109 protein-coding genes and 2 riboswitches (1 of these 111 cut by a window edge) are annotated in these 105,730 nt (G+C 41.5%); of the genes, 73 read left to right on the forward strand and 36 right to left on the reverse strand.

Annotated features, from left to right (window positions below; translation table 11 throughout):
• The 12 genes from G6R08_RS12365 to G6R08_RS12420 all read left to right on the forward strand — a co-directional run.
• On the forward strand, window positions 1–1,152 hold the 3' portion of the coding sequence (locus G6R08_RS12365; protein WP_163528278.1) for a GGDEF domain-containing phosphodiesterase. The gene continues 984 nt to the left of window position 1, outside the view; 1,152 of the gene's 2,136 nt are visible here — the last part of the coding sequence; the start codon falls outside the window, past its left edge; it ends in the stop codon at window positions 1,150–1,152.
• Window positions 1,153–1,246: 94 nt separating this feature from the next.
• Entirely contained in the window at window positions 1,247–1,840 is a 594-nt protein-coding gene (locus G6R08_RS12370; protein ID WP_163528280.1) for an NUDIX hydrolase, read from the forward strand.
• Window positions 1,841–1,912: 72 nt separating this feature from the next.
• Window positions 1,913–3,058 (forward strand): trans-sulfuration enzyme family protein, encoded by a 1,146-nt coding sequence (locus G6R08_RS12375; protein ID WP_163528282.1) that lies wholly within the window; start codon window positions 1,913–1,915, stop codon window positions 3,056–3,058.
• Between the two features lie 74 nt (window positions 3,059–3,132).
• Window positions 3,133–3,242, forward strand: a riboswitch (SAM riboswitch).
• A gap of 131 nt (window positions 3,243–3,373) precedes the next feature.
• Window positions 3,374–5,161 carry a PLP-dependent aspartate aminotransferase family protein gene (locus G6R08_RS12380; RefSeq protein WP_163528284.1) on the forward strand — a complete coding sequence of 596 codons (1,788 nt, stop codon included), beginning with the start codon at window positions 3,374–3,376 and terminating at the stop codon, window positions 5,159–5,161.
• Between the two features lie 18 nt (window positions 5,162–5,179).
• Window positions 5,180–6,163: an aliphatic sulfonate ABC transporter substrate-binding protein gene (locus G6R08_RS12385; protein WP_163528286.1), complete on the forward strand. Its 984-nt coding sequence runs from the start codon at window positions 5,180–5,182 to the stop codon at window positions 6,161–6,163.
• Window positions 6,164–6,187: 24 nt separating this feature from the next.
• A complete protein-coding gene (locus G6R08_RS12390; RefSeq protein WP_240339706.1) occupies window positions 6,188–7,021 on the forward strand; it encodes an ABC transporter permease in 834 nt (277 codons plus the stop codon).
• Window positions 7,022–7,036: 15 nt separating this feature from the next.
• Window positions 7,037–7,750 (forward strand): ABC transporter ATP-binding protein, encoded by a 714-nt coding sequence (locus tag G6R08_RS12395; protein ID WP_163528289.1) that lies wholly within the window; start codon window positions 7,037–7,039, stop codon window positions 7,748–7,750.
• Between the two features lie 15 nt (window positions 7,751–7,765).
• Entirely contained in the window at window positions 7,766–9,457 is a 1,692-nt protein-coding gene (gene acsA, locus G6R08_RS12400; RefSeq protein WP_163528291.1) for an acetate--CoA ligase, read from the forward strand.
• Window positions 9,458–9,720: 263 nt separating this feature from the next.
• Window positions 9,721–10,284: an RNA polymerase sigma factor gene (locus G6R08_RS12405; protein ID WP_163528293.1), complete on the forward strand. Its 564-nt coding sequence runs from the start codon at window positions 9,721–9,723 to the stop codon at window positions 10,282–10,284.
• Window positions 10,274–11,086: an anti-sigma factor gene (locus G6R08_RS12410; protein ID WP_163528295.1), complete on the forward strand. Its 813-nt coding sequence runs from the start codon at window positions 10,274–10,276 to the stop codon at window positions 11,084–11,086. Before G6R08_RS12405 ends, G6R08_RS12410 begins: the two co-directional genes overlap by 11 nt.
• A gap of 139 nt (window positions 11,087–11,225) precedes the next feature.
• Window positions 11,226–12,560 carry a copper amine oxidase gene (locus G6R08_RS12415; RefSeq protein WP_163528297.1) on the forward strand — a complete coding sequence of 445 codons (1,335 nt, stop codon included), beginning with the start codon at window positions 11,226–11,228 and terminating at the stop codon, window positions 12,558–12,560.
• 160 nt (window positions 12,561–12,720) lie between these two features.
• Window positions 12,721–12,942: a hypothetical protein gene (locus G6R08_RS12420; RefSeq protein ID WP_163528299.1), complete on the forward strand. Its 222-nt coding sequence runs from the start codon at window positions 12,721–12,723 to the stop codon at window positions 12,940–12,942.
• Between the two features lie 191 nt (window positions 12,943–13,133).
• Here G6R08_RS12420 and G6R08_RS12425 read toward each other — a convergent pair whose 3' ends face one another.
• Both G6R08_RS12425 and G6R08_RS12430 read right to left on the reverse strand, forming a co-directional pair.
• Entirely contained in the window at window positions 13,134–13,415 is a 282-nt protein-coding gene (locus G6R08_RS12425) for a hypothetical protein (protein WP_163528301.1), read from the reverse strand.
• 125 nt (window positions 13,416–13,540) lie between these two features.
• Window positions 13,541–15,694, reverse strand: coding sequence for an MMPL family transporter (locus G6R08_RS12430; RefSeq protein ID WP_163528303.1), 2,154 nt, complete (start codon window positions 15,692–15,694; stop codon window positions 13,541–13,543).
• A 232-nt stretch (window positions 15,695–15,926) separates the two neighbouring features.
• Here G6R08_RS12430 and G6R08_RS12435 point away from each other — a divergent pair, with 232 nt between their 5' ends.
• Window positions 15,927–16,574 carry a uracil-DNA glycosylase gene (locus tag G6R08_RS12435; RefSeq protein ID WP_163528305.1) on the forward strand — a complete coding sequence of 216 codons (648 nt, stop codon included), beginning with the start codon at window positions 15,927–15,929 and terminating at the stop codon, window positions 16,572–16,574.
• A 102-nt stretch (window positions 16,575–16,676) separates the two neighbouring features.
• On the opposite strand, the gene G6R08_RS12440 is transcribed toward G6R08_RS12435, so the two are convergent.
• Together G6R08_RS12440 and G6R08_RS12445 are read right to left on the reverse strand one after the other, a co-directional pair.
• Window positions 16,677–17,342 carry a hypothetical protein gene (locus G6R08_RS12440; RefSeq protein WP_163528307.1) on the reverse strand — a complete coding sequence of 222 codons (666 nt, stop codon included), beginning with the start codon at window positions 17,340–17,342 and terminating at the stop codon, window positions 16,677–16,679.
• Window positions 17,335–17,919: a sigma-70 family RNA polymerase sigma factor gene (locus G6R08_RS12445; RefSeq protein WP_163528309.1), complete on the reverse strand. Its 585-nt coding sequence runs from the start codon at window positions 17,917–17,919 to the stop codon at window positions 17,335–17,337. Before G6R08_RS12445 ends, G6R08_RS12440 begins: the two co-directional genes overlap by 8 nt.
• 198 nt (window positions 17,920–18,117) lie before the next feature.
• On the opposite strand from G6R08_RS12445, the gene G6R08_RS12450 reads away from it, so the two are divergent.
• Window positions 18,118–19,023, forward strand: a complete 906-nt coding sequence (locus G6R08_RS12450) for an SDR family oxidoreductase (RefSeq protein WP_163528311.1) — start codon at window positions 18,118–18,120, stop codon at window positions 19,021–19,023.
• Window positions 19,024–19,099: 76 nt separating this feature from the next.
• Here G6R08_RS12450 and G6R08_RS12455 read toward each other — a convergent pair whose 3' ends face one another.
• Window positions 19,100–20,140 carry a ribonucleotide-diphosphate reductase subunit beta gene (locus G6R08_RS12455; protein ID WP_163528314.1) on the reverse strand — a complete coding sequence of 347 codons (1,041 nt, stop codon included), beginning with the start codon at window positions 20,138–20,140 and terminating at the stop codon, window positions 19,100–19,102.
• Between the two features lie 15 nt (window positions 20,141–20,155).
• A complete protein-coding gene (locus tag G6R08_RS12460) occupies window positions 20,156–22,387 on the reverse strand; it encodes a ribonucleoside-diphosphate reductase subunit alpha (protein WP_163528316.1) in 2,232 nt (743 codons plus the stop codon).
• 221 nt (window positions 22,388–22,608) lie between these two features.
• Window positions 22,609–22,785, reverse strand: a riboswitch (cobalamin riboswitch).
• 176 nt (window positions 22,786–22,961) lie between these two features.
• Between G6R08_RS12460 and G6R08_RS12465 the strand changes: the two genes are divergently transcribed.
• From G6R08_RS12465 to G6R08_RS12480, 4 genes are all read left to right on the forward strand, one after another.
• The gene (locus G6R08_RS12465; protein ID WP_163528318.1) at window positions 22,962–23,642 is read left to right on the forward strand and encodes a class I SAM-dependent methyltransferase; all 681 of its coding nucleotides are present in this window, start codon (window positions 22,962–22,964) and stop codon (window positions 23,640–23,642) included.
• Between the two features lie 243 nt (window positions 23,643–23,885).
• Window positions 23,886–24,506 (forward strand): TetR/AcrR family transcriptional regulator, encoded by a 621-nt coding sequence (locus G6R08_RS12470; protein WP_338035431.1) that lies wholly within the window; start codon window positions 23,886–23,888, stop codon window positions 24,504–24,506.
• 59 nt (window positions 24,507–24,565) lie between these two features.
• Window positions 24,566–26,020, forward strand: a complete 1,455-nt coding sequence (locus tag G6R08_RS12475; RefSeq protein WP_163528321.1) for a DHA2 family efflux MFS transporter permease subunit — start codon at window positions 24,566–24,568, stop codon at window positions 26,018–26,020.
• A gap of 137 nt (window positions 26,021–26,157) precedes the next feature.
• A complete protein-coding gene (locus G6R08_RS12480; RefSeq protein WP_163528324.1) occupies window positions 26,158–27,570 on the forward strand; it encodes a glycoside hydrolase family 18 protein in 1,413 nt (470 codons plus the stop codon).
• Window positions 27,571–27,634: 64 nt separating this feature from the next.
• Here G6R08_RS12480 and G6R08_RS12485 read toward each other — a convergent pair whose 3' ends face one another.
• Window positions 27,635–28,618, reverse strand: coding sequence for a TIGR00341 family protein (locus G6R08_RS12485; RefSeq protein WP_163528325.1), 984 nt, complete (start codon window positions 28,616–28,618; stop codon window positions 27,635–27,637).
• A 211-nt stretch (window positions 28,619–28,829) separates the two neighbouring features.
• On the opposite strand from G6R08_RS12485, the gene G6R08_RS12490 reads away from it, so the two are divergent.
• The gene (locus G6R08_RS12490) at window positions 28,830–29,753 is read left to right on the forward strand and encodes an NAD(P)/FAD-dependent oxidoreductase (protein WP_163528327.1); all 924 of its coding nucleotides are present in this window, start codon (window positions 28,830–28,832) and stop codon (window positions 29,751–29,753) included.
• A 38-nt stretch (window positions 29,754–29,791) separates the two neighbouring features.
• Here the strand turns inward: G6R08_RS12490 and G6R08_RS12495 are convergent, their stop codons facing one another.
• Window positions 29,792–30,091 carry a hypothetical protein gene (locus tag G6R08_RS12495; protein ID WP_163528342.1) on the reverse strand — a complete coding sequence of 100 codons (300 nt, stop codon included), beginning with the start codon at window positions 30,089–30,091 and terminating at the stop codon, window positions 29,792–29,794.
• A gap of 242 nt (window positions 30,092–30,333) precedes the next feature.
• Here G6R08_RS12495 and nagE point away from each other — a divergent pair, with 242 nt between their 5' ends.
• The 6 genes from nagE to G6R08_RS12525 all read left to right on the forward strand — a co-directional run bounded on the left by nagE (window position 30,334) and on the right by G6R08_RS12525 (window position 36,415).
• A complete protein-coding gene (nagE, locus tag G6R08_RS12500) occupies window positions 30,334–32,262 on the forward strand; it encodes an N-acetylglucosamine-specific PTS transporter subunit IIBC (protein WP_163528344.1) in 1,929 nt (642 codons plus the stop codon).
• A 180-nt stretch (window positions 32,263–32,442) separates the two neighbouring features.
• Window positions 32,443–33,627, forward strand: coding sequence for an N-acetylglucosamine-6-phosphate deacetylase (gene nagA, locus G6R08_RS12505; protein ID WP_163528346.1), 1,185 nt, complete (start codon window positions 32,443–32,445; stop codon window positions 33,625–33,627).
• A complete protein-coding gene (gene nagB / locus G6R08_RS12510) occupies window positions 33,624–34,355 on the forward strand; it encodes a glucosamine-6-phosphate deaminase (RefSeq protein ID WP_163528347.1) in 732 nt (243 codons plus the stop codon). Before nagA ends, nagB begins: the two co-directional genes overlap by 4 nt.
• A 16-nt stretch (window positions 34,356–34,371) precedes the next feature.
• A complete protein-coding gene (gene phnF / locus G6R08_RS12515) occupies window positions 34,372–35,097 on the forward strand; it encodes a phosphonate metabolism transcriptional regulator PhnF (RefSeq protein WP_163528348.1) in 726 nt (241 codons plus the stop codon).
• 13 nt (window positions 35,098–35,110) lie between these two features.
• Entirely contained in the window at window positions 35,111–35,833 is a 723-nt protein-coding gene (locus tag G6R08_RS12520) for a sugar isomerase domain-containing protein (protein ID WP_163528350.1), read from the forward strand.
• A 54-nt stretch (window positions 35,834–35,887) separates the two neighbouring features.
• Window positions 35,888–36,415 carry a hypothetical protein gene (locus tag G6R08_RS12525; protein ID WP_163528352.1) on the forward strand — a complete coding sequence of 176 codons (528 nt, stop codon included), beginning with the start codon at window positions 35,888–35,890 and terminating at the stop codon, window positions 36,413–36,415.
• Window positions 36,416–36,481: 66 nt separating this feature from the next.
• Here the strand turns inward: G6R08_RS12525 and G6R08_RS12530 are convergent, their stop codons facing one another.
• Both G6R08_RS12530 and G6R08_RS12535 read right to left on the reverse strand, forming a co-directional pair.
• Complete coding sequence (locus G6R08_RS12530) at window positions 36,482–37,342, reverse strand: alpha/beta fold hydrolase (protein WP_163528354.1); 861 nt, start codon at window positions 37,340–37,342, stop codon at window positions 36,482–36,484.
• Window positions 37,343–37,472: 130 nt separating this feature from the next.
• On the reverse strand, window positions 37,473–38,198 hold the full coding sequence (locus tag G6R08_RS12535; protein ID WP_163528356.1) for a Bax inhibitor-1/YccA family protein: 726 nt from the start codon (window positions 38,196–38,198) through the stop codon (window positions 37,473–37,475).
• Window positions 38,199–38,356: 158 nt separating this feature from the next.
• On the opposite strand from G6R08_RS12535, the gene G6R08_RS12540 reads away from it, so the two are divergent.
• Window positions 38,357–38,782: a pyridoxamine 5'-phosphate oxidase family protein gene (locus tag G6R08_RS12540; protein ID WP_163528358.1), complete on the forward strand. Its 426-nt coding sequence runs from the start codon at window positions 38,357–38,359 to the stop codon at window positions 38,780–38,782.
• Window positions 38,783–39,058: 276 nt separating this feature from the next.
• On the opposite strand, the gene G6R08_RS12545 is transcribed toward G6R08_RS12540, so the two are convergent.
• Both G6R08_RS12545 and G6R08_RS12550 read right to left on the reverse strand, forming a co-directional pair.
• Window positions 39,059–39,370: an ArsR/SmtB family transcription factor gene (locus G6R08_RS12545; protein ID WP_163528360.1), complete on the reverse strand. Its 312-nt coding sequence runs from the start codon at window positions 39,368–39,370 to the stop codon at window positions 39,059–39,061.
• Window positions 39,363–40,271, reverse strand: a complete 909-nt coding sequence (locus G6R08_RS12550; RefSeq protein ID WP_163528362.1) for a cation diffusion facilitator family transporter — start codon at window positions 40,269–40,271, stop codon at window positions 39,363–39,365. The genes G6R08_RS12545 and G6R08_RS12550 overlap by 8 nt, the downstream gene beginning before the upstream one ends.
• Before the next feature lie 257 nt (window positions 40,272–40,528).
• Between G6R08_RS12550 and G6R08_RS12555 the strand changes: the two genes are divergently transcribed.
• Complete coding sequence (locus tag G6R08_RS12555; protein ID WP_163528364.1) at window positions 40,529–40,972, forward strand: GNAT family N-acetyltransferase; 444 nt, start codon at window positions 40,529–40,531, stop codon at window positions 40,970–40,972.
• A 75-nt stretch (window positions 40,973–41,047) separates the two neighbouring features.
• A complete protein-coding gene (locus G6R08_RS12560; RefSeq protein WP_163528366.1) occupies window positions 41,048–42,502 on the forward strand; it encodes an aldehyde dehydrogenase family protein in 1,455 nt (484 codons plus the stop codon).
• Between the two features lie 23 nt (window positions 42,503–42,525).
• On the opposite strand, the gene G6R08_RS12565 is transcribed toward G6R08_RS12560, so the two are convergent.
• A complete protein-coding gene (locus G6R08_RS12565; RefSeq protein WP_163528368.1) occupies window positions 42,526–43,713 on the reverse strand; it encodes a pyridoxal phosphate-dependent aminotransferase in 1,188 nt (395 codons plus the stop codon).
• A 142-nt stretch (window positions 43,714–43,855) separates the two neighbouring features.
• On the opposite strand from G6R08_RS12565, the gene G6R08_RS12570 reads away from it, so the two are divergent.
• Window positions 43,856–45,187: an FAD-dependent oxidoreductase gene (locus G6R08_RS12570; RefSeq protein ID WP_163528370.1), complete on the forward strand. Its 1,332-nt coding sequence runs from the start codon at window positions 43,856–43,858 to the stop codon at window positions 45,185–45,187.
• A 224-nt stretch (window positions 45,188–45,411) separates the two neighbouring features.
• On the forward strand, window positions 45,412–46,143 hold the full coding sequence (locus G6R08_RS12575) for a class I SAM-dependent DNA methyltransferase (RefSeq protein ID WP_163528372.1): 732 nt from the start codon (window positions 45,412–45,414) through the stop codon (window positions 46,141–46,143).
• 386 nt (window positions 46,144–46,529) lie between these two features.
• On the opposite strand, the gene G6R08_RS12580 is transcribed toward G6R08_RS12575, so the two are convergent.
• Window positions 46,530–47,312 (reverse strand): carbon-nitrogen family hydrolase, encoded by a 783-nt coding sequence (locus G6R08_RS12580; protein ID WP_163528374.1) that lies wholly within the window; start codon window positions 47,310–47,312, stop codon window positions 46,530–46,532.
• Window positions 47,313–47,488: 176 nt separating this feature from the next.
• On the opposite strand from G6R08_RS12580, the gene G6R08_RS12585 reads away from it, so the two are divergent.
• The 5 genes from G6R08_RS12585 (at window position 47,489) to G6R08_RS22280 (ending at window position 53,282) form a co-directional block, all read left to right on the forward strand.
• Entirely contained in the window at window positions 47,489–49,231 is a 1,743-nt protein-coding gene (locus G6R08_RS12585; protein ID WP_163528376.1) for a sensor histidine kinase, read from the forward strand.
• Window positions 49,228–49,956: a LytR/AlgR family response regulator transcription factor gene (locus G6R08_RS12590; protein WP_163528378.1), complete on the forward strand. Its 729-nt coding sequence runs from the start codon at window positions 49,228–49,230 to the stop codon at window positions 49,954–49,956. Before G6R08_RS12585 ends, G6R08_RS12590 begins: the two co-directional genes overlap by 4 nt.
• 141 nt (window positions 49,957–50,097) lie before the next feature.
• A complete protein-coding gene (locus tag G6R08_RS12595) occupies window positions 50,098–51,537 on the forward strand; it encodes a carbon starvation CstA family protein (RefSeq protein WP_163528380.1) in 1,440 nt (479 codons plus the stop codon).
• Window positions 51,538–51,660: 123 nt separating this feature from the next.
• A complete protein-coding gene (locus tag G6R08_RS12600) occupies window positions 51,661–52,539 on the forward strand; it encodes a diacylglycerol/lipid kinase family protein (RefSeq protein WP_163528382.1) in 879 nt (292 codons plus the stop codon).
• A gap of 86 nt (window positions 52,540–52,625) precedes the next feature.
• On the forward strand, window positions 52,626–53,282 hold the full coding sequence (locus tag G6R08_RS22280; protein WP_163528384.1) for a lytic transglycosylase domain-containing protein: 657 nt from the start codon (window positions 52,626–52,628) through the stop codon (window positions 53,280–53,282).
• 92 nt (window positions 53,283–53,374) lie between these two features.
• Here the strand turns inward: G6R08_RS22280 and G6R08_RS12610 are convergent, their stop codons facing one another.
• Window positions 53,375–53,914 (reverse strand): NADPH-dependent FMN reductase, encoded by a 540-nt coding sequence (locus G6R08_RS12610; protein WP_163528386.1) that lies wholly within the window; start codon window positions 53,912–53,914, stop codon window positions 53,375–53,377.
• A gap of 163 nt (window positions 53,915–54,077) precedes the next feature.
• Here G6R08_RS12610 and G6R08_RS12615 point away from each other — a divergent pair, with 163 nt between their 5' ends.
• The 3 genes from G6R08_RS12615 to G6R08_RS12625 all read left to right on the forward strand — a co-directional run bounded on the left by G6R08_RS12615 (window position 54,078) and on the right by G6R08_RS12625 (window position 55,276).
• Entirely contained in the window at window positions 54,078–54,356 is a 279-nt protein-coding gene (locus G6R08_RS12615) for a YkvA family protein (RefSeq protein WP_163528387.1), read from the forward strand.
• A gap of 73 nt (window positions 54,357–54,429) precedes the next feature.
• Entirely contained in the window at window positions 54,430–54,846 is a 417-nt protein-coding gene (locus tag G6R08_RS12620) for an organic hydroperoxide resistance protein (protein WP_163528389.1), read from the forward strand.
• Between the two features lie 145 nt (window positions 54,847–54,991).
• On the forward strand, window positions 54,992–55,276 hold the full coding sequence (locus G6R08_RS12625) for an iron-sulfur cluster assembly accessory protein (RefSeq protein ID WP_163528391.1): 285 nt from the start codon (window positions 54,992–54,994) through the stop codon (window positions 55,274–55,276).
• A 247-nt stretch (window positions 55,277–55,523) separates the two neighbouring features.
• Here G6R08_RS12625 and G6R08_RS12630 read toward each other — a convergent pair whose 3' ends face one another.
• Complete coding sequence (locus G6R08_RS12630; protein WP_163528393.1) at window positions 55,524–56,483, reverse strand: nuclease-related domain-containing protein; 960 nt, start codon at window positions 56,481–56,483, stop codon at window positions 55,524–55,526.
• A 355-nt stretch (window positions 56,484–56,838) separates the two neighbouring features.
• On the opposite strand from G6R08_RS12630, the gene G6R08_RS12635 reads away from it, so the two are divergent.
• The gene (locus G6R08_RS12635) at window positions 56,839–57,450 is read left to right on the forward strand and encodes a metal-dependent hydrolase (protein WP_163528395.1); all 612 of its coding nucleotides are present in this window, start codon (window positions 56,839–56,841) and stop codon (window positions 57,448–57,450) included.
• Window positions 57,451–57,543: 93 nt separating this feature from the next.
• Here the strand turns inward: G6R08_RS12635 and G6R08_RS12640 are convergent, their stop codons facing one another.
• Complete coding sequence (locus G6R08_RS12640) at window positions 57,544–58,053, reverse strand: BCCT family transporter (protein WP_163528397.1); 510 nt, start codon at window positions 58,051–58,053, stop codon at window positions 57,544–57,546.
• A gap of 312 nt (window positions 58,054–58,365) precedes the next feature.
• On the opposite strand from G6R08_RS12640, the gene G6R08_RS12645 reads away from it, so the two are divergent.
• From G6R08_RS12645 to G6R08_RS12660, 4 genes are all read left to right on the forward strand, one after another.
• The gene (locus G6R08_RS12645) at window positions 58,366–58,935 is read left to right on the forward strand and encodes a nucleotidyltransferase domain-containing protein (RefSeq protein ID WP_240339707.1); all 570 of its coding nucleotides are present in this window, start codon (window positions 58,366–58,368) and stop codon (window positions 58,933–58,935) included.
• 15 nt (window positions 58,936–58,950) lie between these two features.
• Window positions 58,951–60,264, forward strand: a complete 1,314-nt coding sequence (locus G6R08_RS12650; RefSeq protein ID WP_163528399.1) for a DUF2254 domain-containing protein — start codon at window positions 58,951–58,953, stop codon at window positions 60,262–60,264.
• A gap of 156 nt (window positions 60,265–60,420) precedes the next feature.
• Window positions 60,421–60,738, forward strand: a complete 318-nt coding sequence (locus tag G6R08_RS12655) for a thioredoxin family protein (protein ID WP_163528401.1) — start codon at window positions 60,421–60,423, stop codon at window positions 60,736–60,738.
• Window positions 60,739–60,860: 122 nt separating this feature from the next.
• The gene (locus tag G6R08_RS12660; protein ID WP_163528403.1) at window positions 60,861–61,949 is read left to right on the forward strand and encodes an FAD-dependent oxidoreductase; all 1,089 of its coding nucleotides are present in this window, start codon (window positions 60,861–60,863) and stop codon (window positions 61,947–61,949) included.
• A gap of 39 nt (window positions 61,950–61,988) precedes the next feature.
• On the opposite strand, the gene G6R08_RS12665 is transcribed toward G6R08_RS12660, so the two are convergent.
• The 6 genes from G6R08_RS12665 to G6R08_RS12690 form a co-directional block, all read right to left on the reverse strand.
• Window positions 61,989–62,633 (reverse strand): TVP38/TMEM64 family protein, encoded by a 645-nt coding sequence (locus G6R08_RS12665; protein ID WP_163528405.1) that lies wholly within the window; start codon window positions 62,631–62,633, stop codon window positions 61,989–61,991.
• A gap of 3 nt (window positions 62,634–62,636) precedes the next feature.
• Window positions 62,637–63,593 (reverse strand): heme ABC exporter ATP-binding protein CcmA, encoded by a 957-nt coding sequence (gene ccmA, locus G6R08_RS12670; RefSeq protein ID WP_163528407.1) that lies wholly within the window; start codon window positions 63,591–63,593, stop codon window positions 62,637–62,639.
• Window positions 63,590–64,393 (reverse strand): ABC transporter permease, encoded by an 804-nt coding sequence (locus G6R08_RS12675; protein ID WP_240339708.1) that lies wholly within the window; start codon window positions 64,391–64,393, stop codon window positions 63,590–63,592. The genes ccmA and G6R08_RS12675 overlap by 4 nt, the downstream gene beginning before the upstream one ends.
• Window positions 64,390–65,247 (reverse strand): ABC transporter permease, encoded by an 858-nt coding sequence (locus G6R08_RS12680; protein WP_163528409.1) that lies wholly within the window; start codon window positions 65,245–65,247, stop codon window positions 64,390–64,392. The genes G6R08_RS12675 and G6R08_RS12680 overlap by 4 nt, the downstream gene beginning before the upstream one ends.
• Window positions 65,228–66,466 (reverse strand): ABC transporter substrate-binding protein, encoded by a 1,239-nt coding sequence (locus G6R08_RS12685; protein WP_163528411.1) that lies wholly within the window; start codon window positions 66,464–66,466, stop codon window positions 65,228–65,230. The genes G6R08_RS12680 and G6R08_RS12685 overlap by 20 nt, the downstream gene beginning before the upstream one ends.
• Before the next feature lie 170 nt (window positions 66,467–66,636).
• A complete protein-coding gene (locus tag G6R08_RS12690; RefSeq protein ID WP_163528413.1) occupies window positions 66,637–67,266 on the reverse strand; it encodes a pyridoxamine 5'-phosphate oxidase family protein in 630 nt (209 codons plus the stop codon).
• Window positions 67,267–67,337: 71 nt separating this feature from the next.
• Between G6R08_RS12690 and G6R08_RS12695 the strand changes: the two genes are divergently transcribed.
• Window positions 67,338–67,595 carry a DUF2164 domain-containing protein gene (locus G6R08_RS12695; protein WP_163528415.1) on the forward strand — a complete coding sequence of 86 codons (258 nt, stop codon included), beginning with the start codon at window positions 67,338–67,340 and terminating at the stop codon, window positions 67,593–67,595.
• A gap of 60 nt (window positions 67,596–67,655) precedes the next feature.
• Here G6R08_RS12695 and G6R08_RS12700 read toward each other — a convergent pair whose 3' ends face one another.
• Window positions 67,656–68,549, reverse strand: coding sequence for a DMT family transporter (locus G6R08_RS12700; protein ID WP_163528417.1), 894 nt, complete (start codon window positions 68,547–68,549; stop codon window positions 67,656–67,658).
• A 163-nt stretch (window positions 68,550–68,712) separates the two neighbouring features.
• Between G6R08_RS12700 and G6R08_RS22130 the strand changes: the two genes are divergently transcribed.
• Both G6R08_RS22130 and G6R08_RS12710 read left to right on the forward strand, forming a co-directional pair.
• On the forward strand, window positions 68,713–69,822 hold the full coding sequence (locus G6R08_RS22130) for a bifunctional transcriptional activator/DNA repair enzyme AdaA (RefSeq protein WP_163528419.1): 1,110 nt from the start codon (window positions 68,713–68,715) through the stop codon (window positions 69,820–69,822).
• The gene (locus G6R08_RS12710; protein WP_163528421.1) at window positions 69,800–70,618 is read left to right on the forward strand and encodes an SPL family radical SAM protein; all 819 of its coding nucleotides are present in this window, start codon (window positions 69,800–69,802) and stop codon (window positions 70,616–70,618) included. Before G6R08_RS22130 ends, G6R08_RS12710 begins: the two co-directional genes overlap by 23 nt.
• Window positions 70,619–70,685: 67 nt before the next feature.
• Here G6R08_RS12710 and G6R08_RS12715 read toward each other — a convergent pair whose 3' ends face one another.
• Window positions 70,686–71,858: a class I SAM-dependent methyltransferase gene (locus tag G6R08_RS12715; RefSeq protein WP_163528423.1), complete on the reverse strand. Its 1,173-nt coding sequence runs from the start codon at window positions 71,856–71,858 to the stop codon at window positions 70,686–70,688.
• 534 nt (window positions 71,859–72,392) lie between these two features.
• Here G6R08_RS12715 and G6R08_RS12720 point away from each other — a divergent pair.
• Both G6R08_RS12720 and G6R08_RS12725 read left to right on the forward strand, forming a co-directional pair.
• Window positions 72,393–72,689: a hypothetical protein gene (locus G6R08_RS12720; protein WP_163528425.1), complete on the forward strand. Its 297-nt coding sequence runs from the start codon at window positions 72,393–72,395 to the stop codon at window positions 72,687–72,689.
• A 68-nt stretch (window positions 72,690–72,757) separates the two neighbouring features.
• Window positions 72,758–73,516: a class I SAM-dependent methyltransferase gene (locus tag G6R08_RS12725; protein WP_163528427.1), complete on the forward strand. Its 759-nt coding sequence runs from the start codon at window positions 72,758–72,760 to the stop codon at window positions 73,514–73,516.
• A 139-nt stretch (window positions 73,517–73,655) separates the two neighbouring features.
• Here G6R08_RS12725 and G6R08_RS12730 read toward each other — a convergent pair whose 3' ends face one another.
• The 7 genes from G6R08_RS12730 to G6R08_RS12760 form a co-directional block, all read right to left on the reverse strand.
• Window positions 73,656–75,308: a methyl-accepting chemotaxis protein gene (locus tag G6R08_RS12730; protein WP_163528428.1), complete on the reverse strand. Its 1,653-nt coding sequence runs from the start codon at window positions 75,306–75,308 to the stop codon at window positions 73,656–73,658.
• The gene (locus G6R08_RS12735; RefSeq protein ID WP_163528430.1) at window positions 75,305–76,252 is read right to left on the reverse strand and encodes a BMP family lipoprotein; all 948 of its coding nucleotides are present in this window, start codon (window positions 76,250–76,252) and stop codon (window positions 75,305–75,307) included. The genes G6R08_RS12730 and G6R08_RS12735 overlap by 4 nt, the downstream gene beginning before the upstream one ends.
• 149 nt (window positions 76,253–76,401) lie before the next feature.
• Window positions 76,402–77,412, reverse strand: coding sequence for an LLM class flavin-dependent oxidoreductase (locus G6R08_RS12740; RefSeq protein ID WP_163528432.1), 1,011 nt, complete (start codon window positions 77,410–77,412; stop codon window positions 76,402–76,404).
• Window positions 77,413–77,530: 118 nt separating this feature from the next.
• The gene (locus G6R08_RS12745; RefSeq protein ID WP_163528434.1) at window positions 77,531–78,808 is read right to left on the reverse strand and encodes an efflux RND transporter periplasmic adaptor subunit; all 1,278 of its coding nucleotides are present in this window, start codon (window positions 78,806–78,808) and stop codon (window positions 77,531–77,533) included.
• A gap of 16 nt (window positions 78,809–78,824) precedes the next feature.
• Window positions 78,825–79,499: a hypothetical protein gene (locus G6R08_RS12750; RefSeq protein ID WP_163528436.1), complete on the reverse strand. Its 675-nt coding sequence runs from the start codon at window positions 79,497–79,499 to the stop codon at window positions 78,825–78,827.
• Between the two features lie 125 nt (window positions 79,500–79,624).
• A complete protein-coding gene (locus tag G6R08_RS12755) occupies window positions 79,625–81,004 on the reverse strand; it encodes an MATE family efflux transporter (RefSeq protein WP_163528438.1) in 1,380 nt (459 codons plus the stop codon).
• 2 nt (window positions 81,005–81,006) lie between these two features.
• A complete protein-coding gene (locus G6R08_RS12760) occupies window positions 81,007–81,450 on the reverse strand; it encodes a MarR family winged helix-turn-helix transcriptional regulator (protein WP_163528440.1) in 444 nt (147 codons plus the stop codon).
• A 160-nt stretch (window positions 81,451–81,610) separates the two neighbouring features.
• Here G6R08_RS12760 and G6R08_RS12765 point away from each other — a divergent pair, with 160 nt between their 5' ends.
• The 8 genes from G6R08_RS12765 to G6R08_RS12795 all read left to right on the forward strand — a co-directional run bounded on the left by G6R08_RS12765 (window position 81,611) and on the right by G6R08_RS12795 (window position 87,409).
• Window positions 81,611–82,531 (forward strand): YegS/Rv2252/BmrU family lipid kinase, encoded by a 921-nt coding sequence (locus G6R08_RS12765; protein WP_163528442.1) that lies wholly within the window; start codon window positions 81,611–81,613, stop codon window positions 82,529–82,531.
• 112 nt (window positions 82,532–82,643) lie between these two features.
• Window positions 82,644–83,033 (forward strand): VOC family protein, encoded by a 390-nt coding sequence (locus G6R08_RS12770; RefSeq protein WP_163528444.1) that lies wholly within the window; start codon window positions 82,644–82,646, stop codon window positions 83,031–83,033.
• Window positions 83,034–83,164: 131 nt separating this feature from the next.
• Window positions 83,165–83,626, forward strand: coding sequence for a MarR family winged helix-turn-helix transcriptional regulator (locus G6R08_RS12775; RefSeq protein WP_163528446.1), 462 nt, complete (start codon window positions 83,165–83,167; stop codon window positions 83,624–83,626).
• Between the two features lie 63 nt (window positions 83,627–83,689).
• The gene (locus G6R08_RS22370) at window positions 83,690–83,797 is read left to right on the forward strand and encodes an RAxF-45 family protein (protein ID WP_281252717.1); all 108 of its coding nucleotides are present in this window, start codon (window positions 83,690–83,692) and stop codon (window positions 83,795–83,797) included.
• Between the two features lie 98 nt (window positions 83,798–83,895).
• Window positions 83,896–85,737, forward strand: a complete 1,842-nt coding sequence (abc-f, locus tag G6R08_RS12780) for a ribosomal protection-like ABC-F family protein (RefSeq protein ID WP_163528447.1) — start codon at window positions 83,896–83,898, stop codon at window positions 85,735–85,737.
• A gap of 173 nt (window positions 85,738–85,910) precedes the next feature.
• Window positions 85,911–86,543: an SDR family oxidoreductase gene (locus G6R08_RS12785; protein WP_163528449.1), complete on the forward strand. Its 633-nt coding sequence runs from the start codon at window positions 85,911–85,913 to the stop codon at window positions 86,541–86,543.
• 129 nt (window positions 86,544–86,672) lie between these two features.
• Window positions 86,673–86,951 (forward strand): glutaredoxin family protein, encoded by a 279-nt coding sequence (locus G6R08_RS12790; RefSeq protein ID WP_163528451.1) that lies wholly within the window; start codon window positions 86,673–86,675, stop codon window positions 86,949–86,951.
• Between the two features lie 68 nt (window positions 86,952–87,019).
• Window positions 87,020–87,409, forward strand: a complete 390-nt coding sequence (locus tag G6R08_RS12795) for a YppG family protein (protein WP_163528453.1) — start codon at window positions 87,020–87,022, stop codon at window positions 87,407–87,409.
• An 84-nt stretch (window positions 87,410–87,493) separates the two neighbouring features.
• Here the strand turns inward: G6R08_RS12795 and G6R08_RS12800 are convergent, their stop codons facing one another.
• Together G6R08_RS12800 and G6R08_RS12805 are read right to left on the reverse strand one after the other, a co-directional pair.
• A complete protein-coding gene (locus G6R08_RS12800) occupies window positions 87,494–88,348 on the reverse strand; it encodes a DegV family protein (RefSeq protein ID WP_163528455.1) in 855 nt (284 codons plus the stop codon).
• 60 nt (window positions 88,349–88,408) lie between these two features.
• Entirely contained in the window at window positions 88,409–89,323 is a 915-nt protein-coding gene (locus tag G6R08_RS12805) for a DMT family transporter (RefSeq protein ID WP_163528457.1), read from the reverse strand.
• Window positions 89,324–89,616: 293 nt separating this feature from the next.
• On the opposite strand from G6R08_RS12805, the gene cshA reads away from it, so the two are divergent.
• A complete protein-coding gene (cshA, locus tag G6R08_RS12810) occupies window positions 89,617–91,098 on the forward strand; it encodes a degradosome RNA helicase CshA (protein ID WP_163528459.1) in 1,482 nt (493 codons plus the stop codon).
• A gap of 422 nt (window positions 91,099–91,520) precedes the next feature.
• Here the strand turns inward: cshA and G6R08_RS12815 are convergent, their stop codons facing one another.
• On the reverse strand, window positions 91,521–92,291 hold the full coding sequence (locus G6R08_RS12815) for a rhomboid family intramembrane serine protease (protein WP_163528461.1): 771 nt from the start codon (window positions 92,289–92,291) through the stop codon (window positions 91,521–91,523).
• Between the two features lie 141 nt (window positions 92,292–92,432).
• Between G6R08_RS12815 and acpS the strand changes: the two genes are divergently transcribed.
• The 15 genes from acpS (at window position 92,433) to G6R08_RS12890 (ending at window position 104,952) form a co-directional block, all read left to right on the forward strand.
• Window positions 92,433–92,807 (forward strand): holo-ACP synthase, encoded by a 375-nt coding sequence (gene acpS / locus G6R08_RS12820; RefSeq protein ID WP_163528463.1) that lies wholly within the window; start codon window positions 92,433–92,435, stop codon window positions 92,805–92,807.
• Window positions 92,808–92,846: 39 nt separating this feature from the next.
• On the forward strand, window positions 92,847–94,364 hold the full coding sequence (locus G6R08_RS12825) for an NAD(P)H-hydrate dehydratase (RefSeq protein WP_163528465.1): 1,518 nt from the start codon (window positions 92,847–92,849) through the stop codon (window positions 94,362–94,364).
• Between the two features lie 54 nt (window positions 94,365–94,418).
• Window positions 94,419–95,444, forward strand: coding sequence for a LolA family protein (locus tag G6R08_RS12830; RefSeq protein WP_163528467.1), 1,026 nt, complete (start codon window positions 94,419–94,421; stop codon window positions 95,442–95,444).
• A 170-nt stretch (window positions 95,445–95,614) separates the two neighbouring features.
• Window positions 95,615–96,787: an alanine racemase gene (gene alr / locus G6R08_RS12835; protein WP_163528469.1), complete on the forward strand. Its 1,173-nt coding sequence runs from the start codon at window positions 95,615–95,617 to the stop codon at window positions 96,785–96,787.
• 156 nt (window positions 96,788–96,943) lie between these two features.
• The gene (locus G6R08_RS12840; protein ID WP_079525632.1) at window positions 96,944–97,225 is read left to right on the forward strand and encodes a CopG family ribbon-helix-helix protein; all 282 of its coding nucleotides are present in this window, start codon (window positions 96,944–96,946) and stop codon (window positions 97,223–97,225) included.
• A gap of 5 nt (window positions 97,226–97,230) precedes the next feature.
• Window positions 97,231–97,581, forward strand: a complete 351-nt coding sequence (locus G6R08_RS12845) for a type II toxin-antitoxin system PemK/MazF family toxin (RefSeq protein WP_079526733.1) — start codon at window positions 97,231–97,233, stop codon at window positions 97,579–97,581.
• A 217-nt stretch (window positions 97,582–97,798) separates the two neighbouring features.
• Window positions 97,799–98,668: an RsbT co-antagonist protein RsbRA gene (locus G6R08_RS12850; RefSeq protein ID WP_163528471.1), complete on the forward strand. Its 870-nt coding sequence runs from the start codon at window positions 97,799–97,801 to the stop codon at window positions 98,666–98,668.
• A gap of 5 nt (window positions 98,669–98,673) precedes the next feature.
• The gene (locus G6R08_RS12855; protein ID WP_163528473.1) at window positions 98,674–99,030 is read left to right on the forward strand and encodes an STAS domain-containing protein; all 357 of its coding nucleotides are present in this window, start codon (window positions 98,674–98,676) and stop codon (window positions 99,028–99,030) included.
• 2 nt (window positions 99,031–99,032) lie between these two features.
• Complete coding sequence (locus G6R08_RS12860; protein WP_163528475.1) at window positions 99,033–99,434, forward strand: anti-sigma regulatory factor; 402 nt, start codon at window positions 99,033–99,035, stop codon at window positions 99,432–99,434.
• A 13-nt stretch (window positions 99,435–99,447) separates the two neighbouring features.
• A complete protein-coding gene (locus G6R08_RS12865) occupies window positions 99,448–100,458 on the forward strand; it encodes a PP2C family protein-serine/threonine phosphatase (RefSeq protein ID WP_163528477.1) in 1,011 nt (336 codons plus the stop codon).
• 64 nt (window positions 100,459–100,522) lie between these two features.
• On the forward strand, window positions 100,523–100,852 hold the full coding sequence (locus tag G6R08_RS12870; RefSeq protein WP_163528479.1) for an STAS domain-containing protein: 330 nt from the start codon (window positions 100,523–100,525) through the stop codon (window positions 100,850–100,852).
• A 2-nt stretch (window positions 100,853–100,854) separates the two neighbouring features.
• A complete protein-coding gene (rsbW, locus tag G6R08_RS12875; protein ID WP_079525643.1) occupies window positions 100,855–101,331 on the forward strand; it encodes an anti-sigma B factor RsbW in 477 nt (158 codons plus the stop codon).
• Window positions 101,303–102,082, forward strand: coding sequence for an RNA polymerase sigma factor SigB (gene sigB, locus G6R08_RS12880; protein ID WP_163528481.1), 780 nt, complete (start codon window positions 101,303–101,305; stop codon window positions 102,080–102,082). Before rsbW ends, sigB begins: the two co-directional genes overlap by 29 nt.
• Entirely contained in the window at window positions 102,082–102,678 is a 597-nt protein-coding gene (locus G6R08_RS12885; RefSeq protein ID WP_163528484.1) for a SpoIIE family protein phosphatase, read from the forward strand. Before sigB ends, G6R08_RS12885 begins: the two co-directional genes overlap by 1 nt.
• A 117-nt stretch (window positions 102,679–102,795) precedes the next feature.
• Entirely contained in the window at window positions 102,796–104,952 is a 2,157-nt protein-coding gene (locus G6R08_RS12890; protein WP_163531303.1) for a Tex family protein, read from the forward strand.
• Between the two features lie 37 nt (window positions 104,953–104,989).
• Here G6R08_RS12890 and cmpA read toward each other — a convergent pair whose 3' ends face one another.
• The gene (gene cmpA, locus G6R08_RS12895; RefSeq protein ID WP_139377036.1) at window positions 104,990–105,100 is read right to left on the reverse strand and encodes a cortex morphogenetic protein CmpA; all 111 of its coding nucleotides are present in this window, start codon (window positions 105,098–105,100) and stop codon (window positions 104,990–104,992) included.
• Between the two features lie 78 nt (window positions 105,101–105,178).
• On the opposite strand from cmpA, the gene G6R08_RS12900 reads away from it, so the two are divergent.
• Window positions 105,179–105,628, forward strand: a complete 450-nt coding sequence (locus tag G6R08_RS12900; RefSeq protein ID WP_163528486.1) for a SprT family protein — start codon at window positions 105,179–105,181, stop codon at window positions 105,626–105,628.
• Window positions 105,629–105,730: the final 102 nt, after the last annotated feature.

Here is a 105,730-nt window from a genome sequence, read left to right on the forward strand (position 1 = left end):
AATTTCAAAATGATCAATGATACGTGGGGTCATGAACGTGGGGATGAATTATTAAAGCAATTTGCGAGTCATTTAAATCGTATTTTTGCCAGGATGGACTGTATCATCTCAAGGATCAGCAGTGATGAATTTGCTGTCTTGCTGCGGGGAGAAAGTGATGTAGTTCGGGCTCGCGAAAAAGCCGAGGACATTATTCATTCAATGAGACGGCCATTTTTTATAAATAAAAAAGAGTACTATAGCACAGCGAGTGTCGGAGTGGCACTTTATCCTCAGGATGCCGAGGAAGAAGAGGCATTATTGAGGTATTCAGATGCTGCGATGCATAAGGCGAAAAGAAAAGGTAAAAACCGATACGAATTGTATAACCCATATATGAGCGAAGAAATGATTGATGAAATGCAGCGTAAGCAAGCATTACATCATGCTTTAGAACGGCGAGAGTTCACTTTGCATTATCAGCCTCAAGTTTGTGGGATCACTTCCAAAATTAATGGGTATGAGGCGCTTATTCGTTGGAATCAGCCATTGATGGGGTTGCTGACCCCTGACCATTTTATTAGTCTTGCAGAGGAAAGCGGGGCAATTATTCCGATTGGTGAATGGGTACTGATAGAAGCTTGTCAGCAAGTGAAGCAGTGGCAGGAAGAGTTTAATCGTCCTGATTTACATGTCTCTGTTAATCTATCAGCTGAACAGTTTGCCGATCGTTATTTAAAGGATAAAATATTTAAGGCGTTAAGACTGGCAAAGCTTAACGCGAACTGCCTCATCATCGAAATTACGGAGACCATGGTGCTTAGAGATTTTGGTCATAGTTCTGAAATCTTAGAAGAATTACGTGGTCACGGTATTCAAGTCCACTTAGATGATTTTGGTGTAGGCTTTTCATCAATGAATTACTTGAGCCGTCTTCCCGTTGATGCCATCAAAATTGATCGTTCTTTTATTCGGCAAATTGGCTCAGATACAAGTGATGTTGCGATCGTTAGCGCCATTATCGCTATGGCCAAGAGTTTAAATTTGCAAATCATTGCTGAAGGTGTGGAGACAGAGGAACACATTGATTATTTAAGTGATAAGGGATGTCATGAATATCAAGGGTATTACTATAGTAAACCTCTCCCTGTAAAAAGCGTGCAGCCATGCTAATGGTTTCACGTTCTTTTTTTGAAATATGATACACTGATTGAAAGAATTTATCGACGGTTTAATGGGTTAACACTGTAAAGAAATGGGTGGGGCTATGAAAGAAAGGCTTAAAATATACAGTAAATGGTTAACTCCGATTGGGGAGAAGGATAGAGATGAAGTCCATCGTGATGGGGATTGGCATGAAAGTTTTCATTGCTGGTTTTACCAGCATGAAGAGAATCGAAGTATGATTTATTTTCAGAAACGTTCTGATAGTAAGAAAGATTACCCCTCTCTGTACGATATTACAGCTGCTGGTCACATTACAGCAGGGGAAAGCAGGGTCGGTGGGGGTTTACGTGAAATTGAAGAGGAGCTCGGTTTAAAAGTAACGCAGAACCAATTGAATTACACCGGATTTTATAAAGAAGAGCTGCTGTTTAAAACGATTAAGGACCGGGAGATCTGCCATATCTATTTATGTCCCTATGAGGATCATATGAAACTGAAAATCAATGAAGAGGTTACAGATGTCGTGCAGGCAGACCTTGAGGATTTTCTGAGCATGCTTTCTAAAAAACGTCCCGATCTCATAGCCAGATCCATGTTGACTGGGGAGGATCTTCCGCTATTTCGTTCAAACTTTTGTCCACATCACTTTAACTATTATCAACATGTTGTGCAGGCCATATTGCAGACTCGCTAACCCTTGATAATTGACAGAATATTATATTGATCTTTATACTTTAATGCATTCATCGAAAAAAGGAGCGAGCTTATGAGTCATTCATCTTTTGAGACGCGTGTGGTGCATAATAAAGTAGAGCAGGAAACTGCTGTACATAGCAAGTCAACACCGGTCTATCAAACCTCTTCGTTTACTTTTAAAGACTTGGACCATTTAGAAAGTTACTATGAGGGAGAGACTGCTTTTTCCTATTCACGAGAAAACAATCCGAATACAGAGGAACTAGGGCAGTCAGTAGCGAACCTTGAAGAAGCGGAGGCAGGTGTTGCGGCATCTTCAGGTACATCCGCGATTTTAGCTGGAATTCTTGCTGTAGTTAAAGCTGGTGATCATATTGTAGCAGCTGAAGACCTTTATGGCGGAACATATAACCTGATTACAAAAGAGCTGACTAGTTTTGGTATTGAGGTTACAATAGTATCTTTTGCTGATCCAAAGGGAGTTGAGCAAGCCATTCAGGAAAATACAAAATTGCTCTACACGGAATCCGTATCTAATCCGTTCTTAAGAGTGGAAAATTTAGAGAAATTAGTTGAGCTTGCTAGACAATACGGATTATTCACCATGGTTGATAACACATTTGCAACACCCTATTTACTGCAGCCTTGCAAGCAGGGGGTCGACATTGTCGTTCACAGTGCCACGAAGTATATTGGTGGTCATAGTGATGTCACATCAGGCGTCGTGGTTGGCAGCAAGGAAATTATGGCACAAGCTAAGCGGAAAGTGATCTCACTTGGTGCAAATTTAAGTCCTTATGAAGCCTGGCTAACCCAAAGAGGGGCAAAGACACTGGCGCTGAGGATGAAGCGGCAGTCAGCCAACGCAAAGGAAGTGGCTGATTCTTTAAAGCAGGAGGAACTGGTGGAACGTGTCTATTATCCCGATCATGTTTCTGAAAATGGACATGGGGCGATTGTTACAATCGAACTTAGCAGAAAAACAGAGATTGAAAGATTCTTTCGTTCTTTAGGTTGGATTAAATTAACCCCAACACTTGGCGGGATAGAAACAACGGTGTCTTATCCAATTAAAACCTCTCATCGCTCCCTGACAGATGAGGAGAGGAACAAGATTGGTGTCAATGATTATGTAGTGAGGTTGTCGATCGGGATAGAGGAATCAGCCGATATGGTTTCTCAGTTTAAAGAAGCGATTACCCATTCTGTAAAATAATATTCAAAAATGATTGACTTTTCTAATTGTTGTACTTTATAATTCATAACCATAGCCAAATTAAATAGTAAGTACTCTTATCAAGAGCGGCAGAGGGAATAGGCCCTGCGAAGCCCGGCAACCTTCAAACATCGGTTTGAAAAGGTGCCAAATCCTACAGATTTTTGAATCTGAGAGATAAGAGGAGGACCTGTTTATTCAAACCCCTCTTCTTATCGAGAAGAGGGGTTTTTCGCGTTGAAAATCCTTCTTCGAGCCACCCCGAAGCCCTCTTGCTAGTAAAAATTCAACCTATTTCCCAAGGAGGATGTAAACATGACAAACTCATTTGAAAGTTACGATTTAAGCACGATTTCACTGCACGGTGGCCAATCCCCTGACCCTACCACTGGATCAAGGGCAGTACCTATTTATCAAACAACGTCTTATGTATTCCATGATACCGATCATGCACAGAGCTTATTTGCTCTCGATGAGCCAGGGAATATTTATTCAAGAATTGGAAATCCGACGGTCGATGTATTTGAAAAACGGATGGCGCTTCTTGAAAATGGCGTAGCTTCTGTAGCCACAGCCTCAGGAATGTCAGCGATTGCCCTTTCTATCTTAAACTTGGCTGGATCAGGTGACGAAATTGTTGCGGCTTCAAATTTATATGGAGGCACCTATAATTTATTCGCTAACACTTTGCCGCGGTATGGTATTAAGGTTAATTTCGTTGACCCAGAGGACCCTGAAAACTTTCGCAATGCATTAACCGACAAGACGAAAGCTGTATTTGCCGAGACCATTGGGAATCCAAGCTTACATGTGTTAGATTTCGAAAAAGTTTCTGAGATTGCTCATGGCCATGGCGTGCCGCTTATCGTTGACAATACATTCGCTACACCTTATTCCTGTAAGCCGATTGAATTTGGAGCCGATATCGTTGTTCATTCTGCTACGAAGTGGATCGGAGGTCATGGAACAGCCATCGGTGGAGTGGTAGTTGACGGCGGGAGATTTGATTGGACGAACGGCAAATTCCCAGTTTTCACTGAGCCAGATGAAAGTTATAACGGGATCCGTTATGCTTCAGATTTTGGCACATTAGCCTTTGTAACGAAACTACGCGTTCAGTTATTAAGGGATTTAGGTGCCTGCTTAAGTCCGCAAAATGCTTTCCTATTACTGCAAGGACTTGAAACATTGCCGCTGCGTATTGAGCGTCACAACGATAATGCATTAGAGATTGCTGAATATCTAAAAGGTCACCCTGATGTAGAATGGGTCTCCTATCCAGGATTAAAAGAACACCCTGCCCATTCATTAGCTGATGAATATTTGGAAGGCGGTTATGGATCGATTGTCAATTTCGGCATCAAAGGCGGCCGTGAAGCGGGTCGACAAGTGATAAACAATATTGCTTTATGGTCACACGTAGCCAACGTAGGGGATGCGAAGTCGTTGATCATTCACCCTGCTTCAACGACTCACCAGCAGCTATCTGTCGAAGCTCTCGCTAAGAGCGGGGTTTCAGAAGAATTGATCCGTTTATCTGTCGGTTTAGAATCAGTGAAGGACCTTGTAAATGACCTGGATCGTGCCATTGCGACAGCAACTGGTAAAGAAACTGATTCAGCAATTACTGAAAATGATGAAGGTGTAATCAAGTGGGCCCTCCAGTCTGCTCAAGTCACCGAAGAACAGGATGGAGAACAAGTGACTCGTCCGAAGCGGCTGGCGGTTGTAGGCTTAAGCGGCAAACCTTCTCGTCCCAGCCATCGTTTAGCCCGTAAAATGCAGCGTCTTGGTTATCAAATTGTACCGGTCAATCCGAGAGAGGATGAGGTTTTGGGAGAAAAAGCATACCCGGACATTAGTTCCATTCCTTTCAAAATAGACGTGGTTCAAATCTTCCGCAGTCCGGAGGCAGCGATTGAAATTGCCAAGGAAGCAGCAACCGTTCAGCCTGGGGTGTTCTGGCTGCAAGAAGGAGTTATTTCACCGGAAGCAGCACGAATTGCTAGTGAGGCAGGTTTACAAGTGGTTCATAACCGTTGTACCTACAAAGAAGCACAGCGCCTGAGAGGGACGATTGATACGTACGCATGCGAAATTTAATGTAACGGGGGCAAACGGATGAAAACAAAATATTTACTCCTTACTCTCACACTTCTACTGACGGTGACCTTAATTGGCTGTTCCAGTAATGCAGAAGGGGAGAGCGGCAAACCTGATAAAGTTACACTTGATTATGCTTATTATTCACCGACCAGCCTTGTTTTAAAAGAGAAAGGCTGGGCCGAGGAAGCCTTTAAAGAACAAGGAATCGAAGTAGAATTCGTATTGAGCCAAGGCAGTAATAAGGCCCTTGAGTTCTTGAACTCAAGCAGTGTAGATTTCAGTTCTTCAGCGGGGGCGGCAGCATTGATGGCAAAGGCGAATGGCTCACCGGTTGAGTCAGTGTACTTGTATTCTAAACCTGAGTGGACAGCACTTGTCACAAACGCGGACTCCGGTATTTCTTCCGTCAAGGATTTAAAAGGGAAAAAAGTTGCCGCTACATTAGGTACAGATCCTTATATTTTCTTAGTTCGAGCTTTAAAGGAGCATGGGATGTCGCCAGATGATATTGAACTGGTCAATTTACAGCATGCCGATGGGGCAGCAGCCTTAACTGCAGGCAATGTGGATGCATGGGCTGGTCTTGATCCTCACATGGCAAGACTTGAACTTGAATCTGACGCGAAACTATTTTACCGCGAACCAACTTTTAATACGTATGGTTCATTAAATGTCCGATCTGAGTACGCTGAAAAGCATCCTCAAATCGTAAAAACAGTGATTGAAGTATATGAACGAGCACGGAAATGGACGATTGAGCATCCTGAAGAAGCGGCGCAAATATTAGCTGAAGAAGCCAATATTGATTTAGCCGTAGCTAAAAAGGAAATGGAGCGTAACGACTTTTCCAACCCTATTCCAGGGCAATCCTTAAAAGAGACGGTTAAGGGTGCTGGTGAGGTGTTGAAAGATGTTGAAATCATTGATCAAAGTGTAAATATAGAGGAACTAACGAATGAACTTGTTAATCCGAGCTTTGCTAAGGAAGTTATCGAATAATGGATGGTAGGGAGGAGTGAAAAGATGTCAAGTCAATCTGAAACAGCCGTCAGACCTTCAGTGGAAAGACGCGGCAAACCAAATTTTAATCCGTTTACATCCAATTTGTTTATAGGAAGTCTCCTCCCTATTGTTCTTATTATCATTTGGGAAGTTGCTTCAAGAAGTGGATGGGTAGCTCCTTACTTGCTTCCTGCCCCCTCAGTGGTTTTGGAGGAAATAGTAGGAATGGCGCAAGAGGGTGAACTATGGGGGCACATATCGATTACTTTATACCGTGTATTTGCAGGGTTTCTATTAGGGATGATAGCGGCTGCGATTTTAGGTGCTGCTACTGGATATATTAGGATCGTTGAAAAAATCCTTGATCCGATGCTGCAGGCGCTAAGGGCGATTCCGTCATTAGCATGGGTGCCCCTGTTTGTTTTATGGATCGGTATCGGAGAAGCCTCTAAAATTACGCTGGTTGCAGTTGGAGTATTCTTCCCAATTTACTTAAATTTGACCTCTGGTATTCAAGGGGTGGATCGAAAGCTGATCGAAGTGGGGCGTATGTATCATTTCACAAGCCTGCAGCAAATCCGCAAAATCATTTTTCCTGCCGCGCTGCCTTCTTTTTTAGTAGGGGTGCGAAGCGGGCTCAGTCTTGGGTGGATGTTTGTTGTTGCAGCTGAACTCCTGGGTGCAAGTCAAGGATTGGGGTATTTGATGGTATTTGGGCAAAATACTTCTTCTCCTGAGCTGGTAATCGGAAGTATCGTGCTTTTTGCGATCTTTGGGAAAATAACCGACGAGATCTTGAAGCGGATTCAGACACGGACTCTGCGCTGGCAAGATAGTATAGAAAATTCGGTTTAGAGGGGAGGAGAAATTATGCTGGCAGTAAATCAGGTTACTCGTGTTTTTCAAAATGGTAAGGCAGGCTTCAAGAACGTTTCGATTCGATTAACTAAAGGAGAGGTTGTCGGTGTCCTTGGCACAAGCGGGTGTGGGAAAAGCACCTTGCTAAGAGTGCTTTCCGGGTTAGATGTTCATTATCAAGGGCAGATCGATACTACCGTTAGTGATGCTGAACATGCCTTTGGGATGATGTTTCAAGAGCCTAGGCTGATGCCATGGCTCTCGGTTTGGGAAAACATTACCTTTGGAGTAGCCAGAAAACAAAACAGAGACCAGGCTATCGATTTACTTCAAACCGTTGGGCTTGAAGGGTTTGAAAATCACTATCCTAAAGATCTGTCTGGCGGCATGGCTCAGCGTGTAGCAATTGCCCGTTCATTACTCAACCGGCCTGAAATTTTATTACTTGATGAACCATTAAGTGCACTAGATGCATTTACGAAGATGCAACTGCAGGATTTACTGCTTTCCATCTTTGAAAACCATCAAACGACGACCCTGCTTGTTACCCATGACATTGATGAGGCTCTTTATCTATGCGATCGTGTGGTCATTATGAGAGGGCAACCGGGCAGAATTCAAACCGAAATATCGATAGATAAACCGAAACCACGCAGCCGAGGCGATGCCTATTTAGCACATCTAAAAGAAGAAATTTTGCAAGAATTAGACTTTACTAGAGTATAAAGGAGGATTTGAGGCATGTCTGATTCAATTCTACCTCCAAGGCGCGGGAGTTATAACATAGCAGAAGAATGGATGGAAGGAGAGCCTTTCTCCTGGGAGCGAGTTCATCCAACCTTTACCTGGTATCGTACAGGACAGGTAAACATGACTTATGAATGTGTAGATCGCCATGTTCTTAATGGAAAGGGGGAGAAGACAGCTCTGCGGTACTTTTCAGATACCGAGAATTTCTCATTGACTTACAGAGAATTGCAGCAAGAAGTGAATCGCTGGAGCCATGTACTTGCGGCATCTGGTGTGAAGAAAGGTGACTTTGTATTTGTTTTCTTACCGAAGCACCCATATTGTTATATTGCCATGCTGGCGGCAATAAAGGTTGGGGCTGTTGTAGGGCCATTATTTGAAGCCTTTATGGAGGAGGCAGTTCGTGATCGGATCAATGATTGTGAAGGTGAATTTCTGATTACCGATTCCAGCTTTCTATCCCGTGTTCATCGTGAGGAAATCCCGAGTTTAAAGAAGGTCTTTACAACAGACAAAGAAGCAGGAGAGGCAGATTTATCGATTACAGCTGAGGCTGAAAAAGCTGATGACGAGTTTGATACCGTCTGGGTGGACCTTGATGATGGTTTAAATATTCATTATACATCAGGTTCCACAGGCAAGCCGAAAGGGATTATACATGCTCACCGAAATATGATTCAGCAATACCAGACAGGTCGCTGGGTACTTGATCTAAAGGATGATGATATTTACTGGTGTACTGCTCATCCAGGCTGGGTCACAGGAACGGTGTACGGTGTGTTTGCCCCTCTGCTAAACGGTGTTACGACAGTGATTCACGGCGGCCGCTTTTCAGCAGAAGCCTGGTATCAAGTACTTGAGCACGCTGGAGTGACGGTATGGTATAGCGCGCCGACTGCTTTCCGTATGCTGAAGGCAGTGGGTGATAAAACATTAAAGAAATATGATCTTTCCTCATTAAGACATATTCTGAGTGTGGGGGAACCACTAAATCCGGAAGTTATCCATTGGGGTGTAGAAGCCTTAAACTTAAGAATTCATGACACATGGTGGATGACAGAAACAGGTGCACAATTAGTGGCTAACTTGCCTACACGTCCCATTAAACCGGGTTCGATGGGACGTCCGATTCCAGGCATAGAGGTTGCCGTGTTAAATGAAGAAGGAGATGAGCTGCGTCCTGGCGAAACCGGGCATTTAGCCATCCGATCTTCCTGGCCTGCTATTATGAAGGAAGTTTGGAAAAACGAACAAAAATATCAATCTTACTTTCCTTATGGAAAAGAGTGGTACATTGCAGGAGACCTTGCCTATTTAGATGAAGATGGTTATGTGTTTTTCCAGGGTAGAAGCGATGACATGATCAATTCATCTGGAGAACGCATTGGTCCTTTTGAAGTTGAAAGCAAGCTGCTTGAGCACCCAGCTGTGAAAGAGGCAGGAGTAATTGGCAAGCCTGATCCAGTCCGGGGCGAGATTGTTAAAGCCTTTATTGCATTGAATGATAGCTTTCAGGAAAGTAAAGAGCTGATCGAGGAGGTTCGCTTATTTGTCCGAGGCCGACTAGCTGCTCACTCTGCTCCTCGAGAAATCGAGGTGATTCAAGAGTTGCCGAAAACACAGATAAGCGGAAAGGTGTTAAGAAGAGAATTGAAAAAAGGAGAGATTAACCAGGCAGGGTAATTCATTACCCTGCTTTTCTTATGTAGGAAACAGGTTAAATATACATACTTTTCATACTTGTATAAGGTCAACTCCTGGGTACAGTGTGAACCTTTAGTAAGTAGGCTTATTCCCTACATGACAGGGTTTTCATGAAAATGTTTTTTCGAAAAAGTGATCCAAGGGATGTTTTTTTTCGATAGCTAGGTAAGCATGGCTCCAATAGAAGATATATACCTTAATGATATGCTATGATAGCTTTATCCACCACAAAGGAGTGTGCTATGAGCAATCAAGACTTAGAGCTCTATCACCAGATGATGGGTGGCGATAAGCAGGCACTCGAAACTATCTACGATAAATACGAACGACTGCTTTACTCATTTGTCATGAAGTTATCTGGAGATCAGACATTAGCCGAGGAAGTATTACAAGAAGTTTTCATTAAGCTATGGACGAACAAAGCAACATATGATGAGACAAAAGGAAAGTTTTCATCTTGGATCGTCACCATCACAAGATACACAGCAATTGATATCATTCGTAAAAATAAAAAACATGCTGTTGCCTTAGAGGAAGAGACTGATCTTCCTGAGCAAGCCGGTGATTCTACAGAAGATTTAGTGGAATGGAAAGAACAGGGAGAAAAGGTTAGGCGGGCAGTCAAGGAATTATCGAACGAACAAAAACAAATGGTGGAACTGTTTTATTTCAAGGGATTAAGTCAACGGGAAATTTCTGAAACATGTAATCTCCCTCTAGGTACAGTAAAAGGCAGGCTGCGCCTTGCAGTAAAGCATCTAAAAACACATTTATCACAAGGGAAAGGGGGCGTTCATGATGCGTAACGAATGCGAGAAAGTAATTGATTATTTTAATAATCAGTTGACCGAAAATGAACAAAATGAATTCGAGAAACATCTGGAAACGTGTGGCGAGTGCCGAGAAGAGTTAGCAGAGCTTCGTGCACTTACAGAAGATTTAGCGTTCGCTTCAGAGCCCGTCAACCCTCCGGAAGGTATGAAAGATCGTGTGTTAGGTGCTGTTTTTGCAGAGGAATCGAATGATACGAACGAGGAAGAATCTGACTACTCAGAGGATCATCATAATTCCTCAGTTGTAGCATTTGAGCCCAAAAAGGATAAAGATACTTCAGAACATGAAGAGTTATCGCAAAAAAATAAAAAACCTTGGCTCATGCGCGGTTTAGCTGCTGCGTTGATTTTATCTATAGCAGGTAATTTATATGCAGTGATGAACGAACAAGAGTCAGCGACACAGCCAGAACCTGATAAAGATCCGACAATAAGTACAGACGAAATTACAACGAAGGTTCAGCTGCAAGGTGAGACAGATGCGCGGGCAACAGCTTCACTTATTCAACAGGAAGACGGAAATCTCCTCACATTACAGGCTGATGCCCTGGAGCAATTAGAAGGAGAAGAAGTGTATCAAGTCTGGTTAATTGAAGGTAAAAAACCGTATCGAGCCGGAACATTTGTGGCAAATGAAAACGGGGAAGGTGCAGTCGCTTATGCGATGGAGCAACTCCCTGAAGGTACCAATTGGGATGCGGTAGCGATATCGAGAGAACCTGATGCTACCAGCCAGACGCCACAAGGTAAAGTGATCTTACAAGCAGAATTATAATAAGCAAAATGACACGTGCAGACAGGTTTTCACAACTGTCTGCAATTTTTTTGAAATTTTTCAGGAAAATAGTGATCCATTTATAATTTGCCTTCGATAGCTAAGTGAATAAACAAAACAAGAAGGGGAGATTGTTAAAATGGATATGAAAAAAGCACTGTTTGCCGTACCGTTAAGTGTTTCACTGTTACTGCCGACGTCGTTGGATGTAGTAAATGCTGAAGAGCACAATATGCCTACAGTTGAAACAGAAGCTGTTGAGCTTCGGTCAACGTTAGACAAATTGTTTAGTGAGCACGCATACCTAGCTGTTGAAACTATGAGAAAAGGAGCAGAAGGAGCTGCTGACTTTAAAGCTTCAGCAAATGCTTTAGCTGCAAATACGGAAGACCTTTCTGCAGCAATCGCCTCTGTTTACGGTGAAAAGGCAGGAGAGAAATTCCAGCAAATGTGGAGTGAGCACATTGGTTATTTCGTTGATTATGTCAAAGCAACTGGCAGTGGAGATGAAGAAGCGAAGCAAGCTGCTCTTGATGAACTTGAGCAATATCGTCAGGACTTCTCTCAATTCATTTCAACAGCAACAGAGGGTGCTGTAAAAGCAGATGGATTAGCCGAAGGATTACAAATGCACGTTAACCAGCTGATTGGTGCATTTGATGCTTATGTAGCTGGTAATTATGCCGAAGCATATGCAAAAGAACGTAAAGCCATTGACCATATGTATGGCGTAAGTAAAGGATTGTCTAAAGCTATTGTCAACCAATTCCCGGATAAATTTAACCATACCAAAGCTGTAACACCTGCTGCTGATCTTCGTTCTAATTTGAACCACTTACTAGGTGAACATGCAGGACTAGCTATGATGGCTATGCAAAATGGTTTAGATGGTTCTGAAGACTTTCAAGCATCTGCAGAAGCATTAGTAGCTAACACGGAAGACTTATCCGCAGCCATTGCCTCAGTTTACGGAGAAGAAGCTGGGCAGAAGTTTAAAGAAATGTGGTCAGGACACATCGCTGATTTCGTAACTTACGTGAAAGGAACAGCCGCTGGTGATGAAGCTCAAAAAGAGAAAGCATTACAAGCCTTGGAAGACTACCGTGCAGACTTCTCTGAATTCATTGCAACAGCAACGGAAGGTAAAGTTCCGGCTGATGTTCTTTCCAGTGGATTACAGGAACACGTTGGCTATTTAATCGGAACATTTGATCAATATGCTGCCGAAGATTATAAGCAAGCGTATGACACTTTAAGAGACTCTTATGCACACATGTTTATGACTTCTAAAGCTCTCTCAGGTGGAATTGTAAGCCAGTTCCCAGATAAATTTGCTATGGAGAGTATGCCATCAGATATGCCGAAAACCGGCATGGGTGGAACAGCTGCAAACAATGATCTATGGATCTTTGCTTCTATTCTTGCACTAGTTGGGGCTGCTGGAGTTTACCTTCGTAAGCAGTCTAAACAATAATTCGATTGATCTCTTATTAAGCCAGAAAACTGTCTCCTGTTCAGGAGGCAGTTTTTTTTATTCTGGCAGGATACCGGGGAGTATAATTAAACCGATGTGTTGTCTGCTGAGTAATTGGGTATAAATGTAGTAGAGGACACTTGCGGAAGAGGTGAGTTAGATGTATTCGGTGACATTACAAAAAATATTAATTTACATTGGCTGGGGCATCATTATCGGAGCCATTATAGGATTTAGTGCAGTATTAGGTTTTGATCTTGATGGATCAGTATTTGTGCTATCGATTTTTCTAAGTATTTTTGGAGTATTTCTGGCAGCTATGTATGCAGAGCTTTATCATATACGTGAAGCCGTAAATAAACAGCGGCGAGAACATAAATAACTGAAAGGGAGGCACGTTTCCATTAGGAAAACTGCCTCCTTTTTACTTTGATAGAAAAGAAAAGACGAGCATTGCGATATATAACACGCCAATAACCGCCATAAGAAGATAGCTTTGGCGGGTTAGTTTTTTAAAAATGATATAAAAGGTGCCGGCTACTACAGACAGGATGAAGATCCAGTAAAGCAACGTCATGGAGCGTACCTTTTTCTGTCTTCGTCATTCAAAAACTTTGTGAAATAAGCACCCAGCATGAGCAAAGCAATTGTAATAAACCAGCTTACTGCGCCAAGTAAATCAAGTGACAAAATAATAAAGTTAAAGATACCAATTGTGAAAAAGCACAAGGAAGTCATGTACATTTTGAACGAGCCATACGTGCCGTTACGTCTTTTGAAATGTTTTGCCCTTCTTATGAAGACGTAAAGGCTAATTGTGAGAGCAATTAGAAATAAGACTTGAAGCAGCAACATTACAGACCCTCCTATCTTTATTATCATACCTCACAAAATACATTTTTTTCAAATTAATTCTTGCTCATTAGAATAGCAAAGGAGCACTGATCATTCATACAGTGCTCCTCGTTTCTGTGATTAGACTAGGTTCGAGCTTGAAATTTCTTCTTTTTTCTGCAAAAAGGGAGCCACCAGTTCCAGTCACCGAGCAGCTTCATTAAGCTAGGAACGAGCAGAAGCCTAATGATGGTGGCATCGATAAAGATAGCGATCGCGATACCTACACCAATTTGTTTGACAGGAACCACACCTGTGAAAGCAAATGCGCCAGTGATGACAATCATAATCAGTGCAGCTGACGTAATAATTTTACTAGTAGTCGCAAGTCCTTCAATGGTGGCCTTGGTATTGTCGCCTGTTTTTTGATAAAACTCCTGAATTCGCGAAATCAGAAACACTTCATAGTCCATGCTCAATCCAAAGACGAGACTGAATACGATAACGGGAAGGATCAAGGAAATGTCTGTTTCATTCATTCCTAAATGCCCGCCTTGGAACAGCCATACGAGAATCCCGAAGGTGGAACTTAATCCAATGATGTTCATCAAAATTGCTTTTAGCGGAATCACGACTGATTTGAAAGCAATCGTTAAAATGATAAAAGTAGAAATCAGGATAATCGCAAGTGTAATGCCGATTTTGTCAAAGATTTCAGTGTAGATTTCCTGATTGAATTTAGGCTGGCCGCCGAACATCGTAGAAACTTCCCAATCGGAATGGCTCCATTCATATAGTAAATCCTGAGCCTCATTTGAGTTCGCTGTAACAGACAGTTGAACTGGAATCATGAGCTGATCCCCTTCAATAAACTGCTCAATGGCTGGTTCGAGCTGCTCTCTAGTTTGCGGTCGGTCGAGGGCAGATGCAAGTTTATCAGTTGATTCAATATCACTTTCTGAGTAAAGTGTCTGGACAGAATTAACGATATCAGGTTCATGCAGTTTCTCCTGGAGTTGCTCCATTTGTTCTAAGCCACCCTTTTCAAGCCAACCACCCTCGCGTTCAGCGACTACATAGGCTGTACTTTGGCTTTCTTTCATGAACTCCGCATCAATTTGTTCATAGGCAGCGCGGGAGTCATAGCTTTCGGGCAAGGCAGTGATAGTTGGAATGGTTAGATTCATATTGGTGACAGGGATTACCCCAATGAGCAAGATTATAAAACTAACCATCGCAATGATCACAGGGTGTTTCATAACAACACGGCCAAATTTGCGCCATCGCGGTGTTGTATCTTTTTCAGAAGGAATAATTCGCCATTTATGAATCCGAGGCCCTAACACATAAAGCAGGGAAGGAAGCAGTGTGATTGAGCTGAGAACAGCGGCCGTGATCACGACTGTTCCACCGATCGCAATGTTGGTGAAAATGTCTACTCTAATCACACTCATTGCAGCTAACCCGATAAATACACAAAGAGCTGAGAACAAAATTGAGCGTCCTGCCGTCTCGATTGTAGTGACAAGTGCTGCAGCTTTATCCTGTTTCTGAAGTTCCTCCTTGTAGCGGTTGATGAAAAGCAGGGCAAAGTCAATGCTTAACGCAAGCCCGATCATCGGAGCGATGTTCAAAATGAAGATTGATAACTCCATTTGTTGTCCCACGATGGCCAGCACACCAAAACCGATAACAATCGTGATACCACCAATGATTAGAGGAAGTAAGGAAGCTACGACTGTTCCAAAGGCAATCAGCAAAATGAGCAGAGCAAAAGGCAATCCAATGAGTTCGGCACGTTTCAGGTCCTTCTGGCTTGCCTTATTGATGTCTTCTGAAATAACAGGTGCCCCGGTTACCGTAATGCCTTCCTGTGTGCCAATGGTATTTTTAACATCTTTAATCACCTGAGACATGTTTAGAGACTCATCGTCAAAGTGAAGGGCTGCATAAGCCAGGTCGTCTTTTTGCATCGACTCATCTTCAAGAGGTGATTGAACGGAAGATACGTTAGGTAGATCATCTAATTCGGTTAGTTTATTAGAGATGGTCGAGCGGAAACTTTCATCGGATTCGTTTACTCCTTGTTCAAAGAGAACGAGGAGGGTCGAAGCTGGAAAGTCGAACTTTTCCTGTAGTATGTTTTCAACTTTTTCATATTCACCGTCAGTTCTAAATCCATCGCCTTCGAGAAGGGAAGGCAATTGAATGGCGAAATAGCCCATACCGATAGCAGCAATAATCCAAAAAGTGATGAATAGTTTGTAAGAACGAACTATTAGGGAAGCAAACTTTCTCATGGAACCATCGAACTCCTTTATTTAAACTACCCTACAAATGATACTCCTTTTCTTTAATTTAGGAAACTAATAACGTAGCCATCCCGTTATGACTTATAATGTGTAAATAAACAAAAAAGCGGGAAAACATTCTGACAATTGATGAAATATATCCCACTAAATTCCACCTCAGGTCATCCAGATTCTGGATGACCTGAGGTGGATAAAATTGGATGGGGAAGGAGTGAATGTTATGGATCTGCCTAAGTGGTTATTGGAGGATGCTGAAAAGCGTATCAAACCATATGATGTAGAAGGCTTTGTTCTTGGGCAAGGGTATGAGAATGCTGAGGTTGTTATTGTCGGAGAGGCGCCTGGGGAGAATGAAGCAGTGAAGGAAGAACCGTTTATTGGGAGAGCGGGAGATGAACTTGACAAGCAGCTTGCTTATATAGGACTTCAAAGGGAAGACATTTACATTACCAGTACGGTTCGCAGCCGTCCTTATAAATGGGTAAAAACAAATAAAAAAGGTACGAATGGAAAACGAAAGGCCAATCGAAAACCTAATAAGAAAGAAATTCTGGCACACGCTCCGATATTAGACTATCAACTTGAGAAAATATCTCCTTCATTAATTATTGCGTTAGGAGGGGTAGCATATGAACGGTTGACTGGCAGGAAAGAAAAAATGTCCGAAGTGCTTGGAGAAGTCATTGAAACACCGATCATGAAACTTAAGGATGATGAGTATCAGCCATCCCATCAAAACTTTATTATTTTCCCGCTGTATCACCCGGCAGCCGTATTTTATAACCCCAAAATTAAGGAAGATATTTACGCTTCCTTAGATAATCTAAAAGCTTATTTAGATAAGCACAATCTCTTAACAAAAACATGAAATCTTTTATGGAGTGAAAATACCCAAAAGATCCAAAATATACAAAAAAAACCACCTCAGGTCATCCAGAATTTGGATGCCTGAGGTGGGGGATCATGTGATTTATTGGGCTGCAGGCAAGGGTTGTTGTTTTTCGAAGACGAAGAATCCTTTTTGGCTAATGGAGCTTGTGCCAATGCCCGTGCTTCGTCTGCTGTGAATTGCGATTTTCTCTGAAGAATCCATGCCTTCTATACTGTATATATCTGTTTTAGGGAAAAAAGCCTGTTGAGGTTGTTGTTCTGAAGCATTGCCAGGCTTGACTGTTCCAATTACTTGATGAAGTTCAGACTTTTCAACCCTATTGCCTGTTTGTACATACATTTCATTTTGAAACATGACATAAGTTTGACGGATCATGGTCGGGCTTTGCTTACGATCTGTCCACGTCCTCCCGCTTAATGTTTGTACAGATTGACCAGGGGGTGATGTGGAGGTGACGGATTGCTGGGCTTTTAATTCGGTAACTAAAGAACGTTCCGAAAGTGGAGAGGCTTTATGGACTTCGGATTGGGATGGCTGACTGGTTACCTGGAAACAAAGTAAAGCGATCACAGCAACAGCAGGCATAGGTAAGGTGATTTTTATCCAACTTTTCATCGGTTTTTTTGATTGATGATTGGTGACTTGCTGAACCATTTTGTCAATCTCCCGCTCTTTCATTGGAACTTTACGATATTTCACATTGTGATCCATCTTTTTTAATTTATGGTCTATTAAATCATTCATCTAGAAAACTCCCTCCTGATGTCAGCTGTTCTTGTAAAAGCTGACGAGCCCGCCTAAGCCTGGTTTTTATTGTGTTCGTACTCACATGTAAAAGCTGGGCTATATCCTTTACTTCAAATTCCTCAAAGTAATATAAAATAACAATTTCTCTGTACTTGTTATCTAACTGCAAGACATGTTCCAGAAGTTCCTCATCTTCACTTTTATGTACGGTGTACTCTTCAGGTGTAGCCTGTGGGGAGGGGATACTCCGGAAAACTTCTGTACTTTTCCTTATCACTCTTTTTATATAAGCACTCTTAAGATGGTCCTTACATAGGTTGATTGTTATTTTGTAAAGCCACGTTTTGACGCTGGATTGTTGTTTGAAGGTTGAATATTTCTCGTAGGCCTTAATAAATGCCTCTTGAGTTAAATCTTCCGCTAAGGAGTAGTCCTTCACATAAGAGTAGGCAAGCCATTTAAGATCGTGGCTATACTTGCGAATCCACTCCTCAACTAGCTCATCAGCTGTTGCTTCAGGTTGCGTATGATTTGGTTTTTGAGGAAGTTCCTCTGTGCGTTCTTTGTTAATCAACTTGTCCCACCTCATAGAATAGACGACACCCCTCTCGTTAAGGTTTTAGTAAGTTGAAAAAGACATCGATTATAATCCCTATCTTACCACAGGTTTTGTGATTGTAATGGTATGGTTTGAAAAATGAATTCGTATGGAATGGTTGTAGATTTTTAGGGCAGTATTTAAAAATGAAACGACTTAACTGGAGGAGTAACTATGTACCCTAAGTATTCTTATTACAAAGAAATCACAAAAGCTAAACAGCAACCATTAACATTTCCGCCCCAGCATCAGAATACACAGCCAGGAAAAGAATCTGCAATGAACCCAAAGCCAATCATTGAAAACCAGGAGTATAAAGGCGGTGAAAAGCTAGCTGGCAAAGTAGCCATTATTACAGGTGGGGACAGTGGAATCGGAGCCTCTGTTGCTATCGCATATGCAAAGGAAGGAGCAGACCTTGTGATCCCATATTATTCTAGTGATGAAGACGAAGATGCCTTCCGCACGAAGAAACGCATCGAAGAACTTGGCCGCAAATGTTTGTTAGTAACAGGTGACCTTAGTGAACCCGAACATTGTGAAAATATTGTTAAGCAAACACTTGAAACCTTTGGAAATCTGCATATTCTTGTCAACAATCACGGTGTTCAATTTCCTCAGCAGAATTTAATAGATATTACAAATGAGCAGTTTGATAAGACGTTTAAAACGAATATTTATTCCTTCTTCTATTTATCAAAAGCTGCCTTTCCTCATTTAAGCGATGGTGATGCTATCATTAATACAGCATCTGTGGTGGCTTATGAAGGGAATAAACAGCTTATTGATTACACAGCCACTAAAGGAGCTATTGTGAGTTTTACCAGAGCCCTGTCCCAAAACCTTGCGGACAAAGGGATTCGAGTAAATGCTGTGGCTCCTGGTCCAATTTGGACACCACTAATTCCGGCAAGCTTTTCGGCACAGGATGTGGAAATGTTTGGAGCAGATACCCCTATGAAAAATGCCGGACAGCCGTTCGAACTTGCTCCAACCTATGTGTACTTATCATCAGACGATTCCAGGTATGTCACAGGCCAAGTACTCCACGTAAACGGAGGTAAAATGGTAAGCTCATAGAGGAAACCAGAATTCCAAAAATGCCCACCTCAGGTCATCCAGAAAATGGATGACCTGAGGTGGGTACATATTCCAATTATAATTCGTCGAAGCCGTTGTCTTCGGATACTTTGGTGTATTGTCTTGATTTTTGTTCGAAGAAGTCTGACTTTCCTTCGTCTACTTCCTGATAGGCTCTAATCCATTTCAAAGGGTTCTGATTATACGCAGGGAAGGGTTGCTCAGCGCCCATCTGGCTGCACCGATTGTTTGCCATAAACCGAATGTAATCTTCAAGGTCGCCAATCGGAATGCCAGGAAATTGCTCACCAATAATATGATGAGCCCACTTTATCTCAAGATCAGCCGCTACTGTAAATGTCTCCGTCACAAACCGCTCATATTCCGCCCGATCAAGTTCCGGGTTTTCAGCCAGCGTTTCTTTGAAAATTCTTGTGAATAAATTGACGTGGAGCTGCTCATCGCGATTAATATAATTGATCATCGTGCTTGTCGAGACCATTTTCTGATTACGTGCCAGGTTGTAAAAGAAAGCAAATCCTGCGTAAAAGAACAATCCTTCCAGCACTACATCATACACGAGCGATTTTAAGAAGTTTTCTAAGCTAGCCTTCTCAGCAAAGGCTTCATAGCCATCTGTAATAAACTGATTTCGTTCCATTAACACTTCGTCATGTTTCCAATACTCGAAAATTCGTTCCTGTTCACTCTGATCCACAAGAGTGGAAAGTACGTAAGAGTAGGACTGGTTATGAACCACTTCCTGAAACGCGAGCACTTGCATGAGCGCCGATAAACTGGAGTCTGTCAGATAGTCCGTGATCTTACCGGCATAATCGGTTTGAATGGAGTCAAGGAATGCCAGCAACCCGATGATTTTTTTAAAAGAGGCTTGTTCTTGCTCCGATAACTGCGGCCACTGCTTCAAATCGTTGCTCATATTAATTTCATTTGGGATCCAGAAATTTGAAAGCATCCGTTTATACATCGGGTAGGCCCACGAATAGCGGGTATCATCCCAGTTTAGTACGTTCGAGCTCCGTCCGTTGACAATTCCTGTTGAAGCATTTGGCGCCTCATAATCGACAAGTTTCCGTTTGTGTATAGTCGTATTCAATTCTATCAACCTCCTTTATGATGAGCAGCTTTCACATTCTTCATATTCCCCCTGGCTGGAGGTAGAGCGGGTATAGTAAGTCGTCTTCAGGCCCTGCTTCCAGGCATCTACATGTAAGGCGAGCAATTCCTTTGCTTTAATCGTATTGTGAACATACATATTAAACGAGATCGATTGATCGACATATCGTTGACGAACCGCATTCTGCTTAATACTCGTATGCTGATCAATATCATAGGCCGACTTATAGTACCAATAGGTTTCCGCATCCAAATCCGGCGCCGTTACAGGAATTTTATAATCTTTTTTTTCCTCGGAATAAAACTTTTTAAAAATCGGATCGATGCTGGCAGTGCTTCCCGCAATAATCGATGTACTGGAGTTTGGTGCAACGGCCATTAAGTAGCCGTTACGCATGCCATTCTCTGCAACATCCTGCTGTAACTGCTCCCAGTTCCAACTCGCATCTTGGTCAAACGACCGTTTAATAAAAAAATCACCTGTCTCCCAGTCCGATCCTTGAAAATAAGGATAGCTTCCTTTTTCACGAGCAAGCTCACTGCTGGCCTGAATGGTGTAGAAGGCAATAGCCTCATACACTTCTTTCGTATAATCGACAGCCTCCTCTGATTCCCAAGCGATCTTTTTACGGGCAAGCAGGTGAGCCCAGCCAAATGTTCCAAGACCAATGCCGCGATAAGACTGGTTTGTCAGTTGAGCCTGCTTCACAGGAATCGTATTCTGATCGATCACATTATCGAGCATCCGTACCTGAATTGGTATCAGTCGTGGAAGAACTCCAGCTGGAACAGCACGGCCTAAGTTCACACTGGATAAGTTACAAACTACAAAATCGCCTGGGTTTTGGACAGTGATAATTTTCCCGTCCTCTATATACTGCTCCGCCTGGACAGTAGGGCTTTGATTTTGCAAAATTTCAGTACATAAATTGCTGCAGTACACCATTCCTTTATGGCTATTCGGGTTCATCCGATTGACCTCATCACGGTAAAACATGTACGGCGTGCCTGTTTCAAGCTGGCCAATCATCATTCGTTTCATAACCTCAATCGCAGGTATTGATTCTTTTGATAAACCAGGGTGCTCAACGCAAGCCCAATATCGATCACGAAATGATCCGCTGCCACGATTTTCATCGTAATAATCCTCCAGTGAAAACCCCATCACGGAACGAACTTCATGTGGATCAAACAAGTACCAATCCTCACGTTTTTCAACAGCTTCCATAAACACATCAGGAATGGAAACTCCCGTAAACAAATCATGCGTTCGCTGCCGTTCATCTCCATTGTTCAAGCGACTGTCGAGAAAGGGGGAAATATCCTTATGCCACACATCAAGGTACACCGCCACAGCTCCTTGCCGCTGACCGAGCTGATCTACACTGACAGCTGTATTATTAAGCTGCTTCATCCAGGGGAGCACTCCTGAGGAAACGCCTTTAAAACCTCGAATATCACTGCCGCGACTGCGTATTTTACCTAAATAAACACCGATACCTCCACCGTGTTTACTCAAATTTGCCACATCCGTGTTAGTGTCGTAGATCGACTGTAAACTATCATCGACCGTATCGATGAAACAAGAGCTCAGCTGGCCATAACGCTTGCCAGCATTCGCCAGTGTTGGTGTAGCTACGGTCATATAGAGGTTACTCAATGCCCAATATGATTCCTTCACCCGCTCTATACGCTTTGAATGATTCTCTTCTGCCATCAACGTCATGGCGATAATCATGAATCGCTCCTGAGGAAGCTCAAACATTTCACCAGCCTTTGACTTTGCCAAATAGCGGTCCCCGAGGGTCTTTAACCCAATATAAGTAAACAAATGATCGCGCTCAGGAACAATGGCCGCCTCAAGTGTATTGATTTCCTCCTTCGAATAATTGCTAAGTAAATCCGCGCTATAAATACCTTCGTCTTTCAACAACTCCATTAAATGGTGTAATCCCGCATACGGCTTACTCTGAGTACGATTGCGTGCCGAATCTTCATACATCATCTCTAACTGAATTCGTGCAGCCAAATACGTCCAATACGGCTCCTTCTCATTAATTTCAGCCAAACACTCCAGGACCAGTGCTTTACCCTGCTCCCGACGCTCCATTTGACCAAGCTTCATATTCGGGAGCTTGTCCAACAATCGCTGGATATCCAGTGACGGGAACTTTTTTACCTGCTCTGCTAACCAAGTCTGCCAGTTCAATGTGTGTACCGCTGTCATCTAACCACTCCTTTTAAACAACTTTTGAAAAAGTGATGTGAGTACCCTGATCCAAGGGGGCCCCCATCACATAAAGTCTCTTCGCATAATTAGTCATAAAAAAATCCGCTCATTTAATTGAGCGGATGAAACCATGAAACGAAGACGGATGTCCAAAAGTAGAAAGTGGAGACACCCTTCATTCCATCGCTTCATCTTCTCAATCCCCGAAGAAGTTGAAACTTCCGTGCGTAAGAAGACAGGTCTCCTGACTCACGCTCATTTCTACTCCGGCCCTTCCCATGCATAGCGCACAGTGGATTGTTCCGTTTCGAGAGCGATTACAGTTGCGGGGGCAGTTCCGGATTCGCACCGGATTCCCTATTAAGCCTTGTGGCATCTTCTTTACGCAAATACTATATATAGTGTTTGGTGAATTATTATTTAGCTTATATTGTGTTTTTATCATAACGAAGATCGTAGAACTCTGCAACAGTTTTTCAAGGATTAGGAATAAATCCCTGCTGGAAAGGAATCGAAAAAAAGATGTAGAATTAATAGTATAGAGGCAGGAAGGCAAAAGGAGGCAAACACGATGACTTCATTTAATTGGCATCAAGAAGCTGAGAAACAGTGGAATGATCGAGTAGAGTTTTGGAACGCAAACAGCAAGAATATGTGGGATAAGGGAAGCAGGAAAACGATTATTCCTTTTTTACAAGAGCATGTGGATGCAGGAAGTAAGGTAGCCGATCTAGGGTGTGGAGACGGTTATGGATCCTATAAACTTGAGCAAGAAGGTTATAATGTTACAGGACTGGATATCTCACAAGATATGATCACACGTGCGAAGGCACGTCTTGAACATGAGAGACTGCAGTTCGTACAAGGAGACCTCACTCATCTTCCTTTTGAAAAGGAAAGCTTTGACGCGATTATGGCTGTGAATAGTCTGGAATGGACAGAAATTCCCTACAAGGGTCTTGAGGAAATGAAACGGGTTCTAAAGAAGGGCGGTCAACTCTGCATCGGCATTTTAGGGCCAACCGCGAAGCCAAGAATGAATAGTTATCGGCGGGTTTACGGGGAAGAAGTGATATGTAACACGATGATGCCATGGGAACTCAGGCAAATGGCTGAAGAAACAGGATGGAATCTTATTGATGGCCATGGGGTCTACAAACGGGAAGTAGAGGGAGAGGACGTGTCCCATTTCCCAGTCGAACTTAAGCAGGCGCTCACGTTCATGTGGGTCTTTTTATTTGAGAAAAAGTAAATTAATGTGCTTTATTTAGCTAGAACAATTACGCAGCTCTATTAACCTTTTATTGATAAAAGATTAATAGAGCTGCGTTTCTTCATATGTTTCCTTTTAGAGAGCTATATGGTCACAGAAGATAGAATTGAAGACTTTTTTCAAATAGTCGGGTGTATTCATTGACATGTGACACAGTGTCATATATAGTAGTTCTTGTTCTTAAGTGACACCGTGTCATTTTTTAATTAGATTGGGGGAGAAATGATGCCCAAACAAACATTTCATAATTTAAACGAAGAAAAAAGGCAAGCCTTGATAGATGCAGCAAAAAAAGAGTTTTCAAGAGTCTCAATTTACGATGCATCTATTTCAAATATCGTGAAGACGGCGAAAATTTCAAGAGGGAGTTTTTATCAGTATTTTGAAGATAAAGAAGATATCTTCTTTTATTTGCTAAACGAAGATGCAAAGAGGAGGCACGAGCATTTTATTAGCTTTCTAAAGAAATATGACGGAGATATATTTGAAACGATGATTGCAATCTTTCAAGTTTCTCTGGAATATTCTCAAGATCAAGGTAAAAATGATTTTATTAGAAATGCCTTTTTAAATATGAATTATAAAATTGAAAATACATTCGCTAAACTTCTGACAAAAGATACATTTAACGAGCGTTATGCGGAGATCTTTAAGCTGATAAATACGGAAAAACTAAATGTTTCGAGTGAAGAGGAGTTATATCACTTTCTCGAAATTACCGTAGCGGTAACCTTTCATAACCTTGTACAAAGTTATGCAAAGGAGCTGCCTGTAGAGGAAGCTATGGAAAACTACACTGCTGAATTAAGTTTACTAAAGAGAGGCCTTATAAAATCATCTTAATTTATAAACAATAATAAAGGTTCGTGTCCTCTTTTAATCATATGGAAAGAAGGAATAACATGGGTAACAATACCAATCAGGCACAGGGGGAGACTATAAACAAGGTACCTCTGATGCTTGTCTTAATTTCAGGGGCGTTTGCTGCTATATTAAATCAGACGCTTCTAGCTACGGCCCTGCCGCACATCATGGCTGATTTACATCTTGAGGCGAACACAGCCCAGTGGTTAACGTCTATATTTATGTTAGTAAATGGTATCATGATTCCAATTACAGCTTTTTTAATTGGCCGTTTCACAACGAGAGCTTTGTTTTTATCTGCAATGGGGATGTTCGCGATTGGCACATTAATTTGTGCGATAGCCCCGACCTTTTCTCTGTTGATGGTAGGAAGAATTATACAGGCAGCCGGTGCCGGGATCATCATGCCGTTGATGCAAACTATACTCTTTCTCATTTTCCCTATTGAAAAGCGTGGAACAGCTATGGGGATGTTTGGCCTGGTGATTGCATTTGCTCCGGCTATAGGCCCGACTTTGTCAGGCTGGCTTGTAGAGCAGTTTCCATGGAGAAGTCTGTTTTACGTCATCTTACCTATCGTTATCGTTGACATCATTCTAGCCTATATTCTTCTTAAAAATGTGACGGAACGCACATTTCCTAAGCTTGATATTTTGTCGATCATTTTATCTTCACTAGGATTTGGCGGGTTATTATATGGGTTTAGTTCTGCCGGCAGCAGCGGGTGGGACAGTCAGCAAGTAGTCATCTCTATGGTAGTAGGTGCTCTTGCGCTGACATGGTTTATTCTTCGACAAATGAAATTGAAACAACCGATACTTGAATTCAGGGTATTTCAGTATAAAATGTTTACGTTAACTACGGCTCTGGGTATGGTTGTGTTTATTGCGATGATCGGGGCTGCAACAGTGTTGCCGTTATTAATGCAAAATATGCTTGGTTTTACAGCCTTTGAGTCAGGACTGGCGCTCTTACCAGGTGCCTTATTGATGGGTATTATGAACCCGGTCACTGGTCGTCTATTTGATAAGTTTGGTGCCAAGTGGCTTGCGATTATTGGTTTATCCATTTTAACAATTACAACCTTTATGTTTACCAATATGAGCGCCGAAACAACATTTGCCTATATAGCTACTGTTAACGCGGTTAGAATGCTCGGTGTAGCAATGGTTATGATGCCTGTAACGACAGCTGGATTAAATCAGCTGCCACAGCATTTAATCCCTCATGGTACAGCCATGAATAATACGATGCGCCAAGTCTCAGGTGCAGTTGGGACGGCTTTGCTTGTCACGGTGATGGTAAATAATACGCTTCCTGAGCAAGGTGTAAATGGTCTGGTACACGGAGTGAATGTTTCCTTTATCGTTGCTGGTATTACAGCTATTGTTGGACTAGTATTGTCGTTCTTTATTAAACGGTCGCGTCCAGATCAAGATGATCCTGACCAGATCAGGTCCCAGGCCAATAATCGGGCTGTTACGGATAGTTAAATAAGTATGCACGTAAACGACCGCTTCTCCTTGAGAAGTGGTCGTTTTTAATGTAATCCCCGTAATCTACCTCATTATAATAGGACGAGCAGCCCACACATATAATGGAGTATTTATTGCAAATGGGGAGAGATAGCATGCAAATTCATGTCGTTGCGTTTGGAGATGCGTTGTGGCGAATAGCGCAGGTTTATAGTTCTAATATTAATCAAATTATACTAGCTAACCAACTTGAGAATCCTAATGTACTTGTGGTAGGGCAGGCTCTGGTTATTCCGGATCCTGAACGTGAATATGTTGTTCAGGCTGGTGATAATTTGTGGTCCATCGCTCAAATGTATGGGGTTACTGTTAATGAACTTGCTAACGTTAATAATATCACGAACCCCTCGATTATTTACGTAGGTGAACTGATTGAACTTCCTTTTTTCCCGCATATCGTTCAGCCCGGAGAATCCTTATGGTCCATCGCACAAAGTTATGGAGTAACGGTTAATCAAATTTCTCAAGCAAATAACCTTCAAAACCCCCCGTTAATTTTTCCGGGAACTACTTTAAAAATTCCTGCATCAAGGGGGCCGGTTACAGAAGTAAATGCATACACTACACGGCTGAATCAGCAAGGGGTACAGGAAGTGCTGGCCCTAGGAGCGAATCTTACTTACCTTTCCCCTTTTATGTACGCTGTCCAGGATGATGGAAGTATCACAGAAATGGGTGATCAGCCTATTTTAGAAGCGGCTCATACAGTTAATGCTGCTCCGCTTCTCGTCTTAACGAATTTCTCAGAAGGGAGCTTTAGTTCGGACTTAGCTGCTGCTATTTTGCGAAATCCTGACTTGCAAGAGACGTTAATCACTAATCTACTGGAGCAAATCAATGCAAAAGGATATGCAGGTATCAACATTGATTTTGAATATGTCTATCCAGAAGACAGAGAAAACTATAACAATTTTCTACGACGGGTTGTCGAACGTTTCCACCCTGGAGGATTGCTTGTTTCCACAGCTCTTGCCCCAAAGGATAGTGCAGACCAACAGGGGCTGCTTTACGAAGCGCACGATTATCAGGCACACGGAGAAATCGTCGACTTTGTTGTCCTCATGACCTATGAATGGGGATGGGCAGGTGGAAGACCGTGGGCGATTGCTCCGATAAACGAAGTCCGTGAAGTTCTCGATTTTGCTGTGACGGTTATCCCTCGCGAAAAAATCCTGATGGGTATGCCGCTCTATGGCCGTGATTGGGAGATCCCATGGGTAGAGGGGACTACGGCGCGAACAATCAGTCCTAAAGAAGCTGTACAGTTGGCTGCTAGATATGGAGTAGAAATTCAGTATAATAAATTGTACCAATCTCCATTTTTTCGCTATGTAGATGAAACGGGACAGCAACATGAGGTTTGGTTTGAAGATGCCCGAAGCGTACAGGCTAAGTATGACACAATCAAGAACTATGGCCTCAGAGGGTCTAGTTTCTGGGTGCTAGGAAACCCATTTCCTCAAAACTGGGCTGTATTGCAAAATAACTTTCAAATAAAGAAACTATAGCAACTAAATGTTGCCTTATGTTAGGGGACGCGGTTCAAAGATAACCGCGTCTTTCTATTTTAGTTTATAAAATTAAAACAGTGATAATTAAGATAAGACCGATAAGGCCAGTGAACAGTAAAGAGTTCTTACGTGAGGTGCTGGCTTCCTGAATCTCCGACCAGTTAGCCGGTTTGATGCCGCTGAGCCAAAATACTACGATTGCTGACAGCAAGATGGCATTGATATTAATAACGAGGAGTAAAAAAGGCATGATTGCTCCGTTCCAATGACCAGCACCTAGCATCATACCAAGTACAACAGCAGGAGGTAGTACAGCCAATGAAACCATGACTCCAACAAGTTGGCCCTGGGACCGCTTCACGAAGGATAAAGATCCTGCAGCTCCAGCTGATACAGCAACAATAAGATCAATCAGGTGAACATTCGTCTGAGAGATAAATTCATTGCTGTTTACCGGCAAAGGGAACAGGTATCCAAATGAAGCAGCGATTACGATAGGGATGCATAGACCGAATAGTGCTGTCGCCATTGATTGTCGGACAAGTTTCCCTTCACCAAGCACGGATGCGAATGAGATCCCTATTATGGGTCTGATCGACGGATCGATAATATTGGCCCCTATGACTAAGGCAGGTCTGTTCTGGAATACACCGACTGCAGCTACGAGGGCAGCAAATACGGTAAACCAGGAAAAACTAAAGTCAATTTTGCTTGAGGAATCGACGATAGAGTATAACTCGTGTTTACTGGCTCTTTCAAATTGCTTCTGATCATCGTCAGGAGTATTTTTTTCGTTGTATTTACTAGGGATATACGCTTTTATCGAATAGAGCATGGCATCAAATTCGTTATGCTCATCATAAGCTGCTTTTTCTAAATAGTTCAGAATTTCCTCGGAGTCTTCCTTTTCCACGAGAATTTGAATATGGAGTTTTTGTTCTTCTTGTTGAGATATCCAGTGAGAGACGAATGAAAATTTTTCTAACAATTCATCTTTGTAGTTGAACTGTTCAGGTGCATATATTTCAATTAATTGCAGCTCCATGTCATAATCCCTCAGTATCTCAGTTTGTAAATATATTGTTACCAGATCTGGGCGTTATCATTCTCTTAAGGCGGGGGTCCATGGTATGAATGGGTAATCCTGATGTAGTATTGCTGAAAAGGAAACGATTTAAGATATCATTTATTCTTACAGGATAGATCCTTCTTTTTTGATCAAAACTAGATCTAGGTGATCAAGGGAGGCTGTCTGTATGGATGAAGCAATTATTGATGTGGTGATAATAGGTGGAGGGCCGGGAGGTTTAAGTGCAGCCCTTGTATTAGGGCGTTCTTGTAGAAATGTCGTCATTGTGGATAAAGGAACTCCTCGTAATAGTGTTACTTTTGAGGCCCATGGACTGCTGACAAGAGACGGAATAAAGCCTCAGGAACTTCGACAGATTGCCCGGCAGCAGTTGACGTCCTATCCCAACGTTACGTGTTTCGATGAGGAAGTGATACAAGTAGAAAAACATTCTAACCAGTATATCGTTACAACTCATCTGGGGAACACTTTTAAAACAAGAAGGGTGATTGTGGCAACAGGAATGATCGATGAATTACCAGCTATACCTGGTTTTCGAGAGGTGTATGGCATGTCCGTTTTCCCATGTCCATATTGTGATGGATGGGAGCGGCGCGGGGAACCCCTTGCCGTGTTTGGAAACGAAGAGAATGTCGTACCTTTTACAAAATTACTCAATAACTGGAGCAACGACCTTATTTTATTTACGAATGGAGCAGCCCAGTTTGACTCTAAATTCAAGCAAGAACTGGCAGCGCATGCGATTGCCACAGTAGAGACACCCATTGCAAAGTTACAATCTGCTGATGGTAAATTAGAGAAGGTGATAACGGAAACAGGAGAAGCTTTTTCTAGAACAGGTGGATTCATTTTAAATACCAGAGAGAAGCAAGCTTTCGATCTTCCCAAACAGTTGGGGATCCAGATGAATGAACGGGGAGGCTATGAATCAGACGATCATGGCCTGACAAGCGTAGAAGGACTGTATGTGATTGGTGATGCCAAGAACTCATTTGTTGGACTGGCTGGTGCTGTAGGAGAGGGATATGAAGCAGGAGTGGTAATTAATCATGAACTGGCCATGGAAGATTGGGTTCAAGAAGAACTCTAACCCGGGCGAGTACCCGGATTAGAGAAAAGACAGGCTGCTTACTCTTCTTTCTCCTCATTGTTTTCCTTCTTACTCAAACGGCTTTTGGCACCTCGATATAATTTTCCAGGGGCCTCTGAAGTTTTTCCAATTACATCATTCGCTTTGTCAGCGGTCCCTTTTAAAATTCTCCCTGAGGAATCGACGGTTTTCCCAATAAGTCCACCTTCACCGGAAATTGACTTAACGATTTTACCAGATGTATCAACAGTGTGGCCGAATAAGTCTTTAGCTTCATTAGAAGTCTTTTTAACGAGGTTATCATCCGTTTTATTTCTGTTATTATATTCCTTGCTCACGGTAACTTCCTCTCCTTTCTTAATTGAATGAGCTACCTTTGATGAATATGAGTAGACTTCTGAAATTATGAAAATTTTTAGAGGTTGTGCCTGTCCCCGTCGAAAAATGACGCTCAATCTGTTGTGTTAAGCAGCTGAATATGGAATTTTTATATATTGGTATAGACAACTATATATTTAAATGATAAAGTGTGTCTATGAAGCGTTTTCATATTTTTTATGCGATAAAGGGGTGGAGAAACATGTTGAACTTTTTACAGAGAATTGGTAAATCATTAATGTTCCCAATTGCTACTTTGCCAGCGGCGGCATTACTTGTGCGTCTTGGTATGGAAGATATGCTGGATGTTCCCTTTGTGACAGCAGCGGGAAATGGGATCCTTACAAACCTGTCGTTAATATTTGCGATTGGTATTGCTATGGGATTTGCGAAGGACGGAAGTGGAGCGGCTGCTCTTGCTGGTGCCGTCGGTGTTTTAGTCCTCGAAGGTGGAATTGGAGCGATTAACGAAGATATTAATATGGGAGTATTTTCAGGAATTGTTTCCGGGGTTATTGCCGGGATGCTTTACAATCGCTTCCATGACGTTAAATTTCCAGAATTTCTATCATTTTTTGGAGGGAAAAGGTTCGTTCCGATCATCACTTCACTAGTAATGGTCGCGCTCTCCTTTGTGTTTGGTTATTTGTGGGTTTACCCGCAAAATGTGCTCGATGCTACAGCGAACTGGATCTTAAATGCCGGAGAACTGGGTGTAGGTGTATATGGCGTTCTGAACCGTTTGTTAATTCCGGTAGGCCTGCACCATGTAATGAATACATTAATTTGGTTTGACTTTGGAACATTTACAACTGAATCAGGGGAAGTTGTCCGAGGAGAAATAAATCGTTTCCTAAACGGTGACCCTGAAGCGGGACATTTCCTGGCGGGCTTTTTCCCAGTTATGATGTTTGGTCTTCCAGCTGCTTGTTTGGCTATGTATGCAGCGGCTAAGAAGCATCGTAAAGCAGCTGTAGGAGGCATGTTATTAAGTATTGCACTAACGTCTTTCCTAACAGGTGTGACAGAACCGATTGAATTCACATTTATGTTCTTGTCCCCGCTGCTTTTTGTTGTGCATGCTCTATTAACCGGTGTTTCCATGGTGGCTGCATTTATGCTGGATGTTCGCCATGGTTTCGGTTTCTCGGCAGGGCTTATAGACTATCTTCTAAATTACAGTATTGCAGAGAATCCACTTATGTTGATTCTGATCGGACTCATACTGGGTGTCGTGTACTTCGTTGTTTTCTACTTCTTGATTGTTAAACTCGACTTGAAAACTCCAGGTAGAGAAGATGAGGATGAAGATCTTGTAGAAGAAACACAGGAAGTTGGACAGCCTAATACACCGGCTAATGATTATGATGCAAAAGCTTATCAGTACCTTGAAGCACTCGGAGGATCTGAGAATATTAAAACACTGGATTATTGCACGACTCGTCTTCGTCTGCAAATGGATGACCGGGACAAAGTGAATGAAGCAGCATTAAAACGTTACGGAGCACGCGGTGTCATGAAAGTTGGAAAGCAGAATCTGCAAGTAATCGTAGGAACAACCGTTGAATTTTTGGCAGAGTCCATGAGAAAGCGAATAGATCAGGGGAACGAGACTCCGCCGGATACTGATCCGAAGGGAGAAGAACAGGGAGGAAGCTCGTCTGGCAGCCGCAAACTATCTGCAGAAAATTTTGTTATGCCTAATGAAGGAACGGTTATGCCGCTTGAAGATGTACCTGATGAAGTATTTGCTTCCCGTATGATGGGACCAGGTTTCGCCATCGATCCCGAGAAAGATACGTTTACTTCACCTGTGAACGGAAAAGTTGTACAAGTATTTCCTACTAAACATGCAATTGGACTTGAAACTGAAGATGGAATGGAAATCCTTATTCACATTGGCTTGGATACCGTTCAGCTAAAAGGCGAAGGTTTTGAAACACTCGTTGAAGCTAATCAGACAGTCAAACAAGGTGACCCGCTGATACGTGTGGATCTCGACTTTGTGAAAAGTAAAGCTCCTTCTGTTGTCACTCCAATTATTTTTACAAATTTAGAAAATGAAACCGTAACGCTTCATAAAACCGGAAGTTTTTCCCAAGGTGAGGCAGGGATTGTTACTGTTCAATAATTGAAGAGGCTGGGACAAATGTGCTTTTATCAAATTAAAATCCGAACTACGCAGAAAGTACGATTGTGCATATAAACCGCTACGAAAATATACTTCCCTACTGCAGCACATCGTTAGCCTTCTCACTTAAGAAGTGTAGTTATGTCCCAGCCTCTCCACTAGTAAGAAAGGAGTGGAATCATGGCTGAAACCATTGAATTTAGAAACATAAAGATTGTAACAGAGACGAAAACAATAAGCTCCGCATGCTTACAGGTGAAAGATGGGAAAATCACTACTATATCTGATCACTTTATAGGCGAGGCAGATACGGTTATTGATGGACAGGATAAACAGTGGACACTTGTTCCTGGCTTCATCGATGTTCACATTCATGGTGCCGATGGACATGATGTAATGGATGCATCTTATGACGCGCTTGAAGGTATGGCCTCTCGTTTGCCTGAGGAAGGGACGACAAGCTTCCTGGCAACAACGATGACGCAATCGAAAGAGAATATTTCCCGTGCTGTGCAAACAGTCGGAACTTATATAAACCAACAAAAAGCAAACAGTCAAGCCGAGGTGCTCGGAATCCACTTAGAAGGTCCATTTATTTCACAGGAAAAAGCAGGCGCCCAGCCCTTGGAGCATATTTGCATGCCTTCTATTGAGCAATTTGATCAATGGCAGGCGGTGAGTAACCATAACATTCGGCTTGTGACGCTGGCTCCTGAGGTACCAAATGGCATGGAGTTCATTAAACATGTTAGTCAGACAGGGGTCGTAGCGTCGATTGGCCATAGTCAGGCTACTTATGATCAAGTTACAGAAGCCGTCCAATCCGGTGCACGCCATATTACACATTTGTATAATCAAATGAGCGGACTGCATCACCGTGAACCGGGTATAGTCGGTGGAGCATTTTTAAATCAAGAGCTTATGGTGGAAATGATTGTGGATCACGTCCATTCCCGTCCAGAGATGGTTCAGCTTGCTTATCAGCATACCCAGGCTGATCGCACTATTTTAATCACCGATGCGATGAGGGCTAAATGTCTTCCAGAGGGGACCTATGATCTTGGCGGCCAGAACGTAAATGTCGTGGGTAATGAAGCTCGCTTAGCTGACGGAACATTAGCAGGGAGCATCTTAACACTGGAACAGGCTGTGTCCAACATGAGCCAAAATACAATGATAACGATAGAGGACCTCGTCCGCATCACGTCCGCAAACGCAGCGACCCAGTTAGGGATTGAAGATCGAAAGGGAAGTATTGCAGAAGGTAAAGATGCCGATTTAGTAATCTTAGATGAAGAATTCGGCGTCGTAATGACGGTATGCCGAGGAGTGCTCGCTCACGATCGCAGGGAGGATACACCATGAATATCATCGTCACAAAGGATTATAAAGAGCTAAGTAAAAAAGCTTGTCAGTATATTGAAGAGCAAGTGAAAAAAAAGCCTGACTCTGTACTTGGTTTAGCAACAGGCAGCACGCCGCTTGGCACATATCAAGAATTGGTGGACGGGTACAGAAGCGGATTTGTCGACTATCAGGGTGTTTATTCACTTAACTTGGATGAATATGTCGGATTGGACAAAAACCATCCTCAAAGCTATCATTTCTTTATGAACAGACATCTATTTCATTCGATTAATATCGACCCGGATCACACGTATATTCCTAATGGGAAAGCAAGCGGCCTTGCTTACGAATGTGAACGGTATGAACAGTTAATCGAGGAAATAGGGCCCCCGGATCTTCAATTGCTTGGTATAGGACAAAATGGACATATAGGCTTTAATGAACCTGAAACTTCTTTTGACAGTGAAACACATATTATTGATTTATCTGATTCAACAAGAGAAGCGAATGCGAGATTTTTCAACTCGATTGAGGAGGTACCTCACCAGGCGGTTACAATGGGGATCAAGTCTATTTTAAAAAGTAAAAAGATCGTGCTGCTTGCCTCAGGAGAAGAAAAGGCTGAGGCTATCAAGCGCTTGCTTAAAGGGGAACAAGATGAATCTTTTCCTGCCTCTGCCTTGAATAAACATGATCATGTCACGTTAATTGTTGATGAACCAGCTTATAAACAAGCAAAGCTTTGAGAGGAGTCCGAATTCTATGATAGATAAGCAGTCACCCCTCCCGATGTATTATCAAATTGAGGAAGATATAAAACAGCGCATCGCTGACGACGATTATCGGGCGGGTGATATGATCCCGTCTGAACGGGAGCTTTCTGAAACTTATGATGTAAGCCGGATGACAGTGAGACAAGCGATTACAAATATGGTGAATGAAGGAGTCCTGTATAGAGAGAAAGGCCGAGGGACGTTTGTTGCTGATAAAAAAATTGAGCAGCCTCTTCAAGGTATGACCAGTTTCACAGAGGATATGAGTTCAAGAGGAATGGAAGCAAGCAGCAGGCTATTGCAATTTGAGAAGATACCTGCCCCGTTTGATGTATCTCGAAAGTTGCAGCTCCATGAAGAGGCGGAAGTTTATAAAATCCAGCGAATTCGCTATGCTGATCAGAAGCCAATGGCGGTTGAAACGACGTTCATTCCTGTTTCTATGTTTCCTGGTCTTGACGAACGAATTGTGCAAGGGTCACTGTATGATTATATTGAAAAATCAAAGCAATTAAAGATTGGCAAAGCAAGTCAAATGATTGAGGCAACCATAGCTGATGAGCAGCAATCATCCTTGTTAGATGTACCGGCAGCATCAGCTATCTTGCATATCGAAAGAAATAGTTCCTTAACGGATGGAACTCCATTTGAAGTTGTGAAGTCATCCTATCGTGCAGATCGCTATAAATTCATTAGTGATATTTACCGAGCTTAAGGAGAGAGTATGAATGAACTATTTGTTAAAGATAGCTGAACAGCTCAGGAGTCTTGAGTTCTCAACTGCCGGTCAGCTGACCACTGTCAGTCAGACGATGGCAGAGCAACTTAAACAGGAAGGGATAATCCACCTGTTTGGATGCGGTCATTCCAGCCTGATTGCCCAAGAACCTTATTACAGGGCAGGAGGTCTTGTACCCGTTCGTCCTATTATGATCGAATCCCTGATGTTACACGAGGGTGCGCTTCAATCCAGTGTGAACGAAAAAACAGTGGATTACGTCAATGATGTCCTTGCCGATGAGGATATTCGCGAAGAAGATGTGTTGATTGTGATCTCGACTTCAGGCCGTAACCCTGCTCCAATTGATGCTGCAATGTTCGGACGGGAACGGGGTGCTTATGTCATCGGTTTGATGTCAAAGGAATACACACATTCACAGCCGTCTCGACACCCTTCTGGGAAAAGACTAGAAGACGTTGTTAATACGGTAGTTGATACACAGGTTCCTGTCGGGGATGCAACTTTAGAAGAAGAAGGAATTGCCCACGCCTTTGCTCCATCTTCTTCTGTCATTGGCACCGCACTTTTACAGGACCTTTTTGCAAAAACGATTGTTAGCCTAAAAGAATTAGGAGAAGATCCTCCAATCTTTCTAAGCGGCAATGTCGATGGTTCCGAACAACATAACCAATCCCTCGTAGAAAAATACAAAGACAGAATACAGTTTTGATTTCCTTTTTTTGTAAGACCTGAGGTGGAATTTATTAACAGGAGGAGGGGGAGTATGTATTCAAAGGAAGTGATGGAGCGGATCCGTTCCGCTCTAAGGGAAGAGGGCTCTTCAACGACAGACAAATACATAGAATCGTTATCGAAAGTCGAAGCGATGGACTTATGCTTACAAGGTTACGGTGTAAACATTCCGCCACATGCAATCAGGGGAGTGATCCTTGAAATTTTTCGAATCAATTTAGAAGGAATTTCTACTCTTGAGAAAAACAGGATATCAGTCTTTTCAAAAGGTTTATGGGTCAGCAGGCAGCCCAAAGATCTGTTTGTTGTGTACACGGGCTCTGATGATATCGACGCTAAAGTGTACGTGAGTGATTACTTTAAAGAAAAAACTGGTCAAACGGTGCTTCCCGCTGAACTAGAGAAGAAGCTCAAGTCAATGGGATACAAAGAACATGATAACGATAGAGGCGCACTTTATTACGTTGAATCCGAGCAAAGAGCTGTATCCAATTCATTCAAAGAACAAACCATTGGAGCAATAGCCGAAACCGTCAGACACAAATATCAAAAACTATAAATTACAAAAAATGGATGACCTGAGGTGGATGTTTCTTCCACCTCAGGTCATCCATAATATTCCATGTCAGTCGTTTTGTATGCTCCAGAGGAATTGTGCGAGCGCTTGGTCGACTTCGGTAAATTCGTGCAGACCCGAGTGTGTGGCGGTTTCGTTGAAAAATATCCGTTCCTGGTAATTTACTGGCGGGATTATGCGACTGAGCCCTAGGGCACTCCGCTTACTGACCAGCCCATCCCATTGCTTGGCAGGTGGAGCTTCCTGGTTAATGACACCCGCAATCGCTAAAACATGAACCTTTGAGTTAATGTTTTCTTTATTTTTGATCATATTTGTTAAAGCATGTGAATCTGCTTTTAAATCAATTGTAGCTGCTCCCGTGTTCACAGCAAAATAACTCTCTTGCTTAATACCTAAAAAAGGACTGCCAACAGTAACTAGTTTATTCACTGAAGGAAAATCCCCTTGTTGATTATTTAACAGGAAATTCGCGGAAGCGAGGCCTCCCATAGAATGACCGACAAGGTTAACTTGTTCAACACCATGATCCACTTTAAGGGTATGCATCACTTTTTTTAACCAATGTGTTTGATCCTTTAAATTAGCACGGTCATTTTCAAACAGGATTTGAATAAACGGATTCAACGAGTGAGGAATATTCCCTCGCACCCGCAGATCTCCTGAGGATGAAACGTGAATAACCATCTGCTTAGATCCCCAATTGTTGTTTTCAAAACGCTGAAGCATTGTATTGAATGTTCCAGGCCCGCCTTTGAACCCATGAACAAATAGGGTTGGAATGGTCGAATTGGTTTTTTCAGAACGGGTAGGTGAGGAGTTCATAAAGAAGATGGAACTGCCTAGTAGAAAGAACAAGATGGGAACTAGGATATATTTTTTTCTTTCTTTATATATATGACTGCGCATGATCTTCCTCCTGGTTGCATTTCTTGCTCTAGTGTAACATATTTACGCCATTTATATTACATTTTCATTACAAATATTACAAATGTAACAAAAGAAAAAGACCAGTCCCGATTGCGGGGACTGACCTTTATTATCTCCTCAATTTTTGTAATAAACGAAGGATTTCTATATAGAGCCACACAAGTGTAATCATCAGTCCAAAGGCCCCATACCATTCCATATGTTTAGGTGCTCCTTTGTCAACGCCTCGTTCAATGAAATCAAAATCAAGTACGAGGTTTAAGGCCGCAACCGCGACAATCACCAAACTAATCCCAATCCCAATCGGTCCACTTGAGTGCAAGTAAGGAACACTTGCCTGAAAAAAGATATTTAAAATGAAATTAACGATATAGACAATAAAGATCGCTAGCGTAGCCGAAATAACCATTAATCTAAAGTTCTTCGTTACTTTAATGATGCCTGTTGCATAGAGAAACAGGAGCGCACCCATAACAGCAAAGGTTAAAGAAGCTGCTTGAATGACAATCCCCGGGTAGTTTGATTCCGCGAACGAAGAAATTCCTCCAATGAAAAAACCTTCGAGTGCTGCGTAAATAGGTGCTGTAACAGGTGCTGCTTTTGGAATGAAGATCGTGATCAGGGCGAAAACCAACCCTCCAATCGCACCGATGATCATCATGAGGCTGACGTTTACTCCCTGTGAAAACTGATACCATGTGTAAAGTGCTGAACCGAGTAAAAAGAGAAATAAAAAGAAGGTTTTGGCTACGGTTCCACCGAGAGACATTGTTGCCCCGGGGTTGCCGGACCTTTGAAAGGTTTTATCTTTTAAAACGGGATTTCCACTTCGCATTTCCGTCACTCCTTTGTTTAAGTATAAAGGCAGGATAAGGGTAGAATAAAGTAAGAACCATTAACAAGTGTCAAATCCGTTTCAGTCATGAATGTTTACTTATTTGCCCATGAAGGAAAACCTATTATACATTTCCCAAATCGGAAAGGAGAATATCAATGAATCAGCAAGCGCTTAAAGAAAAGATTTTTGATATTATGGAAAAGCACCAAGTTGGTACGCTGGCAACAGTTAAAGACGGAAAGCCGTATTCAAGGTTTATGACCTTTTCAAATGATGATGAATTTACTTTCTACACCCCTACGAATAAAAAAACTCATAAAGCAGAGGAAATTGAGGCGAATCCCAATGTTTACATTTTAATTGGGTACGAGGGTGAAGGACTTGGCGATGCCTACCTGGAAGTAGAAGGACAAGCTAAGATCCGTGACGATCAGAATATAAAAGATCAATTGTGGAATGACAGAATGAAACAGTGGTTTTCTGGAAAAGATGACCCTGAATATATCGTATTGGAGATTTATCCAGAGAGCATTCGATTAATGAATGCAGGAGCTCAGACACCTGAAGAATTAGAATTATAATTCTGGACATAAGTAATGCAATGATGTCAAAATACGAAGACTCCCGCTGGAACAGCGCGAGCCAAGGATCCCACGGGAAAGCGTCCTTTGCTTTCCGAGGAAGGTCGTCGTTTAGAGGATGTTTCTACTATAAACGAGACAGAGGAAGTTCGACTTAGTTCGGCACGTCCTGTGGGGCCGACGGAGCGAGGGAAGAAATTTTTTCTCTGCATAAAAACAATCCGAACTGATTCGGATTGTTTTTATGTTTTATTCAGTTTTGTCTCAGCCTCTTATTTAATGATGCAGAGCGTGTTTGATCATTTGCTGAAGCACGTTAATAACATGTTCATCATCGTGAGAATAGTAAATCGTCGTCCCCTCCCTGCGATATTTAACGAGTCGCAAATTTTTAAGAAATCGGAGCTGATGAGAGACTGTTGATTGCCGAAGCCCAAGGGTTTCAGAGATTTCATTAACCGCATATTCCCTTTCAAAAAGGAGATTTAAAATCCGAATTCTGGTTGGATCAGACAAGGCTTTGAACGTTTGACTGACAATAAATAGCGTTTCTTCATCCAAGTCTTTCAAATAAAAAGAATCATCCATGCTGAAACCCTCCTTCATCCTGCTCATGCATAGAACAGTACTCATCTTCATACTCAATTTCAATTGTAATATGGTCAAGGTGAATCGTATTAATGATCGATTTTACTTGTTCCTTGATTGTACATATCTCTTCCTTGGAAGCGGAAGAAGGCACCACAATATGTGTGGAGAAGGCGTGGTGTTCCCCATCCAGTGACCATAAGTGAGTATGGTGGGTAGATTCAACGTGCTGAAGTGCATTGATTCGGTCAACCACACTTTCCAGATTAACATCTTCGGGGACTCCTTCAAGAAATAACCGCATCGTTTTGATTAAATTTAAGACAACGTTATATAAAATGTATAGGGTGATGGCAATGGAAGCAATCGGATCGAGAATCGGTAAATAGGCGAAGGCCATGACGATGCCGACAACTAGTACAGCCACCCATCCGAGAACGTCCTCAAGAAGGTGCAGCGACATGACTTTCTGGTTCATTGATTCCCCACCGCGCAGCCGAAAAGCTGCTGCTCCATTAACAATAATTCCTAATATAGCGAACGCGATCATTCCGCCCGCATGTGGTTGCTCGGGATCCATAAGTCTCGGGATTGCCTCTGTTAAAATAAACACGGATCCTACGATTAACACAATACTGTTAATAAGTGCAGCTAGAAGTGAGAAGCGTTTATAGCCAAAAGAGAAATTATGGTTTTTTCCTTTTTTCGAGTACTTTTGCAGAAACCATGCTAACCCGAGGGATAGCGAATCACCTAAATCGTGTAACGCATCTGAAAGGATCGCCATACTGTTGGTTAAAATTCCTCCGACAATCTCCAGGAGTGTAAACCCCAAGTTTAGAAAGAAAGCTAATTTAATATTTCCAGTCGTATGGTCATGATGATGGTGATGGTGCCCCATGCTGAACCCCCCTTATTTCAATATATGTTTATATGTTCATATATATAATACTACTGAACAGTTAAAAAGGTGTCAACTTGTTGCTGGCTCTTTTTAACTATGCCCATTTTAATTAGTTTCACTAGTACAGGGAGAGTGGTTTGAGGGAAGAGATTTTCCCACAATGAATTTATTCTAAAATGTGGTGTGAGTTATATTCTTTATTCAAATAAAGAGTTTTTGTATAGTGAGAGTATCATGTATGGAGGAGAATGATTATGAAGTGGATTCAAAAAACATTTCACGAGCTCACTACTCAAGAACTGTATAAAATTTTGGAGTTGAGAACAGAAGTATTTGTCGTTGAACAAAATTGTCCGTACAAAGAGGTGGACGGACTTGATGAAGAATGTGTACATATTTGGCTTGAAGAGGGCGGAGAAATGATTGCCTACTGTAGAATTGTTCCATCGCAGGCAAGTGGGGAGTATGATTCAATTGGCCGCGTACTTGTCGTGAAGCAGCAGCGCGGTAAAGGTTATGCAAGAGATCTCATGCATAAAGCAATTGAGACATTAAAGCAGAAAGACAATATTGAGAGGATATCCCTGCATGGGCAGGAGTACTTAAGACATTTTTATGGATCGTTTGGCTTTCAAGAGGTTACAGAAGTTTACTTGGAAGACAACATCCCGCATGTGGATATGGTGATGAAGGTATAGCCTTTGCAATATGTTTGAGGACAAGTATGAGGTGGAAAATATATTTTGTGACTTACAAAATTGGAGGGAACTCACATGAGTCCGCAAACATTTACTAAACAATATATCAATGGGGAGTGGAAGACGGGGGCAAGCGAACAAACCGTTGAGAATATAAATCCCTATACTCATCATACTATTGCAAGTATTCCATCAGCTAATGAGGAAGACTTGGACCAAGCATATAAGTCTGCACAGGCAGCACAGAAAGATTGGAAAAAGGTTACACCAGGGAAAAAACAAGATTACTTTGATTCACTACAAAAAGTTGTGGCGGATCGCAAGGATGAAATTATAGATTGGCTTGTGAAGGAATCGGGGAGTACGCTGACTAAAGCAGAGGCAGAGTTCCAGACAGCTAATGGCATTCTTCGAGAAGCTGCTTCATTTCCAACACGTATGGAAGGACAAATCCTGCCATCGAACATACCGGGGAAAGAAAACCGTATTTATCGTTCTCCTAAAGGAGTCATTGGAGTTATTGGCCCTTGGAACTTCCCGTTTCATTTAGCGATGAGATCGGTGGCGCCGGCCATTGCCACAGGTAATACAGTAGTGGTTAAACCAGCCTCAAGCACTCCTGCTACAGCAGGGCTGCTTCTTGCTGAACTATTTGAAGAGGCAGGATTTCCGGCTGGAGTATTGAATGTTGTCGTAGGCCGTGGCTCTGAAATTGGAGATGCTTTTGTAACGCATCCTATACCTGCACTCATTTCATTTACGGGTTCTACAGAGGTGGGCAGCCATATCGGAGAGCTCGCCGGAAAGCATCTAAAGGATACGGCCCTTGAATTAGGCGGTAATAACGCAATGCTCGTCCTTGATGACGCTGATATTGACAGGGCTGTCGAAGCTGCTTCCTTCGGTAAGTTTTTACACCAAGGACAAATTTGCATCGCACTCAACCGAATCATTGTTCATGAGTCAGTTCATGATGAATTTGTATCAGCTCTTCAGCAAAAAATCCAAAAGCTGCAGGTTGGCGACCCTGCTGAAAAAGAAACGATCGTGGGTCCGCTCATTAATCAAGAAGCCGCTGAGCGTATTCAAAAGAATATGAACGACAGCCTTGAACAGGGAGCTGAAAAACTTGCTGGCGGAGAGGTAACGGGAAACTTGATACAACCGACTTTATTAACAAATGTAACGAATGACATGCCAATTGCGAACAACGAAATCTTCGGTCCGGTAGCTGCTGTTATTCAAGTGGCTAATGAAGAGGAAGCGATTAAACTGGCTAATGACTCACCATATGGCTTAAGTGGTTCGGTGTTCACGACTGATATTCATCGTGGTGTTGAAGTAGCTAAACAAATAGACACGGGTATGATTCATGTGAACGACCAATCTGTCAACGATGAAGGACATGTTGCCTTCGGTGGTGAAAAACAATCTGGACTAGGACGTTTTGGCGGTTCTTGGGCAATTGATAAATTTACAACAGTCAAAACGATTGGGGTCATGAGCGGGTATCGAGAATTTCCATTTTAATAAATAAAGACGGAGTCAGAGTGCTATTGCTCTGACTCCGCTTTTTGGAATTTTTTAAAGCGACGGATTGATTCTTCAAGGTCTTCTTTCGAGTTATTCAGTCCAATTCTAACGTATCCTTCCCCATAGGTTCCAAAGCCAATACCTGGAGCCACAAACAATCCAACTTGATCCAGCAAAGCATCAGCAAAAGATTGTGATGAATAGCCTTCAGGTACCTTCAACCATACGAAAAAGGATCCTTTACATGGCTGGAGGTCCCAGCCTAACTCTTCAAACCCTTCTGCCAGAATATCTCTTCTTTCCTCATACGTTTGCCGTAATTCTCTAACAGAATCCTGAGGCTCAAGTAAAGCTGTAGCTGTAGCTTCCTGAAGGGCACCGAACAGACTCACATGATAGTGATCCTGAATTAGTTCGATCGCTTCGACCACACTAGGGTTTCCAACAGCAAAGGCAACACGCCACCCAGCCATGTTATAAGTTTTAGACATCGTATAGATTTCAATTCCCACTTCTTTTGATCCAGGCATTTGCAGAAAACTCAGCGGTTTTTTATGTTCATCAAATCCGATAGCTCCATACGCGAAATCATGAACCACACAAATATCATGCATATCAGCAAAGTCAATGGTTTCCTGGAAAAATTCCTCTGAAGCGACAGCTCCTGTAGGGTTATTTGGATAGTTGAGGAACATTAATTTAGCTTTTTCCAAAATGTTGTTGTCCAATTGTGCATAGTCTGGTAGAAAGTCATTCTCGCGCAGAAGCGGCATCGACTTCATGACAGCATCGGCTATGGAGACACCAGACCAGTAATCTGGGTAACCAGGATCAGGCACGAGTGCGACATCTCCCGGATTAAGAAGGCACTGACTTAGCTCTACAAGCCCGGCTTTACTGCCGGACATGATTGCAACTTCTGAGGAGGGGTCTACTTCAACGTCATATTCACGTTTATAGAACTCAGCGACCGACTCCTTTAGAAAATCAAATCCCTTAAAGGGCGGGTATTTATGATAAACCGGGTTTTCAGAGGCCTTTTGCAATGATTGAACAACGTGGGGAGGGGTAGGTTGATCGGGATTACCCTGTCCCAAGTTCAGAACATCGTGGCCTTGGTTCTGATATGTATTTAACTTTTTAACGAGTGTTGCAAAAAATTGATCGGGCAGTCTTTTCAGCGTTTCCGATTGGGGGAATGTTTTCATAGTATCGCACCTTTTCATAAAATTTTTGAAAAGTCTAATAAGTTATCATAACGTGTGAACGGTAATTTGTAAAGCAGCTCTGTTTTTGCTGAACTGCAAATTGGGGTATAAATAAGATAGATGATGAGAAGGAGTGGTCGGAATGAAGTTTGTGATTATTGGCGGAGATGCAGCCGGCATGAGTGCGGCGATGCAAATTGTTCGTAATAGTGAAGGAAATGAAATTGTTACGTTGGAACGTGGTGAAATCTATTCGTACGGCCAGTGTGGTCTGCCATATGTATTTGGAGGAGAGGTGGAATCATTTGATGATTTAGTTGCCAGAACGCCGGAGCAGTTTCGCAATAAGTATGGAATTGATGCGAGGCAGCTTCATGAAGTTACCAAAGTGGACTGTGACCACAAAGTCGTTTACGGAATCGATCATAACAGCGGGGAAAAGTTTAAAGAATCCTATGATCGTTTACTTATCGCTACGGGTGCAGATCCCGTCATGCCGCCATGGGAAGGAAAGGATCTGTCTGGTATTTACTCATTAAAAACGATCCCTGATGCAAAGGATATTATGGCCGGGTTAGGAGATAAAGCAGATCAAGTGACGATTATCGGTGGAGGTTATATTGGCCTGGAGATGGCTGAGAATTTGGCTGCCATTGGGAAGAAAATAAATATTATTGATCGTGGCGATCGTTTAGGCAAAATTTTTGACGAAGATATGAGTGAATTCATTCATAAGGAAGCTGAGAAGCAAGGTGTTGAGTTGTTACTTGGTGAATCTGTAGAAGGGTTCAATGGAACGAAAAAGGTAAACAGTGTGATCACCGATAAAGGAGAATATGAAACTGATCTTGTTCTGGCAGCTGTCGGTGTAGCTCCTAACACTTCTTTTTTAAACGGAACAGGCATTTATACGAGTTATCATCAGGCGATTGAAGTAAATGCTTTTATGGAAACGAGCATTATGGATATTTATGCAGCGGGAGATTGTGCTACACAGTTTAACCGTGTTAAGCAGCGGCCGGATTATGTGCCGCTTGGAACCCATGCAAATAAACAAGGTCGAATTGCAGGGTTAAATATGGTAGATCACCCTCGAACTTTTCAGGGGATTGTCGGTACTTCCATTCTGAAGTTCTTCGATTTGACGCTTGGCAGGACAGGAATTTCCTCCCAGGAGGCAAAGGAAGCACATATCCCTTACAAAACAGTGAAAATTGACTCTACACACGCAGCCGGATATTATTCAAAAGAAGATCCGATGACACTGAAACTGATTTACGATGAACAATCAAGACAGTTACTTGGAGGCCAGGTTATCGGAGGTCAGGGTGTTGATAAACGAATCGATGTGCTGGCAACAGCGATTTACCATGGTATGAAGGTTGATGAGCTTGTTGATTTGGATCTCTCTTACTCTCCGCCTTATAACAGTGTGTGGGATCCGATTCAGCAAGCGGCGCGCCGTGCTAAGTGAAACATTTTTCCCTGGTCGGAGCGGATGTGTGAAATGCGGCAGTAGTGCAGACGCCTCTAAAAGCAGTAATATTTTTGATTTATTTTTTGGATAAAGGTAAAGCATCCACAAGGCTGGGTGCTTTTCCTTTTGGAAATTATATCCTTAAAAAGACAATGTTGTGATAAAATAAATAAAAGCAGAAACAGGGGAGCAACAAACAGCAGAACGAAAGGGGAAAGCACATGGAGTATAAAGGTCCATCAGTCTATGATGAGGATGATTTTTTCCAACGTTTTTTATCAAGAAGAAATAGGGTGGATAGTCCAAATAATACAATGGAATACCCGGCTTTTATGAAGTTGCTCGGAGAAGTGGATCAGACAAAGATTCTTGACCTTGGGTGTGGAGATGCTCAGTTTGGTGTGAAGTTGCTCAATCAAGGGTGCTCATCATACGAAGGAGTGGAAGGTTCGCGTAACATGGCAGCGCAAGCAGCAAAAAATCTTAACGGATTACAAGGACACGTGTCTCATTCCTATTTAGAGGAATGGAACTACCCTTTGAACCACTATGATTTTGTCATTTCACGGATGTCCTTCCATTACATAGAAAAACTTGAGCACATTTTTAAGCAAATTAATCGAGCGCTTCATGAAAATGGCAGGTTTATTTTTAGTGTCCAACATCCAGTGTTAACAGCTTCACAAGTGAGTGCTGTGCAATCATCGAGAAAGACTAATTGGGTGGTCGATGACTATTTTCAAGGGAGAAAACGAGTTGAACCGTGGATCGATGAACAAGTCGTTAAATATCATCGCACGATTGAAGACTATGTTAAAATCATCAAAGCATCTGGTTTTAAAATGGACGATATAAGTGAATGTACGCCTAAGAGGGAAATGTTTACTAGTGAGGAAGAGTATCGGCGAAGATTGCGGATTCCGCTGTTCCTAATATTTGCTTGCCATAAATAGAAGAGAATTGGGATAAAACTGAATAAAGCATAAAGTAATCCGAACTAGTCAAATCAGCTCGGATTATTTGTGTTCCAAGGGAGAGGTTTTACCATCGCTCCGTCGGCCCCACAGGACGTGCCGAACTTAGTCGAACTTCCTCTGTCTCGTGTATAGTAGAACCTTTCTCTAAACGAGCTTCCTCAGAAAACAAAGAACGCTTTTCAGCGGGGCCTTCGACTCGCGCTGTTCCCACATGAGATTTCTGTGGGATTTAGAATAGGGGTTCTTCCATGAAAAAAGCCCTCCGTTATGATGCATTTGTACAACCAAATACAAACATCAAAAGGAGGACTTTCCCTTGAATCATAAAAAAGATTCACGTAAAGGTATAAGATTACGCTGAATTACTTATAAAGATCGGGTCTGCGGTCCTGAAATATCGGAATCTGTTCGCGAATAGCCTCTACTCTGGAAAAATCAACTTCTACAATCAATATCTCTTCCTCTTCACTGGCCTCACCAACGACCGTCCCCCATGGGTCAATCACAAGTGAATGACCGCCAAATTCGTTATTAGGATCGGCTCCAACTCGGTTACAAGCAATGACGAAACATTGGTTTTCGATAGCGCGGCTGATTAATATATTCCGCCAATGCTCAGTCCTCGGCTTTGGCCATTCAGCCGTGACGAACAATCCACGGGCACCTTCAAGCATGTGCGTTCGAATCCATTCAGGGAAGCGAATATCATAACAGATCACACCAGCTACAGGTGTATTTCCTAATTGAAATACACCCTGTTGATCCCCTGATTTCAAAAATTTCTCTTCATCCATCAAGCGGAATAAGTGGGCTTTTCGATACTTCAGACGACGCTGACCAGACTCATCATAGACAACAAACGTATTGTAAAAATCCTCTCCATCACGTTCGGCTACAGAACCTGCGACCGTAACCTTATGTTGTTGTGCCAATTCCATCATTAATTGGTGGGTAGGACCGTCTATTTCTTCTGCGATTTCATCAAAACGACCTAAATCGTAACCTGTCGTCCACATTTCAGGAAGAAGAATAACTTCCCCGCCATGTTCAACAGCTTCTTTTATGTGTGTCCGTGCATGATTTCGGTTCACTTCGGGATCACCAAAAGCTATATCCATTTGAATAATTGCCAAATTTGTTGTCATTGTCTCACCTCTTTCCATTCAGTGTACCAGAAATTGCTGTCCGTTTGTGGCCGTACAGGAATTTATAAAGTAGTTGCCAGGCGAACTACCCCGCGTCCTGTGGAGCACTTTGTATGAAAAGCTTATAACCATGCTACAATATTAGCATAATCATAAAAGGAGAGGACGTAGGGTCTATGTTTGAGCTGCTTTTGCCGATGCTAGAGCGTTTGGGCATTATAGTAACTGTTGCTTTTATTATTACTCGTTTTCGTTTTTTTCGTGAATTGATCGATCAGAAGACACTTGACCGGCCTCAGCAATATATGGCGATCGTGTTTTTTGGATTGTTTGGAATTATAGGTACGTACACAGGCATTACATATGATGTGCATTCATTTGAATATAGCAGCTGGGCCATCAATCTCGGTGAGTCCGAGGCACTTGCCAATTCTCGTGTAATCGGGATAGTTGCTGCTGGGTTGTTTGGCGGCTACCGGATTGGCGTGGGGGCAGGGTTAATAGCCGGAATCCACCGATTTTCCCTTGGGGGATTCACAGGATTTGCGTGTGGAATCTCAGCGGTGATAGCGGGGCTGATAGCCGGTTTGTTTCACAAAAAGGAGCAACCCCTAAAGTTAAAGACGGCATTAGTAGTCGGGGCGCTTGCAGAGACAGTACAGATGGGTATTATCCTTACCATTTCAGCGCCATTTGCTCGTGCTTGGGAGCTGGTACAGGAGATTGGCCTGCCGATGATCGTGGCCAACGGGGTCGGGTCGGCTTTGTTCTTACTCATTATACGTAATGTATTAAATGAGGAAGAGAAGGCAGGAGCGATCCAGGCACAAAGAGCGCTTAAACTGGCGGAATCTACAATTTCATATTTGCGTAGAGGTTTGACGATGGACTCCGCGCAAAAGGCCTGCCAGATTATTTATAATGAAGTAGGGGTTCGGGCAATTTCAATGACGGATAATCAGAGAATATTGGCTCATGTTGGACAGGCAGACGACCACCATCAGCCGGGGGGAATGATTCTGACACAAGCTACAAAAGAGGTCATTCGAACAGGCGAACTCGTTGTCGCTCGTCATGAGGATATCAACTGCAGTGATCCGGACTGTCCTCTCGGAGCTGCTGTTATCGCTCCGCTCAACAGGAAACAGGAAGTCGTCGGGACGTTGAAGTTTTATGTTCAATCTGAAAAAGAAGTGTCGAACGTACTACTTGAATTGATTCAGGGTTTAAGTGCCTTGCTTGGTCAGCAGCTTGAAATTGCAGAAGCTGAGAAAGCTCAGGAACTGGCGAGGGCAGCCGAAGTAAAGGCACTGCAAGCCCAGGTAAATCCTCATTTTCTTTTTAACTCATTGAATGTGATTGTTTCCCTTACACGCTCAGAACCTGATCAGGCCAGAGCATTATTGATTGCTCTTTCTAAATTTTTCAGACAAAATCTCGAATCAACGACAAGAACATGGACCTCATTGAAGGAAGAGCTTCAGCATGTGAAGTCTTACCTAACCATCGAGGAGACTCGATTCGTTGATAAATTACATGTGCGCTATGAGGTGGAGGATCGGGCGCTGGGAGTAAAAATTGCCCCTTTAACTCTTCAGCCTTTAGTAGAAAATTGTATCAAACACGGAATTAAAGATCAGGAAGAAGATTGCGAAATTACGATACAGATTAAACACGTGACCGAAGGCGTACACATATCTGTCATAGACAATGGAAGCGGTATTCTTCCAGAGCGATTGAAGGCGCTGGGAGGTGAGGAAGTAGAGTCTGAAGAAGGAACAGGGTTAGGGTTATACAATGTGAATAAACGTCTTAAGCATATGCACGGGAGTCAATCGGCACTACATATTAGCAGTGAACCGGGCAAAGGAACAGAGATTTCCTTTTTCATTGGAATAAGAGAGGAGGAATCTGTATGAGAATGACAGTGGTGGTGGTTGATGATGAACGATTTAGCCGGGAGGAGCTCATTTTCTTGTTAGAAAAGCATCCTTCTATAGAAGTAATCGGGGAAGCTGATTCAGGTGAGGCAGCGTTAATGAAAACGATACAGTTGCAGCCTGATGTTCTGTTTCTTGATGTGGAAATGCCAAAAATGGATGGGATGGAAGTAGCTCAATCTGTCCAAGAATTAAAAAAAGTGCCTGTAATTGTTTTTGCAACAGCTTATTCCCATTTTGCCGCTGAAGCGTTTCGCCATGAAGCCGTGGACTACCTGCTTAAACCATTTGATGAAGATCAGTTCTCCGAGACTATCGAACGGCTGAAGAAAAGGCTATTTGGAAGCAGTGGTCCAGCAGCTCAAGCTCAGTTACCTGCGAAACTAGCTGTAGAAGAAGAAGGTGAAATCAGTTACCTTGACCCTGCAGACATTTTATATGTGTACCGAGAAGGACGGGTAACGAAGATCGTAGGAAAAAACAAAACACATGATACAAAATGGCCGTTAAAGGATATAGAAGAACGATTGGAACCTTTTTCTTTTTTCAGAATTCACAAGAGCTATCTCGTTAATCTCGATTACGTTGATCGGCTTACACCCTGGTTTAACGGTGCTTATCAACTGGAATTAAAAGGCCATAAGGAAAGACTCTCGGTTAGCCGTAACTATATTAAGGCCTTAAGAAAACAATTAGAGTTATGAATTTCAAGTGTATGACAGTCAAGCTTTTTAACATGTTATACAACATATTTAACATGTTGAACACAAATAGCACTCATGAAAGCGGTTCCTTGCTATGATAGTGAAAACGATTACAAAACATAGTGAGGGAGGAAAATAGACGTGATTACATTTATCGTAAGTATTGCACTTTTAATTATAGGATATTTTACGTATGGAAAATATGTTGAGAAGGTTTTTGGCTTAAACACAGAGCGGGAAACGCCTGCATACACGCATAGTGATGGTGTAGATTATTTGCCGATGTCTGATAAAAAGAACTCATTAATCCAGCTGTTGAACATAGCTGGAGTTGGTCCGATCTTTGGTCCGATTTTGGGAGCCTTATACGGACCTGTAGCTTTTATTTGGATCGTCTTTGGAGCGATATTTGCCGGGGCCGTTCACGATTATTTGACTGGAATGATCTCCATTCGGAACAGAGGGGCGCATTTGCCTGAACTTGCTGGGAAGTTTCTCGGCAAAGTGATGAAGCATGTTGTTAATGCTTTCTCCATTCTTTTACTCGTGTTGGTAGGTACTGTGTTTGTAACAGCGCCGGCTGACCTTCTCCATAGTATGACAAGCAGCTGGTTGGCAATGCCTGTTATTTTGTTTGCTATTTTTGCTTATTATCTGCTGGCAACCTTACTGCCGATTGATAAAATTATCGGAAAACTATATCCGATTTTTGGGGCGCTATTATTGATCAGCGCCATTGGAGTAGGAGGAGCGTTAATATTTACTGGAGCACCGATTCCTGAGCTATCTTTTGCAAACATGCATCCAGATAACGCACCGATCTTCCCACTGTTATTCCTAACCATTTCTTGTGGGGCATTATCCGGATTTCATGCTACGCAGACACCAATTATTTCCCGTACCACTCAGAAGGAAAAACAAGGACGTAAGATTTTTTACGGAATGATGATTACTGAGGGAATTATTGCCATGATTTGGGCTGCAGCAGCAATGAGTCTGTTTAATGGTCCAACTGGATTGAGTGAAGTGCTGGCTAATGGCGGCCCAGCTGCTGTGGTCAGTGAGGTATCTGTCGCGATGCTCGGGGCTATTGGTGGTACACTTGCTATCCTTGGTGTCATTGTACTGCCAATCACGTCTGGTGATACAGCGTTCCGCAGTGCCCGTATGATCATTGCTGACTACATTAAGGTTTCGCAAAAGAAAGTGTTGAGTCGTGTCTGGATCGCCGTGCCAATGTTCGTGATTTCCTTTGCACTGACAAAAGTTGATTTTACGTTGCTATGGAGATATTTCTCTTGGGCCAACCAGTCCACTGCTATGATCGCCTTATGGGTTGGAGCTATGTATTTATTCTTGGCACGAAAAAATTACTGGATTGCAGCTATTCCGGCAACTTTTATAACGATGGCAACGTTTACGTATATCCTAAACGCACCAATAGGATTTGGTTTATCGCTAAATATTTCCTATGTGGTTGCAGCAGTGATTACCGTTATCATTGTTACAGCTTTCTTTGTAGCTGCAAAACGTAATTTGACGCAGGATATACCACTTGAGGAAGAATTAAAATCGGCTTAATTTACCACTATCTCTACCACCAGGCTTACATACCTGGTGGTTTTTATTATAACTGTGAGAATATCATTGGATGCAATGGGGTATTAAATGGATAGATAGAGAATGGGGGAGGAGGAGAGCGAGATGAAAGCTATGTTAATTGTTAATCCTTCTTCAGGCAAAGAAGAGGCCCTGAATTATGTGAACCAAATCGAAGAGCTTTTGAACAAAAAAGGTTATGAAGTAAAGACGGTTCAAACTGAGAAAGAACTTGATGCCATGAAGTTTTGCCAAAATGCATGCAGGGATGAATTTGAGATGGTTGTTTCACTCGGAGGGGATGGGACACTTAATGAAACGATTAACGGGATGGTCGACCAGCATCATCGTCCGAAACTAGGTGTGGTCCCGCTAGGTACTGTAAATGATTTTGCCCGCGCGTTAAATATTCCGCTGGATGCTGAGGAAGCCGTGAATATCTTAAGTTCTGATCGCACAAAAAAGGTAGATATAGGGCGTATGAATGATCACTATTTCGTAAATATTGTAGCAATCGGTGCTATAGCTGAGGCAAGTTATGAAGTTACACCAGAACAAAAAACAAAATTCGGATCCTTGGCTTATATCATGGAGGGGCTAAAAACTCTAGCTTCAACCCCTGATTACCCGCTTTATATCGAACACGATGAACAGGTGTGGGAAGGAAATGCCTTTCTGTTCCTTGCTGCCTTAACAAATTCGACCGCTGGATTTGAACAGCTCGCACCGCAAGCTAAAGTCAACGACGGTCTCATGCATTGTTATATTGTGAAAAAATCGAATGTGCTCCAATTAGCTTCGCTGACTTCATCAATGTTAAAAGGTGAACTAAGGCATCAGAAAGGGGTAGAGTATTTTACTGCCCGCAGTTTGAAGGTTTCCTCGTCGAAGGCTCTTGTAACGAACGTAGATGGAGAAGAAGGAGACCCATTACCTGCAGTCTTTTCGGTTAAACCTCAGCATATAGAGGTTATTGTTGAATAGTGATTGTGAGGGGACATTCAAAGATGATATTGTCAGTTCATCTCTATTCTTGTAAAATTAAGTTAATCAAATCTATGAGGTGAATCATGGAATTTAATCAAATTCGGTTTATGATGCAAATGCAGGCAATGTCAACTTTAAGTGGAGGTTCTCCTTCATCATTTAATCGTTCAGTTCCTGACATGGCTTTTCAGAGTATCCTACAGTCTATGATGTCTGAGCATCAGCCATATGGTAATGGCGGCGCGGCTCAGAATAACCAAGCGGCCACGTTAACTAATTTTAACGCATTCAGACCTCAGCCTATACATATCCAGTATCAAACGCCTGTTTCTCAGGTTCCGGCGCAAGATCCTGTCTTGGAGGTAGAGAACAAAAATATTGAAACACTCATCAAAGAGGCTTCCGAGAAGTATAGAGTTGAGGAAAGTTTAATTCGTTCTGTCGTTAAGGCGGAGTCAAATTTTGACCCTGATGTCGTAAGTCATGCGGGAGCGCAGGGATTGATGCAATTAATGCCGGCTACAGCAAGAGGCCTTGGGGTAACAGACCCATTTGATCCGAGGCAGAACCTTATGGGTGGAACGAAGTATTTAAAGCAAATGCTTGATCGTTATAATGGGGATACTACTCTGGCTCTTGCAGCGTATAATGCGGGTCCTGGAAACGTTGATAAGTATGGAGGTGTCCCACCTTTTGAAGAGACACAGAATTATGTAGATAAAGTATTAGGGTATGCCTGAGTAAAAAACCGCCCCGTCGCTAATAAGCGTAAGGGGCGGTTTTGTTTGAATATCGATTTTTGAGTAAAGGCTGTAGAAAGGACTTTTCTTTTTTAGATTTCTTTACTCATTTGAATGTATTGGTCGAATACCTTAGTCATTTCTTCTAGTCGGTGATGTACATCTTCGTCGATAAGTTCTCCTTCAGCCGAGAAATGGTTGGTATGGGTATAGACATAATTAGGTGTAACAAGACAGCGGAAGTAGTCAAGAATAGGTTTTAGTTGACTTTCGATAACTAAGTGGTGCTGTAGCGTCCCGCCGTTCGCTACTATGGAAACAGGTTTATATCGCATCGCCAGTGGTGAAATGGCATCCAAAAGGTTTTTTAAAGTTCCAGGAATGGACCCTTGGAAAATAGGTGTAGCAATGACGTAAGCATCAGCATCTTCCATTTCGAGTATCAGCTTTTGCATATCATCATTATATTGATCTACTGGCCGGCCATCGATGAACTGCATATCGAAATCTTTAAGATCAATGAAAGTTGTGTCATACTCTTTATCAAGCTTGCTTATATAGGTTTGGATTTCATCCAGTAAAGACTTTGTTTTAGTTCCAACAATGGTTCCGTTAAGTAAAAGAATCTTCATGATCTGCTTCTCCCCTTTAATCTTCCATGAATGGGCACGATTTCAGTACTGTTTCAACCATTATGTTAAATCATACGCTTTAAATAAGCAATTGTGAATGAGTGTAGGGGTTCTAGGGAGAAGGGTATAGAGTCATAAACCCATAAATAAGAGGTGCAGTCAAATGAGAAAGATATGGAGGAGAATACGATTCTTATTTAATATAAAAAGGTCGATCCCATTTTTAATAGGATTTTTTCGATCCCCAGAAATTGCTAATGGGAATAAAGTAATCGCCATTTTGCTAATGCTTGGTTATCTCCTATTTCCATGGGATGTGATTCCTGATTTCTTAGTAGTCTTCGGTTTGGTCGATGACTTAGCCGTTCTAACCTTTATTTTACAACAAATTGTTAAGATGGCTCCCGATTCATTGAAAAAAGAATATCGAATAGAAGAATAACAGAGGTTTAAAAGATAAGTTTTTGAGGAATATATAGATTGTGTGAGCATTAATTATCGAGGAGTGATTGATAGTGAGTAACGTAATGTTTACGGCACATGCAACAGCCAAAGGCGGACGTGAAGGTCACGTTAAGTCCGATGATGGTTTAATTGATTTAAATCTTGTACAGCCAGGCAGCGGAGATGAGAAAGGCTCTAACCCTGAGCAGCTATTTGCGGCAGGATATTCAGCTTGCTTCGATGGCGCTCTTAACCTGGTTGCGAGTAAGAAAAAGAAAGATATTGATTCTGAAATCACCGCTGATGTCAGCTTGTTAAAAGATGAATCAGATGGTGGCTTTAAGGTAGGAGTTGTATTGAACGTTAGTCTTAAGGGAGTTTCTCAGGAAGAAGCTGAAGAACTTGTAGAAGAAGCCCACCAGGTTTGCCCTTATTCTAAAGCAACCCGAGGAAATATTGATGTAGAACTTAACGCTAAAGCTGTTTAATTTTGAAAGATCTAAGGCTACAGGATGAGCATCCTGTAGCCTATTTTTGTTGAAATTAATCTTATTTTTGAGAGGTTTAGAGTAATATGATTTCCTAAAGCGAGAGTAACTATGGTAGGTTATATGTGAAAGTGAGGGCGATTTTATGAGGATAACCGATCAGGCGCGTAAACTTCTTGACCAGTTGCTTGAAGACGAAGAAGCCAGTTGCTTGCGTTTGTTCTTCGCTGGATTCGGGTGTGGAGAACCAGATATAGGCATGACGTTAGCCGAACCTGAAGCCGACGATGAACTTCATCATATTAATTCGATCCCGGTTGCCATAGATCAACGGATTATTCACCTAACAAAAGAGCTTACCATTGATGGGAAACAGACTATGGAGGGACCTAAGTTTCAGATGTTCGGGTTGCCTGAAAAAGATTGTTAACGAAGCTGCTGTGCACACACAGTAGCTTTTGTTAATTTGGCATGCTTGTTGAGGGTTCGTCCCTGGGTGGAGAGTAATTCGGCCATACATCTTGAGGACTTGGCCCAAACTGGATGTTGTTCGACCGTAACTCAGGAAAACTCGACCCTTACAGACTCAGATTCTACCCTAAATCAGAGTTATTCTACCCTACGAGGATTCTTCCTAAATGAAAGGGAAGTTTGTCTAGATTTAGCGGTTCTCTTGTTTAAATTAGGTTGAGCACATATTTCCGATCATTCGTAACACCGGTGTGGTGATCACAAATTTTCAATAGGAGTAATCGAGCTGCTTTTTTAGAGGGTAGCATAGCGAAATGTCGAAAATTCTTATTAGAAATGGAGGTATCAATCAGAAGCTGATAGTCTCTTAATGTTTTAATGTGCGCATTCCTGGAACGCGCCGCGCATTTTGAGCAATACCAATATCCACGCTTTCGTTGCATCGGGAAAGAATTACAATGCTCACACTGGACTCCTTTAATGAGGTCATTTAACGAAAGAGAATAACGCTCCATAATAGAGGTTTGGTAGGGGAGATTTCCCGTGTTAAGTAATTGGGTCAGAGAATGAACTTGCTCTGGGGAGCAGGAACTTAAACTGAACTGCTCTCTGAGTGCTTCAATTCTTGGCAGCAGGCTTTTGGCTCGTACTATTTTTCTCCTTAAATGATCGTCGTCTGAGCCCTTTACAGAAATGATTGTATGAGGATTTGAAATGACAATAAAGGAGTGTAGAGGTATCGGAGGAAAATGAACACGTTCAAGCCAGCGATGAAGTTGGCGTTTCTGATGTTCTACTTGTAGAAAAGGATCAGGGAAAATATCCTTTTGTTCATTATGAGTTCGAAAAAGCTGATTCCATTCTAAATCGAAACACAATTCCCCTTTGAAATTTTTCACTTCAAGTATCAGGATGAATTCTGGACATAGAACTATGGCATCCAATTGGCAGTAATGAATCCCGTCAAATAATCGGATATCTTGGATGACTTGATAATGGTCGGGAAGATATTGAAGATAGAAATCTAGTGTGGTTTCACCGAAGTATCCTGCTGATTGCTTTAAGAATGTTTCATGGATTTCGGTATAACGGGGGTGGTCGGAAGGTATACGGTTTAATCCTGCTTCAAGCTGAAGGTGTTGTAAAGTTTTTTCTCTTTTATTCATCTAATAAATCACTCTCCTTGTCAATACAACTGCAACAATAACTATTCGCTACAAATGGCTTATTTCCTCTTTTTTTGCAAAATTTTTAAAGTGATTCGTCCCTGCCGGAGCGCTGCTTGGCCATAAATCATGAGAGATCGTCCCTGCCGGAGCGCTAGCTTGGCCGTAGATCATGAGAGTTCGTCCCTAACGGAGTACTATTCGGCCGTAAACCATAAAGATTCTTCCCTACCACATTATAAAAGCTATTCCGCTTTTACTAGTTTACGGTAGACCGTTTTTAGGATAATATAAAAAGCGTCTTGATTCTAACTGAATCAGGCTTATTTTTTGAAAGTTAGAGGGTTTTAACAACATGATGGCATCAGGGCACCAAGTCGTTGGCTTTACTTGCGGAGTAGCTGCACTAACATTTTTACCTGAACTAGATCGTTTACCTGCTACGTCCTATGAGACTACATTATATTTTTTATGCGTTTTGTTCGGGTCTCTTCTTCCCGATATAGATACACCGAGATCAACTCTTGGAAAATGGTTTTGGAAAATCCTTCTCATGTTCCTTCTAGTAGCGGTCATTGCTTATTTGTTTGCTCCGTCAATTATAGAAATGTACAGAGATGAATTAAGTGTTTTGACAATGCTTATTTTACCTATTCTCGTTATGGTTCGCAGTCATAGAAAAATGACACATTCCGTTTTATTTATTTTTCTGATAGGTGGATACTGTTATTTGATTGACTCCTTTCTTGCTGTTCCGTTGAATTACTTCATCGGACTGCTGGTCGGTGTCTGCTCACATTTGCTTGGGGATTTTATTACGAAAAAAGGAATTCCATTATTGTATCCTTTTTCTAAGAAACATTTTCGGTTTATTGTAACGTTCACAACAGGTTCTTCTGCTGAAAAAATGATTGTAATGGCTTTAGTAGTAGCGAATATCTGTTTTCTTGTAGATTTTGTTATTTAGTAGGTAGTACATATGCGATTACGAGATGTTCCTTTTTACGTATAGGGAATGCACATCACTTCAGGGCATAATAACAAAAACAAAGAAGAGGGCCTAAAGTGCAGGCCCTCTTCTTTGTATATTATTGTTGCTTTTTTGGCGTCTGACTTTCCTTTGTGGGATCGGCTCATGCCGGATCATTTTCAAGAAAGCATACATGAAAATAAAGAGAATCACGGCAAAAGGTAAAGATGATACAAGCGAAGCGGTTTGCAATGCATCAAGTCCGCCTGCTATTAAAAGGACAGCAGAAATCGCTGACATGAGGAAACCCCATACGATTTTAGTTAGTAATGGAGGGAACAGTGTTCTGTCAGCTGTCATACTTGCCAGGATATAAGTAGCAGAGTCGGCAGACGTGATCAAGAACGTAGCAATTAATGCAATGGAAAGAATGGACAGTATATCTGTCATCGGCAGGTAATTGTACGTTTCAAATAAAGCCAGTGTTATGTCATTGTTGACGACCTCAGCGATATTCGTTCCATCCATTAAGTCACTATTTAAGGCTGTGCCTCCGAAAGTTCCATACTTGATTTTACTAATTGTTTCGTAAAGCGGCATGTATCAATCAGTCCTATTAAGGGTATAGAAAATGAGTGAAGGATAATGGTATTTTTTACCCATATTCTTGCTGTAAATTATTTTAACAAAAATATGCGTTTTCGTCAGAATATTTCTAAATCTTTCAATTAGTGAAGAATGTAATAGAGGGCACATTGAATCACTTGCATTGTGTAGTTATTCTCCTTATCTGGTAAAAAGATTCGGTGTGAAGCGATATAGAGCAGTGCAGGGGGGAATTCTGTTGATATGTGATAGGTCTATCTTTTTAGGGAATCATATATTGGATAGGTTAAAAGGAGTGTTTTTCTAATGTTTGAACGTTGTTTACAAGTAAAGGAGTTCATGGCTTCCTATGAAGGGAAATGGATGATTGCAGGAGGGTGGGCCATCGATTTACATATCGGAGAAGAAACACGAGATCATGAGGATATTGAGGTGGCTGTATTTCGTGATGAACAAAATAGTTTAGCTTCATTGCTTGCGGATTGGGATATCTATATCGCAAACGAAGGGAAAAAGGAAAAGTGGCATTTAGATGCTCCATTGGAACTTCCGATTCATGAGATTCATGCCTCTCATCAGGATGGAAAGCAATTAGAGGTTTTACTTAATGAAAGAAATAAAGGAAGGTGGAAATTTAGAAGAGATCCAGAACTGTCTTTTCCTTTATCCATGATGAATCTTCAATCAGAGCAAGGAGTGCCCTATTTAAATCCTGAGATCGTTCTTCTGTATAAAGCAGCCAACACGAAGGAAAAAGATCATGATGACTTCAATTACGTTTTTCCTCATTTAAATGAGCACCAAAAAGAATGGTTGAAGCAAGCCTTAATTCAGCATGCACCTAATCACCCCTGGCTTGAGGCACTATTATATTAGATCAGGAGGAAAACGATGTATAAGGAAAAAGCCTGGGTCCACATTCGCGATAGTTTTTGGTTTCTGCCCACGATATATAGTATGGTATCCATCATATGTGTAACGTTAGTAACGATGATTGATTTATGGATCATCCCTAAGGTGAAAGAAGGCGTGCCCAGTATTCTGCTCATGAATACAAGTACAGCCCAGACTTTGTATGGCTCGCTGATTACATCGATTTTGACTATGACGACGATTAGTTTTTCTACGATCATGGTGGTCTTAACAACTTATTCAACCCAGTTCTCCCCGCGTACCTTGCAGGATTTTATGAAAAGCAGAGTGACCCAGCATGTACTTGGTGTCTTCTCATTCGGGTTTATTTTTGTGATCATCAATTTACTTCTCATGGGCGGAGAACAGAGCAAAGCGCTGATAAGCCCATTTCTAACCGTTGTCGTATCAATTGTTTGTCTTGGTTTTTTTATAGTATTTATTCATCATTCTTCAAGGTTTGTTCAGGTTAATAACCTAATAGGCAAGATCCGGTTAAGCACCTCTAAAGTAATAAAGAAAACATTCCAGGACAAAGATATTCATGAAGCTAGTGAATGGAACGAACAAAAAATTGCAGAGAGAAAGGAAACTGAGAAAAAAACGATATATGCCAGAGAATCAGGCTATGCACAAGCTGTGCAAATCTCGTCCTTAGTTGAATGGGCTAGTAAAAGAGATGCTCTTCTTGAAGCAAATTTTTATATAGGGAGTTATATTCAGAAGGGGATGCCTGTATATTCATGTTGGGGTAATATAGAAGATCAAGAAGAATTAGATAGCTGTAACGAGTTTTTGCTTATCGGAAATGAGAGAACAGACCTTCAGGATATAGAGTTTTCCATACAAAAACTGGTTGAAATTGCGGTCAAGGCCATATCACCTGCCGTCAATGACCCACATACCGCTGTGAACTGTATCAATCGTATAGGTTCGTTGTTAGCTGAACTAGGTACCGTGTACAAGCCAATTCGTTATTATGGAGACGAAGAACAGGTGTTACGATTAATAATGGAGCCTCTTTCGTTTGAACAATATCTTTATAAAAGCTTTTATCAACTACGTATTTATGGCAGCAAAGATATTTCCGTCATGAACGGGGTATTGGAAGCATTATTTAAAGTGGCGACGGTTAATGGGGAAACTGTTAAAAGGGATGTCTGGAAATTTGGGTTATACATTATAAGAGCGGTGGATGTAAAAGAACTTGATGAGCTGGATTATGAGCAATTCGCCTATTTTGCAGAAAGGCTGGCTGCCTCCTGTAATATGTCTTCCCCCCTCGAAAGGTAAGGGGGTATATAGCTTGTTATAGTTATTCAGGAGAAACAAATATCAGGGCTGTCCACGGCATCTAATCGAGTTGAGTAAGAATGAGCGAATAACAGGACATGGGAAGTTAAATCACGTATGATGTAGTTAGATTTTTAAATAAAGGGGAAATATCACATGGAGTCTATTCAAACTAAGGAAAATTTTCAAAACTTAATTGAAAGGGAACAGCCTGTTATCGTTAAGTTTCAAGCAGATTGGTGTCCAGATTGCCGTCGGATGGACCTTTTTATTAATGATATTGTAAACGAATTTAATGACTATAAGTGGTATGATGTGAATAGAGACGAACTACCGGAGATTGCTGAAAAATATGAAGTCATGGGCATTCCTAGTCTTCTAATTTTTCAGGATGGTAAGAAAACAGCTCATTTACACAGTGCAGATGCAAAGACTCCTGAAGAAGTTGAGGAGTTCTTACAGCGCAGCTTGTAGGTAGAGTCTCCACATGGTAATTCCATGTGGGTTTCTTTTATATGAGATTGGGATTCCTGGATTCTTATAGTCAGGGCACTGTTCTGCCGTGAGCTTGTTTGCTGAATGAAGGGGGAATTGGTATGACAAGACGATTATTACTGGTGGGGGCTGGCCACGCTCATATAGAGGTGCTTCGTTCTATGAAAGAACAGCCGATCCAACATGTAGACGTATGTCTGATTTCGCCTTCTGAGCATTTTTATTATTCGGGTATGATCTCGGGTTATGTTGAGGGGATCTACTCCCTTGAAGAGGTTCGGGTTGATGTGAAGAGATTAGCCCATGAGGCAGGGGTCCATTTTATCAGAAAAAGAGCTTCACGTGTCTATCCGAATTTTAAAAAGCTTTTTTGTCAAGGAGGCGCGGTTTATCCGTTTGATTTGATCAGCTTTGACATTGGCGCTAAAAGCCAGCCAGGTCAATTAGTCCCTTCCCCTGAGTATAGTCATATGAACGATCCGAATAAAAAAATGGTCGAGCAAATAGAAGAACTTAGGCAAACGAGTCAACCGCTTATAGTAGGCGGAGGCGCTGCAGGGTGCGAAGTTGCTCTTGCCTTGCAGGCGTATAAGGCAAGAAACGAAATTCCTGGCCAAGTTCGTTTAGTCAGCTCATCCTCCGTTCTTAATTCGATATCAAAGCGAACTGCAAAGAAATTAAGGTCTATTATGGAATCAAAAGGAATACAAGTGTGGGAGCAGGAAAGAGCTGAGGTCATGTATGATGATTATATTATGACTAGTGCAAATAATAAAATCAGGCATACTGGTGTTCTTTGGCTTGGCGGCCCGCTTGCTGATCCGCTATTTGAAGCTTCGGGAATCAAAGTTGATGAAAAGGGGTTCCCGTTCGTTACTGATACCCTGCAATTTACAGACTATGAATTTATATTTGGGGCTGGTGACTGTGTAACGTTAGAGACCTATCCCAATATAGACAAAAGTGGAGTACACGCTGTCAAACAAGCTCCAATTCTTTATGAGAACTTACGTCGCTTTTCCTATGCAAAGGAATTGACCGTATATGAACCTCAGAAAGTTGCCCTGTATATTTTATCTACGGGCATGAAGAAAGCTTTGCTAGTATACGGTCCTGTGACGGCGCATAATAAGCGAGCATGGAAACTGAAAAATAAAATTGATCGTGAATACATGGATAAGTATAAATAAGACGTTCATTCCAACTTGACGGAATGAGCGCCTTTTTATTTATCGATCAAGCCATCGTCGAACTTTTTTTCTAAACATAAATGTCAGGAGGATTAGTCCGAGAAACATGCCGACGGCTCCAATAATAAAACTGCTGTCCCCACTGGCTAAGCTAGTACCAAGCAGGCTGTAGGCAAAAGTCCCCGGAATCATTCCTACGACTGTAGCGGGGAGAAATGATCGAAATCGCACCCTCGTCATTCCGGCTAAATAACTTAAGATATCAAAGCCTACAAGAGGGATTAACCGAAGAACAAGAACGTAAAGAAATCCGTTTTCCTCCATTCGTTTGTAGATAGGCCGTGCCCATTTGGAGTCTTGAAATTTAACAACTGAATTGCCGAAGAACTTACCGATTACATAACCGGTAACGGCAGCTCCTGTCGCACCGATAATAATAAAGAGCATGCCTGGCCAAACTCCGTACGCGAAAGCAGCAGCGAGCGAAAGAATCGACGTAGGGAAAGCGATGATTGGGCCGATGGCATATACCCCCATAAATAAAAGAGGCCCCCATAAACCGAACGATAAAATATAATGGCGAATTTCTTCCGGGTTCATATTTAATTCTCGCCTGGCGGCCCAGGCTAGAATGACGAAAAGTACAATAAAAAGAGATCCTCTAATAAGCTTGGTTTTATTCATTTTCTATTTCCAGCCTTCTTGGAAAAATTGAATCTTTTCTAGTGGAAGATAAATAGAAAAATTCTCTTTCAGATCGCTGGTCCCCATTGGCATTGTGATTATTTCATGCAGCTCATCAATGTAAAGGCGACAAGCCTTTTGACCCAGGTTATACGTCCAATTTAAAAGCTTCGCTGTATAGGAATGATGCTCTCCTTCAGGCTTACTGCTCCTTATAGATTGAATAGGGATGTATTGGTGCTCATCTATAACGAGATGACTTTTTAAAAAACGTGCGACAAAGGGATTACCTGGGTGTTTGTGAATTTCATCTGCTTCATCAAGCTGCTGGAAAATACCTTCATGGAATATAGCAATGCGATCGCCCATCAAGATCGCTTCCTCTAGATCGTGTGTAACAAAAATCGTCGTAGTCTGTTGCTTAGAAAGAAAATCCTTGACCCAATATCGCAGCTCTTCACGAAGTTGAACATCAAGGCTGCTGAAGGGTTCGTCCAACAGTAATACTTCAGGTTCTGAGGCGATTGCACGCGCTAAGGCTACCCGTTGCTGTTGACCCCCTGATATCTCTGCAGGGAAACGATCAGAATAATCATCCAGGTTTATGGCGCGTAACAAATACGCTGTCTTTGATTTAGAAGCTTGACCAGCCATTTTGGCTCCGTAATCAATATTTTCTTTAACCGTCATATGTGGAAATAAGAGAGGCTGTTGAAACACAAGACCGACGTTTCTTGTGTTTGGCTTATGATGCGTTACGTTCTTGCCGTTAAGCATGATCGTACCATGGGTTGGAGATTCTAAGCCCGCCAAAATCCGGAGTAACGTAGTTTTTCCACTTCCAGACGGTCCGACGATACTAAGAGACTCTCCTTGTCCTAGTTGAAATTGAAGATTTTGTAAAATCTTTTTCTCTCCAAATTGTTTATAGAGATTGATGACATCCAATGAGTAACTCACCGTAAATTCCTCCAAGGTTTTCTCGTATAAGGAAGCAACAGCAATAACAGTTCTACGACCAGGTACATGAAAAAAGGAAGTAGAGCGAACCAGACTGAGAATGCTGCCATTAGTGAGGTATTTGCCGTCTGCAAAAATGGAAAAAATACTAGCGGCAGTGTAATGATTCGTCCTCCGCCTATGATCGCTGTAATTGCATATTGACTCAAGCTGATAACAATGGTTAAAAAAGTGACACTTCGAATAGCAGGCTTCAAGAGTGGCAGCTCTATAGTATGCAGTTGACGAAAGCCTGTTGCTCCTAGAGTCTCCGCTTGCTCCAACAAATGATTTCCGAATTGATGATAGGCATTGTGGAAAATTTTTATGCTGTAGGGGAGCGTTGGAACAAGGTGGATTAAGACAACGCCTGTCCATGTATCAGCCAGACCGATGCGAATCATGAATAAGTGAAGCCCCATCGCAACTGCCAGTACAGGAATCAAGATCGGAGCAAGGAACAGGGCTTCTAACAATGATTTTCCTTTAAAAGAAGACGAAGATAATGCTTTGCCGCTAAGAAGCCCGATCACTAGATTAATAACTAGCACACATGCGCCAATTACCAGGGACCAGAAGGTAGCTTCCATTATATTGGGGTCAGAAACTAAGGTGCGATAACTATCCAACTGAAATGTTAAAGATTGTCCTGCTGAGAATCGCCATACCTCGGTGAAACTTTGTAAAACCAGCAGGAAAACAGGCCCGATAAACAGAAGGATAGCCAGTGAATAAAATATGATTTTCATAGGTTTTATCATAGACGCCCCCTCATAGCTCTCATACGGCGCCGGTTCAAATACAAGTAGCTGGTCAGGGCAATCATAAAGATGACAATACTGACACAGACCATTACCGCGAATGCAAGGGGACGTTCATCCCAGCTTCCCCCGTAAAACCATTGGTAGCTGAGCACGGAAACCATTTCAGGGTAGGTAGTCCCAATCAAGGCCGGCACTTCATAAGCTGTTAAGGTAAAAGAAAAAATAATTAAGCAGGTTTCAATAAGTGTTGGCTGAATATGTGGCCATTCAACCGTTTTAAATTGATCCCATCTATTTCCGCCTAGCGTTTTTACTACATCGTAGGAAGTAGTCGGTATCGCAGCATAAACAGGCAATAGCATAAGAATAGCAAATGGAACCTCTTTCCAAACATACGTAATGATAATGCCGAAACCATAAGGGTCACGGGTGAGGATAGGAAAGTGATTTGTCCCATCAATCCAGCCGATAGCTGAGAGAACCTGTGCGAACAGCCCCGATTCTGCCAGCAGGAGAATAACAAGGTAGCCCCAGACAAAATGGGGGAATAACATAGGAAGCCAAACCGATATTCGGGGTGAAAGTTTAGCTAAATAAGGATGGAACAGCCTTACTAGTATTAGTCCGATCATAATGGCCAGCGCCGTGGCAATAAATGAAGTGCGAATACTAAAGGCCATGGATGAAAAAAATCGATCAGACTGAAATACCTTCTGATAGAAATCTAATGTAAAGCCCCCATCGGCGAAAATACTATGGCGGACAGCTGTAATGATCCCGAAAAAGGGCAGAATTAAAAAAAGAAGGGCAGGGATCAGATGTATCCACAATTTACTGCTGTACGACTTCATTAAACCACTGCTCTTCCAGCCACTCTACATAAGCAGCTTCTGACTCAGGAAGGAAGTTTTCTTCTAGTTTCTCCTGGCTTAATACGCTATCCCCACGGTCAACTGCTTTAAACTTCTTTCTCATTTCTTTAGACAGTTTATCTAAGCTGATCGGCGTGTTTTCTCCCCAGTACTTTGGCTTGTATTTGGCCAGCTGTGCTTCTGGAGAAAGCATGAAATTGATAGTCGTGAGTGCACCCTCTATGTTTGAACTGTTAAATGGAATAGAAAGGAAATGAGTATTGCCAATTGACCCCGGCTCCATAATGAAAGATTTTGTGGTCTCTGGAAAAACACCTTGGGCGATCAGTGATTCAGCCCGCGCCTCATTGTACCCCATTGTCATCCATACTTGTCCTTGACTGTATAGTTTGTCTAATTCGGTTAACGAATTAGGATAATGCTCCCCGGATCGCCATAAATAGGGTTCGATACTATTTAGATATTTCCACATTTTTGCAGCCGTATCTGAAATAGCATCTTCATCCAGTGGATTGTTATAGATATCAGATGGTTGATCAGCCTTCGCATAAAGAACATGTCTTAAGAAGGCGTTACCCGTAAAGTCAGCAGCCGCAGGGTAAGTAAACTTTCCTGGGTGTTTTTTTATCCATCCCTTTAATTCACTAAAAGAAGAGGGGGGATCTTCGATTTTTGCCGAATTATAATGAAAGACAAACTGTACCTTCCCCCAGGGTGCCTCCATCCCTTCAACGGGTGTCCCGAAATCGATTGTAAAAGCAGGGTCATCCGTGTCATAAAACTTTTTAAAATTAGGCAGTTGATCGGTGAAGGACCCGGCCAGTAAACCACTCTCTTTTGCATTTTTAAAGTTTTCGCCGTTGATCCAGATGAGATCAATTGTCCCGTCCTGTTTGTTTGCTTTCTTCTCGGTTTGAAGCTTTTGTAAAATTTGTGCCGTATCCATCGGCACGCGTTCAAGGGTGATATTGTATTTTTCTTTTAAATGTGGAATCGCCCATTTATCAATGTATTGATTAATTCCTTCATCACCGCCCCACATATACAAACGAACAGTGGTACCGGCGGCTGATTTTTCTATATCTGACCAAGATTGTTTTGTGACTTCCTTCAAAATGCTTGATGGTTGTTCTTCATTATTCCCGCATCCAGTTAACAAGAAGAGGAGAACCAACAGCAAATAGATAAAATATTTCATAATATACCCCCGTGTCTATGTATACGCCTAAATTACTATACCCCTAAGTGATGCCTTGTAATCTATCATACAAAAACTATAGAAGCTATTGGAAAAAGTTTAAGAAACTCCTTTAGACAGGATGTTTCAGTAAAATGAGCTGAACCTTCACAAAGGAATGTTGTGCTGGCTCAATAAAGGCGTGTTTGATAGCTCTCCTTCAAAGAAGCTTGAACTTTTTCTTGACCATGGCCGTCCAATTTAGCATGAGCTGCCATCATCTTTGAGGCAGAAGGAAGTGCGGTCAAGTCAGGCCACTGTTCTGAGTCCCAAAGCTTGGAGCGCTTAAAAGCTTTCGCACAATGGATAAAGCATTCATTTACTTCAACTACAATGCCGACCTTTGGGATTTGTTCTTTCACTTTATGATTTTGAAGAAGTTCCTCATCTTTAATGATGGTTGCTTTCCCGTTGATTCGTAAGGTTTCTTCTAATCCTGGAATGATAAAAAGAAGACCAATATGTGGGTTTTCTAATATGTTTCTCATAGAATCGGCACGTTTATTGCCCATACGCTCTGGAATCAAAAGATGATGTTCATCAAGTACCTGCGCAAACCCTGGAGTATCTCCTCGTGGTGAACTATCACATGCCCCTGCAGCATTAGATGTACTCACTACGACAAAAGGTGAAAAACTTAAGAATTGTCTGCATAATTCATCGATATAGTGAATGACCTTATGTTCCGCAATCTTACCAGGTTTTCCTTGTAAGGAGTATAATTCATCTTTCGAATGAACAGGTTTTCGATAGGGTTTCATTAAACATTCCTCCAAGTGTTATAGTATGTGCTACGATAATAAATAAACGAATGAAAAGGGAGTGTCGTTTCATGATTAAATCTTTAAATCAAGAACAAAAAGAGTATGTAATTGAACGAATCAAAGAGTACTTTGAACTTGAGCGCGGGGAGGAGCTTGGAGATTTAGCTGCTGATCAATTCCTGCATTTTATGATACAAGAAATAGGACCATTTTTATATAATCAAGGGGTGAAAGATTCAAGGCAGATGGTAGATCAGAAAGTGATGAACTTAGATGAGGATATACGTTCACTGGAACGTCCAGCTGGTAGAAACACTCGTACTTAATAGAGGGCAGGAGACTGGGGCATAATTTGTCCCAACCTCTTACCTTCTTTTTACAATGCATCACTTACTAGACACAGTACGGTTGGGTATCCTTTTACGTTGATAAGTTGATAGTAGGACTCCTCCCACAATAAATAGCGAACCTATGAGTTCTGAACTCGTTATCGATTTAGATAACAGGATTAATCCCATAATCATCGCCACAAAGGGTTCTAAATTAGATAAAATCGATGCTTTTGATGCATCAACATAACGAATGTTTGTATTCCAAATTAGTGTAGCCATTCCATGTACTACAATAGCTGTCCCGGCCAGGAATGCCCAATCTGGGAACTCAAAACTTACTCGAATAGGGTGATCCAATGTAAATGCAAACGGAATCGAAACAATGAACCCTACTATATTTGAATACAAGGTAATCGTAAGAGAATCTAATCGTTTGGACATCCCTCTTGTCATAATAATCATAATCGCGAAGGTGACCATCGTTACCACTATCCATAAGAGCCCTCGTTCAACTTGTAAGGAAGATAAATTACCTTTTGTTACAACAAAATAAATACCGATTATGGCTACAATAGATCCTATTAACATGCGTCTGGTTATCTTTTCTTTTAGAAAAATAGATGCTAGAAAACCAGTCAGAATAGGGGTCGTTGCCAAGATTAATGCTGATGTAGTTGGGTCTGCTGTTTGCAAGCCTTCAAAAAATGACCATTGATTGATGAAGACACCGATAACTCCTAGGCAAAGGATCGATAGGATATCGGTTTTACTCATTTTGTTCAAATGTCTTTTGTAAGCAGCTATTCCTAGTAACAACAATACAATAAACAAAAGTCTCAGCATGGTTAACATGGCTGGAGAGAATTCCTGAACTAATATCTTTCCAAATACGAAATTGCTTCCCCATACTACTACGCAGAAAGTCAGCGAACCATATGCTTTCAACATATTAACACCTTCTAATAAAAAAAATCCAATTGTTTTATTTTATACTTGTCCGTTTAGTTAGTCGAATATTTTTGCTCCAAAATAGTTTCAATATCTTGCTTTCATATTCGGAACACCTTTCTTATCAACTTGTTTGGGGTACAATTCTCTTAGGGGTGATTTTATGGAAACATCACACGTGCCAAACGAGTATTGGAAGGCAATTGTTACTGATAATCTTGCATATGATGACGTGTTCTTTTATGGTGTTCAAACAACCGGGATTTTCTGTCGGCCGTCCTGCAAATCTAAACCTCCCAACAGGGAGAATATCCGTATTTTTGAGAACGCAAAGAAAGCTCAAGGAGAAGGATTTCGCCCTTGTAAACGATGCAAACCTGATGGTCTGAGTCTGCCAGATCATGAGTGGGTAGAGCAGATCGCAGAATGGATTGGTCAACACTACTTTGAACCGATAAAGTTAGAAAGGCTGGCGGAAATCAGCCATGGCAGTCCCAGCCATTTGCAGCGTACATTTAAACGTGTTAAAGGGATGAGTCCGCTTGAGTATATTCAAGAAACCCGCATAGAACAAGCGATTCATCAGCTTGAGTTGACGGATAAATCGATAACAGATATAGGGATAGCTGTGGGGCTTCCTAACATCGCCTATTTTGTTACGCTGTTTAAGAAAAAGAGAGGTGTGCCCCCTGCTAAATACAGGAAAAATCATCAACCCAATGACAGTGTTGTAAAAAGTGAAATGTTATACTGGTCTATCTTTAAATATAATCAATGGGAATGTTACTTGGCAGCCACATCAAAGGGACTCTGTTTTGTTGGGGAACCGAATTGTTCCATTCAAAAGATGGAGGACTGGGTTTATCACCGTTTCCAGAAAGCGCAGTTTATCAAGGACGATCACAAATTACAACCCGTGAAAGAGGAGTTGCTGGAGTATTTACAAGGCAAACGTGAGCGATTCACATTTTCGACAGATATCAAAGGGACAGCATTCCAACATAGAGTGTGGGAAGTATTAAAACAGATCCCTTATGGTGAAACGTGTACGTATTCGCAAATTGCACATATGATCGGAAAGCCGTCAGCTGTGCGGGCAGTGGGGACCGCAATTGGGGCCAACCCCGTGCTTGTATTCATTCCTTGCCACCGTGTAGTAGGTAAGAATGGATCGTTAACAGGTTACCGTGGAGGATTGGAAATGAAGAAGAATTTGTTACAAATCGAGAAACAAGTAAAGGTGAATCATATTGAGAAGTCATTTACTATATAAAAATCCAAAGACTATCCTTAATAAGGGATCAGGATATTTATCCGGGTACAGTCATTCATTGAATCCCTATACAGGCTGTGCCTTTGGCTGTTCCTTTTGTTATGTAAGAAAGATGCCTGTCTCAACCTTCAGAAAGGAAGAGTGGGGATCATGGGTGGATATCAAACAGGGAGCGGCTGAATTATTGGAAAAAGAACTAACTCGTGCCAAAGCAAAAGGAAACGTGACGATTTTTATGTCGTCAAGCACTGATCCCTATCAACCTGTTGAGTATAAAGAGGAAATTACCAGGTCGCTCCTGGAAGTCATGGCAGAGAACCAGCCTGACTTTTTATTCGTTCAAACAAGAAGCCCGTTAGTGCGAAGGGATATCGATTTATTTCTACAGCTTAAAGATAAAGTGCGGGTGAGCCTGACGGTAGAAACTGACCGTGAAGATATTCGACAACATTTTACGCCGCATGCTCCACCTATTCGAGGACGATTGAAAACTCTTCAGCTGCTGAAAGAAGCAGGTATTCCAACCCAGGCAACCATCGCTCCCTTATTACCAAGCAGTCATGAGTTTTCGAATACATTATCAGACATTGTCAATCGAGTCTGTCTTGATGATTATTTCATGGGTGATGGCAGTGGAGGAAGGAGAACAAAAAACCTGGGTATATCTTCTCTATATGAAGAGTTGGGGTTAGAGGAGTGGTATAGTCCATCAGCTTGCCAATTGATGTATGATCGATTAAAAAAATCATTCTCCAAAGACCAAATTCATGTGAGTCAAGAAGGATTTCTTCCTTAATAGTAATATTGAAAAAGAGACAAAGGCTCAATATCTTTGTCTCTTCATTATTTCTAGAATCTTCCTTTTATTGATACATGTAATCCCTCGTCCAAGGTATCGAATTGTTCGTCCCCTTCGTAAATATAAATTGGCTCAAGTCGATGTTACCCGTCTCGAAGGACGCAGAACAGGAGTTGAGATAAAGTCTCCACATTCTAATGAATCGCTCATCTTTTGATTTCCGTACTTCATCTAGCACGTTCTCAAAGTTTTCAGCCCATTTTTCCAGTGTTTTCGCGTAATGTCTGCGCAGGCTTTCCAAATCCGTTAAAAGGAAGTCGTGCTCTGTTATATGATGGACAAGCTCACTTACAGCCGGGATGTATCCGCCGGGAAAAATATATTTATCGATCCATGAGTTTGTCCCGCCGTCCCTGGGTGAAGTAATACAGTGGAGGACGGATACCCCGCCATCTATCAGCAATTCATTTACTTTTTGAAAGTATTCCTCTAAGTGATCTTGACCTACATGTTCAATCATACCCACACTGACGACACGATCAAATTGCTGATGCTTTATATCCCGATAATCCATTAAATGAACGTCTACGAAATTTTCTTGCTGCTCCTCGGTAATACGTTCTTTTACACGCTCATATTGTTCTTCTGATAATGTTACGCCAGTAGCTTTAACCCCATACTGTTTGGCCGCCGTAAGAATTAATTCGCCCCAGCCGCATCCGATGTCCAATAATGTATCACCTTCCCTAAGGTTCAACTTCTTCAGAATATGGGCCACTTTGTTTTGTTGGGCAGTCGTAAGGGAATCGTCAGCAGTTCTGAAATAACCGCATGAATAGGTCATCGTCTTATCAAGCCATAATTTATAAAAATCATTACCGATATCATAGTGAAACGTAGCATTTTCTTTGCTGCGTTTTTTGGTATTAGAAAGCTTTTCTATAAGTTTTGCATAGACTTGATTATTACCAAGAAAGCTTTCCTGGCTGCGGTACATAGAGGTTACGAGTTCTTTGAGGTCTCCTTCTACTTCTATTTTTCCATCCATAAAAGCTTCACCAAAGGCAATGGATGGGTCGTGAAGCAGATCCCCCTTTGGAATACTATCATGAAAAGTGAGCTTAAAATCCGGCGCACCTTCTCCATACTGCACTGTTTCTCCATCCCAAAATGTTATGTGGATTGGATTTGAGAACGTCTTTTTAAGTAAAGTCTTGTAAAACATTTTATCAATCATTATAACACCTCGAAAAATAGTATAGATTTTGAAGATAAATAGCTTATGAATAGGCTTTGCAAATGATATATATCAGTGCTCTATGATATCAACCTTATTCTTTATTAGGATTCCCATAATCGTAGATAATAGAACAAGATTATCAAAAACTGCTCTAGAACAATTTACTCATATAAGAGAACAGACGTAAAACTATCTGCATTTTTATTCTTTAGGGAGGCCTACCTTACGCAGCCTTTCTATGTAGCGGAAGCATTCACAGGTCAAAAAGGAGAGTCAGTAAGTCTTCTAGATACATTAACAGACGTCCGAAAAATTTTGGATGGAAGCACAGACTCAATAAAGACAGAAGAGTTGGTGAATATCGGAAAGCTTTAATTATCATGTTCCTTAAGGAGACAAAGATGGAAGAATCTTTGTCTCTTTGTTGCGGTGAGAGAGTAATCTTCTAAAGGAAATTATAAGTGATTCGTTGAAGTAATTATTAGGTAATGAAATATCATGATTGTTTACCTTTAGAAGGGAGGTAAAGGAATGAATGTCATTATTTTATTAGTTACGTTTGGTTCAATATTGTTGGGTTTTAACTGGATAATGGGTTATAAGAAGGACCACATCGTTATTGACTTCGATGAAAGGTATAGAGACTATAAAAAGCATGTAAGAGCTATTCATAGTGAACTCCTCCAGCAAGGAAGAGTGGTCAGTTATAAAGGTGATCGCAAATTTATCATAGACGGGAGGCCTTATATTTTTGTTGAAAAAAACGTATCCATGGGAGGAGCCCCGTTGCAAAGGACGATTCTAAAACCTAATAAGGATCTGCGGTAGTTAGAATGCGGAAATGGTGGGGAATGCAGTTATTTTCATAAAAGATTAACATAGAAGGGAATGTTGTTATGAAGGCGACAGATTTCTCAAAAGTGGCAGAAGTCTACGACAACAATTCATTTAGATTTGATGAATTAGCGTTTGACATCCATCTGGAAGGTTATATTCATGGTCAACCTCAGCAGCATTATAATGTTATGGATTTAGCCTGCGGGACAGGAATTTATTTAGATCACCAAATGGGGCACTTTGATGCTCATTCAATAGAATGGCACGGAGTGGATGCTTCAGAAGCTATGCTTGGCAAAGCCAGAGAGAAGCTTAAGAGGGGTAATTTAGTACAAGGATTAGCAGAAGATCTCCCTTATGTATCCAATTCGTTTGATTTCATTATAAATAATTATGCGTTTCATCATTTTACTAGGAAGTCACAGGTGCTGGACGAGGTTTATCGAGTTTTAAAAGATGGCGGAATCTTTAAAACCCATAATATAAATGTCCATGACATGGAGAATTGGTGGATCTATCAATACTTTCCTTCTGCATATACAGAAGATTTAGAGAGATTCTGGCAAAAGCAAAGGATTTTTCGAGAACTCGAAGACAGAGGGTTTAAGGTACGATTGGAAACTAATTATCAAATGGAAAAGTTGAAGGTAACGGACTACCTGCAACTCGCAGAGAACAGAGATATTTCTGTGCTTACGATTATTAGTGATGATGACTACTATGCAGGATTAAGCAAAATGAAAAATGATTTAGAACATAATCCTGCCAAAACAATGATGAATGATTTTTCAGAGCTTGTGTGTATTGCTGAAAAGTAGAATTACATAAAAAAGTTTTCTTCATTACGTATTAACCTGGATGACCCTTCTAGTCCGAACTGTTATTCCGAAATTTGGATTCCAGTAAAATAACAAAGGATGTAACAAAGGAGCACCCATTGGATGCTCCTTTGATTAGTTACCATTTAAAATGTTCCAGTTCTTTATTCATTTGATTGACCATGTTTCCTAGTTTACTAGCTTCTTCCGTCATTTGCTGGAAGGCATGCTGCTGTTCACCGGCTGAGGCGGATATTTCTTCCGTTCCTGCAGCTGTTTCTTCCGTTACGGCACTTACATTTTCAACTGAAGTTGTAATTTGCAGGCTTTGTTCTTTGGATCGAACCATCCCTTCAACAACCTCATGTAATTGTTCATTGATTGTGTCTACTTGAGTTTTTATCAATGTAAAAGCTTGTTCAGACAAGTCGACGGCTTCAGTTTGCTTCACAGTCAGCGAAACAGTTTCCGTCATTTCCTGTTCAATCACATTTACACCGGATTTAATCTGTTGAACCATAGTTGAGATTTTACTGGTAGCATCAGTTGATTGGTCAGCTAGCTTTCTCACTTCTTCCGCAACGACCGCAAATCCTTTACCATGTTCACCGGCACGGGCTGCTTCAATAGCTGCATTTAAAGCAAGCAAATTAGTTTGCTCTGCTATATCATTTACGAGCTTAACTGTCACTTCAATTTGGTCGGTATATCCGATGAAGTCTTGAACGGAAGCTTCCACTTTCGTAATCGAGCCTTTATTTTTCTCCATAACTTTGCGTTGTTCTTTAATAGCTGTCTGTCCTTCGTAAACTTTAGAGAGAGCAGCTGTGCTTGATTCTGAGGCTTTTTGACTTTCTTGCGTATTTGCTTCAAAAGCCTGATGCATTTGTTCCATCAGGGAGGCTACATCTTGAATATCGTTTGAAATGGATTGACTTCCTTGAGCTAACTCATCTGTCGAGCTTGTTACTTGCTGTGTGACTTCAGAGAGTCCTGACATTTCGTGATTCAATTTGGAACTAAATCGTTCCACATTTCCTCCAATTTGATGTACTGATTTAACCGTCGACGTCAGGTTGTCCACCATCACTTGGAACGAGCGCTTAAGTTGACCAATCTCATCCTTTTCTTTTTCAGAGACATGAATGGTTGTTGTCAAGTCACCTTCCGCCACTTTGGAAGCCTGAACAGCTAAATCCTTTATGGGTTTCGCTATATGTTTATTTAGACGGAAGGTAGAAAAAGTGGACAACACTACCAAGGCTATCCCCGCAATAATAGCAAAAAGGATTAGTTGACTTACTGTTTTTGCTTGATCAGCTAAGTTGTTGTCATACCAGACGCGAGACTCTTGCTGTAACATGTACATATCATTTAATATTCCAGAGGTACGAGCAGACTGACGCTGGATCTCGTTAACATCTTCTGCCTCGAGCGCTTCTGTTACGGTTTGGTGCCAGTTCTCATACTTGGCGACAGCTTGAGTGTACCAGCGTTCCTGTTCGCTGGTAACCATCAATTGACCAAGTTCTTCAAGTGCTGTTTCTGTTATTTTCATTTGACTTAAAGCTTCATTTTTCGTGGCTGTTGAAGGGTTATACCCGTATGTATTCAGCGTTTGCTCAAGCGTGACAAGTTGACCATTTACCTCTTTAGACTCTAACAGCACAGCAACATCCGAATTGGAGGAGCTTTCAAGACTAGTCATTTGATAAACAATAAAAGAGATAAGTATCAAGCTAAGCAGCAGGGGGAGTAAGGTCAAGGTATATAATCGTCGTTTGATTGTCATTGTCCCATCTCCTTATCCAGTACGGCTTGTTGTTCGTCGGTTAGATTAATCAATCGAATGGGTGCAAGTCCTACACCTTGTTCCTTCACTCCGAGTGTAATCTGACCGCCTTCCAGCCGTTCTCCATTAACAAGCTGCTCCATCACATCATAAAGGGCTACATCCAAGTTCTTCAACATCGATGTAACAACGGCTTTTTCTGCAACAAAAAATTGATCACTATCGACACCAAAAGCATAAATTCCTTGATTTTGAGCTTCCTTTAACGCCCCAATCCCCGTAAATCCTGCAGCAGGGAATACAAAATCGGCGCCTTTTTCAACCATAGATTTGGTAATATTAGACCCTTTAGTATCATCATCAAAAGTTCCTGCATACTCAATAAGTATTTCTGCATCAGGATTTACTTTTTTAACACCTTCTGTAAATCCAGTCTCAAATCGTTCTACTACAGGAATTCTTTCGCCTCCAATGAAGCCAACGACGCCGGATTTTGTCCTCATCCCGGCAATCAGTCCGATCAAGTAACTGCCCTCATCCTCTTTGAAGGTAATGGATGTTACATTATCAAATTCAGAAACGGCATCAATTAACACAAACTGCTGCTTCGGGTATTCCTGTGCCAATTCATCAATGGCGGCTTGCGAATTATAGCCGAGTCCAATAATTACGTCATGATCCTGCTCAATTAAGTCCTTCATATGTTCCTTATATTTTTTATCAAAAGGTTCACGATAATCGAAGGTAATTCCTAGTTCGTCCCTAGCTTGTTCTAATCCTTTGAAGGCTGAATCGCTAAACGAATCATCACCAAGTCCGCTCTCGGTTACAAGCAGACCGGCACTAATTTCATCTTTTGTATCTTCGGATTTTGCTTCATGATCAGCACAGCCAGCCAGTAATAGTCCTGTTAGTAAAAATAGACTGAACCAATATTTCTTCATGTTTCCACTCCTATCATATGATGTCTGACAACATATGATATCGGCGCTTTTCAAAGAAAATGAAGTGGAAATTTCTATAAAATGAAACTTTTAACAGAAGAGGGCACAAAAAACACTATGACCGAAGTCATAGTGTAGAGGAGATTCTATCACAATGTAGGTTCACGGTTACGGAGTTGAAAAGCCTCAGCTAATAGTTCATAGGATTTCATGCGCTCGTCAAACGGGGAAGCAATGGTATTTACAATAACCTCGTCCACTTGATAATAATTTGCTAGACTTTCTATCTCCCCTTTAACTTTTTCCACTGAGCCAACGATCATACGGTTACGGTTTTCCTGGATACGCTGCTCATCAGCCATCGTATATGGATAGCTGAATGCCTCTTCGGGTGTAGGGAAATGATAGCGAATCCCGCCTTGTTCAATTTTTAACAGAGCTAGGTCTAAACTAGCAGCCAAGAATTCAGCTTGTTGGTCAGACTCAGCACAAACGACGAATATGGAGACGTTTCCTTGCGGGCTTTGCTGCTGCAGAGAAGGCTGGAAGGCATCTTTATAACGGTCCATGGCTCGTGCTCCGCCATACCCGCTAATAAAATGCGCAAATGAATAGGAGACACCAAGGTCCGCTGCCACTCTTGCACTTGTTCCGCTTGAACCGAGCATCCAAACCGGCGGTGCTGTACTCCCTTGCGGAGAGGCAAACACACCCATACCGTGCGGATCTTCTCCGTGTAGATAGGCGATTAGTTCTTCGACTTGTGCAGGATAACCTTCTATATTTGGAATTTCTCCTCTATTTAAGGCTAAATTGACATTTGGAATACCGCCAGGGGCGCGTCCCACTCCTAAATCTATTCGATTAGGATGCAATGTTTCCAGGACACGGAAAGTCTCAGACACTTTATAGGCACTATAGTGTGGAAGAAGTATTCCTCCTGTTCCTATCCGGATCTTCTCCGTTTGTGAAGCTAGATGGGCTGCTAGCACTTCAGGAGAAGAACCTGCTAAACTATGAGTACTATGATGTTCGGCTACCCAGAACCGGTGATAGCCAAGCTGGTCAGTCCATTTCGCTAACTCTGTTGTCTGTTGTAAAGCATCACGTGGATTTATCCCTGATAGCACAGGAGATTGATCCAATACACTTAATTTCATTTTGTTTTCCCCTTAGTAATCATCTCTTGCTATTTATCATCCCATGTGAAAAAACAGAAGGCAAAAGAAAGGATTATAGAATAGGAGCTCTTGCATCAGGTCAGAATTGTGGAAAGTATTATCTGTTCATCAGCCCTAATAGTCCGTAATCAAGCATAAGGGAAGGGGCAACGTCAAAGAGATTCTGAACCTCGAACTGATCCAGTTTCAATGGTGTAAGAAACACAGCCCCATTACGAAACTCTTCCTTAGGATGATCCGCTAAAAGCTCTCCTTTCGCTAATCCTTCCGTTACTTCTACTATTCTATCTTCTATGATCCCTGTTTCGATTTCTCTTTTTTCCAAGCGTCCACGATCGTTCATGACCCACGCTGAGGAGTTTTCTCCATTCTTTAACACGTCATCATAAGCAGCTACGGCATCGATGGCCTCAGCCGTTATAATTTCAACGTTTGCATGATAGCCAGGTTTTACTTTTTCCTTGTCTTCTTCGATGACGATTTCAAATGGGTAATGACTGGGATGCTGAACATCAACCGACTGAGGGAATGGTTTAATGCTTTCAACTAAACCCTTAACTTCTAACTCTAAGTTCGGTATTCTTACATAAGAATTCATCCCTTCTTTTACCTGTTTTCTATGTTCCTCCGAGAGTTCTCCACTGACAATCAAATTACTGGAAGACAGGGTAAGCAAAGGGGGATGGAGGTTTTCAGACAAATTCGTTACGACTCCTGAAAATTCACTAGTTACTGTAATCGATTGCCCCGTATCTTCCAGCTGACTCAGCTGATTCTCTACCATAGAAAGGTGAGCCTGTTTTTGTGAGAGCTGAAGTTCTTTCTCCGCAATGGCTTTCTGTTTCATAAATTCCGTTTCGATGTTTTGAGATTCGCTGTTTTCCTGTTGTGGTTCCGGGTCTTGTGAGAAGGAATCACCAGGTGAAGATTCAGAGAAAAAAGAAGGCTGGGATGCCGAACCTGTTTCAGGAATTGTAAAGCTTTCGAGCTCATTAATGTAGTCTGTGAGGGAGGTGATTTCTCCTTGTAAGCGTGCAGCTTTTGTCTCCAATTGATTCAATTGGTCTTGATAATCCGTGACTTGATATGTATAGAGATCATCACCTTCAGAAATCTCATCACCTTCTTCCACTAAGAATTCCTGGAAAACTCCGGATTGTTTATCAAAATAAACAGGGGTGGTTTCATTAGAAGTAAAAACACCACTTGTATGAATCGATTCAAAGAGGTCCTCCGTAAAGGCAGCCGACCATTCATTAATATAGGATTTTTGTTCTACTTGCTGATCTTTATCGAAGTAGATGAGGCTGGCATTAAGGGTTAAAAAAGCAATGACTACTAAACCGCAAATTCTTACTTTATAGCGTGTTCTCATCGTCTTCCTCCCTGCGTTAGGATGTAAGTAGGTGCACGAGATATGTATCATAATGAGTCAGAGCTGCTGTGCCTGCCCATAAGGTCAGGTGCCAAAGAATCACACCTATAATAATTCGGCCTTTTCTGGATGTGGATAGATAGGAAAGACATTTGATTTGAAACCAAATGATAAAGATCTGAAAAAGGGAGATCGCTCCAAAGAAATAGATCACCCATTCAATATTTGTTATGTAAGAAGCTATTACACCAAACGAGAAAGGCGATACATACCAATCTAGTCCGGTATACACCATAAGTGGAATCCATGTAATACGCTCTAGCAGCATAATTAGTAAAACGCTCATTTGGATGACCATAGTTTTTTGATAGGACAGGCCGAACATAATCCAAAATAACAAGGGTGCAAAGAGCAGGACTCCAAGAAACAGGAGCAGTCCATATGCTATACGCCCAATTATGAACCAGGCCTTGTACAGTTCATATTCAGTTCCGCTTAGCTCGGTCATATTCATGGACAAAGGATCAGTGCCCAGGCCAATCCACGCTGTCCAAATGTATGTAAGCACCGTTAACAACATGATGGTGAAAAAAACTTTCCAAAATCGACTTATCGTTTCAGCTTCCCTTAGCTTAAATAACTGGTCGTCTCGTCGTGTAAACCACTTTATAATTCGGATCGAATAATTCATATGCGTCATCCTTTGAAATCTGTCTACTCCCTTCTAAGTTTAACTTAATTTGTCAAAGCTTGCTATATCAATCTATCAATTAATGGAAAAACGCCGTCTCTTCATGAGACGGCGCTGAATCGTTCTTAATTCGGGTGGATGGATGCATAGGGAGGAGGGTCCTCCGCTTTTTTAAAAAATAGCTTCCGATCCTTATATAAAAACAAAATAGATAAGGTAAAAGCCAGAATATCTGCCAACGGAAAGGCTAACCAAACCCCGGTTACACCAAAGAAGTTTGGAAGAAGTAAGACCAGGGGAATAAGGAATAAAACTTGCCGCGCCATCGAAAGGATCAGAGCAGGCTTAGCCATGCCAAGTGCCTGATAAAGTCCGCCGCTTACGACCTGTACTCCAATTAGAAACGACATTGCAAACATGATTCTCATAGCATGGGCACCCGAGTTAATGACGGTGGGATCCCCCGTAAAGATATGCATAAGAATTTCAGGTAGTGCCATCATCACGATAAAGATAAAAGCAGAAATGATCGTGACGACTTTCATGCCAAGCATGATGGTCTCTTTTAATCTCGTGAACTGTTTAGCTCCATAGTTATATCCGATAATGGGCTGCATGCCCTGAAGGACTCCGATCATCGGCATGATGGTAAACATGGTTAACTTATGGACAATCCCGAAAACGCCTACTTCAAAGTCGCCGCCATACTTAATTAACATGAAGTTAATAGAAATAATCATGACACTTCCGGCAACTTGACGGACGAAAGCAGGCATCCCGATCGTTAGTGTTTCTTTTATGACTGACATTTTTGGTTTTATCTCAGACAATCTTAACTCAAGACTCGATTTGCCTGTAAGGAAGTAATGTAAGACCACTATGCTGGTGGAAGCCTGAGAAATGACTGTCGCAATGGAAGCTCCTTGAACACCCAAATCTAAAACAAAAATAAAAATGGGATCCAGGATGATATTTAAAACAGCAGGAATAATCATCGTGATCATAGCGAAGCGGGAGTTTCCCTCTGAGCGAATGATGCTGTTGGTCGTAAAAGAAAACGAAAAAAACACAGATCCAATCATAATGGGGAAAAGGTAATCGACCGCGTAGGGAAGAATGTCAGGGGTAGCACCGAACAAAACTAGCAGCGGCTCCATAAAAGTGAAGGCACCTACTATTCCGACTACGCTTACGAGTAAAATAATAAAGATAATATTGCCGAACACTTTATTTGCGGCTTCCGGTTTACTCTCGCCAAGCCGTCTTGATATGACTGATGCACCCCCGATTCCAACAGCCGCTGAGATGGCCATCATAATCATCATGACTGGGAAGCCGATGCTAACACCAGCCACACCGAGGATTCCAACTCCTCTTGCAATAAATAATGTATCAACAACATTATAAAGCGCCATAACAAACATGCCGATCATGGCAGGAATAGATAAATTCCATAATAACTTCGGAATCGGCTGGGTTCCTAGACGCTGACTTTGATCTTTCATAGTCAGGACCTCTCTTTTAAATGTTTTAAGTTTTTTTGAATGACTTCAAGCCATGAGAGCATCATTTGCTGCTCTTCATCAGAAAGTCCGACGCCGATTTCCTTTTCTAAATTCTGAGCAATAGTCCAAATGGTTTTATCCAGTTGAACTCCCCTGTCGGTCAGCTTAATGAGCTTAGAACGTTTGTCGTTGGGACAGTTATGTTTCGTTATACATTCGTTTTTTAAAAGGGATTCGATAATCCCGTTCATTGAAGAAGCTTTAATGTACAATCTTTTTTGCAAATCAGTTTGGCTTTGTTCTCCATGATTCGCCAGAAAATATATGACTTTCGCTTGTGAATGAGTTAATCCATACTCACTTAGTTTCTCGTTAAATAAATTTTGAATAAAATGGGAGATCACATTGATGTTGTAACCAAGCAAAGGGTATATGTCACGATTCATAAATTAATTAGCCTCCTAAACAAATTTATTATAAGACAACGAGTGATGAAGGTAAATGATTTTGTACTCCGCCTTTCTATTGGTATTCTCTTTTGGTAAAGTTTCAGTAACTGATAAAATAGATGCCCATCGGGTATAAGAGTCAGAGGGGGGATACGTTATGCCTCGTTATCAACGTGGAGTTTTTATATATAATGGGACTGCCCAAAGTGAAGGTCTCAACCAAAGTTTAACCGTTACACTGCCGGTGCTGGCTCAGGCAATTAAAGAGTTAACAGTCGTGCAGACACATTCACTAGAGGAATTAAGGAAGGTTTGTTATGAGTATGGACCTATCGTGGATGTATTTGTGATTTTAGGCGGAGATGGAACATTGCACGAATGTATCAACCAATTAGCTCATTTAAAATCCAGACCCGTTATCGCTCTTCTTCCAGGGGGAACGTGTAACGACTTCAGCCGTGTATTAGGCACACCTCAAAATTTACAGCTCGCCGCAACACAGCTTCTTCAAGGGGAAGAAGTGAAGGTGGACATAGGAAAGGCTGGTAACCGCTATTTTACAAACTTCTGGGGAATAGGGCTCGTGACAGAAGCTTCTTTTAACATTGACGCAGAACAAAAGAATCGTATTGGTGTATTGAGTTATTTTATAAGCGCCATCAAGACGATGAATCAAACAGAGCCATTCTCTTTCACCTTAGGAATTGATGGCGAAACGGTCAGCGAGGAAGCGGTAATGGTATTAGTCATGAACGGGCGGTTTATTGGGACAAAAGAAGTTCCTCTTCCTGATTCCAAGCTTCAGGATGGCCAGCTGGATGTATTAATTGTGAAGAATTCCAACCTTACTACATTTAAAGAACTCCTCACAATGAACAAGCCTGGGGCAGATCCTAGTAAATTCCAGGAGTTATCACATATGCAGGGACAGCAGATCAGTGTAGAGGTGGAAGAGGAAAAAGAGGTAGATATGGATGGGGAAATTATGGGGAGCACTCCTGCACGGATAGAAGTTCTACCCAATCATTTTACCTTTTTATGTGCAGACCCTGCTGTATTTCATAATGTGCAAGGCTGAATAAGTAAATAAACATAGATGAAATCCACTCTGAAAACGAGTGGGTTTTTTTAGCTGGAAACAAGGTTTATAGAGCCAGAGATCGAATACTTACTTTAGAGGAGTGATGAAGATGACAAAAAACTTGCGCCCAGAAGTTCATGCAGTTTTTATACACACTAAAAATCTAAAGAGATCTGCCAGGTGGTACAGTGAATTGCTGGATCTTCCGTTTTCCGAAGAAAATGTTGAGTCACCGGTTTATAATCTCCCTTTGGAAGGGGAGGTATTTCTGACCATTGATGATCATAAGTTTGATCCTCATTATAAGTTTGGACGGATAACTAACCCTGTGTTTAATTTTTGTGCTCAGAATTTAGAAAATAGCTTTCGGAACGTAAAAGAGAAAGGGTTCCGCATAACAAAAGAAATAGAGAGTTACGGCGACTTTGGCTGGTTCCAAATTCAAGACCCGGATCAGCATGAGGTCATGATTTGCGGTGCAATTGTGGCCCGTTCATAGTTTGAACATGGTGTTCTTCTCTTCGGTTATTCTGTTTCAAAGGTTCAGTTCAGTACCTTTGTTTGACAGTGTAATTTTGTTATCTATATACTGTCTTTAAGTAGAGGACAGATGAGAGGGCGAGGATTATTATGGATGAACAAGAACTATATCGCAAAAAGAAACAAGACCCTTCTTTGAAGCTGTTTGTTGTTCTGGCAAAGGCTCAGCGTGCAATTGCTGATTTAGTGAAAGATGATATTCAAAGCTATGGTTTGAACACAACAGAATTTGGCGTGTTAGAACTTTTATATCATGAAGGCGATCAGCCATTACAGAAAATTGGGGAAAAAATTCTATTAGCAAGCGGAAGTATAACTTATGTTGTAGATAAACTGGAGAAGAAAGAATATTTAAAGCGTGTTCCATGTCCTAATGACCGGCGTATTACGTACGCGGCTATAACGAGTAAAGGGAAAGAATTACTTCATGGAATATTTCCTGATCACTGGAAACAAATTGAGATGATCACCGGGGGCTTGTCTGAAGATGAGAAACTGCAAGCCATAGACTTACTGAAAAAATTAGGGAAGTATGCGGACCAGCAAAAATAGTAGAACTATTTCAAAAAATAAGCTATAATGGTTCTATGACTGAAGACAAAGGAGGGAATGATGATGTTATCAAAGCACGTAATAGATCGCGAATTGCTCTATATTAACCGTGCGCTTTTTCATGATTTAACTGTACAAGGGATTCGTATGTCCAATTTTACAGTTAAATAATGGGGAAAGATAACGTCTCATACCTGAATCTATTTTAATGAAAGAAAGTCAGAGGTGCCGAGGCCTCTGGCTTTTTTTGTCTTTAGGAGGAAACGGAAATGATTATAGTGAAAGATGTGTACAAAATTATAGGCGGCAAAGTGTTGTTTGAATCACTTACCTTTGAAATAAATGAAGGACAGAAGATAGGTTTAGTAGGTAGAAATGGGAGCGGCAAGTCCACGCTGTTTCGATTAATTACAAAGGAAGAGACACTTGATGGGGGAGACCTCTTTATTAAAAAAGGCTTGTCAATCGGTTATTTAAAGCAAATTCCAGATCGGTTTAAAGGTACGGCTAAAGAATATTTAGAAACTGCTTTTTCAGAGCTTCACCATTTATTAATTGATATGCAGCGTCTTGAAAGAGAAATGCTGGATCCAGATAAAATGGAAAAGGCACTTCAACATTATGGAGAAGTCCAGGATCAGTTTACAGAACGAGGCGGCTATGAAATGGAAGCTATGATTAGCCAGGTAGCTAATGGCCTTCATATCGAAGAGCTGCTTGATTTACCTTATGATGATTTGAGCGGAGGGGAGAAAACTAAGCTTTCACTTGCCAAAATTTTATTAGAAAAGCCTGATGTCTTGTTGCTGGATGAACCGACTAACCATCTGGATATTGTAGCGATCGAATGGCTCGAACAATACTTGATTCAGTATAAGGGCGCTGTCTGTATTATTTCCCATGACCGTTCATTCCTGGATCATACTGTTTCAAACATTGTCGATCTCGAGTCTGGTGAGGCCCAGCATTATAAAGGAAATTACTCTTCTTTTGAACATCAGAAAGAGGAGCAATTGCTGGCAGAATTCCATCAGTATCAAGAACAGCAGAAGAAAATAAAGAAAATGAAGGAAGCCATTAGACGGCTGAGACAATGGGCTAACGAAGCTAATCCTCCCAACCCTAAGTTGTTTAAAAAAGCTAAGAGTATGGAGCGAGCCTTAGAAAAAATGGAAAAAATCAACCGTCCGATTATCGACCCTAAGAAAATGGGCTTAACGCTTCAAGCGGAAGGCCGCAGCGGTAATGACGTTCTAACGGCTGAAGAGGTTACAAAAGGGTATCAAGGACGTCTGATCTTGGATGAAATCAATTTAAATCTTCGCTATAAAGAGCGGCTTGCAATTGTAGGAGCAAATGGAAGTGGTAAATCAACTCTTCTTAAACTGCTGCTTCAGCAGGAAGTGCCGGATGCAGGTACTATAAAGCAGGGAAGTTCTATTCAAATTGGGTACTTGCCTCAAAATCCATTAGATGGGGTTAATGAGCAACAGCGAATGATCGATTATTTCAGAGAGCATATTAGGGTAACAGAAGGACAGGCGAGACATTTGCTGGCAGCGTTTATGTTTTATGGGTATGATGTATTTCAGAAAATCGCTAATTTAAGCGGCGGGGAACGGATGCGTCTCAAGCTGGCCATCTTTATGCATGAAGGAGTTAATTTGTTAGTGCTTGATGAGCCAACCAACCATCTGGATGTTGAATCACAAGAAGTCTTAGAAGAAGCCCTTGAGCATTTTGAAGGGACAGTTGTTGGCGTTTCACATGATCGTTATTTTTTAAACAGATGCTTTAAGGAAACAGCTTATCTCGTCGGGGGAATGCTCTATCGATATTTAGGATCCTATAATGAAACGAAGGAAAAGTGGAATAAATTAACAGACAAACCTGTTAAAAGGGCATCATCATCATCTAAGATGGAGACTTCCAAATCAACGAAAAAAGATACAACTGTAGAAGAGAAGATTATAAAGCTTGAACAGGATCTGAATGATATAGATGAGGTGATGAAACGGAAAACGGATGTGGATGAATTGATGACATTGCAGGAAAAGAAAGATGTTTTGACTGAACATATAGACCTGCTGTATGAAACTTGGTTAAATTAGCCCCTCTGGCCATAGGACGTGACGTTCTATGGCGAACCTTCTTTGGCTGGCTTGTGGACTGAGGCGAACTTCTTCTTTGATAAACTTTTGCCTTTCGGTTATTAAATAATCGTTTAAACCTGTTAGCACCAGGGTAGATTATCGAATAGCCATATATTGAAGGAGGAGTACTCGTGCGTGTTTTAGTAATAGGGGCAAATGGTAAAGTAGGAAAACATATTGTTGATAAGTTACGAGATTATGGGCATGAACCAGTACCCATGGTCAGGGACACTGATCAAATCCCACAGTTTGAGGAGAAGGGGCTTAAACCAGTTCTTGGCGATCTGGAAAAAGACTTTGAATCTGCATTTTACAATATAGAAGCGGTTATTTTCGCAGCTGGATCTGGTCCGCATACGGGCGCTGATAAGACGATTCTGATTGACCAGGAGGGGGCTATCAAAGCCGTTGACCGTTCCAAGTATTTCGGCATTAAGAAATTCGTGATGTTAAGTTCTATAGCTGCCGATCGACCAGAACCTACCCCAGATACGATCAGGCATTACATGTACGCCAAACATAGGGCTGATGAACACTTGAAACAGTCGGGCTTGAATTATACGATTGTTCGCCCAGGTATACTAACGAACGATGCAGGCACAGGTAAAGTTAAACTTCAAAACCATGTGAACGGCTTTGAAGAAATTCCTCGTGAGGATGTAGCCGAAACACTTTCTTTTTTACTGTCTGAGCCTAAAGCATTAAATGAGAGTTTTGACTTAGTCAGTGGGGAACAGCGCATTCAAGAAACTTTAACAAATTAATCAAGCATGCAAGGGGGACCGCCCCTTGTGTGTATTTTTTTAATGTGAAAGTTTAATTGTCGGTGAACTGGGTATTTATAGTATAAACATTACAAAAGAACTAGAAAAAAGAGATTAGGAGGGGTGTTTATGATTGATCACGAGGTTGTAGTTTACACCAGTAATGATTGTGTGCAATGTGAAAAGGTTATATCAAAATTGAGAGAATGGGATGTAGCATTTGAAGAACGAAACATTTCTAGCGACAAGACGCATTTTAAAGATTTACAAGCGCAACGTATCTATGCTACTCCTGCTACCTTTATTAACAGTATGAAGATTTTGGGTTATCAGGAACGCAAGTTGAGACGAACACTCGGTATCCCTTACGATGAGCACTTTCAAAAATCAACAAATATATCATCATAACTTCAAGCGATTCATTTTCACTTGCTTTTTTTTACACTTTTTCACCTTAGCAACATAGGCTGTAGTAAATGAATGAAAAGGTGGAACTAATTGTGTACACGTATCCTTATAATTCTTATTACCCTTATTGCCAATTAGATAGCCGTGCAAATACACCCCCTCTCTACTATAATCATTACAACCCTTACGGTAATTTCGCCTCGCCACCTAATCCCATGTGGAATCAGGGGATGTACACCTACAACTATCCTTACACATATGGTTACGGACATCAGGGATATAATGAAGGTGAACCTGCAGCAGCCACCAAGGGCAGTGTTGTTTCCTATTTTCAAGATGAAGAGGGACAGCTGGATTTTGATAAGATGATGTCTACAACAGGTCAGGTCATGCAAACCATTCAGCAAGTTTCCCCAATTGTTAAAGGAATAGGGTCTTTCGTAAAAGGGATGAAATGATGCGCGCTGCTTTGCTCTGGCGCGTTCCCTTCTACATAATATTCTGGAAAAAATAAAGTCAGAGGAGACGGTCCTCTGACTTTCCTAATCTTTAAAAAATGCTATGACGATTCCGCCTTCTCCTGCATGGGTCGAAATAATTGGTCCCATTTCTGTAAAAATGGAGTCTTTAAAGTTATAACGGTCTCTGATACTTTTAAGAACTGATTTGCCGCGCTCTTCATCATTACTATGAGAAATTGCAATCACTTTGTCTTCAAATTGGTGGGAATATTCCCCGATTTGTTCGATGAAGCGGCGGAGTGATTTCTTGTTCCCCCGTACCTTTTCGGCCACTTCAATTGTGCCTTCTTCAGTAGCTTTCATAAGAAGTTTAATGTTAAGGGTTTTTGCAATGGCCCCCTTAACTTTATCAAGACGTCCGCCCTTGATTACATTTTCAAGCGTTTTTAAGATGAAGAGAGTCGTGGTCTGCTCGATTTTCTTCTCCATATGAGTGACGAGCTCCTCAAACTTAATGCCGCTTGCTGCCTTCGTAGAGGCTTCATGGACCAGAAGGGCGATTCCACAGGAAGCTGTTTTCGTATTAAGTATAGCTATAGAACGGTCAGGCTCTTCTTCAAGCAGCATCTTTTTTCCGATGACGGCACTCTCGTAAGTACTGCTTAAACCCTGTGTGAGCGCTAGAACAATAATAGGTGTATCCATGTCTACTTCTTTATACTTGTCGTAAAAATCATTAGGACTAGGAGAAGAGGTAGCAGGAAGCGTAGTGGCTTCTTTTAGCTTTTTGTAAAATATTGGTAAATCTATCGTCAATCCCGTTTTATAGTGTTCTTCATCAAAATGAAGGTTTAGCGGGACTATTTTTAAGTTATGATGTTCAACCATAGCTTGAGGTAAATCGGCCCCTCCATCAATAATAAGTTGAATTGACATTCTTTTCACCTGCTTTCATATAGTAAGTTTCCGCCTTACTCCAGTATTTTGCAATACTTATTAGGGGTTATTGGACAAATGTGTAATTTTGGGTTTTCCCAATTTTTTGGTGCTAATAATAAAGAGCACTAGCCCGAACAGAACGATCGACCCCCCAAGCCATTGGTACCAGGTAATTAGCTCGCCAAGCACTATGAAAGCGAGGATGGAGGCACCGACAGGCTCTAAAAGTATGCCCATGGAGATGGTAGATGTGCTCATCCATTTTAATGACCAATTAAATAGCGTATGCCCAAGAAAAGTCGGAACGATGGCCAGAGTTAAAAATATCAGCCATTGATCGCTGGAATAACCGGTAAAGGAGTAATTCAGTGCCAGGTTATAAATCAATAAACTAAGGGTAGCGACCCCGTATACAATAAAGGTATAAAACAGCAGAGAAAGCTGTCTTCGTAAATTTTGCCCTATTAGGAAATAGGCCGTCACCATTACTGCTCCAAGGAGGGCGAGAATATCTCCGAACAGCGCCATTCCATTGATTCGGAAATCCCCCGAACTAATAATAACACTGCCTGTCACAGCAATGACCATGCTTAGTAAAGCCCCTAAAGTGAAACGCTCTTTAAAAAACAGAAATGTTCCAAGAAATGCGAAGAGGGGCTGCATAGATACGAGGATTACGGAGCTTGCGACTGACGTATAATTTAGGGACTCAAACCATAAGATAAAGTGGGAAGCCAGGAAGACACCTGCAAAGGCAGCTAACACCCATTCTTTTGAAGAAATTTCTTTGAACTCATGAGTGTGTTTCCACATAACGAAGGGAAGCATAATAAATACAGCAAGCGCCAACCGATAGAAAGCGATCATGGAAGCTGGAGCATCACTAGCTAGTTTCACCAATATAGCCGAAGTTGAAATAGATAGTACACCGATTGCTAACATGAAATATGGATGAAAGGGAGGCTTATCCAAACCTAACCCTCCTTCTGTTATGATCACTAGCATTTACGCAGACAATAAAGTATATATGGGTTACCAAGCTTCTTTTAGTTTTTTAAACGCTTTACATTATTTTATCATTGATACGTTTGAAAAGCATAATAAAAATGTGTAGAATATATACTGTTATGTGTGTTATGATGGATGAATCTATCAGGCAGGTGCTTCAAAGCCTCTCCCGTATAGCATTGGCAGGAGGCTTTTTTTACATGTTTTAATCACTGGTAAGGTAGAAGATTTTTTTAATAAAGGAGTATGAAAGTATAGTGACAACATTCAATTCATTAGGATTATCCAATCCGGTGTTGAAGGCTTTAAACAACATGGGGTTTGAAGAAACAACACCAATTCAAGAGCAAACCATTCCTCTTGGGTTACAGGGGAAAGATGTCATCGGCCAAGCGCAAACGGGAACAGGTAAAACAGCTGCATTCGGAATACCGATGATCGAGAAAATTAACAAAGACATCAAGTCTGTTCAGGGACTGGTGATCGCGCCGACTCGTGAATTAGCCATTCAAGTAGCTGAAGAAGTGAATCGGCTTGGTAAATATAAAGGGATACGCACACTTCCGATTTATGGTGGTTCGAATATGGAACGCCAAATTCGTGCACTTCGAGACAACCAAATCGTTGTGGCAACTCCAGGTCGTTTACTCGACCATATCCGTCGTAAAACGATTAAACTTGAGAACGTTCATACAGCTGTTTTAGACGAAGCAGACGAAATGCTGAATATGGGTTTCATTGATGATATCCGTGATATCCTTAAGGCTCTTCCTGAGCACCGTCAGACGTTACTTTTCTCAGCGACTATGCCTAAGGAAATCCGTAATATCGCCACAACGCTCATGAAGAAACCTGAAGAAGTTAAAGTGAAATCAAAAGAAATGACCGTTGAAAATATCGATCAATATTACGTGGAAATCCCGGAAAAGCACAAATTTGACACGTTAACACGCCTTCTGGATATTCATGCACCAGCTCTAGCGATTGTGTTTGGACGTACAAAACGACGTGTAGATGAAGTTTCAGATGGTTTACAAGCGCGTGGGTTCCGTGCTGAAGGTATTCACGGTGATCTCACTCAGGGCAAACGCATGTCCGTATTGAATAAATTCAAAAAAGGCCGGATCGAGATCCTTGTAGCAACAGATGTTGCAGCACGCGGACTCGATATTTCTGAAGTATCACATGTTTACAATTTTGACATTCCTCAGGATCCTGAAAGCTATGTCCACCGTATTGGCCGTACTGGCCGCGCCGGACGTAAAGGGGAGTCTGTTTCTTTTGTAACGTCACGTGAAAAAGCACAGCTCAACTTAATTGAGAAGCTTACGAAGAAGAAGGTTGAGCGTATGAGTGTGCCTTCCTCTGATGAAGCACGTCGAGGGCAACAGCAAGTAGCTGTAGAAAAACTGACTGATGCTGTTGGAAATAAAAATCTTGATAAGTATAGACAATCAGCAAGTGAATTGCTTGAGCAGCATGATGCTTCTGACCTTGTTGCAGCAGCTTTAAAAATGCTTACAAAAGAGCGCAGTGAAGTGCCGGTTCGTTTGTCCTCAGTCCAGCCCATTAGTGTAAAAGGGTCACGCGGAGGCGGCGGAAAAGGAAGAGGCGGTAAGAAACCTTACCGTAAAGATGGCAAACGTAATTTTAAAAAGCATAGTAATAATTCCCGTAATTTTAAAGGAAAAGGAAATCGCGGTTTCCAAAATAAAGGACGTAACTCGAACGCTAAATAAACTACCATGCTGTCAACCCTTCAAGGGCTGACAGCTTTTTTTATGCATCGGATACTTATAGAGGCTATTGTCCTATAATGCGAGTTGTACTTTGGAAAATGATTTTTTTCACAGAAGGGATTGGAAGTTGGACATACTAAAGAGGGAACAATGTGCTGTTTAAGTGGAGAAAATATACGCAGACTCCTGCGGGAGGGAAGGCCTAGGTGAGACCCCGAAGTGCGCCAGCACAAGAAGGCTGTAAAAATAAGGAAGTTAGGTTAAAACCGGCACGTCCTGTGCCAACACCCGAACGACCCCACATCCTGTGGGGCCGCGGAAAGATAAGTATATTTTCGTAGCGGGTTATATGCACCAAATTATAGTTTCTGTTTAGTTAAGGTTTTCATTTGATAAAAACCTTTTCCCCAATAGCAAGGTGTTTATAAAATATTATTGGCAAGGGCCAGCAGGACAAGAAAGATAATAACTCCCCAAAGTATGTTTTTTCCGTATCCCCTTCCTCTTACACTTCGCCGATTCCAACGATTTGGGTTAAATCCTGTGCTGCCATGACTATTGCTTTCGTGTTTCGCCCGGTTGACCCAAATGGAAAAAGGTTTCGCTTTTCTTAGAAAAGGAGGAGCCAGGGCAAAGCCGCCGATTAGACCGAAGACGTGGGCTATGACGTTAATGTTCGGCCGTGTAAAGGTCATGAATAATCCAAGGATAAAAATCACCATAATGATTTGTGAATTGGCTGAACCAATTAAATGTTTGCGAAATAAGACCATAAATACATAGATGCCAAAAATGCCAAATATAGCACCTGAAGCTCCGAGATGCTGGTAAAAAGCATTTGGTGCAACAATATAAGTTCCAATATTTCCAGCTATCCCGGCAAGAAGATAAACACTGATGAACTTCACTCTGCCCAACATCTGTTCGAGGGCTGGTCCGAATAAGACGAGTGAAAAAGAATTGAATAGGGCATGGGCAAATCCACCATGCAGAAGTATTGGAGTTACGAGCCGCCAATATTCTCCCTGGGAGACAAGATAATTGTTCCCCACCCCGGCACGCAGCAAGTCAAGCGCAAATGAAAACTGGAAAACATAAATTAACAGCCATAATAAAAGGTTAATGGCAACAAGCCCTGATACAATTGGATAAAATCTTAGAAATTCTTTAAAACTTTCTGTTCTAACAAACATGTTATTGGTCTCCTTTAGAAGAGTATCTCATTTCCAATATAAGCAATGACATAGGCTAGTATTCTTTTTAACAAAAGAAAATATCGGGTATACTAAATTATAGTCCACCCATCAGACGGCAAAGTATAAAGGAAGATGAAAATGATTAAGGGGATTGGCATTGATATTGTTGAAATTGATCGTATTAAACAAATTATAAAGCGAAATACTCGCTTTGTTCAAAGGATATTAACCAAGAATGAACAAAAGCGGTATGATCAGTTAACCAAACACCGAGGAGTTGAATTTTTGGCGGGACGTTTTGCGGCGAAGGAAGCATTCTCTAAGGCTGTGGGAACGGGTCTCGGAAAGCTCAGCTTTCAGGATATTGAAGTGGATACAAATAAAGATGGAGCTCCAGTCATGAATGTGAAGGGCTATGAACACTTCATCATATGGATAGCCATATCGCATAGTAAGAGACAAGCTGTAGCGCAAATTGTGCTGGAAGATAGAGCAAATGACATAATTACATAGGTTGTCTCATAACATGTAATGCGGGTAGGAGGGAACGAAATGGATGTTGTGACCGCGCAGGAGATGTACGAATGGGACCATGTGGCAATAGAGTCCACTGGATTAGAAGGTAAACTATTAATGGAGAATGCGGGCCGTGCTGTTTGTTTTGATTTAGAAAAAAAACTCTCAAGGCATCAAAATGTTGTCATTCTGATTGGTGGTGGAAATAACGGGGGGGACGGGTTCGTAATCGCCCGAACATTATTAAACCATGGATACTCCGTAGAAGCCTGGCAGGTGGTTCCTGATTCCAAGGTGGAAGGGGATGCACACTTCCATAAAAAGCTTTTTGAGAATTCAGGGTATCCTTTACATCATTTAGAGGAGATAACTGAAATAAGGGAATCTCTAGGAAGTGCTGATGTCATTATTGACGCAATGCTCGGAATTGGTATGAAAGGGCAGTTACGCGGTCTGATTCGACAAGTTGTATTGCTTGCCAATGAGCAGAAGGCATTCCGAATAGCGGTGGATCTTCCGGCCGGAGTTCCAGCTGACGAAGGCATTGATATTGACGAAGCTTATCAGGCGGATTATACGTGTATCATAGCAGCCCTGAAGATGAGTGCTCTAGTAGAGAATACTCGGGTGTATTATGGTGAATGGAGTGTTGTAGAAATCGGTTTGCCGGTGAAAAAGCTTCCTCCACCAGATCGAAAAGTATGGCAGCGCGAAGATGCTAAACGAACATTCCCGAAGCGAAATGCAAATTCCCATAAAGGCAGCCATGGAAAAGGGCTGATCGTTGGGGGAGCAGCTAATATGCCTGGTTCGATTGCGATGTCAGCGAGGGCCGCACTTAGAAGTGGAATTGGTCTTTTGACAATAGCCGCTCCTAGGAGCGCTATTGATAACATCGCACCCTACGTACAGGAGGCAACATTTCTCCTGTTGCAGGAAGAGTCGGGTATGGTTAACGGGCAAATTGACACAGATGTGTCTAACTATGATGGATTGGCCTTAGGTATGGGGATGGGGCGCAGTTTGAAATCTCGCAAACTAGTTGAAGATCTTGTAACTGCAGTCGAATCACCACTGTTGATCGATGCAGATGGTCTTTATCATTTGAAAGATATCCTTCACCTAGTGAAGGAGAGGACAAACCCTACCGTTCTCACCCCGCACCCGGGAGAGTTCGCACATTTAGTTGATCAACCGATTTCTTCAATTGTCAATGCACCTTTTTACTATAGCCGTAAGTTCTCAGAAACTTATGGGGTTTATACTGTTCTCAAAGGACCTGCCACCATTATTACTGCCCCGGACGGTAGTCAGTCTGTAGATTTAACGGGGAACGCTGGGTTGGCAAAAGGGGGAAGCGGTGATGTGTTGTCAGGAATTTTACTTGCTATGATGCTTCAGTCCAAATCAATTATGGATGGATTAAATATCGGGTGTATGATGCATGGGCTGACAGCTGAAACGTTAACAGAATCGAAACATTCCATGGTAGACTTACTTGCTACCGATTTAATAGAAGGTTTATCCCAGACCTTTCGTACATTCTCTTCTTGATCCACAAATAAAACGTTCCCTTTGTCCTTCAGAAGAGACAAAGGAGTTGAGTGCATGCCGAAACGTTTTCCGATCCTTTTGTTCGTCTTAGTGGCAGTAATGGTCGTCATGAGTGCCTGTGGTGAGAAATCTAAAGAAGACGTCGTTGAGAAACTGTCGCAACAAGCTGAAGAAATGCCTGGTTATAAAACGGATGTAACGATGACCATGCGAACCGGCAAAGAAGAACAAAAGTACCAAATTCAAATTTGGCATAAAGAAGATAACTTCTATAAGGTGAAACTTCACAATCAAGAAGATGAAAAAGGAAACCAAGTCATCCTTAAAAACAAGAGCGGGGTTTATGTCTTAACACCTGCTTTGAATAAAAGTTTTAAGTTTCAGAGCGATTGGCCGGATAACACCAGTCAACCATATCTGTATGCTTCTTTAGTGAAAGACATTAAAAAGGATACAGACGCAGAGTTCAGCGTGACAGAGAACCACTATGTATTTAAAACAAAGACAAACTATCAAAATAATCAAACTCTTCCGATGCAGGAGATTTATTTTGATAAGAAAACATTTAAGCCTGTTATGGTAAAAGTATTTAATCAAGATGCACAGGCATTAGTAGAGGTGCAGTTTGATAATTTCAAAAAGGCAGAAGGTCTTAAGAAGGAAGACTTCGATGTAGACCAAAACATGGCAATGGCTTCTGCGGAAGTTCCTGTCTCAAATATGGAAGAAGAGGGAAACAGTGCTAATGAAGTACTTTATCCAAATGTCACTCACGGAGCTGAGCTGGTAGATAAACGAGAGGTACAGACAGATGAAGGTACGCGAGTGATTATGACTTACCAGGGAGATAAGAGCTTTACCCTCATCCAGGAGTCAGCAGAAGTACAGCCGACGAGTGCCGGTCAGGCCGTCACAGTTAATGCAGACCCTGCGCTTGCTGGAGGTACAGTCGCAGCAATGTCGAAGCAACGAATGCAATGGACTGAATCAGGTACAACCTTTAACCTGGCAAGTGAGGACCTGACTCGGGAGGAAATGGTTTCAGTTGCAAGTTCCATCAATAATCATTCAACCAAATAACTTTCTTGCAAGCAGGCTTAACGGTCTGCTTTTATTTTTACTAGATACAGTTGTTTCTATTGCTTGAACCTCACTTACTATTTCTTCTTAGTGGTCGTTTATCCATTGTTGACAGCCTGTTCTTCACGTTCAATAATAGAAAGATATTGAATTGGAGAGGAGATTTGGCCTTGTCATTCGAATCATTTTATAGAGATACGTGGGCAGAAATTGACCTGTCAGCTATAAAATATAATGTAGAACAAATGTATAAACGACTTTCCCCACATACGGGAATCTATGCTGTTGTGAAAGCCAATGCATATGGTCACGGGGATATACAAGTAGCAAAGCAAGCTCTCGAAGCTGGAGCGGAGCGGCTGGCTGTCTCACTTCTGGATGAAGCGATCAAGCTTAGACGAGCAGGGATTACTGTCCCGATCTTAGTTATGGGCTGGATAAGGCCTGAAGATGCACCTGTTGCCGCCGACCATGACATTGCTGTTCCTGTGTTTCAGAAAGAGTGGCTGGATCAATTACAACAAAATGCCTTCAAAAACAAAAAAACACTTAAACTTCATATGAAGTGGGATACAGGCATGGGGCGAGTAGGAATACGCAACACAGAAGAGCTGGATGCAATTCTTTCTGGTATTAAGGATAACCCATGGATTGAATTAGAAGCTATATTTACTCACTTTGCCACAGCAGATGAAGAGAAGCTGGATTATTACAATGAACAAATAGCTCGTTTTGATACCCTGTACGATCATTTAAAGAAGGTCTGGCCACAACCAGTTGAAATTCATACAGGGAATAGTGCAGCGAGCATGCGGTTTCCAGAAGATATGCATCACCATGTCCGTTTTGGTATCAGCATGTATGGACTTTATCCCTCTCCTGTTGTGAAAGGTGAGCAGCCGATCGATCTTAAGCCTGCATTTACACTGAACTCCCGGTTGATTCATGTGAAAAAGGTACAACCAAATGAAGCCATCAGTTATGGGGCCACCTATCAGTCTGAAAATGAGGAATGGATTGGGACAGTTCCTATGGGTTACGCAGATGGGTGGATTCGCAAACTGCAAGGGTTTGAGGTGTTAGTAGATGGAAAACGCCACCCTATCGTCGGAAGAATATGCATGGATCAGTTTATGATTAAGCTAGATCGAGAATATTCTATAGGAACTAAGGTTACATTAATTGGCAAGCAGAATAATGAAGACATTCATACAGATGAACTGGCCGAATATTTGGAGACCATTAACTATGAGATTCCCTGTATGATAAGTTACCGTGTACCGCGCATGTATTTGAAAAATGGGCATATGGTAGAAGTAGACAACACTCTTACAAAGGTTTGATGAAGTACACGTAAGACAATACTCCTTACATTCAATCACCATGCAACATTTTTCACGAAAAAAATCCAAGACTCCTTTGCAATAGACACCTTCGAATGATAAGATTAAATTGGACTTATTTGACTGGTTTCTATTGAGAGAAGATGGTGGAGGTGTATGGTTTTGTCCGACAGTATGCAGGAGATTGTCATTCGTATTCCAGATAGCCTACTAAGTGAATTAGATGGTCATGTTCAACTCGAAAACAGTGATCGGAGCGATTTCATGTGTAAAGCAACAAAAATGTATTTGAGGGAAGAAAAGCAGCGCCATATTAGGGAGTCCATGCGCCGTGGATATATGGAAATGGCTAAAATTAATTTAACTATCGCTTCAGAAGCGTTTCAGGCCGAAGAGGAGGCAGATCACACCCTGGAGCAACTAGTGAGCGGGGTGTGAAGCCTGTGATAGTCAAACGAGGAGACGTTTATTTCGCTGATTTGTCCCCGGTTGTAGGATCAGAACAAGGCGGGGTGCGCCCTGTTCTCATCTTGCAAAATGATATTGGGAATCGTTTCAGCCCTACAGTTATTATCGCGGCGATTACCGCGCAGATTCAAAAAGCTAAACTTCCTACACATGTTGAAATTGATGCTGAGAAATATGGTTTCGAACGCAATTCCGTTATTCTGCTGGAACAAATCAGAACGATTGATAAACAACGTTTGACCGATAAAATCACACATCTAGATGGGCCGATGATGCAACAGGTAAACGAATCCTTGCAAATCAGCCTTGGACTTATTGATTTTTAAAATAAAGCTGTCTAAAATCAGACAGCTTTATTTTTTTATGCTCTTTTTTTCTTGAATGTTAGAATACTAATAAATATGGTTGGCGTATCTTTGGTCCAAGGTTAAAATAGACTTAATTAGTGTATTATCTTCAAGATGTCTGATAAAATTATTCACAGGTAGTTGTGACGTGTCGAAGCATTGAATAAAAATGTAGAATATAGTCGGGGGTCTAACGATGGATGAAAAGCTAAAAAGTATTGTTTTAGAACATAGTAACGACATTATACAAATGTGGTTAGAAGAAGTTAATAACCATAAAAAAGACGATTATACAGCAACGATATCGGACGAGCTGTTTGAAAATACGAACCGAGAGTTCGTTAATGTGATCTTTTCCAGTATTGAGAGACAAGGGTTATCCTCTGACATGGATGACTTCTCAGAACGGTTGATTAATTTAGGATGGCCGCTTAGTTATTTGACTGATGGAATGCAGGTCTTCCGCAGGGTGCTTACAGAGTACATTTTAAGCCAATCGGATCAAATCGACTCGAATTACTTTTCTAAAGTGTTACGAGAAGTTGATGATTGGGTTGATCCGGTAATCAATCGTTTGGTGAATGAATTCTCTGGGAGCTGGGAAAACATTGTTTCCTTGCAGCGTGTTGCTTTGCAAGAACTATCTGCACCATTGATTCCGGTGATGGATAATATTACGATAATGCCTCTGATTGGCACCATAGATACGGAACGAGCTAAGTTCATTATGGAAAACCTTTTAGATGGAGTCATTAAACACAATGCAGAAGTTGTGCTCATTGATATTACAGGGGTTCCTGTCGTGGATACGATGGTGGCACATCATATTATACAGGCTGCTGAAGCTGTACGTTTGATTGGTTCTCGTTGTATTTTAGTAGGCATCAGACCTGAAATTGCTCAAACTATCGTCAACCTTGGAATCGATTTAGGGAAATTCCCTACAAAAAGCTCGCTGCGTAAAGGATTCCAAACTGCGCTGGAGCTGACGAATCGTACCATTGAAGAAGCTCAAACGAATGATAAGGATATCGAGAAATTAATCGATTCTCTAGACAAGGAGTGAACACAATGAGGATTCCAATTTTAAAGCTTCATAATTATTTGCTCATTTCCATACAAATTGACTTAGATGATCAGACAGCCATTCAATTTCAAGAGGATCTATTGAGTAAGATCCATGAAAGTGGAGCAACAGGAGTTGTTATTGATTTAACATCGGTTGAAATTATTGACTCATTCATCGCAAAAGTACTCGGAGATGTGGTGACAATGTCAGATCTCATGGGTGCGAAGGTTGTGCTTACGGGTATTCAGCCTGCGGTTGCTATGACACTGATTGATCTAGGGATTCATTTGAAGGATGTCCCGACTGCTCTAGATTTAGAACAAGGGTTGATCAAACTTCGTCAGGAATTGGAGGAGTAGATATGGACTTCCAATCCTGTGTCAATATTAAAAAGGAGTGGGACATTGTCGGGGCTCGACAGCTTGGACGGGATATAGCTGGGAAAGTAGGCTTCGGTACAGTAGACCAAGCACGAATTGCCACCGCAATCTCCGAACTAGCAAGAAATATCTATTTATACGCTGGGACAGGGAAGGTTTGCTTTGAAACCATCGAAGAGATAAATCAAAAAGGATTAATTATAATTGCAATGGATGACGGACCAGGAATAAGAGAATTGAATCAAGTGATGGAAGATGGTTTTTCCACATCAGGGGGTCTTGGAGCAGGTCTGCCTGGGGTCAAGAGACTGATGGATGACTTTGATATTCAATCTGAGCATGGTAAAGGAACAGAGATTAAGGTGGTCAAGTGGCTCCGTTAGAGGAGGTTGAGAAATGGATACTCTGAAGGTTGAATTGAAAAATTATAAAGAATTAATGCAAGAGTATATTAAAACGAAAGATGAACAGTCTCTTTATCAAGCCGAGCAATTCAGTAAACAGTCTATGCAGCAGAATATCTCACCTGAAGAGATCATTAATGTGCATATTGAAGCGTTACAAGATCTATACCCTAATATGCCTGAATATATTCAATCTTCTTTAAGTTTTTTATTAGAAACAATGATTTCTTATGGGATGGCTTACCAGGAATATCAATCGTTAAGGGAAAGACAGTTAGAGCTGAAATCAGAGATTTCAGTCGCGGCTAATATGCAAAAAACGTTATTGTCCACTGTAAAACCTGAACGCAAGGATTTAGATATCGGTGCCATTAGTATCCCTGCTAAACAAATGAACGGGGACTACCATCATTTTGTTGAGGATGTTGATGGGACGCTTGGGATAGCTATTGCTGATGTGATCGGGAAGGGTGTCCCTGCTGCATTATGCATGTCGATGATCAAGTATTCGATGGACAGTTTTCCAGAAATGCGAATGGATCCGGATGTCATTCTGGGAAGTCTAAATCGTGTGGTAGAAAGAAACGTTGATTCAAGTATGTTCATTACGATGTTTTATGGGTTGTATGATCCCGATAATCACACGTTCAATTATTCATCTGCAGGTCATGAGCCAGGCTATTACTACAGCAAGGAGAAAGATGAATTTGAAGAAATCAATCCTTCCGGCCTGGTGTTAGGCGTATCTTCTGAAACGACCTACCATAAGTTCACTAGAGAAATCGCTATTGGGGATATGATCATCCTGCTTACAGATGGAGTGACGGAATGCCGGCAAGGTGACCGTTTCATTGAACAAGAAGAAATACTAGAAGTGATTAGAGAATACGCTCACCTTCCTGCTCAACAAACAGTAGAACATGTTTACAAACATTTTGAGCGATTACAGGATTTCCAACTAAGGGACGATTTCACATTAGTTATTTTGCGAAGAAATGTTTAATATAAGTTTGGGAAGGGTATTCCTTCTTCGATGAGTTTTTTAGGATTACTGGGAGGAGATCAAAATGAATTTGACCATAGATGTAACAAAGCAAGATCGCGTTACGCATGTAACTTTAGTTGGGGAAGTAGATGCATTTACGGCTCCTAAACTGAAAGAATCCTTACTGCCTGAGACGGAAGAAGAAGGCCAGACGGTAGAAGTGAATCTTCAAGATGTCAACTACATGGATTCGACAGGGTTAGGAGTATTTATCAGCGCTTTAAAATCAACGAAGGAACATAATTCGGAGTTGAAGCTTGTCCAGATGCAGGACCGTGTATATCGTTTATTCAAGATTACAGGTTTAACGGATATTATGGACATCGACAATACAGTTCGGGGTGGAATGTAATAATGGAACAATTTGATTTTGTCGAAGTTAAAGTCCCTGCCAAGGCTGAATATGTTGGTGTAGTTCGTTTAAGTACTTCAGGTATTGCTAACCGTATGGGATTTTCATATGAAGATATCGAAGACCTGAAAGTAGCTATTTCTGAAGCGATCACGAATGCCGTGAAGCATGCATACAAGGAAACAGGCGAAGGTGAGATTACCATTGGCTTTGGAGTTTACGAAAACCGTTTGGAGGTCATGGTTGCCGACCATGGAGGCAGTTTTGATCTAGGAGAAATTAAAGAAGATATTGGACCTTACCAGCACAGTGACGATATTAGTGAGTTACGGGAAGGTGGGTTTGGTCTATTCTTAATTGATGCCTTAATGGATAAAGTAGAAATCAACAGCAAATATGGAGTTATTGTCCTAATGACAAAATACCTTCATGAGAATGAGGTGGGTCAAGATGGCGACCAAATCTCGACAACACAATGATGAGGTTTATAATTGGATAACAATTCTACAAGAAAATCCGCAAGATGAAGAAATTCAGGAAAAGATCGTGCTAGCTTATCGAGACCTAGTGGAATCGATTGCTCGTAAATATTCTAAGAATAGTACCATCCATGAAGATTTAGTTCAAGTAGGGATGCTGGGGCTTCTTGCAGCCATTCGCAGGTATGATCCTGAGTTCGGCAAATCGTTTGAGTCGTTTGCGATTCCAACCATTATCGGTGAAATTAAGCGTTTCATTCGGGATAAAACCTGGAGTGTTCATGTTCCCCGCAGAATTAAGGAGCTTGGCCCGAAAATAAAGAAAGCCGCTGAAGAATTAACAAGTGTTTTACAGCGTTCTCCTTCCGTTATTGAAATTGCTGACTACCTCGAAGTCTCTGAAGAAGATGTTCTTGAGACAATGGAGATGGGGAAAAGCTATAAAGCTTTATCTGTAGACCGGAAGATTGAGGCAGATTCAGACGGCAGCACAGTCACCATTCTGGATTTGATTGGTAATCAGGAAGATGGATATAACCAGATTGACCAAAAGATGCTTCTCCAAAAGGTCTTACCGACCCTGAATGAGCGTGAGCAGGAAATATTGCAATGCACCTACTTTGAAAATATGAGTCAAAAGGATACAGGAGAAAGACTCGGTATTTCGCAAATGCATGTTTCCCGACTGCAGCGAAGAGCATTGAGAAAGCTGAGAGAGGCATTACAAGCCGAATCTGTTGAGGCGTTCTAATGACCATAAGTGACAACCAGGTAGCTGTCTCTGTCTATCAAAAGGCAAAAAAGGGGAACTACTATTGTGGGGATAGCTATTTTCATATGGAAACTGATGATGCATTTATTTGTGCATTGGCAGATGGTTTGGGAAGTGGAGAATTAGCCAAAGATTCATCTCAGGCTGTTATGGAAGTAATTGAAGAGTTTCCTAATCAGGAGATCGAATATATTATTAAGAAATGTAATGAGGTTTTACTTGGGAAACGAGGTGTCGTGTTAGGCATCCTCCGAATTGACCTTAAACAACAAACCTATTCCTATTCCTCAATAGGTAATATAGGGATTATCACGCTCGCGAAAGATGGTAAACGAAACAGGAATATTCCGTTATCCGGATATTTAGCTGGCTATCCTAAGAGACTCAAGGTAACACGTGGTCAGGTTGAGTCTGGAATGATCTTTCTGTTGTTTTCTGACGGAGTGACTGATCGGCGTCTATCTGTTAAGAATACGAACACACATGATATTCATTTCATCATTGAACAATATAAGGAGCTCTATGGTCAATTTCGTGATGATGATACAACACTAATTGCAATGGAGTATAAATAAAGGGCCTTATTCTGATCCAGGAATGAGGTCCTTTTACGTCTAGAGGAAATCAATGGTTTAATTTGATACAATACAATGAGGAAGGTAATTGAAGGAGGCTTATTTTTGACTGATTTAATGGAGAAAACAGATATAGTAAGCATTGTAGCCAAACAAACAGGTTTGGCTGCGAAACCCATTAACCAAGTTATTGAGTTATTAAATGAAGGGAATACAGTGCCATTTATCGCTCGTTATCGAAAAGAGTTAACTGGCGGACTCGATGAAGTGCAAATTAAAACCATCGAAGATCAATGGGCTTATGTTCAGAACTTAACACAGAGGAAAGAGGAAGTTATTCGACTCATCGATGAGCAAGGAAAGCTGACCGATGATTTAAGAAATGAAATAGAAAAAGCCGTGCAGTTACAAAAAGTAGAAGATCTATACCGCCCCTATAAACAGAAAAGAAGAACACGGGCTACTGTTGCGAAGGAAAAAGGATTAGAGCCGCTTGCCCTGCTTGTATGGGAGCAAAATGACTTCGATTATGAAAAGGAAGCCGAAAGTTATTTCTCTGAAGAGCATGAGTTACATACCGTAGAAGAGGTTACACTCGGGGTCAACGATATTTTGGCAGAGTGGATTTCAGATGACCCTGAGTTTAGAGAGAGAATTCGTAAGCAAACTCACCAAAGCGGCACAATCGAATCATCTGTTAAGAATGCAGAAAAAGATGAAAAGTCTATTTTTGAAATGTATTACGAATACCAGGAACCTGTGCGATCAGTCGTTTCCCACCGTGTTCTAGCTCTAAACCGTGGCGAAAAAGAGGACGTTATAAAAGTCTCGATTCACCCTCCAGAGGAAGCTATAATTGATTTGTTGAAAAAGAATATTGTGAAGCCATCCACTTCCCAAACGTTACGCGGTATCTTAGAAGAAGCTATTCTGGATAGTTATAAGCGATTGATACAGCCATCGGTTGAAAGAGAAATTCGGAACACTTTATCAGAAACTGCTGAAGAGCAAGCGATTGAAGTGTTTTCCAGTAATTTAAGAAGCCTGTTACTTCAGCCTCCCCTTAAAGGGAAGGTAGTCTTGGGGGTAGACCCTGCTTATCGAACAGGGTGTAAGCTTGCTGTAATTGATGAGACTGGGAAGAAACTTGAGGTAGCTGTAATATATCCCACACCTCCAAAGAGTGATGTGGAAGGTTCGGAGCGGAAAATACGCGCCATTTTTGACAAATATTCGATCGAACTCATTGCGATTGGCAATGGTACAGCCTCAAGAGAAACAGAGCAATTTATTGCCGACATGATCCAGAAGTATTCACTACCGGCTTCATATATGATTGTTAATGAAGCAGGAGCAAGTGTGTACTCTGCATCAAAACTTGCAAGAGAAGAATTCCCTGATTTACAGGTAGAAGAGAGAAGTGCGGTTTCCATAGCAAGAAGAGTTCAGGACCCGTTGGCCGAATTAGTTAAAATTGACCCTAAATCCATTGGAGTAGGCCAATACCAACATGATGTAAGTCAGAAGAAATTAAATCAATCCCTTACTTTTGTTGTTGAAACAGCTGTAAACCAGGTAGGGGTTAACGTCAATACGGCCTCTTCATCATTACTTCAATATGTATCAGGTCTAAGTAAAAGTGTCGCAAACAATATTGTGAAGAGGCGTGAAGAGATTGGAAAGTTTGCAACCAGGAAGGAACTAAAAGATATTCCGCGCCTAGGTGCCAAAACTTTTGAACAAAGTATAGGTTTCTTAAGAGTTCTCGAAGGCAAGGAACCATTAGATAAAACGTCCATTCACCCTGAAAGTTACAAAGCTGCTCAATCATTGCTTCAGCAAATTGAATGTACACCTGAGAATTTAGGTGATGAAGAAATTAGAGATAAGCTAAATGATGTAAACCTACCCACAACAGCAGAGCAATTAGGAATAGGCGAGCCTACACTGAAGGATATAATCAAGTCATTGACTGAACCAGGGCGAGACCCGAGGGATGACTTGCCGAAACCATTGTTAAAGACAAATGTTCTGTCGATGGAAGACCTTGAACAAGGGATGGAGCTTGAAGGCACTGTCCGTAATGTAGTGGACTTCGGAGTGTTTGTGGATATAGGAGTTAAGCAAGATGGGCTTGTTCACATATCTAAATTATCGAACAAATTTGTAAAACACCCTATGGACATCGTTTCCGTAGGTGATGTAGTTACGGTTTGGGTAGAAAACGTAGATATACAAAAACAGCGAATTGCACTTACTATGCTGAAAAAATAACAAAGCTAACCTGGGAGATCTTATTCTTCCGGGTTTTTTATTTGTATCGATGGCGATAAAAGTACCAGCATTGATTTAACATCTTGATTTGGTATTTATCTTTATTTAAAAAGGCATTGGACATTTGTTTACGCAGCCAGCGCGGCAATCGAATCTCCTCCTTTTGTATTTGGAGACATTCCCATTTATAATAGACTATGCAAAAAGGGCGAGGGGTGTTCCGTAAATGTGGATTGAACAACGACAACTGCAAGAGTGGACAAACAACATATCACTCGAGTTTTTTGGTAAACCATTTGTAGATCATGTATCCCTTAACTCTCGATTAAGAACTACAGGCGGAAGATATATCCCTTCGGATAGAAAGATCGAGCTAAACCCTAAGTATTTAGAGGAGATGGATAAGGAAGAGTTTGTCGGTATTATCAAACATGAACTATGTCATTATCATTTACATATTGAAGGGAAAGGATTCGCACACCGCGATCAAGATTTTAAGGATCTTTTAAAGAAAACTGGCTCCCCCAGGCATTGCCAACCATTACCTTCTGAACGTGAAAAGCAGAAACACATCTATTTTTGTACGCGTTGTTCACACGAATACATCCGAAAAAGAAGAATTAACACGACCAAGTATCGTTGTGGGAAATGCAGAGGGCAATTAAAAAAGAAATAGAAAAAGCATTGACGAATTTTGTAGTGCGTGTTAAATTAAATAAGCCTTATAAATAAGGCAGGTCAGTTCTTTTATAACCGCAAAAATTTTAGCCGGAAATTG

Source organism: Halobacillus ihumii (assembly GCF_902726645.1).
GTDB lineage: Bacteria > Bacillota > Bacilli > Bacillales > Halobacillaceae > Halobacillus_A > Halobacillus_A ihumii.

What these genes read in the sequence shown, in the direction of transcription:
- G6R08_RS12370 (WP_163528280.1), top strand. Translation starts at nt 1,247, where the DNA reads ATGAAAGAAAGGCTTAAAATATACAGTAAATGGTTAACTCCGATTGGG.
- G6R08_RS12375 (WP_163528282.1), top strand. Translation starts at nt 1,913, where the DNA reads ATGAGTCATTCATCTTTTGAGACGCGTGTGGTGCATAATAAAGTAGAG.
- G6R08_RS12380 (WP_163528284.1), top strand. Translation starts at nt 3,374, where the DNA reads ATGACAAACTCATTTGAAAGTTACGATTTAAGCACGATTTCACTGCAC.
- G6R08_RS12385 (WP_163528286.1), top strand. Translation starts at nt 5,180, where the DNA reads ATGAAAACAAAATATTTACTCCTTACTCTCACACTTCTACTGACGGTG.
- G6R08_RS12390 (WP_240339706.1), top strand. Translation starts at nt 6,188, where the DNA reads ATGTCAAGTCAATCTGAAACAGCCGTCAGACCTTCAGTGGAAAGACGC.
- G6R08_RS12395 (WP_163528289.1), top strand. Translation starts at nt 7,037, where the DNA reads ATGCTGGCAGTAAATCAGGTTACTCGTGTTTTTCAAAATGGTAAGGCA.
- acsA (WP_163528291.1), top strand. Translation starts at nt 7,766, where the DNA reads ATGTCTGATTCAATTCTACCTCCAAGGCGCGGGAGTTATAACATAGCA.
- G6R08_RS12405 (WP_163528293.1), top strand. Translation starts at nt 9,721, where the DNA reads ATGAGCAATCAAGACTTAGAGCTCTATCACCAGATGATGGGTGGCGAT.
- G6R08_RS12410 (WP_163528295.1), top strand. Translation starts at nt 10,274, where the DNA reads ATGATGCGTAACGAATGCGAGAAAGTAATTGATTATTTTAATAATCAG.
- G6R08_RS12415 (WP_163528297.1), top strand. Translation starts at nt 11,226, where the DNA reads ATGGATATGAAAAAAGCACTGTTTGCCGTACCGTTAAGTGTTTCACTG.
- G6R08_RS12420 (WP_163528299.1), top strand. Translation starts at nt 12,721, where the DNA reads ATGTATTCGGTGACATTACAAAAAATATTAATTTACATTGGCTGGGGC.
- G6R08_RS12425 (WP_163528301.1), bottom strand. Translation starts at nt 13,415, where the DNA reads ATGTTGCTGCTTCAAGTCTTATTTCTAATTGCTCTCACAATTAGCCTT.
- G6R08_RS12430 (WP_163528303.1), bottom strand. Translation starts at nt 15,694, where the DNA reads ATGAGAAAGTTTGCTTCCCTAATAGTTCGTTCTTACAAACTATTCATC.
- G6R08_RS12435 (WP_163528305.1), top strand. Translation starts at nt 15,927, where the DNA reads ATGGATCTGCCTAAGTGGTTATTGGAGGATGCTGAAAAGCGTATCAAA.
- G6R08_RS12440 (WP_163528307.1), bottom strand. Translation starts at nt 17,342, where the DNA reads ATGAATGATTTAATAGACCATAAATTAAAAAAGATGGATCACAATGTG.
- G6R08_RS12450 (WP_163528311.1), top strand. Translation starts at nt 18,118, where the DNA reads ATGTACCCTAAGTATTCTTATTACAAAGAAATCACAAAAGCTAAACAG.
- G6R08_RS12460 (WP_163528316.1), bottom strand. Translation starts at nt 22,387, where the DNA reads ATGACAGCGGTACACACATTGAACTGGCAGACTTGGTTAGCAGAGCAG.
- G6R08_RS12465 (WP_163528318.1), top strand. Translation starts at nt 22,962, where the DNA reads ATGACTTCATTTAATTGGCATCAAGAAGCTGAGAAACAGTGGAATGAT.
- G6R08_RS12470 (WP_338035431.1), top strand. Translation starts at nt 23,886, where the DNA reads ATGATGCCCAAACAAACATTTCATAATTTAAACGAAGAAAAAAGGCAA.
- G6R08_RS12475 (WP_163528321.1), top strand. Translation starts at nt 24,566, where the DNA reads ATGGGTAACAATACCAATCAGGCACAGGGGGAGACTATAAACAAGGTA.
- G6R08_RS12480 (WP_163528324.1), top strand. Translation starts at nt 26,158, where the DNA reads ATGCAAATTCATGTCGTTGCGTTTGGAGATGCGTTGTGGCGAATAGCG.
- G6R08_RS12485 (WP_163528325.1), bottom strand. Translation starts at nt 28,618, where the DNA reads ATGGAGCTGCAATTAATTGAAATATATGCACCTGAACAGTTCAACTAC.
- G6R08_RS12490 (WP_163528327.1), top strand. Translation starts at nt 28,830, where the DNA reads ATGGATGAAGCAATTATTGATGTGGTGATAATAGGTGGAGGGCCGGGA.
- nagE (WP_163528344.1), top strand. Translation starts at nt 30,334, where the DNA reads ATGTTGAACTTTTTACAGAGAATTGGTAAATCATTAATGTTCCCAATT.
- nagA (WP_163528346.1), top strand. Translation starts at nt 32,443, where the DNA reads ATGGCTGAAACCATTGAATTTAGAAACATAAAGATTGTAACAGAGACG.
- nagB (WP_163528347.1), top strand. Translation starts at nt 33,624, where the DNA reads ATGAATATCATCGTCACAAAGGATTATAAAGAGCTAAGTAAAAAAGCT.
- phnF (WP_163528348.1), top strand. Translation starts at nt 34,372, where the DNA reads ATGATAGATAAGCAGTCACCCCTCCCGATGTATTATCAAATTGAGGAA.
- G6R08_RS12520 (WP_163528350.1), top strand. Translation starts at nt 35,111, where the DNA reads ATGAACTATTTGTTAAAGATAGCTGAACAGCTCAGGAGTCTTGAGTTC.
- G6R08_RS12525 (WP_163528352.1), top strand. Translation starts at nt 35,888, where the DNA reads ATGTATTCAAAGGAAGTGATGGAGCGGATCCGTTCCGCTCTAAGGGAA.
- G6R08_RS12530 (WP_163528354.1), bottom strand. Translation starts at nt 37,342, where the DNA reads ATGCGCAGTCATATATATAAAGAAAGAAAAAAATATATCCTAGTTCCC.
- G6R08_RS12535 (WP_163528356.1), bottom strand. Translation starts at nt 38,198, where the DNA reads ATGCGAAGTGGAAATCCCGTTTTAAAAGATAAAACCTTTCAAAGGTCC.
- G6R08_RS12540 (WP_163528358.1), top strand. Translation starts at nt 38,357, where the DNA reads ATGAATCAGCAAGCGCTTAAAGAAAAGATTTTTGATATTATGGAAAAG.
- G6R08_RS12545 (WP_163528360.1), bottom strand. Translation starts at nt 39,370, where the DNA reads ATGGATGATTCTTTTTATTTGAAAGACTTGGATGAAGAAACGCTATTT.
- G6R08_RS12550 (WP_163528362.1), bottom strand. Translation starts at nt 40,271, where the DNA reads ATGGGGCACCATCACCATCATCATGACCATACGACTGGAAATATTAAA.
- G6R08_RS12555 (WP_163528364.1), top strand. Translation starts at nt 40,529, where the DNA reads ATGAAGTGGATTCAAAAAACATTTCACGAGCTCACTACTCAAGAACTG.
- G6R08_RS12560 (WP_163528366.1), top strand. Translation starts at nt 41,048, where the DNA reads ATGAGTCCGCAAACATTTACTAAACAATATATCAATGGGGAGTGGAAG.
- G6R08_RS12565 (WP_163528368.1), bottom strand. Translation starts at nt 43,713, where the DNA reads ATGAAAACATTCCCCCAATCGGAAACGCTGAAAAGACTGCCCGATCAA.
- G6R08_RS12570 (WP_163528370.1), top strand. Translation starts at nt 43,856, where the DNA reads ATGAAGTTTGTGATTATTGGCGGAGATGCAGCCGGCATGAGTGCGGCG.
- G6R08_RS12575 (WP_163528372.1), top strand. Translation starts at nt 45,412, where the DNA reads ATGGAGTATAAAGGTCCATCAGTCTATGATGAGGATGATTTTTTCCAA.
- G6R08_RS12580 (WP_163528374.1), bottom strand. Translation starts at nt 47,312, where the DNA reads ATGACAACAAATTTGGCAATTATTCAAATGGATATAGCTTTTGGTGAT.
- G6R08_RS12585 (WP_163528376.1), top strand. Translation starts at nt 47,489, where the DNA reads ATGTTTGAGCTGCTTTTGCCGATGCTAGAGCGTTTGGGCATTATAGTA.
- G6R08_RS12590 (WP_163528378.1), top strand. Translation starts at nt 49,228, where the DNA reads ATGAGAATGACAGTGGTGGTGGTTGATGATGAACGATTTAGCCGGGAG.
- G6R08_RS12600 (WP_163528382.1), top strand. Translation starts at nt 51,661, where the DNA reads ATGAAAGCTATGTTAATTGTTAATCCTTCTTCAGGCAAAGAAGAGGCC.
- G6R08_RS22280 (WP_163528384.1), top strand. Translation starts at nt 52,626, where the DNA reads ATGGAATTTAATCAAATTCGGTTTATGATGCAAATGCAGGCAATGTCA.
- G6R08_RS12610 (WP_163528386.1), bottom strand. Translation starts at nt 53,914, where the DNA reads ATGAAGATTCTTTTACTTAACGGAACCATTGTTGGAACTAAAACAAAG.
- G6R08_RS12615 (WP_163528387.1), top strand. Translation starts at nt 54,078, where the DNA reads ATGAGAAAGATATGGAGGAGAATACGATTCTTATTTAATATAAAAAGG.
- G6R08_RS12625 (WP_163528391.1), top strand. Translation starts at nt 54,992, where the DNA reads ATGAGGATAACCGATCAGGCGCGTAAACTTCTTGACCAGTTGCTTGAA.
- G6R08_RS12630 (WP_163528393.1), bottom strand. Translation starts at nt 56,483, where the DNA reads ATGAATAAAAGAGAAAAAACTTTACAACACCTTCAGCTTGAAGCAGGA.
- G6R08_RS12635 (WP_163528395.1), top strand. Translation starts at nt 56,839, where the DNA reads ATGATGGCATCAGGGCACCAAGTCGTTGGCTTTACTTGCGGAGTAGCT.
- G6R08_RS12640 (WP_163528397.1), bottom strand. Translation starts at nt 58,053, where the DNA reads ATGCCGCTTTACGAAACAATTAGTAAAATCAAGTATGGAACTTTCGGA.
- G6R08_RS12645 (WP_240339707.1), top strand. Translation starts at nt 58,366, where the DNA reads ATGTTTGAACGTTGTTTACAAGTAAAGGAGTTCATGGCTTCCTATGAA.
- G6R08_RS12650 (WP_163528399.1), top strand. Translation starts at nt 58,951, where the DNA reads ATGTATAAGGAAAAAGCCTGGGTCCACATTCGCGATAGTTTTTGGTTT.
- G6R08_RS12655 (WP_163528401.1), top strand. Translation starts at nt 60,421, where the DNA reads ATGGAGTCTATTCAAACTAAGGAAAATTTTCAAAACTTAATTGAAAGG.
- G6R08_RS12660 (WP_163528403.1), top strand. Translation starts at nt 60,861, where the DNA reads ATGACAAGACGATTATTACTGGTGGGGGCTGGCCACGCTCATATAGAG.
- G6R08_RS12665 (WP_163528405.1), bottom strand. Translation starts at nt 62,633, where the DNA reads ATGAATAAAACCAAGCTTATTAGAGGATCTCTTTTTATTGTACTTTTC.
- G6R08_RS12675 (WP_240339708.1), bottom strand. Translation starts at nt 64,393, where the DNA reads ATGATAAAACCTATGAAAATCATATTTTATTCACTGGCTATCCTTCTG.
- G6R08_RS12680 (WP_163528409.1), bottom strand. Translation starts at nt 65,247, where the DNA reads ATGAAGTCGTACAGCAGTAAATTGTGGATACATCTGATCCCTGCCCTT.
- G6R08_RS12685 (WP_163528411.1), bottom strand. Translation starts at nt 66,466, where the DNA reads ATGAAATATTTTATCTATTTGCTGTTGGTTCTCCTCTTCTTGTTAACT.
- G6R08_RS12690 (WP_163528413.1), bottom strand. Translation starts at nt 67,266, where the DNA reads ATGAAACCCTATCGAAAACCTGTTCATTCGAAAGATGAATTATACTCC.
- G6R08_RS12695 (WP_163528415.1), top strand. Translation starts at nt 67,338, where the DNA reads ATGATTAAATCTTTAAATCAAGAACAAAAAGAGTATGTAATTGAACGA.
- G6R08_RS12700 (WP_163528417.1), bottom strand. Translation starts at nt 68,549, where the DNA reads ATGTTGAAAGCATATGGTTCGCTGACTTTCTGCGTAGTAGTATGGGGA.
- G6R08_RS22130 (WP_163528419.1), top strand. Translation starts at nt 68,713, where the DNA reads ATGGAAACATCACACGTGCCAAACGAGTATTGGAAGGCAATTGTTACT.
- G6R08_RS12715 (WP_163528423.1), bottom strand. Translation starts at nt 71,858, where the DNA reads ATGATTGATAAAATGTTTTACAAGACTTTACTTAAAAAGACGTTCTCA.
- G6R08_RS12720 (WP_163528425.1), top strand. Translation starts at nt 72,393, where the DNA reads ATGAATGTCATTATTTTATTAGTTACGTTTGGTTCAATATTGTTGGGT.
- G6R08_RS12725 (WP_163528427.1), top strand. Translation starts at nt 72,758, where the DNA reads ATGAAGGCGACAGATTTCTCAAAAGTGGCAGAAGTCTACGACAACAAT.
- G6R08_RS12730 (WP_163528428.1), bottom strand. Translation starts at nt 75,308, where the DNA reads ATGACAATCAAACGACGATTATATACCTTGACCTTACTCCCCCTGCTG.
- G6R08_RS12735 (WP_163528430.1), bottom strand. Translation starts at nt 76,252, where the DNA reads ATGAAGAAATATTGGTTCAGTCTATTTTTACTAACAGGACTATTACTG.
- G6R08_RS12740 (WP_163528432.1), bottom strand. Translation starts at nt 77,412, where the DNA reads ATGAAATTAAGTGTATTGGATCAATCTCCTGTGCTATCAGGGATAAAT.
- G6R08_RS12745 (WP_163528434.1), bottom strand. Translation starts at nt 78,808, where the DNA reads ATGAGAACACGCTATAAAGTAAGAATTTGCGGTTTAGTAGTCATTGCT.
- G6R08_RS12750 (WP_163528436.1), bottom strand. Translation starts at nt 79,499, where the DNA reads ATGAATTATTCGATCCGAATTATAAAGTGGTTTACACGACGAGACGAC.
- G6R08_RS12755 (WP_163528438.1), bottom strand. Translation starts at nt 81,004, where the DNA reads ATGAAAGATCAAAGTCAGCGTCTAGGAACCCAGCCGATTCCGAAGTTA.
- G6R08_RS12760 (WP_163528440.1), bottom strand. Translation starts at nt 81,450, where the DNA reads ATGAATCGTGACATATACCCTTTGCTTGGTTACAACATCAATGTGATC.
- G6R08_RS12765 (WP_163528442.1), top strand. Translation starts at nt 81,611, where the DNA reads ATGCCTCGTTATCAACGTGGAGTTTTTATATATAATGGGACTGCCCAA.
- G6R08_RS12770 (WP_163528444.1), top strand. Translation starts at nt 82,644, where the DNA reads ATGACAAAAAACTTGCGCCCAGAAGTTCATGCAGTTTTTATACACACT.
- G6R08_RS12775 (WP_163528446.1), top strand. Translation starts at nt 83,165, where the DNA reads ATGGATGAACAAGAACTATATCGCAAAAAGAAACAAGACCCTTCTTTG.
- G6R08_RS22370 (WP_281252717.1), top strand. Translation starts at nt 83,690, where the DNA reads ATGTTATCAAAGCACGTAATAGATCGCGAATTGCTCTATATTAACCGT.
- abc-f (WP_163528447.1), top strand. Translation starts at nt 83,896, where the DNA reads ATGATTATAGTGAAAGATGTGTACAAAATTATAGGCGGCAAAGTGTTG.
- G6R08_RS12790 (WP_163528451.1), top strand. Translation starts at nt 86,673, where the DNA reads ATGATTGATCACGAGGTTGTAGTTTACACCAGTAATGATTGTGTGCAA.
- G6R08_RS12795 (WP_163528453.1), top strand. Translation starts at nt 87,020, where the DNA reads ATGAATGAAAAGGTGGAACTAATTGTGTACACGTATCCTTATAATTCT.
- G6R08_RS12800 (WP_163528455.1), bottom strand. Translation starts at nt 88,348, where the DNA reads ATGTCAATTCAACTTATTATTGATGGAGGGGCCGATTTACCTCAAGCT.
- G6R08_RS12815 (WP_163528461.1), bottom strand. Translation starts at nt 92,291, where the DNA reads ATGTTTGTTAGAACAGAAAGTTTTAAAGAATTTCTAAGATTTTATCCA.
- acpS (WP_163528463.1), top strand. Translation starts at nt 92,433, where the DNA reads ATGATTAAGGGGATTGGCATTGATATTGTTGAAATTGATCGTATTAAA.
- G6R08_RS12825 (WP_163528465.1), top strand. Translation starts at nt 92,847, where the DNA reads ATGGATGTTGTGACCGCGCAGGAGATGTACGAATGGGACCATGTGGCA.
- G6R08_RS12830 (WP_163528467.1), top strand. Translation starts at nt 94,419, where the DNA reads ATGCCGAAACGTTTTCCGATCCTTTTGTTCGTCTTAGTGGCAGTAATG.
- G6R08_RS12840 (WP_079525632.1), top strand. Translation starts at nt 96,944, where the DNA reads ATGGTTTTGTCCGACAGTATGCAGGAGATTGTCATTCGTATTCCAGAT.
- G6R08_RS12850 (WP_163528471.1), top strand. Translation starts at nt 97,799, where the DNA reads ATGGATGAAAAGCTAAAAAGTATTGTTTTAGAACATAGTAACGACATT.
- G6R08_RS12855 (WP_163528473.1), top strand. Translation starts at nt 98,674, where the DNA reads ATGAGGATTCCAATTTTAAAGCTTCATAATTATTTGCTCATTTCCATA.
- G6R08_RS12860 (WP_163528475.1), top strand. Translation starts at nt 99,033, where the DNA reads ATGGACTTCCAATCCTGTGTCAATATTAAAAAGGAGTGGGACATTGTC.
- G6R08_RS12865 (WP_163528477.1), top strand. Translation starts at nt 99,448, where the DNA reads ATGGATACTCTGAAGGTTGAATTGAAAAATTATAAAGAATTAATGCAA.
- G6R08_RS12870 (WP_163528479.1), top strand. Translation starts at nt 100,523, where the DNA reads ATGAATTTGACCATAGATGTAACAAAGCAAGATCGCGTTACGCATGTA.
- rsbW (WP_079525643.1), top strand. Translation starts at nt 100,855, where the DNA reads ATGGAACAATTTGATTTTGTCGAAGTTAAAGTCCCTGCCAAGGCTGAA.
- sigB (WP_163528481.1), top strand. Translation starts at nt 101,303, where the DNA reads ATGGCGACCAAATCTCGACAACACAATGATGAGGTTTATAATTGGATA.
- G6R08_RS12885 (WP_163528484.1), top strand. Translation starts at nt 102,082, where the DNA reads ATGACCATAAGTGACAACCAGGTAGCTGTCTCTGTCTATCAAAAGGCA.
- G6R08_RS12890 (WP_163531303.1), top strand. Translation starts at nt 102,796, where the DNA reads ATGGAGAAAACAGATATAGTAAGCATTGTAGCCAAACAAACAGGTTTG.
- G6R08_RS12900 (WP_163528486.1), top strand. Translation starts at nt 105,179, where the DNA reads ATGTGGATTGAACAACGACAACTGCAAGAGTGGACAAACAACATATCA.